The following is a 112,132-nucleotide window of genomic DNA, read 5'->3' as shown; positions in this document are numbered from 1 at the left end:
CCCTGGTCCCTCCCGTCGTGCCCGGGATCGGCGGCGTGGGACGGGTCGTCCACGTGGGCTCGGACGCCACCCGGCTGCGCCCCGGCGACCTGGTGTGGTGCGACTCGACGGTGCGCTCGCGGGACGACGCCCTGACGCCCGACATCACGCTTCAGGGCTGGAGCTCCCGTGGCGAGGGCGGCGCGCGCCTCGCCCGGTACCTGCACGACGGGTCGTTCGCCGAGCTCATGCGGGTCCCGACGGAGAACGTCTTTCCGCTTCCCGCAGCGGCGGGGGACGACCCTGCCCGCTGGGCCGCGCTCGCCGTGCACGTCATCCCTTACGGCGGGCTGCTGGCCGGCGGGCTCGCAGCCGGTGAGACGCTGCTCGTCAGCGGGGCCACCGGCAACCTCGGCAGCAGTGCGGTCGCGGTCGCGCTCGCCATGGGGGCGGGCCGCGTGGTCGCCCCGGGCCGCAACCGGGCCACGCTCGACCTCCTCGCCGACCGGTTCGGTCCGCGTCTGCGTCCGGTCCCGCTCACCGGGGACGAGGCCGGTGACCGTGCGGCGATGTCCGCGGCGGCCGACGGCCCGATCGACATGGTGATCGACCTGCTACCGCCGAGCGCACCCAGCTCGGCAGCGCGCACGGCAGCCATGACCGTGCGCGAATACGGCCGCGTCGTTCTCATGGGCGGCGTCGGCATGCTCGGTGGCGACGACCTCGCCCTCCCGTACCCATGGATCATGCGCAACTCGATCACCGTGCGCGGCCAGTGGATGTACCCGCGTACAGCGAACGTCGGCATCATCCGGCTCCTCGCCTCGGGCACCCTGGACCTCGCCGCCGAACGGGTCCGGTCGTTCGGCCTCGACGCCGTCAACGACGCCGTCGCGTACGCCGCCTCCCATGGTGGCCCGTTCGACCGCACTGCCCTCACACCGCCGCTCGCTGACGAGACCGACTGATCCCCACATGTCAGCGCCACGCCCCCCGCCCTCACCAGGGCAGGCCGCCACACTGCTGCTGCTCGCCGGGGGCCGCAGGCGACGTCCGCCGCGCCTTCGAGTGGATCTCGAGTGACGGCGCACCCCGCCGCATCAGTCCTCCTCGTCGTCCCCGAAGGAGAAGTAGACCCTCAGCCCGTAAGGCTCGTCCTCACCGTGAAAGACCTTCCACGAGGTGTCGATCACGTTGATCTCCACACTGTCGTAGCCCGCAAGCCATCGGGCGGCCTTTGCGAAGGGCTCCGTCGGATTGTCGCTGGTGAACAGCATCGAAGCCATCGGCTGGACCGGGTCGACATCCGGATCCAGGTCGCTGGGAACGAGCAGACAAGTATCCGGGTCGTGCTTCATGCGTACCCCTTTTTGCGTGCTGTGCCGACGTCGCTACCCAGGACGCAGGCAGGCGGACGGGGGTTGCTCAGGGACAGGAGACTCCGGTATGTGAGGGTTCGGCTGTTCAGCCCGTGATTCGGACTTCATCATGTGATGTCGGGTTGCGCCAGGAAATCGTGGTCTCGTCTCGCCGGTGAGGCGACGTGCCATCAGGTCGGTCATGGCGAGGTGGACCATGGCTTCGGAGTGGGTGGTGGGCGGATGGTCAAGCCGGTGTGGGCGAGGAATGACCACGGCAGTCGGGGGTTGTCCTTGATGCGGTGGATGCCTTGCTCGGTGGCGTCGGCGACATCGCCGAGGTGGCTGCCGTTCATATCGAGGCTGCCTCCGCCAAAGATGTGTGGCCCCGCTCTGGCGACACACGCCTCATGACCTGCGCTGTACCGAAGTGCCAACTGTTTTCGCTGATTCTGCGGCTCCGGCTGCTGAAGTTACTTGGCATCGGTGCAGGTGGTGAACGTGGCCTGGTGCCAACCAGCGAGCCCGGTCACAGGGGTGTGCCTAGGTCCACATGCGCGCCGCAGGGGATTGGTGTACTTCTCGAAGGGAGAGAGAAACACACCACGCTCGGCCCGCCGGCGACGTCCGGACGGCTCGCCCCGGACTCGTGCACCGTCCTGTCCAGCTTCGTACGAGACGGAGGCCGCCGCCATGCAACCCCTCGTCACCGTGGGCCTCGACGGCTCACCGGAGAGCCTCACCGCCGCCCGCTGGGCCGCCGACGAGGCCGAGAAGCGCAAGCTCGCCCTGCGGCTGCTGCACGCGTGGCCGATGCTGGTGCCGGAACCGGCCCGCGGCCCCTCCGAAACAGACCAGAACTACTGGGCGAAGCGTCTGGTCCACACCGCGCAGTCGGAGCTGCAGACACGTCATCCGGGCCTGACGGTCCTGGGCAGCCTCGTCGCCGATGACGCCCGGGAGGCCCTGCTGCGGGCGGCCTCGGATTCCGAACTGCTCGTGCTCGGCTCCCGGAGGCTGGAGACCTTCTCGAGCTACTTCCTGGGCGACGTCAGCCTCCCGGTCGTGGCACGCGCCGACCGGCCCGTCGTCGTGGTCCGCACGGCCCCGGGAAAGGAGCACCCGCCTCCGGCCACCGCGAGCCGCGTGGTCGTGGCGGTGGAACCGCGCGGGTCCAGCGACGAGTTGCTCGACTTCGCCTTCCACACCGCCGCCGCGCGAGGCGTTCCCCTGCTGGCCGTCCTCGGCCGCAGCGTGCCGCTCCACGCACGCACCCCCTGGGGTGTGGACCACGACGCCACCGAGGAGATCACGAGGAACGGCCACCAGGAACTGGGCAAGGCGCTGCGCCCCTGGCAGGAGAAGTACCCGGGGGTGGACGTGTCCGACAGTGTCCGTCTCACGAGCCCCGCCAAGGCCGTCGTGCAGGCCACCGCGGACGCCGGGCTGCTGGTCGTCGGCCGGCGCGTGCACCGGCACGCGCACTCGGGGCCGCTGCTGAGCCACGTCGCCCACGCCGTCCTCCACCACGGACGCTGCCCCGTGGCTGTCGTCCCCCATACCTGAGTCCGACTCACCACCCCTCACAACCCGCCGCACCGTCCCGCCACGTGGCACGGTGCCGACTACCCGTCCTGGATCACAGACCGGTGTGCGAGCAGGGCCCGCCCGCTCCGTTCCGCCGTGCGCCGCAAGCCCGCCCGGTCCGGCGCCGAGCCACTGCCGTGAGTCTGAGGAGGCGCTCTTGCGATGCGTCCCGGAAACCGGTCGGGGGTCTTGAGGTTCCTCCACGAGTGCGAGCCCGTGCCGGAACCCGTGGCGCGGGCCCCGCTGCTCGGTGCCGGTACCCACCAGCACCGAAGCGGGAAGATCGTCCGCGAGACCGCCGCGGGTGTGCGGCTGCGGCACCCCTCGGTCGAGGTGGCGCCGGAGCACGTGTCCGGGCGGCCACCGTCCGTCGAGGTGGCCGAGGTGTCTCGTCCGGGCAACCCGGCGGACCGGCTGATCAGCGCCCCGCGCGAGGCGTCGCTGATCGTGGTGGGGCGGCGTGTCCGCCGCCATCCGTTGCCGACCGGGGAGGGACCCCGGCGATGAACCAGCCGATCACCGTCGGTGTGGACGGTTCCGGGGCGAGCCTTCGGGCCGTGGACTGGGCGGCCGACGAGGCCGCGCTGCGGGGAGTGCCGTTGCACGTGGTGTACGCGTCGCTGTGGGAGCGCTACGAGCACGCCGTCTTCCCCGGGGGCCGGGAGCCGCCGTCGGAGCGGATGCTCACCGACGTCCTCGCGGTGGCCGCCGCCAAACGCGCCCGGGCGCGGATCCCCGGCCTGGAGGTCACCACCGAGGTCGTGCCCGAGGGGCCGGTACCCACGTTGCGCCGTGCGGCGCGCAAGGCCGCGGCGCTGGTCCTGGGCTCGCGCGGCCGGGGGAGCGCCGCCGAACTGCTGCTCGGTTCGGTCAGCCTCGCGGTCGCCGGGCAGGCGGACGGCCCGGTGATCGTGGTGCGCGGTGACCGCGACGAGGAGCCCGGGCCCCGGGGACGGCCCGTCGCTCTCGGGGTCCCCGACCGGCCGGCGGACTCGGCTGCGGTGCGCTTCGCCTTCCGGGAGGCGGCCCGGCGCGGCGTACCCGTCGAGGCGGTACGGGCCTGGCACCGGCCCGCGCGTGAGACGGCCGAGCGCTCCCTGTTCACCGGAGAACCAGGTCAGGTGCACCGGCAGCGGGCCATGGAGGCCGTGCGGACCGGGCTGCGCGCGCCGGTGGAGGAACACCCGGACGTGGAGGTGCGCCGGAGGGCCGTCGAGGGAGAGGCCAGGGCCGTCCTGCTCGACGCCTCGGCCGGTGCCGACCTGCTCGTGGTCGGCGCGCGGCAGCCCCACGGACGCTTCGGCCCCCGCATCGGTCACGTCACGCACGCCGTGCTGCACCACGCCGCCTGTCCCGTCGCGGTCGTCCCCGAGGCGGCGGCAGAACCGTGAAACACCACGAGGAGGTCGTCGACGAACTGGGCCGGTGGCCGGACGACACGGGCCGCGGGCCGGACGAACAGCTGCCGCACGGCGTGGCCGACGAGCGGCCGCGCACCCCGTGAGAGGAGGCGGACCGTCATGCCGACGAGCGTGCTCGTCGCCTACGGGACGACGAACGGATCGACCGCGGAGATCGCCGAGACGATTGCCAGGGTCCTGCGCAAGGAAGGACTGACGGCCGAGGCCCTCCCGGCCGGCGCCCTGCGGAGCGTGACGGAGTACGACGCGGTCGTGGTCGGTGGCGGCCTCTACGCCGGCCACTGGCACAAGGACGCCCGCCGCTTCGTCCGCCGTCACGGCAAGGCCCTGGCCGAGCGCCCGCTGTGGTTCTTCAGCAGCGGCCCGCTCGACCCCTCGGCCTCGGAGCGGGAGATTCCGCCCGTGCCCGGGGTGAATCGGGCCATGGCCCGGCTCGATGTCAGGGAACACGTCACCTTCGGCGGCTGTCTGCGCGAGGGTGCCAGGGGCTGGGTCGCCCGGATGATCGTGCGCAACGGAAGAGGCGGGGACTTCCGCGACTTCGAGCGGATCGAGGCATGGGCGGCGAAGATCGGCCGCGAGCTCGCCCCTGTGTGACGCGAGCCTGCCCTCGTGTGCCGCGAGCTCGCCCTCGTGAAGCCGGCCCAAGCGCGTCGCGCCGATCCGCGCCAAGCTGGAACTGCGGAGCAAACCGGACACAGCACCCGCACCAGTCAGGGGGTACCGCCATGAAGGGCTACGTCTTCCACGGCCCCGGACAGTCCGCCTGGGAGGACGTCCCGGACCCGGGCGTCCAGGAGGCGACCGACGCCATCGTGCGCGTCGACGCCGTCACCATCTGCGGAACGGACCTGCACATCCTCAAGGGCGACGTCCCCGAGGTCCGTCCGGGAACCGTCCTCGGGCACGAGGCGGTCGGTGAGATCGTCGACGTCGGCACCGACGTCCGCACGGTGCGGCCGGGCGACCGGGTGCTGGTCTCCTGCATCACCGCATGCGGCCGCTGCCGGCCCTGCCGTGAGGGCACGTACGGCCAGTGCCGTGGCGGCGGTGGCTGGATCCTGGGCCGCCTGATCGACGGCACCCAGGCCGAGTACGTCCGCGTGCCGTACGCGGACCTCTCCGTGCACCCGCTGTCCAGCACCCTGGACGGCAGGGACGCCGTGCTGCTGGCCGACATCTTCCCCACCTCCTACGAGGTCGGCGTGCTCAACGGGCACGTACGTCCCGGGGACACCGTCGCCGTCGTCGGTGCCGGCCCGATCGGGCTCGCGGCCGTCGCGACGGCCCGGTTGTTCGCTCCGGAGCGCATCGTCGCGGTGGACCTCGCCGCAGCGCGGCTGGAAGCGGCGAAGCACCTCGGCGCGGACGCCGTGGCGGACGCCCGGGAGGCACCCGAACAGCTTGTCGCAGACCTCACCGACGGACTGGGCGCGGATGTGGTGGTCGAGGCGGTCGGCGCCCCGGAGGCCTTCGAACTCTGCACGCGCATGGTGCGGCCCGGCGGTCACGTCGCCAATGCCGGCGTGCACGGCAAACCCGTGACCCTCCACCTGGAGGATCTGTGGATCAAGAACGTCACCATCACCACGGGGCTGGTGGACACCTACTCCACCCCCACCCTGCTCCGGATGGCCTCGGCCGGCCGCCTGCCCACCGGGCAACTGGTCACGCACACCTTCCCGCTGACCCACATGGAGGAGGCGTACGACGTCTTCGCCGGGGCCGCCGACACCGGCGCCCTCAAGGTCGTGCTGGGCGAGGAGCCGCACGAGGAGGTCGTCCCCTACCGGGCGGCCTGACGAAGGAGAGAGGTGACGCGTCATGACCGAACGCGCCTCGTCGCATGCCGTCGAAGGACACCCGATGGGCGACCTCGGGCGGCGGATCGCCCAGCGGCGTACGGAACTCGGCCTGAGCCGGCAGGAGACGGCCGCACGGGCCGGCATGTCGCCGGCCTACCTGCAGTACCTGGAGGAGCGACCGCCCGCCGACCCGGGTGCGGGCACCCTCCTCCGGCTGGCGGGGGCGCTCAAGACCACGGTGTGGCATCTGACCGGTGGCGACACCGAGCTGCCTCCCGGCCTCGGCCGGGCCGCCCGCACACCCCGCTTCACGGAGCTGACCGAAGCGGAGTGCCGCTCCCTGCTCTCCACCCACGGGGTGGGCCGCCTCGCCGTGCCCGCGGACTCCGGGCCTGTCGTCGTGCCGGTCAACTACAGCGTCGTCGACGGCGGCATCGTCTTCCGTACCGCGCCCGGAACGACCCCGGCACAGGCGGACGGCCACCGGGTCGCCTTCGAGATTGACCGCATCGACGAGGCGTTCAGCGAGGGGTGGAGCGTGCTGGTGCGGGGGCCCGCGACGACCGTGACGGATCCGGACGACGTCGCCCGTCTCGAAGAGCAGGCGTACAGCGCCCCCTGGGCGGGAGGTCCGCGCGGCCTGTGGCTGCGCATCGAGCCCGTCACCGTCACCGGACGCCGCATCACCGTGGTCTGAGGGCGCACACGCCGAGTGGGTCCGACCATGCCGTGCACGAGGCGGTGGGAACGATGACGACGGAAGTTCCCCTGGTCGCAGGGGCCGACGGTTCTGAGGGCAGCCTGCCTGCGGTCGACCGGGCGGTGGACGAGGCGGCCCGCGCCCACTGCCCGGTCATCGTGGTCCGCGGCTCCCGGGCCGGCGTGGCGGGCGCCCACCGGCGGATCCTGCTTGCCGCCGGAGGTCCGGCCACCGGCGAGGAGACGGTGCGCTTCGCCTTCCGCGAGGCCGAGGCCCGCGGAGGTGTCCTGGACGTGGTCCGGGCCCGGCGCCACGCCTCGCCGGCGGCAGCCGATACATCCGACGGGGACGACGAGGAGAGGGCCCGCACGGAACTCGACGACCTGCTCGGCCCCGCCATGGCGGATCACCCCGGGGCCCGGGTGCACCGCGCCACGGTCGAGGGCCCGGCCCGCAAGGAGCTCTTGCACCGCTCGGCCGCGGCCGACCTGGTCGTCGTCGGAGCACGACGCCGCCGGGGGCGCTTCGGGCTCCAGCTCGGCATGGCCGCCCACACGTTGCTGCAGCACGCCGCGTGCCCGGTGGCGGTGGTGCCGCTGCAGCAACGGCGGGAACCGCGCCCGTGACGGATCGGACCTGGACCTACGAGGGGTACCGTCCCACGGAGGAACGCCTGCGGGAGTCGCTGTGCACGCTGGGCAACGGCCATTTCGCCACCCGCGGGGCGCTGCCCGAGTGCACGGCGGACGACGTGCACTACCCGGGCACCTACGCGGCGGGCTGCTGCAACCGCCTCACCTCCGAGGTCGCGGGACGCCGCGTCGAGAACGAGGACCTGGTCAACCTCCCCGACTGGCTGCCTCTGCGGGTCCGTCCGGCGGGCGGGCAGTGGCTCACCCCCGACTCGGCGACCGTCCTCGGCCACCGCCAGACCCTCCTCCTGGGTTCCGGACTGCTGGAGCGCAGCACCCGGTACGCCCTCGGAGGCGGGCGGGTGCTCTCCCTGCGGCAGCGACGGCTGGTGCACATGGGCGATCCGCACCTCGCGGCGCTGCGCACCGATCTCACCGCCGAGAACTTCACCGGCGAGCTGGAGATCGAGGCCGCGCTCGACGGGACGGTCGTCAACGACGGGGTTCCGCGCTACCGCGACCTGGACGGCCGTCACCTGACCCACGTGCACACCGGCACCGCCGTACCCGGCACGGTCTGGCTGCGCTGCCGCACCCGCACCTCGGACATCCGGATCGGCATGGCCTCCCGGCTGACGGCCGGGGAACCGGTCACGGACGGGCACGAACCCGCACGCGCCGTCCAGCGCGCCACGCTGCCCCTCACCCCCGGCCGTACCGTCACCCTCGACAAGACCATCGCCCTGCACACCTCGCGCGATCCGGCGATCAGCGACCCGTTGCAGGCAGCAGTGGACGGGGTGGGCGCGGCCCCGGACTTCGACGCTCTGCTGGCATCACACCGCACGGCCTGGGACCACCTGTGGCGCCGGGCCGAGATCGACGTCCCGGGGGAAGCCGGGGACATCCTGCGCCTGCACCTCTTCCACGTCCTCCAGACCCTCTCACCGCACACCGCCGACCTGGACGTGGGCGTACCGGCCCGCGGGCTCCACGGCGAGGCCTACCGCGGCCATGTCTTCTGGGACGAGCTGTTCGTCCTGCCGTATCTGAACCTGCACTTCCCGGAGGTGTCCCGCGCCCTGCTCCGCTACCGCCACCGGCGTCTGGACCGGGCCCGCGCCGCGGCACGGGCCCTCGGCCGCCGGGGTGCCCTGTACCCCTGGCAGAGCGGCAGCGACGGACGGGAGGAGTCCCAGCGGCTGCACCTCAACCCCCGCTCGGGCCGCTGGCTGCCCGACCACAGCCACCTCCAGCACCACGTCGGTTCGGCGATCGCGTACAACGTGTGGCAGTACTGCGAGGCCGGCGGCGACGTGGAGTTCCTGCACACCACGGGCGCCGAGATGCTGGTGCAGATCGCGCGCTTCTGGGCCGACTCGGCCACCTGGGACGAGAACCTTGGGCGGCACCGCATCCGGGGTGTCGTCGGACCCGACGAGTACCACGACGCCTACCCGGGCGCCGAGCGGCCGGGCCTGGACGACAACGCGTACACCAACGTCACGGCGTCCTGGGTCCTCGCCCGCGCCCTGGAGGTGCTGCGTACCCTCCCCGAACCGCGCTGCCGCGAGCTCGTGGAACGCATCGCCCTGGACGACGGTGAACCCGACCGCTGGCAGGAGGTCTCGCGCACGCTCCACGTGCCGTTCCACGACGGGGTCATCAGCCAGTTCGAGGGGTACGGCGAACTCGCCGAACTCGACTGGGACGACTACCGCGAACGCTACGGCGACATCCGGCGCCTGGACCGGATCCTGGAGGCCGAGGGCGACAGCGTCAACCGCTACCAGGCGTCCAAGCAGGCCGACGTGCTGATGCTCGGCTACCTTTTCTCTCCGTCCGAACTCCGGCGTCTCTTCGGACGGCTGGGCCACCGGCTGGACGAGGAGACCTGGCGGCGCACCGTCGACCACTACCTGGCCCGCACCAGCCACGGCTCCACCCTGAGCGGGCTGGTCCACGGCTGGGTCCTGGCGCGATGCCGACGGGCCGACGCGTGGCGGTACTGCCAGGAGGCCCTGCGCGGCGACATCGCCGACCTGCAGGGCGGCACCACCGGCGAGGGCATCCACCTGGGTGCCATGGCAGGCACCCTCGACCTGGTCCAGCGGGGACTGCCCGGTCTGGAGACCCGAGCGGGGTCGCTGTGGCTGGACCCCGTGCCGCTGCCGGAGCTGTCCTCGTACGGCTTCTCCATCCGCTACCAGGGCCACTGGGGCATACGGCTGCGGTTGACGAGCGGACGGCTGGAGATCACCGTGCCGCCGTCGGGCCTCCCGCCGATCGAGGTCGAACTGCCCGACCGGGCGGTCGGGGTGGAACCCGGGGAGACGTGCCGGCTGGCTCTCACGGACCGGTGAGACTGGAGGCCGAACACGACGAACGAACGCACGGCCGATCCCGCACCGGCCGACAGGCCCTTCAGCTGCCCGGTACAGCGCCCGCGCCCGCGTCCAGGACCAGCACCGCGACGTGCAGGGACGTGCGCTGCAGGCCCGATTCCAGGTCGCAGCCCAGGAGCCGTTCGATGGTGTGCAGGCGCTGGTAGTAGGCCTGCCGCGACATGCCGGCCAGCTTCGCCGCGACCGACTTGTTCCCGGCGGCCGTCAGATAGGCCCGCAGCGCGGGCAGCAGGTCGCCGCCGTTGCGGTCGTCGTGCTCGATGAGACGGGCCAGCTGCCGTTCCGCGTACCGCTGGAGACGGGTGTCCGCGCGCAGGACGCCGAGGAGTTCCGGGAGCTCCACATCGGCGGGCACGTAGAACCACCGTTCCGGGGACACCGGTGTGATGGCCTCGGCAGTCTGCTCGGCTTCCTGCCACGACCGGGCGATCCCGGAGAGGTCGGTCACCCCCGGGCCGACGGCGACGACGGCCCCCTCGCCGAGTTCCTCGCGGGCGAGACGGCCGATCCGCTCGGCGACCGGCTGCCAGGCGCTGGCCTGGGCCAGCGCGAGCAGGACGCCGATGCGGCCCGGCGCGGTCTCCCCGACCAGTGCGCGGACGCCCGTCTGGACCAGGGCCTTCGCGATCCGTTCGTCGAGCTGTTCCCCCTCGCCGCCGCGCCGGGTGTGGCGGATGACCACGGCGAAGAGGCGGTGCCCGAACGCGGGCAGTCCCAGCGCCTCCGCGCGGGCGCGGGCGTCGGCGGGGGAGCGGAACCGCCGTTCGTACAGGTCCCGCAGCACGGAGCGGTGGGCCCGGCGCTCCCACCAGGCCGGCCCGGCCAGACGCGCCATGGTCAGCGCCACCGCGGCGCGCTCCAGGACCAGGACATGCTCCGGGTCGGGCTCCGTGTTCAGCCGGCTGTCCAGCAGGACCAGCCGCCCCCAGGGCCCGTGGTGATCCTGGACCGGGGCGATCAGCCACCCCTCCGGGCCGCTCGGCGCGAGCTTCTCCGGGGTCGGCGCGGCCCGGGAACGCCGGGCCCAGGCCGACACGACCGGCTCGTACGGCCGGCCGAGCAACTCGCACATCAGGGCACGGTGGGTGAGATCCTCCAGCACCACCGGCGCCCCGGTGAGCTCCGCGGTGGTGTGCACCAGCTCCTCGGGACTCGCGCCCCGCAACGTCAGGGCCGTGAAAATGTCCTGGATGTCCCTCCCGCGGCGCAGCAGCGCGCCCTGGGCGTCCAGGATGAGCGCGTGCACCGTCTGCGTGACGTCGATGAAACGGACGCCGCGGGCCAGCTCGATCAGCGGCACCTCACGGGCACGGCAGGCCCCCACCAGCTCCTCCGGCACCTTCCGGTAGCGGTAACCGAGCTCCACGATCAGGCCGGCCGCGCCGACGTCGGCGAGTTGATCGACGTAGTCCCGGAGTTTGGAGGGGTCCTCCGGATGCGGCATGCCGGTCGTCAGCACCAGCTCCCCGCCCTCGAGGAAGTCGGCCGGATTGAGCAGCTCGGTGACGTGCACCCAGCGCACCGCACGGTTCAGCTGTGACTCGCCGGCCAGGACGCGCGGCATCCCTTCGGTGAGCACGGGCAGACGAAGAACCTCCGCGATGGTGGGGAAGTGCCCGCTTACAGGGTGTCTGGGCGGCATAGACGGTGCTTTCTTCCAGGGGATCGGGGGTCACCCTCGCACCGGCCACCCACCGTGACAAGAGGAGGGCGAGCACTTTCCGAGGCTTGGACGTCCGCCGTGACAGACCGTCTCGAGAAGGTCGCGAGGTGGAACACAGTGTGGGTTGACCTGTGTGTTCGCCCGGGTCGAAAGTGAACGCCATCCCCAGCGGGACACGGACCGCGTCGGTCCGCACGGTGTCCGTTCGGTGCTGGGGCAACCACTGCCACCCGTTGCCACCCCGGCGAAAGGAGCGACCTCATGCGCCGCACATCCAAGCGCGTCGCCGTCATCGGCGCCGGCAGCATGGGCAGCCAGGCCATGTGGCGACTGGCCGCCCGCGGAGCCGAGGTCATCGGCTACGACCGGTACGCGCCGGGGCACGACCGCGGCGCTGCCGGCGGCGAGAGCCGCATCTTCCGCGCCGTGCACCTCGGTGACCCGGCTTATGTCCCGCTGCTGCGGCTCGCCGACCGGATGTGGGACCGGCTCCAGCGCGAAACGGGCTTCTCGCTGCGCCGTCGCAGCGGTTGCCTGGTGATGGGAGAGACCGCCTCCCCGTCCATGCGCCTCCTCGTCTCCGCCAGCACCACTCACCAGCTGGACCACGAGGTGCTGGACCGTGAGGAACTCGCCCGCCGCTACCCCCAGCACCGCCTCCCGGACGGGCACACCGCCGTGCTCGACCGGATGGGCTGCATCATCAGGCCCGAGGCGTCGATCCAGGCCGCCGCCGCCCGCGCCGAGCAACTGGGCGCCCGACTGCACCGCTACACGCCGGTACGGGAGATCGCCCCGGCGGCAGGCGGCGGGGTGCACATCGTCACCGACCACGGCACGGACCACGTGGACACTGCGGTGGTGACCGTCGGCCCGTGGGTCAACACCCTGCTCCCGGGCCTGCCGCGGGCCGTCGACATCCGCCGGCTGATCAGCTCCTGGCACATCCCCACCCGCCACGACTGGTTCGCGGGCGGCGCCCCGGCCTTCGTCCGCAGCACACCGCACGACTGCTACGGACTTCCCTCGCCCGACGGCATCTCCGTCAAGCTGGGCCTGTCCTTCGCCCGCTATCTGCCCGTACCCGACCCCGAACGGCTCGACCGCACGGTCCGCCCGGAGGAACTCGCCACCTTCCGCGAGCTCATCAGCGAGCTGATGCCCGACCTGAACCCCGACCCCATCCGGCTGTCGGTCTACATGGAGGGCTACACCGACTCGGGAAACCCGCTCGTCGGCCACCTCCCCGGCGAGGACGACATCATCGTCATGGCCGGCTTCTCCGGCAGCGGCTTCAAACTCTCGCCCGCCATGGGTGAGATCGCCGCCGATCTGGCCCTCGACGGTGTCACCGACCATCCCGTCGGCTTCCTCGCGCCGACCGGGGCCCACGCCGTCTGATCTTCCGTCACCTCGCCCCGCCATGGGGACGTCCCTCTTCCGACTGCCGGATAATTACCGAAAAAAGCCGATCACGCCCGGCTGCTCGCCCTCCAGAAATCGGAGCCCTTCCATGAGCGAACGCTCGTTCCGCCCGAAGTACGTCTCGTTCGACTGCTACGGCACCCTGATCGAATACCCGATCACCCCCATCACGCGTGAGCTGGTCGGCGACCGGATCCCCGCCGACAAGTGGGACCAGTTCGTGCGGGAGTTCCGCGGTTACCGCTACGACCAGGTCCGCGGTGAGTACTACGCCTACGAAGAGGTGCTGCAGGACTCCTTCGAGCGGGTCTGCCGCAAGTGGGGCCTGAAGGCGGACCCGGACGCGGGCAGGCGGTTCGCCGACGGCGTCCGCAGCTGGGGCCCGCACGCCGACATCCCCGAGCCGCTGAAGAGGATGGGCGAGCACTACAAGCTGGTCATCCTCTCCAACGCGGACGACTCCTTCCTCGCGGAGAGCGTGCCCCGGCTGGGAGCGGACTTCCACGCGGTGTACACCGCGGAGCAGGCGGGCTTCTACAAGCCCCGCTACGCCGCCTTCGAGTACATGCTCGACCGTCTCGGTGCTTCCCCCGAGGACTTCGTGCACGTCTCCTCGCACACCCGCTACGACCTGATGCCGATGCACGACATGGGCTTCCGCAACCTGATCCTCCTGGACCGCGGCTACGACCCGGTGACCCACGGCTACGACTACGTGCCCGTCAAGTCCCTGGACGAGCTCAACCAGATGCTGGGCATCTGACGCGCGACGCATACCCGCTCACTCAGCACCCTTTTCCTACAGGCGCCCGGTCTCGCGTGGCCGCCCATGAGCCCCGCGCGTTTCCGGCCGCCGGCTGACGACGCCCCCCCCGTCCGATCCCCACGTCGTCCCCGCATCACGGATTCCCCGTATCCCCAGCGTTCCCCAGGAGGCACCGCCATGGAAAGCAACAGGACAGGCCGCAGAACCGTACTCCGCACCGCAGGCTCTGTGGCCGCTGCGATGCAGGTCAACAGGCACCTGAGCATCCCGATCGTCACCACCGCCCTGGCCCTCGCGCTCGCCGCGTGCGGGGCGAGCGGCACCGGGCAGAACGTGGGGGCGAAGGGCACGACGCAGGGCGGGGGTGCCGGTGCGTCGGCCGAGCCCACCGACGACATCTCGGTCGGTGTGAAGCCGGATGCGAAGGCGGTGAAGCTGCTGCCCGCGGCGGTGAAGTCCAGGGGCACGCTCTCGGTGGCCATGGACCTGGCCTATCCGCCCACCACGTTCATGGCGTCGGACAACAAGACCCCGATCGGGTTCAACCCGGACATGTCCCGGCTGATCGCCGCCAAGCTCGGCCTGAAGCTGCAGATCAACAACGTCAAGTTCGACACCATCATCACCGGCCTGCAGGCCGATCGGTACGACTTCACCGCCTCCACCATGGGTGCCACCAGCGACCGGCTGAAGGTGCTCGACATGATCGACTACGCCAACTCCGGGACCGGAGTGTCCGTCCCTTACGGAAATCCGCAGAAGCTGGGCACCCACACGCTGTGCGGGCACCGTGTCGCCGTCACCTCCGGCAGCACCGCGGAGCTGCAGTGGCTGCCCCAGCTGTCCAAGCAGGACTGTACGAGCAAGGGCAAGCCGGCCATCGACGCGGTGACCCTGCCCAGCGTGAACGACGCTCTGACCCAGCTGGTCTCCAAGCGGATCGACGCGGTGATGTACGACTTCGTCTCGCTCGAGTGGGCGGCCCGGCAGCAGCCCAGGACGTTCGATGTCCTCAAGCCCCTGGTGGCCACCAAGCCCGTGGCCGTCGCGCTGAAGAAGGACTCTGCGCTGACCCCCGCTGTGCAGGCTGCCATCCAGTCGATCATCGACGACCCCAAGTACACCCAGGCGCTGGGCCGCTGGGGTCTGAAGGACCTCGGGATCAAGACCGCGGCCATGGCCGTCCCGCAGGACTGACATGTCCACGGATCTGATCGGTACGAAGACCAGGAGCCGACCGGTGTCACAACTGCTGGCCGAAGAAAAGAAGCGGATCACGCCGAAACGACCGCGCGACTATGTCACCTGGGCCGTCGCGATCGCGATCGTCGCCGGTCTGGTGTGGACGGCGGTGACGAACGAGAACTATCGCTGGCCGGTGGTGTTCAGCTACTTCACCACGCAATCGATTCTCAACGGTCTGCTGATCACGCTGGTTCTCACCGCGGTCAGCATGGCGCTGAGCACCCTGCTCGGGCTGGTCCTGGCGGTGATGCGCATGTCGCATCAGCGGCCCGTTTCCGGGCTGGCCCAGCTCTACATCGCCTTCTTCCGCGGCACCCCGGTGCTCGTGCAGCTGATCTTCTGGTTCAACATCGCGGCGCTGTACCCGAACATCTCGATCGGTATCCCGTTCACCGACATCTCCACGCCGGTGAACGTGAACGCGATCATGACCCCGTTGACCGCGGCCGTGGTGGGGCTGACGCTGAACCAGGCCGCCTACATGTCGGAGATCATCCGCGGCGGGTTCGCCTCGGTTCCTCGCGGACAGCACGAGGCGGCGGAGTCCCTGGGCATGTCAGGGTTCACCAAGCTCCGGCGCGTGATCATCCCGCAGACCATGCCGTCGGTCGTTCCGGCCACCGGCAACCAGGTGATCGGCATGCTCAAGGAGACCTCGCTGGTGAGCGTGCTCGGCGTCGCCGACCTGCTGAACAGCGCACAGTCGATCTACGCCCGCAACTACCAGACCATTCCGCTGCTGATCGTGGCCAGCCTCTGGTACCTGATCATGACGCTGGTGCTGAGCGTCCCGCAGTCCATGATCGAACGCCGTTTCTCCCGCTCGACCAGTAGGACGCGGCAGATCCCGGCTGCCGATGCCGAACTCGGGGCCGGCCAGCCCGTACCCGCCACGAGGGAGTCCCTGCTGTGAACGCCGACGGAACGATCGTCGCACGCAAACTGTGCAAGAGCTACGGACGTCACCAGGTCCTGCGTGACATCGACCTGACCGTCGCGGCCGGGGAGATCTCCTGCATCATCGGCCCGAGCGGATCCGGCAAGTCGACACTGCTGCGATGTATCAACGGCCTGGAGACCGTCGACCGCGGAGTCCTCAAGGTCAACGGAGAGGACTTCGGCTACGTCGAGAAGGACGACGCCTACCACGCCGTGCGCCCCAAACGGCTGGCCCAGCAGCGCACCCGCATCGGCATGGTGTTCCAGCAGTTCAACCTGTTCCCCAACATGACCGCAGAAGACAACGTCATGTCCGGACCGGTGCTGGTGCAGAAGAAGAACCGCGAGGCCAGCCGCGAGCAGGCGCGAGAACTGCTGGCCAAGGTGGGCCTGGAGGGGTGCGGCCACAAGTACCCCGCCCAGCTCTCCGGCGGTCAGCAGCAGCGCGTGGCCATCGCCCGCGCGCTGGCGATGAAACCCACCATCATGCTGTTCGACGAACCCACCAGCGCACTGGACCCCGAACGCGTGGGCGAAGTACTCGCCGTCATGCGCGACCTCGCCGGCAACGGCATGACCATGCTCCTCGTCACCCACGAGATGGGCTTCGCCCGCGAAGTCGCCGACGAAATCCTCTTCATGGACGAAGGCATCGCAGTCGAACGCGGCGACGCCCGCGAAGTCCTGGGCAACCCGCGCGAGAAGCGAACCCAGGCGTTCCTCGAAAGGGTCCTGTAGAAGCGGCTGGGACTGACGCAACTTCCGCACCCTGTCGGTCCCGGTCCTCAACGCCCTCCGGTTCGACGTCGATCCGACCGTCACAGCGCTGACAGCGCCATCGGCCGGGCTCCTGGTGGTGCCCGGCCGCGCCCCGCCCCTTTTCGAAACTCCCCGCTTCCCCGCTAAGGACCCGAGATGAAGACGATTCCCTACTGGATAGAAACCGCAGGGGCGTTTCCCGACCGATCCGGCAAGCCCGTCACCGAGGACACCGACCTGGTGGTCATCGGCGCCGGTCTCACCGGCCTCTCCACCGCCCTCCACTCCGCGCGCAAGGGCGCCCGCGTCACCCTCGTCGAGAAGGGCCAGGTCGGCTCCGGCGCCTCCGCCCGCAACGGCGGCATGGCGAACCTGGGCTTCACCATCGGCGTGCGCCAGGCCATCCGCCGATACGGACTCGAACGGGCCCGCGAGATCTACAACTCCTACGGCGAGGCCGTGGACACCGTCGAGCGGCTCGTGAACGAGGAGTCCATCGACTGCCAATTCCGTCGGGCCGGACGCCTGGGCGTCGCCTCCCGCCCCGCTCACTTCGAAGCCAAGAAGGCCCAGCAGCGCGACCTGGCCCAGTACTTCGGACACGAGACCGAATTGGTCGGCAAGTCCGAACTGCGTTCCGAGATCGGATCCGACGCCTACCACGGCGGTCTGCTCGACCCGTTCAGTGCCGCACTCCACGTCGGCCGTTTCGTGCGCGGCATGGCCGAGGCGTGCGAGCGCACCGGTGTGGAGATCCACGAGCGCAACGCGGCCATCGGCGTACGGCGCACCGCCGCCGGACGTTTCGAGGTCAGCACCGAACGCGGTGTCATCCGCACCGGGCAGGTCATGATGGCCACCGACGCCTACACCGACAAGAACTTCCCGTGGCTGCGCCGCCAGCAGGTGTGCCTGGGTAGTTTCATCATCGTCACCGAGCCGCTCGGCGAGGAACTCGCCCGGGACATCATCCCCAAGGCCCGCCTCATCGTCGACTCCAACCAGGTCTGCCACTACTTCCGGCTCACCCCGGACAACCGGCTGCTGTTCGGCGGCCGCGCCCGCTTCGCACCGTCCGACCCCACTTCGGACAAGAAGAGCGGACAGGTCCTGTTTCGGGAGATGTGCGAGATCTTCCCCCAGCTCTCCCGCACCAAGATCGAGTACGTGTGGGGCGGCTCCGTCGGCTTCGCCATGGACCGCATCGTGCACGCCGGGCAGACCGCCGACGGCGTCCACTACTCCATGGGATACGCGGGCCACGGCGTGCAGATGGCTACGCACATGGGGCAGGTCATGGCCGAGGTCATGGACGGCCACCCCGAGGTGAATCCGTCCCGCGACATCGCCCCGCCCCGCATCCCCCTCTACAACGGCACCGCCTGGTTCCTGCCCTTCGCCGGCGCCTACTACAAGACGCTGGACCGCATCCGCTGACCGGTCGGCAGCACCTCTATCGCTACAAGGAGATACCGAAAATGACTGTCGTCCGTGATGTTCCCAAGCAGTTGTTCATCGGCGGTGGCTGGCAGGACGCGGAGTCCGGCCGGACCTTGCCCGTCGACAACCCCGCCACCGGCGAGGAGCTGTGCCGGGTCGCCGACGCCTCCCCCGCGGACGGGCAGCGCGCCGTCGAGGCGGCGGTGGCCGCGCAGGCGGCCTGGGCCGCCACCGCCCCCCGGGCGCGCAGTGAGATCCTGCGCCGCGCCTACGACCTGATCATCGCGCGCACCGAGGACCTCGCGCTGCTGATGACGCTGGAGATGGGCAAGCCCCTGGCGGAGGCGCGTGCCGAGGTCGCCTACGGTGCGGAGTTCTTCCGCTGGTTCTCCGAGGAGGCCGTCCGCATCGACGGCGGCCTGATGACCGCCCCGGACGGAAAGAACCGCCTCCTGGTCTCCCGCCAGCCCGTCGGGCCGTGCCTGCTGATCACCCCGTGGAACTTCCCCCTGGCGATGGGCACCCGCAAGATCGGCCCCGCCATCGCCGCCGGCTGCACCATCGTCCTCAAACCCGCCCCCCAGACGCCTCTGACGAGCCTCGCCCTGGCCGCGATCCTGACCGAAGCCGGTCTGCCCGACGGCGTCCTCAACATCGTCACCACCACCGACGCCGCCGGCGTCGTCGAACCCCTCCTGCGCGGCGGGCAGATCCGCAAGCTCTCCTTCACCGGCTCCACCGGTGTCGGCCGCATCCTGCTGGCCCAGTGCGCCGGCACCGTCATCCGCACGTCCATGGAACTGGGCGGCAACGCCCCCCTGATCGTCTTCGACGACGCCGACCTCGACACCGCCGTCGAGGGCACCATGGTCGCCAAGATGCGCAACATGGGCGAGTCCTGCTGCGCCGCCAACCGCATCTTCGTCCACACCTCCGTCGCCGACGAGTTCGCCCAGCGCCTCACGGCCCGCATGGCCGCCCTGACCGTCGGCGACGGCACCGCACCCGGCACCGACGTAGGCCCCCTCATCGACACCGTCGGCCGCAGCAAGGCCCACGACCTCGTCCAGGACGCCGTCAAACGCGGCGCCACCGTCCTCACCGGTGGCGAACTGCCCGAAGGCCCCGGCTGCTTCTACCCGCCCACCGTCCTGACCGGCATCGCCCCCGACGCCGCGATCATCGACACCGAGATCTTCGGGCCCGTCGCCGCCATCCGCACCTTCGACACCGAGGACGAGGCCGTCACCGCCGCAAACGACACCGAGTTCGGCCTCGCCTCCTACCTGTTCACCCAGAACCTCGACCGCGCCCTGCGCGTCGCCGAACGCCTCGAAAGCGGCATGATCGGCCTCAACACCGGCCTCGTCTCCAACCCCGCCGCCCCCTTCGGCGGCATCAAGCAGTCCGGCCTCGGCCGCGAAGGCGGCACCGTCGGCATCGACGAGTTCCTCGAATACAAGTACATCGCCGTCCCCGTCGGAGCCTGACATGCCCGACCGACTCGTCGTCCTCCACCGCGGCAACCGGCCACCCGCCACCGGGCTCATCGAGCGGCTCGCGGACACCGTCTACGCCACCGAGGAGGAACTGCCCTACCTCCTTCCCGGCGCGGACATCCTCATGGCGTGGGTGAGCATCACCCCGGCCGTCCGCGAAGCCTGGCCCGACAACCCGGAGAAGGCGCCCCGCTGGGTCCATGCGTCCTCCGCGGGGGTGGACTCGTTCCTCTTCCCGGCGCTCGTGGACGACCCCGGCGTCACACTCACCAACGCCCGCGGCGTCTACGACCAGCCCGCCGCCGAGTACGTGCTCGGGCTGATCCTGGCCCTCGCCAAGGACTTCCCCGGCACGTGGGAGCACCAGCGGCGCCGCGAGTGGCGGCCACGCCCCAGTGACGGCATCACCGGACGCACCGTGCTGGTCTGGGGGACGGGGCCGATCGGCCGGGCCATCGCCCGGCTGCTGCGCGGGGTAGGGATGCGCGTGTGCGGCGCGGGCCGCAGGGCCCGCACGGCGGATCCCGACTTCGGCACGGTCCACGGTGCGCCGACCCTGCACTCCGCCCTGGCGGAGGCGGACTACGTCGTCCTGGCCGCGCCCCTCACCCAGGAGACCCGGGGCATGGTCGACGCCCCCGTGCTCGCCGCCATGAAGCCGGGGGCGCGGCTGATCAACGTGGGCCGGGGTGGACTCGTCGACGAGGAGGCGCTGGTCGGCCACCTCGCCGCCGGACGGCTCGCCGGGGCGGCCCTGGACGTGTTCGCCCAGGAACCGCTGCCTGCCGAGTCACCCCTGTGGGACATGCCCGGCGTGATGATCTCCCCGCACACGGCGGGCGAGACCACCAGCGAGCGGGATGCGCTCGTGGAGGTGTTCCTCGACAACCTCACCCGGCACATCGAGGGCCGGCCCCTGCGCAACATCGTGGACAAGCGGCGCGGATACGTGAACGACGAGACGAACCCCGTCTGAGGGGCGAGCGGCACGCGCCCCGGCCGGTCACTCCGCACCCGGCCGGGGCGCGTCCTATCGGCCCTTGCCCCGTCCCAGCACGCTGCCCGTCACCGCCAGTACGGACAGCACCACCAGCGCGGCGGCCGGGCCGAGGACGGTCCAGGGGGCCAGTTCGGCGTACGGCTGGTTCTCCGAGAGGAGGCGGCCCCACTCGGGGGTGGGCGGCTGTTCGCCCAGGCCCAGGAAGCCGAGGGAGGCCAGGACCAGCACGGTCGTGGGAAGCCGGAGCAGGGCGTTGCGCAGGAGGGCCGGGATCACCGAGGGCAGCAGGTGCCGGCGCAGGAGATGCAGCCGTCCGGCGCCGAGCGCGACGGACGCGGCGATGTGCCCGCTCGCGCGTTCCTGTTCCAGCAGGGCCGCGGTCTGGGCGGCGTACGGGCTCCATCCGACCAGGCAGACCGCGCAGGCGGCGCCCCACACGGACGGTCCGGTCACGCCCGCGATCAGCAGACCCGCGAGAACGGCCGGCAGGGTGGACACGACCTCGGTGGGGCCCGCGCTCGCCCTCGGTGCCATGCCCAGCAGCAGCCCGGTGAGGGCGCTGACCGCCGTCACGACGAGGGCGACCCAGGCCGTGCGCAGCGCGCCGTGGCCGAGGCGGGCCAGGAGGTCACGGCCCAGCGCGTCCGTGCCCAGGGGGTGTTCGCCGGACGGCGACAGCAGCCGTGCCGCCGTGTCGACCTGGAGCGGGTCGCGCAGGAGGCCCGCCGTCACCAGGGTGAGCAGGAGCAGCGCGCAGGCGGCGGTGACCCAGCGCAGGGTGCGCGGCACGGTGAGCGCAGGCCGGTGCAGGGCCGGCAGGGCGCCGTCGCGCAGGGGCCGCCCGAGCAGTGCGTGACGCAGGGCCCTGATCAGGATGCCCGCGGCGACACCGAGCAGGACCAGGGCCAGGGTCGCCGTCTGCAGCACCGGGAGGTCCTGCGCGACCGCCGAGTCCAGGGCGAGCCGGCCGAGCCCCGGGATGTTGAAGATCTTCTCCACGGCGACAGCACCACCGACCAGGGCCACGACGGTCGGCAGCAACTGTGGCAACAGGCCGGGCAGGGTGCGCCGCAACGCACCCCGGCCGATATGACCGGACGGCAGCCCGACGGCGTAGGCCGTACGCGCCCAGGGCTCATGGAAGGCGGCGGGCAGCGCCTGGTCGAGCATGCCGCCGAGCATCGCGCCCGACGGGATGCCGAGGGCGAGCGAGGGCAGCACCATCGACTGCGGGCCCTCCCAGCCGCTGGACGGGAACCACCCCCACCACACCCCGCACACGGTGGCCAGCACCGAGGCGAGCAGGAACTTCGGCAGCGACGCGAGAACGGCGGCCGTGGTGCCCGCCCGGTCCTGCCGCAGCCGGCGCCGGGAACCGAGGAACACCGTGCGGGCAACCACCAGTGCGGCGACCAGCACCGTGACGGCGAACGCGCCCAGCATCAGCGTCAGGGAGACCGACAAAGCCGTCCCCACCTGCGGCACTACCGGTTCTCCGGAGACCCACGAGACACCGGCCTCGCCGTGCGGCAGGCCGCCCAGCCAGTGCGCGAGATGCACCCAGGGGCCCTCGTCCAGGCCCAACTGGTCGCGCACGGCGGCGAGTTCCGCCGGTGTGGGGTTCTGGTCGGCGGAGCGTGCGCGCAGCACCGTACGGGCCGGGTCGGCGCCGGACAGCCAGGGGAGCAGGGCCACGGCGCCGAGCAGGGCCGTTCCGGCGAGCACACGGCCGGCCGCCGCCGTCCAGCGGGACGAGCGAACGGCGGCGGGGGTGTGCGTGTGGCTCATGCGGATTGCTTCAGACGGGTGTCGACGTCGATCAGGGACCGTTCGCGCGGGTCGAGGATCACACCTTCGACGTCGTCCGCGATGCCCTGCACGGCCTGCTCGTGGACCAGCGGCACCACCGCGTCGGTGCGCAGGATCTCGGCCTCCGCCCGCATGATCTTGTCCTGGCGGCTCTCGGTGTCCCGCTCCGCGGCGGCGGTCCGGATGGCCTTGTCCACCGCGGCGTTCCTCAGACCGGCGATGTTGTAGACGCCCTCGCTGGTGAAGTCGCTGGCGAGGTAGTCGACCGCGTCACCGGTGTCGAGGAGTGTCACCCGCGAGAAGACCAGGGCGTCGTACTTCCCGGCGAGGAGGTCGCCCTCCATCTGCGTGTACTCGCGTACGTCCTGCTTCACGGTGAACCCGGCCTTCTCCAGCTGCTGCTGGAGCACGGTCGCCGCTTCGGGCAGCTCGGCCCGGTTGGTGTAGGTGGCCAGCCGCAGCGTCCTGCCCTTGGTGCCGGACTTCACCTCGGCGGCGGTCGCGGCCTCGGTACGGCCCGTCACCTCGACGCGCTTGCCGGCCGCCCAGGGGACGGCCGGCCCGAACAGGCCCTGGGCGGGGTCGGCGTAGCCGCCGAAGACGGAGTCGACCAGCGCCGAGCCGTCGACGGCCTTGCGGGCGGCCGCGCGCAGACCGCTGTCGGCGAACAGGCCGCTGCGGGTGTTGAGGATCAGGCTGTCGGTGCGCACCGACGGGACCTCGTGCCGGGTCTGCTTGTCGAGCAGTTTCGCCTGGGCGGTGGGGATCCACTCGGCGATGTCGGTCTCGCCGCCGCGCAGGGCGTTGGCACGGGCCGTCCCGTCCGCGATCCAGCTGACGTCGATGCCGGGCGCCTCGGCCTTGCCGCCCCAGTAGCCGTCGAAACGGTCGAGCGTGGCCTTGGTCTTGCCGGTCAGCCGGGTGATCTCGAACGGACCGGTGCCGGTGCCGACGGGGCTGACGGCGCCGTCCTTCGCGTACGCCTTCGCCGCCAGGATCGCCAGCGCGGGACTGGCCAGCCGCAGCGGCAGCACCGGGTCGGGCGACTCGGTGGTGAGGGTGACGGTGTCGGCGTCCTCGGCCTCGGCGGTCAGTGACACGTCGCTCAGCACGCGGGGCTTGGGCTTGGCCGCCCCGGCGTGGTCGAGTGCCTCGACCACGGACTGTGCGGTGAGCTCGGTGCCGTCCTGGAAGCGGGCCTTGCGCAGCTCGAAGGTCCAGGTGGTGGCGTCGTCCTGCTTCCAGGACTTCGCCAGCGCGGGCTCGGCCGTGCCGTTCCTGTCGAGTGCCGTGAGGCCCTCCGCGACGGACAGCTTGCTCAGTACGGTGGCGTCGTTGCTGTAGGGGGACAGCGCCTGCACCGGCGGTACGGCCAGCGCGACCCGCAGCCGCCCGCCCGGTCCCGCGCCGGTGTCGCTCTCGCCGGGCGCGAAGCAGCCGGCCAGCAGGGGAGTGAGAGCGAGCGCCGCTATGAAGCCGCGGGAGGTGGTGCGCATGTCGGATCCTGTCGTGCGGGAGATCGGCGGCGTCAGCTTATAAGGGGAGGCTTACCAAACTCGTGCCGGGTAGGTGAAGACTCAACGACCGGACTGCCGCGGTGTGAGGCAAAGCCTCTCGACCCGCTGTTCGACCTGTGCCATCGTGTCCGCCGGGGCGGAGGTGAGGCGCATGACCGGCGCGGACCCGGGACTGTTCGGTCCGGACTCGGTGACCTGGCAGCTCCACAGCGACCCCGTGATGTGGATCGCGGGCGTCCGGGCGCTGTACCTCCAGGCTCTGCATCCCCGCGCGGTCCGCGGGGTCGTGCAGAACTCCGACTTCAGGCGGGATGCCTGGGGCCGTCTGATGCGCACCGCGGGCTTCGTCGGCACGACGACGTACGGCACCACCGAGGCGGCCGAGCACGCCGGCGCCCGGGTCCGGAAGATCCACCGCCTGCTGTCCGCCACCGATCCGGACACCGGTGAGCGCTACGGCGTCGACGAACCCGCCCTGCTGCTGTGGGTGCACTGCGCCGAGATCGACTCGTATCTGCACGTCGCACGCCGTTCCGGATTCCGGCTCACCGACGCCGAGGCCGACCGTTACATCGCCGAACACCGGCAGAGCGCACGCCTGGTGGGCCTCGACCCCGACGACGTACCGGGGGACCGGGCCGAGATGGCCGCCTACTTCGAGAAGGTGCGCCCGGATCTCGCCGCGGGACCCGAGGCACATGAGGTGGACGACTTCCTGCTCCGCCCGCCCGCCCACCCGCTCCTCGTACCGGCGCGCGAGGTGCTGTGGCGGCGCGTGGCACACCTGGCGTACGCCTCCCTGCCGCCGTACGCCCACGAGTTGTACGGCAGGCCCGCCCCCGCCCCGGCCGCCGTCACCCGCCAACTGCGCCTCGCCGGCCTCCTGCTGCGCCGCGTTCCCGCACGTGTGCGGTGGCAACTCCCGCCCAAACACATTCTTCGGGCCATGGCGAGGCTCGGCCCCGGCGCGCGTCCGGCACCGTACAAACTCGGACGATAGCCCGCCATACTGGGTGGGCCGAGGGGCGGGCGGACAGCTACCGGGGGGAGCGTCGCGCGAGATGGGGGACAACAGGCTCATCCAGGGCCGGTACCGGCTGCTCGATCTGATCGGGCGTGGCGGCATGGGCGAGGTGTGGCGGGCCCGGGACGAGTCCCTCGGCCGGCACGTCGCCGTCAAGTGCCTCAAACCGCTGGGCCCGAACCACGACCACGCGTTCACCCGCGTGCTGCGGGAGCGGTTCCGCCGCGAGGCCCGGGTGGCCGCCGCGCTGCAGCACCGGGGCATCACCGTCGTGCACGACTTCGGTGAGTCCGACGGCGTCCTGCATCTGGTCATGGAACTGCTGGACGGCCGCAACCTCAGCCAGCTCCTGGAGGACAACAAGCAGCACCCGCTGCCCGTCGCGGACGTCGAGGAGATCGCCGAGCAGGTCGCCGCCGCCCTCGCCTACTGCCACGAACAGGGCATCGTCCACCGGGACCTGAAGCCCGCCAACATCGTGCGGCTCGGCGACGGCACCGTGAAGATCTGCGACTTCGGCATAGCCCGCCTCGGGCACGACATCGGGTTCACCTCCCGGCTGACCGGCACCGGCATCGCCATGGGCACCCCGCACTACATGTCCCCGGAGCAGATCGGCGGCACCGAGGTCGACCAGCGCAGCGACCTGTACTCGTTCGGGTGCGTGCTGTACGAGCTCGCCACCGGCGTACCGCCGTTCGACCTCGGCGACGCCTGGGCGATCCTCGTCGGCCACCGCGACACCCCGCCCCGCCCGCCGCGCGAGCACCGGCCCGACCTGCCCGAGTACCTGGAACGGATCATCCTCGACCTGCTGGCCAAGGAACCCGCCCAGCGACCGGACGACGCCCGTCAGCTGGCCCGCCGGATCAGCGCCCACCGGGCCGCGCCGGCGTACGTGCCCGCCGGCGCGGCGGCCCGCCCGGCTCCCGGCGGGCCCGCGGGAGCGGCCCGGCTGCCGTCCTGGACGCACGGCATGACCACCGGCCACAAGGCGACCGGTACGGGAGTGCGCACCACCCCACCGGACCCGGCGGCGGGACTGTCCGGTGAGTGGATCGCACGGCCCGCCACCGGACCCGTCGTCGCCGAACCCGTCCCCGCGCAGCCGCCCGCCCCGCCCACGGAGGTCCTGACCGCCCTGGCCGGCCGGCACAACGCGGGACTGAGCCTCGGCCGGCTCGGCCGCTGGACGGAAGCGGGCGAGGTGCACCGGGCCGTCGCCGCCGAACGCGAGCACCTCCTCGGCCCCGACCACCCCGACACCCTCTCCAGCCGGTACGAGGTCGCCTTCACCCTCAGCCGCACCGGCCGCGCCGCGGACGCCCTGCGCGAGTACAAGCACGTCGCCGGGTCCAGGATCCGCACCCTCGGCGCCGATCACCCCGACACCCTGGCCGCCCGCCAGGAGATGGCCTACGTCCTCGGCCAGCTCGGCCGCCCCTTCGACGCCCACCGCGTCTACACCTCGGTGCTCACCGCCCGCGAGCAGCTCATGGGCCCCGACCACCCCGACACCCTGCGCTGCCGCCACAACCTCGCCTTCAACCTCAGCCGTCTCGGCCGCCTCGAGGACTCGTACCGCATGGCCCGGGAGGTGGCCGCCGCCCGCGCCCGCGTGCTCGGCCCGGACCACCCCGACACGCTCGTCACCCGCTACGAAGTCGCCTACACCCTGGGCCAGCTGGGCCGCTGGGCCGAGGCCCTGGAAACCTACCGTGACGTCGCCGAGGCCCGTGGCCGGGCCCTCGGCCCCGACCATCCCGACACGCTCGCCGCCCGGCACGAAATCGGGATCAGCCTGGGCCGCCTCGGCCGCGGCGCGGAAGCCCTGGACCTCTACCGCGACCTGGTCGCGGACCGCACCCGCAGCCAGGGCTCCACCCACCCCGAGACACTGCGCGCCCGCCACGGCCGCTGCGTCAACCTCGGCCGGCTCGGCCGCTGGGAGGAGGCCCTCACCGAATCCCGCGACGTGGCCGCCCTCCGCGAGCAGGTCCTCGGCCCCGACCACCCGGACACCCTGGTCAGCCGCCGCGAGGTCGCCGTCGGCCTCGGCTGGCTGGGCCGCTGGCCCGACGCGCTCACCGAGTACCGGCGTGTGGCAGGCGCCCGGGAGCGCGTCCTCGGCGCCGACCACCCCGACACCCTCGCCAGCCGAAACGACGAGGCCCACTGCCTCGAACAGCTCGGCCGCGGTGCCGAGGCCATGGCCCTGTACCGAAGAGTGGCGGCCCTGCGCGAGCAGCGGGCCGCGGCCGGACGCTGACCCCGGCAGGGCGGGCAGGCGCCGTCTGGCCGACCCGGATCACCCCGTGTTACCAAGAACCATGACCGCACCCGAGGGACCCCGCCCGCACCGGACCTACGACGCCGTCATCGTCGGCGGCGGCCACAACGGCCTGGTCGCCGCCGCCTATCTGGCCCGGGCCGGGCGCTCCGTGCTGGTCCTGGAGCGGCTGGACCACACCGGCGGCGCCGCGGTGTCCACCCGGCCCTTCGCCGGGGTCGACGCCCGGCTGTCCCGCTACTCCTACCTGGTCAGCCTGCTGCCCAAGAAGATCGTCCGGGACCTGGGGCTGGACTTCAGGGTCCGCACCCGTACGGTCTCCTCCTACACACCCGCCGAACGCGACGGCCGGCCCACCGGACTCCTCGTCGGCGGCGGTGACCGGCGCACCCGGGAGGCGTTCGCCCGGCTCACCGGCTCCGACCGCGAGTTCCGGGCCTGGCAGGAGTTCTACGGCAGGACCGGCCGCGCCGCCGGGCGCATCTTCCCGACCCTCACGGAGCCGCTGCCCGCACGCGACGAGCTGCGCCGCCGCCTCGACGACGAGGAGACCTGGCGGATGTTGTTCGAGGAGCCGATCGGCGTGGCCGTGGAGGAGCGCTTCCAGGACGACCTGGTGCGCGGTGTGGTCCTCACCGACGCCCTCATCGGCACCTTCGCCGACGCCCACGACCCCTCCCTGAAGCAGAACCGCTGCTTCCTCTACCACGTGATCGGCGGCGGCACGGGAGACTGGGACGTACCGGTCGGCGGTATGGGGGCGCTCACCGACGCCCTCGCCGACGCTTCGCGTGCGGCCGGAGCGGTCCTCGCCACCGGCCACGAGGCACTGCGCATCGCCACGGACGGCGCAACCGCCGAGGTCACGTATCGCACGGCCGACGGCGAAGGCACCGTCGCCGCCCGGCACGTCCTGGTGAACGCCTCACCGCGGGCCTTGGCGGAACTGACCGGTGACACGCCCCCGGCCCCCGCCGAAGGCGCGCAGTTGAAGGTGAACATGCTGCTGAAGCGGCTGCCGCGGCTGCGCGACAGCGCCGTCGACCCACGCGAGGCCTTCGCAGGCACCTTCCACATCGCCGAGGGCTACGGACAACTGGCCACCGCCCACGCCCAGGCCGCCGCCGGACACCTGCCCGCCGCTCCGCCCTCCGAGATCTACTGCCACTCGCTCACCGACCCGACCATCCTCGGCCCCGGCCTGGCCGAGCAGGGCTACCAGACGCTCACCCTCTTCGGTCTGCACACCCCGGCCCGCCTGTTCGAGCGGGACAACGACGGCGTACGCGAGGACCTGCTGAAGTCCACCCTCGCCCAGCTCGACGCCCACCTGGCCGAACCCCTCGCGGACTGCCTGGCCACCGACGCGGACGGACGCCCCTGCATCGAGGCCAGGACCCCGCTCGACCTGGAGCGGGACCTCGGCCTGCCCGGCGGCAACATCTTCCACCGCGAGCTGAGCTGGCCCTACGCGCAGGAGGGCACCGGCCGCTGGGGCGTGGAGACCGGCCACGCGAACGTGCTGCTGTGCGGGGCGGGCGCGGTGCGCGGGGGCGGGGTCAGCGGAGTCCCGGGACACAACGCGGCCATGGCGGTGCTGGAGAACACCCCCGAGTGACCCCTCAGTCGGTCTCGCGCGTCCACCCCACCGCCGTCAGGCGCGCCGCGTCCGCCGGGCGCGCCTCGTCGAACAGGACGCCCCCGGGCGCTTCCACACGCAGCCCGTCCACGTAGCACCCGCGCCCGACGTACAGCCGGTCCGTCGCGTAGCGCCAGCGCAGGGCGAGCTGCCGTGCGGCCGGGAGGGCGGCGGTGAGCCGGTGCCGGACGCGGCCGGACCAGCCGGTGACCGAGCCCGACGGGTGCTGCTCGGGCTCCTGGCCTCGGCGGGACGTCGTGAAGGGCACGGGCTGCCAGCTCGTGCCGCCGTCGGTCGTGGCCTCCAGGGCCAGGAGGTCGGCCGTCGGCTCGGTGTCCCACCACAGGGCACAGCGCAGCCGCGCCCGGCCGGTGGACGTGTCGAGCGCGGGCAGCGTGAGCGTCGCCGTCGTGGAGAGGGCCATCCCGGAGAACCAGGCCGTGCGGCCCCGGGCCGGCCGGACCGGTACGGCGCGCGCCATGTGGTTCGCCGCCGCGACCCTGGGCGCCGACCCTGAACGCCAACTCCGCACCGGGTGGACCGAGTTGCCGAGGACGATCAGAAACGAGTCGGTCGTCGGGTCGAGGACCAGCGAGGTGCCCGTGAAACCGGTGTGCCCGGCGGTGCGCGGCGTGGCCATCGCGCCCATGTACCAGTGCTGGTAGAGCTCGAAGCCGAGGCCGTGCTCGTCCCCGGGGAAGGCGGTGTTGAAGTCGGTGAACATCAGCTCCACCGACTCCGGCGTCAGGATCCTGGACCGCCCGTAGACACCGCCGTTGAGCAGCGTCCGGCCGAGGACCGCCAGGTCCCACGCGTCGGAGAACACGCCCGCGTGGCCCGCGACGCCACCCAGACCGAAGGCGTTCTCGTCGTGCACCTCGCCCCACACCAGGCCCCGGTCCAGGCCGGACCACGGGGCGCGGGCGTCTTCCGTGGCCGCGATCTTCGGCCGCCAGGACGCGGGCGGGTTGTAGCGGGTGCGGCGCAGGCCGAGCGGCGCGGTGATCTCGTCCCGGAGCAGGACGTCCAGGGCGCGGCCCGTGATCCGTTCCAGCACGAGTTGCAGCGAGATGAGGTTCAGGTCCGAGTACAGGTACGCCGTGCCGGGCGCGCTGACCGGCTTCTCGTTCCAGATGAGCTGGAGCTTGTCCTCGTGGGTCGGCGCGCTGTACAGCGGGATCCAGGCACGGAACCCCGAGGTGTGCGTGAGGAGCTGACGGATCGTGATGTCCTGCTTGCCCGCGCGCGCGAAGTCCGGCAGGTACGAGGAGACCTTCGCCTCCAGCTCCAGTGCGCCCCGCTCGATCTGCTGCACGGCGAGGATCGAGGTGAACAGCTTCGACACCGACGCCAGGTCGAACACGGTGTCCTCGGCCATCGGGATCTGCTCGCCGGGCGGGAACTCGACGCCCGTGTCGGTCTTCTCGTCGTAGGCCCGGTAGCGCACCGCCATGCCGATCGGCCGGTGCAGGGCGACCGTGCCGCCGCGTCCGGCGAGCAGGACGGCGCCCGCGTACCAGGGGTGCTTGGGGGAGGGGGCGAGGAACGCCTCCGCGTCGGTGACGAGCCGGCGCAGGTGGGAGGCGAGCAGTCCGGCGCGTGCGGCGGAACCGTGCCGCAGGGTGGGGCGGTGGCCGGTGCCCGCCGGGGCCGCCTCGGCGGGTCCCACGGGCAGCGGGGCCAGGGCGAGCGCACCGCCCAGGGCCAGAGCCGCTCTGCCCAGTTGACGCCGGGTCGGTTCGCCGTTCGCCGCTCTGCCGGTCACCGCGTACCCCTTCGCCTCTGCCGACTCGCATGTCCCATGCAGTATGTCCGCCGTCCGCCTCCGCCCATAGACCGCACGCGGGAATCGACCGGGGTCTCGATCTGACGGAGCATCAGAAAACCCCTTCCGTCCTCCGGAGGACTCCGGCATCCTGCGCCCATGCAGACGGAGCTGAGCCAGACACTGGGAATCGAGCACGCCGTCTTCGGCTTCACGCCGTTCCCCGCCGTCGCCGCGGCCATCAGCCGGGCCGGCGGCTTCGGCGTGCTCGGCGCGGTCCGCTACACCGCCCCCGACGAACTCCAACGCGACCTGGACTGGATCGAGGCACACGTCGACGGCAGCCCGTACGGGCTGGACGTCGTGATGCCGGCGAAGAAGGTCGAGGGCGTGACGGAAGCCGACGTCGAGGCGATGATCCCCGAGGGCCACCGGCAGTTCGTCCGGGACACCCTCGCCAAGCACGGCGTGCCCGAACTCGCCGAGGGCGAGGCGTCCGGCTGGCGCATCACCGGCTGGATGGAGCAGGTCGCCCGCAGCCAGCTGGACGTCGCCTTCGACTACCCGATCCGGCTCCTCGCCAACGCCCTCGGCTCCCCGCCCGCCGACGTCATCGCCCGTGCCCACGACCAGGATGTGCTCGTCGCCGCCCTCGCGGGCAGCGCCCGGCACGCCGAGAAGCACCGGGACGCCGGAATCGACATCGTCGTGGCGCAGGGCTACGAGGCGGGCGGCCACACCGGCGAGATCGCCTCCATGGTGCTCACCCCGGAGGTCGTCGACGCCGTCGCCCCGCTGCCCGTCCTGGCAGCCGGCGGCATCGGCAGCGGACAGCAGGCGGCTGCCGCCCTCACCCTCGGGGCCCAGGGGGTGTGGCTGGGATCCCTGTGGCTGACCACCACCGAAGCGGACCTGCACTCGCCCGCCCTGACCCGCAAGCTCCTCGCGGCCGGCTCCGGGGACACCGTCCGCTCCCGCGCGCTGACCGGCAAGCCCGCCCGCCAGCTGCGCACCGAGTGGACCGACGCCTGGGACGACCCGGCCGGGCCCGGCACCCTGCCCATGCCCCTGCAAGGCCTGCTGGTCGCCGAGGCCGTCTCACGCATCCAGAAGTACGAGGTCGATCCGCTGCTCGGCACCCCGGTCGGCCAGATCGTCGGCCGGATGAACAGCGAACGCAGCGTTCAGGCGGTCTTCGACGACCTCACCCGCGGCTTCGAGCAGGCCGTGGACCGCGTCAACCGCATCGCCGGAAGGAGCGGACAGTCGTGAGCACACCCCCCGTGGGCTTCTGGGCCCAGGCCGCACAGCACCCCGAACGGAAGGTGCTCGTCGCACCCGACGGCGAGGAGTGGACCGCCGGACGCCTGCACGCCGCCGCCAACCGGCTCGTGCACGGCCTGCGCGCGGCCGGACTGGAACGCGGCGACACCTTCGCGGTGGTCCTGCCCAACGGCGTCGAGTTCCTCACCGCCTATCTGGCGGCCAGCCAGGCCGGGTTCTATCTCGTCCCGGTCAACCACCACCTGGTCGGACCGGAGATCGCGTGGATCGTCTCCGACTCCGGCGCCAAGGTGCTCCTCGCCCACGAGCGCTTCGCCGACGCGGCCCGCGCCGCCGCCGGCGAGGCGGGCCTGCCGGTCACCCACCGGTACGCCGTGGGCACGGTCGAGGGGTTCCGCCCCTACGCCGAACTCCTCGACGGGCAGCCCGAGTCGGCGCCCGCGGACCGCACCCTCGGCTGGGTCATGAACTACACCTCGGGCACCACCGGCCGCCCACGCGGCATCCGCCGCCCGCTGCCCGGCAAACCCCCGGAGGAGGCCTACCTCGGCGGCTTCCTCGGCATCTTCGGCATCCGGCCGTTCGACGACAACGTGCACCTGGTGTGCTCACCGCTCTACCACACGGCCGTCCTGCAGTTCGCCGGCGCGTCCCTGCACATCGGCCACCGGCTGGTCGTCATGGACAAGTGGACACCCCAGGAGATGCTCCGGCTCATCGACGCCCACCGCTGCACCCACACCCACATGGTCCCCACCCAGTTCCACCGGCTGCTGGCCCTCCCCGGCGAGGTGAAGGAGCGTTACGACGTCTCCTCCATGCGGCACGCCATCCACGGGGCCGCGCCCTGCCCCGACCACGTGAAGCGGGCCATGCTGGACTGGTGGGGCCCCTGCGTCGAGGAGTACTACGCGGCCAGCGAGGGCGGCGGCGCCTTCGCCACCGCCGAGGACTGGCTGAAGAAGCCCGGCACCGTCGGCAAGGCCTGGCCCATCAGCGAGCTCGCGATCTTCGACGACGACGGCAACCGGCTGCCGCCCGGTGAACTCGGCACCGTCTACATGAAGATGACCACCGGCGGCTTCTCGTACCACAAGGACGAGGCCAAGACCCGGGGGAACCGCATCGGCGACTTCTTCACCGTCGGCGACCTGGGCCACCTGGACGAGGACGGCTACCTCTTCCTGCGCGACCGCAAGATCGACCTGATCATCTCCGGCGGGGTCAACATCTACCCCGCCGAAATCGAGTCGGCCCTGCTCGCCCACCCCGCCGTCGCCGACGCTGCCGTCTTCGGCATTCCCCACGACGACTGGGGCGAGGAGGTCAAGGCGGTCGTGGAACCGGCCCCCGGACACCGGCCCGGGCCCGCCCTCGCGGCCGGCCTCCTCGACCACTGCGCCCACCGGCTCGCCGGGTACAAGCGGCCCAGGAGCGTCGACTTCATCACCGAGATGCCCCGTGACCCCAACGGCAAGCTGTACAAGCGGCGGCTGCGGGAGCCCTACTGGGAGGGCCGGACGCGCCCGGTGTGATGCCCCCTCCGCCGAGTTTGCCGTGCGCCGGGTGCCGTCCCGTGGGAACGGCACCGCGTGGGTGCTGCCCCACGGGAACGGGACCGCGCGGGGTGCCGCCCCACAGGGACCGCACCCCGCGCACCGGTCAGCGGCGCTCGTGCACCCGTACGACCTTCAGCTTCGGCGAGGACAGGATGTCCTTCTCGCAGAAGCGTGACGCGACCCACTTCTCACCGGAGAACAGCCGGGTCTGGTCGGCGAAGTGCGGCGACTTCGGGTTCGACGACTGGGAGTACGTCAGCAGCGTGCGGGCCACCGGACAGCGGCTGCCGTCCCAGCCCACCGCCTGCAGATGACTGGATCCGAACGGCACCTGCGTGTAGCCGCCGCCGGCCGCGTCCCACGTCGGTTCGATGACGTTCCAGACGCCGAGCCGCCCCGCGCCGCCCGGCACGGGCAGGCGCTCGCCGCCGCGGTCGACGAACTGGTGCGCGCCGAGCGGCGCGTCGAGCGCGATGCCCGCGCTCCGCAGCTCGGTCACCGCGTCGGCCAGCGCGGCCTGGAAGCCGGCCGACTCCGTGTTCAGGGTGTTCGGCGTACGGACCGGGTCCGTCGCCGAGAACGGCACCTTCCACAACCGGTCCGCCGGAACCGTCTGTTCGAGCCTGCGCCAGAACCGGTCGAAGAGCAGCGCTCCCCGGCTGCCGGTGTCCATGGTGCGGTCCCAGGCCTTCAGCACCCCACAGGACGCCGACACGTCGACCGCCTTGCCGTCGTTGCCCGTCGCCGTACCCCCGGGCAGTGCGGCGCACGCCCGTGCCACGTCCCCGGCGGCGAGGTCGCCCGCGGGCACCCGGTTGGCGAACTGCTGCTTCTGCAGGTCGCGTACGGTCAGTCCGCCGCGGTCCGCCATCGCCGCGACGTCCTCGACCGCGCCACGGGTGCGCAGGCCGAGCTGAGTGCCCACCGTGCCGAAGATCCGCTCGTACCCGGTGAGCGGCCGGTCGGCGTTGGTCATCCACGCGGTGCCGTTGGAGTTCTCCGCGTAGGGGGCGTCCTTCAGCGTCGGCATCCTCGACGGTCCGAAGATCCCCGGCACGACGGCACCCGGATCGCTGCCGAGCGCGCAGTCACCGCGCGAACCGTCGAGGATCGCGATCCCGGACGCCGGATACGTGGTCCTGCCCAGGTCCGTGGAGCAGCGCTGCGCCAACACGTCGGTGATGCGGGGGAGCACCTGGGACTGGGTGTAGAGGGAGTGCCCCGCGCGGTCGGCGGCGATCGTGTTCACCCAGGGGATGCCCTGGTGCCGGTCGAGGGAGGCGAGGACGTCGCCCGTGCTGCGCGCCTTGCTGAAGCCGAGGGAGGTGTCGGCGAAGCGCAGGTTCGCGGCGTTCGGGTCGTTGAGGGCGTATGCCGTCTTCTCCGTCCACGGCAGCGGGACCTGGGAACCGAGGGAGGTGACGACGGGGCCGTAGCGGGTCCACCACTGGGTGCGGGTGACCGGTGCGCCGTCCTTCACTGCGACCGTCACGGTCCGCTTCTTCATGCGTTCCGGCCTGCCGTCCACGAGGTACGTCGTGGGATCGGCCGGATCGAGCGTCAGCTGGTGGAAGTTGGCCGGAATGCCGGTGGAGACGGTGTGGCTCCACGCCACATGTGCGTTGAACCCGATGGAGATCGCCGGGGTGCCGAGCAGTGAGCCGCCGGAGACGTTCAGCTCGCCCGGGATCGTCTGCTGCGACTGCCAGAAGCGGCGTCCGCCGTCCCACGGGTAGTGCGGGTTGCCCAGCAGCAGGCCACGGCCGCCCGCCGTCGTGTCACCGCTGAAGGCGACCGCGTTGGAGCCCATGCCGGGGTCGCCCCAGAGCTCGTCCGCCGCCTTCGCCACCGCCTTCGCGCCCGGTGTGCGGGCGGACGGAGCACCGGAGGCGGCCGCACCGCCCGCCGGCGGCTGCGCGGCGGTGATCGTGTCCACGAACCGCCCCTCGCCGGATATCGAGGCGATGGCCAGACCCCGGGCCGCCACGTCCAGCTCGGTGACCGGCCGGACCCAGGACGCGCCCGCACAGGCCGGATCCGTGACCTGCTTCTGCTTCAGCCACGCGTTGTAACCGGCGGCCCAGCCCCGCATCATGCTCCGGACCTCACGGCTCGGCCCCACGGGAGCCCGCTCGGCGAGCAGCTTCTCCACGGTGCCGCTCTCGCGGACCCCGCGGAAGTACAGGTCGCTGGTGAGGTTGGTCCTGGCCGCCGAGAGGTCGCCACCGGCGGGCGCGTCGGCGCCGAAGTACCGGGACCGCTCGCCGCGCAGGGTCACGAAGCCGTCGGCGAGCGTGCACACCTCGTCGGCCGCCTGCGCCCAGCCCGTACCGAAGCCCAGGTCCGCGTAGTTTTTCGCGAGGATGTGCGGAATGCCGTACTCGGTGTAGCGGATGACGGCGGACATGCCGTCACGGGAAGGGTGCTGCTCTGCTCGCTGCCCGGTCGTGGCGGCCGCCGCGGGTAACGCGGACGCGGCGGTGAACAGGGCCGTGGCCCCGAGGACAAGCCGTCTCAGACGACTGCGCATCGTGCCCTCCAACATCGTCGGGGGAAAGGAGTTTCGAGTGTAGGAACCTGATTCGAACGTCCGTCGGTTTCATGACAGCGGACGCCGTCGACGGCGGCAGGGTTGCTCGGGGCCCCTTCGCCCGCCCCCGACTCCCGCTCCGCCCGAAGTCCTTGACCTCATCGGGCGGTGAACCGAGGATCATGTGTCATGACGACGCCCGGACACGGCAGCACGGTCGACGGAGTCCTGCGGCGCAGCGCCCGGCGCACACCGGCGCGCGTCGCGGTGGAGTACGCCGAGCGGAGCTGGACGTACGACGAACTCGACACCGCGGTCTCCCGCGCGGCGAGCGTCCTCCTCGCCCAGGGCCTGGCCCCCGGGGACCGGGTCGGCGCCTACGGGCACAACTCCGACGCCTATCTGATCGCCTTCCTGGCCTGCGCCCGGGCGGGTCTGGTGCACGTACCCGTCAACCAGAACCTGACCGGCGACGACCTCGCCTACCTCGTCGGCCAGTCCGGCAGCACCCTGGTCCTCACCGACCCGGACCTCGCGTCCCGACTGCCGAGCGGCGTACGGGCGTTGCCGCTGCGCGACGCCGACGACTCGCTGCTCGCACGGCTGCCCGGGGCACCCGCCCACGACGGTCCGGAGCCGCGCGCCGAGGACCTCGTGCAACTGCTCTACACCTCGGGGACGACCGCCCTGCCCAAGGGCGCGATGATGACGCACCGGGCCCTGGTGCACGAGTACCTGAGCGCGATCACCGCCCTCGACCTCAGCGCGGGGGACCGTCCCGCGCACTCCCTGCCGCTGTACCACTCGGCGCAGATGCACGTCTTCCTGCTGCCCTACCTCGCCGTCGGAGCGACGAACATCATCCTCGACGCACCCGACGGCGACCGGCTCCTCGACCTGATCGAGGCGGGCCGCGTGGACAGCCTGTTCGCACCGCCCACCGTCTGGATCGCCCTGTCCGGCCGCCCCGACTTCGCCACCCGCGACCTGAGCGGCCTGCGCAAGGCCTACTACGGGGCGTCGATCATGCCCGTCCCGGTACTGGAGCGGTTGCGGGAGCGCCTGCCGGACCTGGCCTTCTACAACTGCTTCGGCCAGAGCGAGATCGGCCCGCTGGCGACGGTCCTCGCGCCCGGCGAGCACAAGGGCCGCATGGACTCCTGCGGCAGGACCGTCCTGTTCGTCGACGCCCGTGTGGTCGACGAGAACGGCGAGGACGTACCGGACGGCACCCCCGGCGAGATCGTCTACCGCTCCCCGCAACTGTGCGAGGGCTACTGGGACAAGCCCGAGGAGACCGCCGAGGCCTTCCGCGACGGCTGGTTCCGCTCCGGCGACCTCGCGGTGCGCGACGCGCACGGATACTTCACGATCGTCGACCGGGTGAAGGACGTCATCAACTCCGGCGGGGTCGTCATCGCCTCACGGCAGGTCGAGGACGCGCTGTACACCCACCCGGGCGTCGCCGAGGCGGCGGTCGTGGGCCTCCCCGACGAGCGCTGGATCGAGGCGGTGACGGCCGTCGTCGTGCCGCGCGGCGAGGTCTCGGAAGCGGAACTGATCGACCACGTCCGAGAGCAACTGGCCCCCTTCAAGGCCCCGAAGCGCGTGGTGTTCGTGGCCGAACTCCCGCGCAACGCCAGCGGGAAGATCCTCAAACGCGAGCTGAGAAACGACCTCGGGAACGGATAGCGCGCCCCCGGGCGCTCCGACCGCGACCACCGCGTCTCTGCTGTCGGCAGAGCGGACCCGGCCCCCGGGCACTCATCGCCTACCGTGCCCGGCATGGACACAGCACCGCGCACCGTGCAGGCGAACGGCATCACGCAGGCCTACCGTGTCTGGGGACCGCCGGACGCGGAGCCTCTCGTCCTGCTGCACGCCCGCGGGGCCGACGGCGCCGACTGGGCGTCGATCGCCCCGGCCCTGGCCACCGGGACCGCCGGGCCTCGCCGCGTGTACGCCCCGGATCTGCGCGGACACGGCCGGAGCGACTGGCCCGGCGGATATGCGTACGAAACCATGCGCGACGACATCCACGCCCTCCTCGGGGCGCTCGGCGTCGACCGCGCCGACGTCCTGGGCCACTCGCTCGGCGGCGCCGTCGCCTACCTGCTCGCCCAGCGCAGTCCGGAGCTCGTGCGGCGGCTCGTCCTGGAGGACGTGCCCGCGCCCTTCCCGCTGGACCCGCCGCGCCCACCCGCCGAACGGCCCCACGGGAACCTGCCGTACGACTGGGCAATGATCCTCGCCACCGACGAACAGCGCAACGCGCCGAATGCCGTGTGGTGGGACCACATGGGCCGGATCACCATGCCCACGTTGCTGATCGGTGGCGGGCCGAGCAGCCCGATCCCGCAGGAGCAGATCGCCGCGCTGGCCGAACTGCTCCCCGACTCCCGGCACATCACCCTCGACGCGGGGCATCTCGTGCACGAGTCCCGTCCGCAGGAGTTCCTCGCGGCCGTGGCGGAGTTCCTCAGCCCTGCGGACCGTACGCCGTCATGAAGCGGTCGCGGAAGGTGTCCATGCCCCACCGGGGCGCGTCCGCGGCCGGCTTGAGGCCGTCCGTCCAGCCCCAGTCGGCGACCCGGTCCAGGACCTTCTTGTCGTGGGCGACGATCGTCACCGGCACGTCCTTGCCGGTGTCCCCGGCGAGGACCGTCGGCACCGGCTGGTGGTCGCCTAGGAAGACCAGCACCGTGTCGTCGTCGCCGTAGCGCTCGACCCACTCGGTCAGGCTGCGGATCGAGTACTCGATGGCCTTGCGGTACTCGGCGCGCACCTTCTCCGGGTCCTTCCAGACCTCCGTGGGGTTCGTGCCCTCCTTCTTGATCCGGTGGAACACCGAGCCGTCGCCGAGGTCCTTCCAGTCGATCATGTGGGCGATGGGGGACCAGGGGTTGTGGCTGGAGGCCAGGATGATCTCCGCCATGATCGGTTCGCGGTCCTTCTTGCCGTGCTCCAGCCGCTGGAAGGCCTCCATGCTGAACTGGTCGGGCACGGGCGTCCAGCTGAAGTACGGGCCGTGGTAGCCGAGGTGCTCGGAGTCGTAGATGTGGTCCAGGCCGAAGTACTTGCCCTCCGGCCAGGCCCGCCGCACACCCGGCACGATGCCGACGGTCCGCCACGCACCCGTCTTCCCGAAGTACTTCGTCAGTGTCATGCGGTCGCTCGTGGTCAGACTGCGGTACCGCTGCTGGTTCTTGATCCACAGCCCGGACAGGAAGGTCGAGTGGGCGAGCCAGCTGCCCGCGCCCGTGACCGGCGACTGCAGCCAGCCGCTGCGCGACTCGAACCCGGCCGCCTTCAGCTTTCCGGTGCCCTCCTTGAGCACGGCGTCGGTCTGCTGCGCCATCGCCGGGTCGTCGATCGCGACCCTGCCGTAGCTCTCGATGAACGTGAACAGGACGTCCTTGCCGCGCAACCCCGTGAGCAACTGGTCGGGTGGCGTCTTCGCGAAGGCGTCCACCGCGGCCTGCTTCTCGAAGACCCGGGCGTCCGCGAGCCCCGCACGCACCTGATCCACCCGGTTGCCGAGGAACTCGGCGTTGCCCTTGGTGGCGATCGGCACGGTGCCGAGCTGCACGCCCAGGGTCATGCAGGTGATCCACGCCGTGCCGAGGATCAGGACCGTGCGGCCGGCCGCCGGGCGGTGCCGGACCATCAGGTTCGTCAGCCGCACCACCGCGAGGGTGGTGAACACGAGCAGCGCGACGAGCAGGACGATCACCCCTGCCACGGCCAGCACCTGACCGGTGCGCCCGAACGTCTCCCTGAGGAAATCCGTGCCGTTCTGGATCAGGATCCAGTCCAGCACCAGGTCGAACGGACGGGCCAGGATCTGGTAGAAGCCCATGTCGACGAACTTCAGGACCGTGAGCAGGCCCAGGAACACACCCGTGACGACCGCCGTGATCCGCCGGGGCTTCGGCGGCAGTGCGAGCAGCAGGCCGGCGAGCAGGACGCCCTCGGCCGGGATGCGGACGAACGAGGCGAACTCGATGCGCTCGATCCGGTTCGGCACCAGCAGGGCGAACAGCACCAGGGCGCCGGCCAGCACCGTCGTGCCGATGGATACGCCTCGTGCCGCCCGGGGGTAGCGGTGCCGCCAGCCGAACCAGCCGGGTTTCGTCGCCGGGTGCCGCCCGGACGGGGGCTCCTGTGCCGGGGCGGCGTTCTCGGGGACGTCGTCGGTGGCGGTGCCGTCCGACTTGTCCGCCGTGCCGGTGTCCTCGTCGGTTTTCGCCCTGCCGTCGGCCACCGGATCCGCGGTGCCGGTGTCTTCATCCGGTTTCTCCCCGCCCCCGGCCGTGTCGTCCGAAAGCTGACGGGAGCGAGTGAAGAGCGACACCCGGGGGTCCTTCCGTGCGGTCTTGCGATGGCATGCCGAACAGAGCCCGAGCGGGCCTGTCTGCCACCACCAGTACGTCCGCACGTCACCTTAGGTTCAATGTCCCGGCCGGAGAATCACCCGTCGGCCCTCACCGCCACCTCCCGCGCCCACCGGTAGTCCGCCTTGCCGCTCGGCGACCGCTGGATCGACTCGGTGATCACCAGCTGTCGAGGGATCTTGTAACCGGCGAGCCGGTCGCGGCAATGGGCCCGGATGTCCTCCAGCGACGGCCGCGCCGCGCCCGCGCGCAGTTGCACCACCGCCGCCACATGGTGGCCCCACTGAGGGTCCGGCACCCCGGCCACCAGCACGTCGTAGACGTCCGGATGCGACTTGAGGGCCTGCTCGACCTCCTCCGGGTACACCTTCTCGCCGCCGGTGTTGATGCACTGCGAGCCACGGCCGAGGACGGTGACCACGCCCTCCTCGTCGACGGTGGCCATGTCACCGAGCAGCACCCAGCGCTCGCCGTCCTTCTCGAAGAAGGTCGCGGCGGTCTTCGCCGGGTCGTTGTAGTAGCCGAGCGGCACGTGTCCGCACTGCGCGACGCGGCCCACCTCGCCGGCCGCCACCGGCTCACGGGTGGCCGGGTCGACCACCTGGGTACGGGCGTTGACCCGCACCCGGAAGCCCCGCTCGGGGCCGGAGTCCTCGGTCGCCGTTCCGTTGAAGCCCGACTCCGACGAACCGAAGTTGTTGAGCAGCATGGCGTTCGGCACCAGCTCCCGGAACTGCCGGCGCACCGTGTCCGACATGATCGCGCCGGACGACGACACGCTGAACAGCGACGAGCGGTCGATGTGCCGCAGCGGCCCGTTCAGCGCGTCGATCAGCGGCCTCAGCATGGCGTCCCCCACCAGCGAGATGCTGCTGACCCTCTCCTTCTCCACGGTCCGCAGCACCTCCTCGGGCACGAACTTGCGGTGGATCACCACCCGTTGCCCGAAGTTGAAGCCGATGAACGCCGTGAGGGTGGAGGTGCCGTGCATCAGTGGCGGCGTCGGGAAGAAGGTGATCCCCGCACCGCCGGCCGCGACCCGCTCGGCGAGCTCCTCGGGCTTCTTCACCGGCTCCCCGGTCGGGGCGCCCCCGCCGAGACCCGCGAAGAACAGGTCCTCCTGCCGCCACATCACACCCTTGGGCATCCCCGTCGTGCCGCCGGTGTAGATGATGAACTGGTCGTCCGGCGAACGGGCCGGGAAGCCACGCTCGGGTGACCCCTCGGCCTCCACCTGCGCGAACCCCATGCAGGGCACCTCCGCGGCCCCAGGCGCCGGAGCGCCCACCCGGACCAGATGCCGCAGCTTCTCCGCCCGCGGCAGTGCCGCCGCCACCCGGTCCGTGAACTCGGCGTCGAAGACCAGCGCCGCCAGGTCCGCGTCCCGGTAGAGGTAGACCAACTCCTCCTCGACGTAGCGGTAGTTGACGTTGACCGGCACGATCCGTGCCTTGAGGCACCCCAGGACCGTCTGCAGGTACTCCACGCCGTTGTAGAGGTGGAGCCCGAGGTGTTCACCGGGGCGAATCCCGCTGTCGAGCAGATGGTGGCCGACGCGGTTGGCCGCGGCGTCCAGCTCGGCGTACGTCAGGCGGCGCTCGGCGCCCGTGCCGGGATGGTCGGCGTACACCAGCGCCTCACGGCCGGGGACGACGTCGACGACCGACTCGAACAGGTCGGCAAGGTTGTACTCCACCGCTCCTCCTGACCCCGGGCGTACCTGGCATCGGACGGTTCGCGGTCATCAGAGCAAAGGGCGGTCCAAGTGTGAAGGGTCCGCGCGAAAGAATCTGACTGCCTGTCAGAAAACCCTTGAAGTGCTTCGCTCCCTACTGCAACCTGTTCTCGTTCCAGGAGAGGGGAGTTCGCCATGGGTGGGACGGAACACCTCACCGTGCAGCGCGAAGGCGCCACACTGGTGCTCACGCTCAACAGGCCGCAGGCCAGGAACGCGCTCTCACTGCCGATGCTCGTCGGCCTCCACGACGGGTGGCTGGAGGCCGACGCGGACGACTCGGTCCGCTCGGTCGTCCTGACCGGCGCGGGCGGCTCGTTCTGCTCCGGCATGGACCTCAAGGCCCTCGCCGGAAACGGCATGGCCGGAGAGGAGTACCGGGACCGGCTCAAGGCCGACCCGGACCTGCACTGGAAGGCGATGCTGCGCCATCACCGTCCGCGCAAGCCGGTGATCGCCGCCGTCGAGGGGTACTGCGTCGCGGGCGGCACCGAGATGCTCCAGGGCACCGACATCCGCGTCGCCGCCGAGTCCGCGACCTTCGGCCTGTTCGAGGTGAAGCGGGGCCTGTTCCCCATCGGCGGCTCCACGGTCCGGCTGCAACGCCAGATCCCGCGCACCCACGCCCTGGAGATGCTCCTCACGGGCCGCCCCTACAGTGCCCGCGAGGCCGCCTCCGTCGGCCTGGTCGGCCACGTCGTCCCCGACGGCACGGCACTGAGCAGGGCGCTGGAGATCGCCGAACAGATCAACTCCTGCGGTCCGCTGGCCGTCGAGGCCGTCAAGGCGTCCGTCTACGAGACCGCCGAGATGACCGAGACCGACGGCCTCGCCGCCGAACTCACCCGCGGCTGGCCCGTCTTCGACACCGCCGACGCCAAGGAGGGCGCCCGCGCCTTCGCGGAGAAGCGACCACCCGTCTACAAGCGCGCGTAGCACCGCACCGGCTTCGGCCGGTCCAGAGCCGCGGGCCGTCGGTGGCTGAGCGCGCAGTTCCCCGCGCCCCCCACGGGGCGCGCCCCGTGCACGCCGATCGAGAAGGAGGCAGGCCCTCGATGTCCGCAGTTCTCAAGGCGCCGCTCGTCGTCGAATTTCCCTTCACCCGCTCCCTCGGGCCCGTCCAGAGCGCCTTCCTGACCGGCCTGCGGGAACGGGTGATCCTCGGGGTGAAGACCCGCGACGGCCGCACCCTGGTCCCGCCCGTCGAGTACGACCCCGTCACGGCCGAGGAGATCAACGAACTCGTCCACGTCGGTGTCACGGGCACCGTCACGACCTGGGCCTGGAACCACGAACCCCGCCGCGGCCAGCCCCTGGAGACGCCCTTCGCCTGGGTCCTGGTGCGACTCGACGGCGCCGACACCGCCCTCCTGCACGCCCTCGACGCCCCCGGCCCGGACGCCGTCCGCACCGGCATGCGCGTCCGCGTCCGCTGGGCCGGCGAACGCACCGGTGCCATCACGGACATCGCCTGCTTCGAGCCGTACGACACAGAGGCCTCCACCGTCACCGCCCACGCCGGCGAGTTCGAGGACCCCGTCACCGGCATCGTCGCCGAGGCCCGCCTCGACTACACCTACTCGCCCGGCCGCGCCCAGACCGCCTACATCAACGCCCTCTCCGGCCGGCGGACCGTCGGCGAACGCTGCCCGTCGTGCCGCAAGGTGTACGTCCCGCCGAGGGGGGCCTGCCCCACCTGCGGGGTCGCCACGTCCGAGCAGGTCGAAGTGGGCCCGCGCGGCACCGTGACCACCTTCTGCATCGTCAACATCAAAGCGAGGAACCTCGACATCGAGGTGCCGTACGTCTACGCCCACATCGCCCTCGACGGCGCCGGCCTCGCGCTGCACGGCCGGATCGGCGGCATCCCCTACGACGAGGTCCGCATGGGCCTGCGCGTCGAGCCCGTGTGGACCGAGGGCGCCCGCTACCCCGACCACTACCGGCCCACCGGCGAACCCGACGCGGACTACGACACCTACAGGGAGCTGCTGTGACGAGCGCACCGCGGGACCGCGAGATCGCAGTCGTCGCCTTCGCCCAGACCGACCACCGGCGCACCAGCGACGAGCTCTCCGAGGTGGAGATGCTGATGCCGGTGCTCCACGAGGTGCTCGACTCCACCGGCCTGAAGACCGCCGACATCGACTTCACCTGCTCCGGCTCCAGCGACTACCTCGCCGGCCGCGCCTTCTCCTTCACCCTCGCCCTCGACGGCGTCGGCGCCTGGCCGCCGATCTCCGAGTCGCACGTCGAGATGGACGGCGCCTGGGCCCTGTACGAGGCCTGGACGAAACTCCTCACCGGCGACGCCGACACCGCCCTGGTCTACTCGTACGGCAAGTCCTCGCCCGGCTCGGTCCGCGACGTCCTGACCCGCCAGCTCGACCCGTACTACACGGCCCCCCTGTGGCCCGACTCCGTGGCCCTCGCCGCCCTCCAGGCGCAGGCCCTCATCGACGCCGGTGACGCCGACGAACCCGCCCTCGCCGCCGTCGCCTCCCGCAACCGTGAGGCGGCGCGAGCCAACCCGCACGCACAGCTGCGCGGCCCCGTGCCGCAGGGCGACTACCTCGTCCAGCCCCTGCGCACCGGCGACTGCCCGCCCGTCGGCGACGGCGCCGCCGCAGTGATCCTCGCGGCGGGGGACCGGGCCCGTGAGCTGTGCGCACGCCCCGCCTGGATCCGCGGCATCGACCACCGCATCGAGGCCCACGCCCTGGGCGTGCGCGACCTGACCGACTCGCCGTCGACCCGCCTGGCCGCCGAGCGGGCCGGCGCCTTCGAGCGGCCCGTCGACACCGCAGAACTGCACGCACCCTTCACCGCGCAGGAGATCGTCCTGCGCAAGGCCCTCCGGCTGGGCGACGACGTGGACGTGAACCCCTCAGGCGGAGCCCTCGCCGCCCACCCGATCATGGCCGCCGGCCTCATCCGCATCGGCGAGGCCGCCGCCCGCATCCACAGCGGAGCGTCCGACCGCGCCCTCGCCCACGCCACCTCCGGCCCCTGTCTCCAGCAGAACCTGGTCGCCGTACTCGAAGGGGGTCCCCGATGAGCAAGGAGCCCGTGGCCGTCGTCGGCATCGGCCAGACCAGGCACGTCGCGGCCCGCCGGGACGTGTCCCTCGCGGGACTGGTCCGGGAGGCTGCGCAACGCGCCCTGAAGGACGCCGAGTTGACCTGGGCCGACATCGACGCCGTCGTCATCGGCAAGGCGCCCGACTTCTTCGAGGGCGTCATGATGCCGGAGCTCTACCTCGCCGACGCCCTCGGCGCCGTCGGCAAACCCATGCTCCGGGTGCACACCGCCGGCTCCGTCGGCGGCTCCACCGCGCTCGTCGCCGCGAACCTCGTCGCGGCCCGCGTCCACGGCACCGTCCTCACCCTCGCCTTCGAAAAGCAGTCCGAGTCGAACGCCATGTGGGGCCTCTCCCTGCCCATCCCCTTCCAGCAGCCCCTGCTGGCCGGTGCGGGCGGGTTCTTCGCACCGCACATCCGCGCCTACATGCGCCGCAGCGGCGCACCCGAGACGATCGGCGCCCTCGTGGCCTACAAGGACCGCCGCAACGCGCTGAAGAACCCCTACGCCCACCTGCACGAACACGACATCACCCTCGACAGGGTGATGGCCTCGCCCATGCTGTGGGACCCGATCCGCTACTCGGAGACCTGCCCCTCCTCCGACGGCGCCTGCGCCATGATCCTCACCGACCGCGCCGGCGCCGCCAGGGCCCCGCGGCCGCCCGCCTGGATGCTGGGCGGCGCGATGCGCAGCGAACCGACCCTCTTCGCCGGCAAGGACTTCGTCTCCCCGCAGGCCGGGCAGGACTGTGCCGCGGACGTCTACCGGCAGGCCGGGATCACCGACCCCCGCCGCGAGATCGACGGCGCCGAGATCTACGTGCCGTTCTCCTGGTACGAACCCATGTGGCTGGAGAACCTGGGCTTCGCCGACGAGGGCGAGGGCTGGAAGCTCACCGAGGCGGGCGTGACCGAACTGGACGGGGATCTGCCCGTCAACATGTCGGGCGGTGTGCTGTCCACCAACCCCATCGGCGCCTCCGGCATGATCCGCTTCGCGGAAGCGGCGCTCCAGGTGCGGGGACAGGCCGGAGAACACCAGGTGGACGGGGCGCGCAGGGTCCTCGGACACGCCTACGGCGGCGGCTCGCAGTTCTTCTCGATGTGGCTGGTGGGCGACCGTCCCCCGGACTCCTGAAAGGTCGCCTTCACGTGCCCTGTCGGCCGTGGGACACGATCGCTAGGCTGGCCGCGGACGACGAACCGGGAGGAGCACGGACGTGGCCGAGACCACCACCCAGCAGCGCCCGCTCACAGGCTGGGACAAGCCGGAGCTTGACCTCACAGACGCACAGTGGCAGTCCAGCAGCCGAGGGCGGGGGGATGTGCAGATCGCCTTCGTGGAGGGCTTCATCGCCATGCGCAACAGTGCCCGCCCGGAGAGCCCCTCGCTGATCTTCACGCCCGCCGAGTGGGGCGCCTTCGTCTCGGGAGCGCGGGAGGGGGAGTTCGACCTCACCTGAGGACGGGGCGCAGCGTTCCGGACGGCCGGGATCAGACGGCCGATCCGGGGGTGTTCCCTCCGCGTTTGCGGACACGCCACGGGAGGCGTCCTCCCGGAGTCACCGCCTGAGTCAGGCTGGCCCCGGGAGGGGACGGCCGGATCCCGGAGGTGAGGAACCCATGAGCACCCTGCCCGTCGTCGCGGCGGTCGACGGTTCGGACGACAGCCTGCGTGCCCTGGAGTGGGCCGTGGACGCCGCCCGCCGGTGCGCGGCACCCCTGCGCGTGGCGCACGTCCGCCAGTACGCCCATTGGGCACAGCAGTCACAGGTGCTCGCCGCCCTGCGGGCGGACCCGCAGGACGACCCCGTTCTGGACCAGGCCCGCGCCCACCTGGAGGGGCTGCGAGATCAGCCGGACACGGAGTACGCCGGCCTGGAGGGTGCGGTCGGCGCGGTCCTGTCCGGACTGGGAGCCACGGCCCAGCTGCTGGTACTCGGCTCCCGGGGCCGCGGCGGCTTCGCGAGTCTGCTGCTCGGCTCCACCGGCATGGCCGCCGCCCGTGATGCCGAGTGCCCCGTCGTCGTGGTGCCCCGGCCCGGACGCGAGGCCGACGGCGAGGCGCCGGGCGGCCCCGGCTCGCGCGTGGTCGTCGGCGTGAAGGTGGACGGCCCCGACGAGGCCACACTCGAGTTCGCCTTCGCCGAGGCCGTCCGGCGTGAGGCCCGGCTCCAGGCGGTCGCCGCCTACCCCTGGCCCGCGCAGCCCTGGATGATGCCCGGGGACATGCCCCCGCCGATCGTCGACCAGGACGTCATCGAGGACGAGACCCGGGTCCTCGCCGACGGTTTTCTCGCCCCGTACCGCGAGCGGCACCCCGAGGTCACGGTCGAACTGCTCCCGTCGGCGGGCGATGCGGCGGGCCACCTCGTCGCGGCGTCCCGGGGTGCCGGCCTCGTCGTCGTCGGCCGCCACCGGCGGCGCCTGCTCTCACCCGTCCGCATGATGGGCTCGGTCACCCACGCCGTCCTGCTGCACTCCGTGAGCCCGGTCGCCGTCGTGCCGCCGTCGCCCTCGCAGGACTGACCCGGCCGTGATGGATACGGCCGGGCCTATCATCGGCCGCATGCGGGAACCGATCAGCAGGGACGCCCGGCTCGCCCTGGACCTGGCCCTCACCATCCGCCACGACGGCAACGGCGGCGTCGCCGACGACCTGACCGACCCGGCAGGCCTGACCGTGTGGGTCCGGGCCCACCCCGAAGCCCTGCCGGCCGGAGCCCGCACCCGGGCCGACGGCCGGGGCGCGGTGCCCCAGCCTTTCGACGGCGACCGTCACGCGGCCGGCGCAGATGCCCGAGGGACGGAGCCCCAGCGCTCCGACGGTGACCGTCAAACTGGCGGCGCGGATGCTCAGGGGGCGGCGTCGCAGCCCGGCGACGGTGACCGTCACACCGGCGGCGCGGATACCCGGGGGCCGGTGTCGCAGCCCGGCGGCGCGGATGCCCGGGGGCCGGTGTCGCAGCCCGGCGGTGGTGACCGTCATGCCGCCGGATTCACCGCCGACGCCGCGCAGCTCACCGCCGTCCGCGCGTTGCGGGCCGCCGTCCGTGCGCTCTTCGCCCGGGCCGTGCGCCCCGGCGAGCCGAGCCCCGCGGACGCGACCCGCCTCATGCCCCTGCCGGAGGCGGTGCGGCACCTGAACGAGGCGGCCGCCCGAGTCCCCACCGTGCCGGTCCTCGACTGGCCCGAGGACGCCGGCCCGGTCGTCCACCGCAGGCCGGCCGGTGCCGGTGACGATCTGATCGCGTCCCTGGCCCACGCCGTGATCGCGTTCCTCGCGAGCTCCGATCGCGACCGGCTGCGGGCCTGCCACGCGCCGCGCTGTGTGCGGTACTTCCTCAAGGAGCACCCACGCCAGGAGTGGTGCAAACCCTCCTGCGGCAACCGTGCCCGCGTGGCCCGCCACCACCAGCGGCACAGGGCGACGGCCTAGACCGGCCGGCCGGGCCCGCCCGAGTGGTCCGGCGCCACGACCGCAACAGGGGGACGGCCTGGACCGGCCGGGGCCCGCCCACGTCGTCCGGAGCTCGCCCCGGTACCGGGCGAGAACCCTCCACCCGGTCCGTCGCCCGCCCCGCACTTCGCAGGCCGCGGCACGTACCATGGGCGACATGTCGTTCCTCCGCCGCCGCAGCGCCACCCCCGCCGGGCCCGACTTCGACGTACTGGCCATGGACCCGGGCGACTGGCCCGGCAACCTCGGTGCGGGACTGCTGCCCGCCCCCGACGGCACCTGCCAGGGCGTCTTCCTGCGCTACGACCTCTTCGGCGGCCGCGGCCCCGCGATGATCATCGGCAATCTGCCGGAGGGATCCCCGGCCCGTGAGGTCCCCGAGGGAGAGGTCCCCTTCGAGGTGGCCCAGCTGCTGCTGGCCCTGGAGAACGACGAGGAGGTCACCGTCGTCAGCACCGAGGACGTACCGGTCATGCAGGGCGACAACCTTCTGATCGTGCGCCGCGTCAAGCTCTCCGAGAGCCGGATCTCCTGCGTGCAGTTCGACCGCAGCGACAACGTCCTCGTGACCATCGCCGCCTGGGACCGCCCCATCACGGACGATCTCTACGCCCTCCTCAAACCGCTGCCCGCGGAACTCTTCCAGCAGGGCTGAGCCGAACCGCCGCACACGAAGAGGCCGCCGTACACCGGGCCAGGTGTACGGCGGCCCCTTCGTCCCCGTCAGCGAGTGCCGACCGCCGCGCGCACGGCGCGCCGGGCCAACTGGCAGTCGTCGTGCAGCCGCCGCAGCAGCAGGCGCTGCTCCTCGCCGGTCGGCGCAGCACCCGGGTGGGCCGTGCCCGGTGCCGCCGGGGCCGGATCGTGCATCGAACGTTGCACGGCCGTCTCGTAGGTCCGGATCTCACGGGTCAGCACCAGCATCAGGTTCACCAGGAAGGCGTCCCTGGAGGCGGGCCCCGCCGACTGCGCGATCTGGCTGATCTGACGACGGGCGACCGGTGCGTCCCCGAGCACCGACCACAGGGTCGCCAGGTCGTATCCCGGCAGGTACCAGCCCGCGTGCTCCCAATCCACCAGCACTGGACCGGCCGGTGACAGGAGAATGTTCGACAGCAGCGCGTCGCCGTGGCAGAACTGGCCCATGCCCTGCCGCCCGGAGGCCTGCGCGATGCCGTGCAGCAGTTTCTGCAGGTCGCCCAGGTCCCGGTCGGTGAGCAGGCCCAGCTCGTGGTACCGGGAGATCCGGGTCGCGTAGTCGAGCGGGGCGTCGAACGTGCCCGCGGGCGGCCGCCAGGCGTTCAGCCGGCAGATCGCACCGAGTGCCGCTCTGATGTCCGCCCGGGGCGGTGCCTCCGCCGGGTGTCGCTGGAGCGCCGCCACCCGGCCCGGCATCCGCTCGATCACCAGCGTGCAGTTGTCCGGGTCCGCCGCGATCAGTCTCGGCGCCCGCACGGGTGGGCGGTGCCGGACGAACGAGCGGTATGCCGCTATCTCGTGGCGGATCCGCTCGGACCAGGCGGGCGAGTGGTCCAGTAAACACTTGGCGACAGCCGTGCTGCGACCGGTCGTGCCGACCAGGAGCACGGACCGTCCGTTGCGGCGCAGCACCTGCACCGGGGCGAACTCCGGGCAGATGCGGTGCACGGACGCGATCGCCGTGCGCAGCTGCGCGCCCTGGGGGCCGGACAAGTCGAGTCTCCCGCTGAGCGGTTGGGTGCCGAGGACCGCGCCGCGCCGAGCCCTGCCCGCACCGAGCACGGGGGCCGCCGACCGCGCGGGGGCGAGGTAGGGGCCGCTGTCCGTGGGACGCGGGTGCAGCGACCGGGGCGGTGCGGACACGGAGGACGATGCTGCGTACATGGGCGAAACAGATCCCTTCGTGTGCCTGCGACGACAGCGCACCACCCGGCCCGGATGCCCGGGAGAACCCTGGGGAGTGTCCCTGGCGACCGGGTCGAGGTGGCGCGTTCCTACCTGACACCGGATGGCCGGTGGCACACCATCTGGCGAACCCTGGCGAACCCTGGCGAATAGTCGCCCGGCAAGTCTCCCCGGGCTACTGTCAACTCAGCCGAGAACCTGGGGGCTTGACGTGAGCGGACAACCCAACACCCGGCTCGCGGACCTGTTCGGCCTGGCCGGCTGGTCCAAGGGCGAACTCGCGAGGCTGGTCAACCGGCAGGCGGCGGCCATGGGCCATCCCCAGCTGTCGACCGACACCTCCCGGGTGCGGCGGTGGATCGACACGGGAGAGATCCCGCGCGATCCGGTGCCGCGGGTGCTGGCGGCTCTGTTCACCGAGCGTCTCGGCCGTGTCGTGACCATCGAGGACCTCGGTCTGGTCCGGCACGGGCGTGCGGGGAAACGGCAGGACGGCGGGAGCGCGGATGCTCCCGACGGCGTGCCGTGGGCGCCCGAGCGGACGGCTGCGGTCCTCACCGAATTCACGGGAATGGACCTCATGCTCAACCGACGCGGCTTGGTGGGCGCGGGCGCCGCGCTCGCCGCGGGATCCGCACTCAGCAGCGCCATGTACGACTGGCTGCACACCGACCCTTCCCTGGCTGCCGACGCCCCCGGCCCCGACCATCCCCTGCACGCCGACCCCGCTGGGTACGACCGCTACGAGGCCGCCCCCATCGGGTCGCAGGAGATCGAGGAACTGGAGCGCTCGGTCGAGGTGTTCCGCGCCTGGGACGCCGCCCGCGGCGGCGGGCTCCAGCGCAAGGCCGTGGTGGGCCAGCTCAACGAGGTGGGCGGCATCCTCGCCTACCGTCATCCACCCCACCTCCAGCGGCGCCTGTGGGGCGTCGCCGCCAACCTCGCCGTCCTCGCGGGCTGGATGTCGCACGACGTCGGCCTGGAACCCACGGCCCAGAAGTACTTCGTCATCGCCGCGCACGCGGCCAGAGAGGGCGGGGACCGTCCCCGCGCGGGCGAGGCCCTCTCCCGCGCGGCCCGTCAGATGGTGCACCTGGGCAAGCCGGACGACGCCCTGGACCTGATGAAGCTCGCCACGTCCGGTTCGGGCGACGAGGTGCAGCCCCGCACCCGGGCGATGCTCTACACCATCGAGGCCTGGGCACAGGCCTCCATGGGCAAGGGCCAGGCGATGCGCCGCACCCTGGGGCGGGCGGAGGATCTGTTCGTCTCCGACAAGGGCGACGTCCCGCCGCCGGACTGGATGCAGACCTTCAAGGAGGAGGACCTGTACGGCATGCAGGCCCTGGCCTACCGCACGCTCGCCGAGTTCGAGCCGGGCGCCGCGGCGCATGCCCAGCACTACGGGGAGAAGGCCCTCGCCCTGCGGATCGACGGCCGGCAGCGGTCGAAGATCTTCGACTATCTGTCGATGGCGTCGGCCTGCTTCATCGCGGACGACCCCGAACAGGCCGACCGGTACGCGCGTCTGGCCCTGGTGTCGATGGGGTCCAACTCCTCCCATCGCACGTGGGACCGGCTGCGTCAGATGTACCAGCTCACGGCCGAGTACTCCGGCTACCCGAGGATCCAGGAGCTGCGGGAGGAGATCAAGCTGGCCCTGCCGAGGACGAAGGGCAGGGGTGCCGACCTCGCGCAGGCCTGAGTCGGGCGAGTTTCCTTACGACATCACCTTGGCCATGAGCACACAGGCGTTGTCCTCGCGTGCGCCCTCGCCGAACTCCTGGACCACGGCCCGCAGGCAGTCCTGCGCTGTGCGGTGCGTGGCCAGGCGGGGTGCCAGACCGAGGAGCAGCTGTGCGGCCGCCGATCCCGTGTGCCCGGGCACCAGCCCGTCGGTGTGCAGGAGCAGCAGGTCGCCCACCTCGAGCGTCTCTTCGGCCTGTCCGTAGACGGCGCCCGAGGTGGCGCCCAGCAGGACACCGTCGGGTGCGTTCAGCACCCGCCCCGTCCCGTCGCGGAACAGCAGCGGGGCGGGGTGTCCGGCCTGCGCCCACACCAGGGCCCGGGTCGCGGGCCGGTAACGGCAGCAGACGGTGCTGCCCAGGGCGGGTTGCACCGTGGCGTCGAGCAACTGGTTGAGCCAGGCCATCAACTGTCCCGGCTGCGCACCGGCCATGGCCATGCCGCGTACGGCACCGAGCAGCATGGTCATGTTCGACGTGACGCCGACACCCTGGCCGGTGAGATCGCCGACGCTGAGGAGCGTTTCGCCGTCGGTCAGTTCGAGTGCGTCGTACCAGTCGCCGCCGAGGAGTGTGTGCGTCGAGGCCGGGAGGTGGTGGGAGGCGAGGTCGAGGGTCGCGGGGCCGCGGTGCGGGAGCCGCAGGGAGCCGCGCCACTGCGGCAGCACGGCCTCCTGCAGCTCGACCGCGAGCCGCTGCTCGCTCCGCGCGGCCTCCTGCCGGTGGCGGAGCGAGTCACGGGTCTCGCTCACCGCCCGCTGGCTGCGGCGCAGTTCGCTCACGTCCCGCAGCACGGCCCACATCGAGGCGGTGCTGCCGTCCGTGTCGAGCACCGGTTCGCCCATCATGTGGACGGTCCGTACGTCGTCGCCCCGGCGGGTGATGCGGAACTCGCCGTCGATGGGCCGTGCGTCGACGAGGCAGTCGGTGACCATCGCCGTCAGCTTCGGACGGTCCTCGTCCACAACGAGGGACGGCAGTTCGTCGAGGGTGAGGGGAGGGGCGGCCGGGTCGCGGCCCAGGATCTGGTAGAGCTCTGCGGACCAGCTGGCCTCGTCCGTCAGGAGGTTCCACTCCGCGCTGCCGACCCGGCTGAGCAGTGAGCCCGGTGCGGAGGCGGCGGGTTCCGGATCGGCGGCTGTGGGCAGGGGACCGTCCCGTAACTGGGCCAGGTGCTCGTCGAGGTCGTTGAGCTGGTGCAGGGCCAGGTCGTACAGGGCGCGTTGCCAGCGCTCGCGCGGGTGGTCCGCTCCCTCCCCCTCGGTGTCGCGGCGCACCGCGTCCACGTCGCCCTTGAGCCGCCGCGTCTGCGATATGAGCGCGTCGACCGAGCCGCGGCGGGGCGGCTGGGCGGCTGAGCGGTCCGCGGAGAGGTGGGACGGCATGACGCACTCCGATGCGGGGACGGGACGACCAGGGCGGACGGAGGGACCGTTACGACTGTTGCACAGCCCGCGACGCCCTGTAAGGGATTCGACGACACACGATACGGTGGTGCTTCTGGCATATGCCACAGTCTCGCGGAGTTACTGCGAGGTAGGCACGGGGTGCCCTACCCGGAGATCCAAGTCGTAGATTACACACGGCAGTTGACGCCCGATCGGGACGCCGGCGGGAGGCTGCTCCGGGTGTTCGACGGCCCCGTGTTCGAGCGCCACGAGCGGGCGCCTGGAACCCCTGACGGAACGATCCCCCGGGGCGTCGGATCACTGGCCGGTGTGCCGGTAGCGTCCGTTTCATGATCGACCTCGATGCGCTCGTCCGGCTCTGTCCACCGCCCGCCGTGTCACCACCTCCGGTGGATTGGGCGGAAGCCGAGAGCGATCTCGGTACGGCTCTGCCCTCCGATTACAAACAGCTCGTCGAGACCTACGGGGACGGCATCTTCGACGAGACGATCTGGCTGCTCGCCCCCTGCTCCGCCCACGTCGACTGCGACCTGCACGCACAGACGGCGGAACGGGAGGAGATCCTGGCCGACCTGTGGGAGTTCGAGGACAGGCCGGCCGGCCTGGAGGAGTCGGGGGCGAGGGTCCTGCCGTGGGCCTTCGAGGAGGGTACGGTGCGTTCCTGTACTGGCTGGCGCGGCCCGGGCAGTCCCCCGACGACTGGACCGTGCTGTACAACGAGGGGCGCGGCCCCCTGTGGGAGCACCACGACACGGGGTGTCTCGCCTTTCTCCTCGCGGTGCTCACCGGAACCGCCGAGACGGAGTACTTCGGCAATCTCCACGACGTGCTGAAGCCTGCGGAGCACCGTTTCGCGACGGCCGATCAGGCCCTCGGATGACCGGACGGGTGATTCCCGCCGCGGCGGCGAGGCCTCGCCGATGAGTTTTCGGTGGTCGTGCGGTCCACCCCTCGAATGAAGGGAGCGCACCATGCGCAAGATCATTGTTTGCACGTTCCTGTCGCTGGACGGCGTCATGCAGGCGCCGGGCGGTCCGGACGAGGACGCCGAGAGCGGCTTCGAGCACGGTGGCTGGCAGAAGCCCGTCTCCGACGACGAGGTCGGCGCGGCCGTCGCCGGTTGGTACGAGCCCTCCGACGCGATGCTGCTCGGCCGCAAGACGTACGAGATCTTCGCGTCGTACTGGCCGGCCGCCGATCCCGGCAACCCGTTCACCGGGCGGATGAACAGCATGCGCAAGTACGTGGCGTCCCGGACCCTGACGTCCCTGGAGTGGGAGAACTCCACTCTGCTGGAGGGCGACGTCGCGGACGCCGTGCGCGAACTGAAGGCGTCCGACGGCGGCGACATCAACGTCGTCGGCAGCGGCGACCTCGCCCAGACGCTCATGCGGAACGACCTCGTCGACGAGTACCGGCTGACCATCCATCCGGTGATCATCGGCACCGGCAAGCGGCTGTTCGCCGACGGAGCGGTCCCGACCTCTCTGGAGCCGGTCAGCGTCTCGACGACGAAGAGCGGCACGGTCGTCGGCGTCTACCGGCCGACCGGCAAGCCGAGTTACGACAGCTATTAGGTTTCCGGCGGCACCGTCCTGCCGGCAGCCACCGGCAGGACGGCACCGCATCGACTCAGTACCGCAGCACCCCGGCCATGCCGTCCGCCTCGCCGAGTGTGCCGTCCGGGACGAAGCGGACGTCGGCCCCGGTCTCCAGGCACTGTTCGACGATCTCGTCCACGATGTCCTCGCGGGAGTCGAGGTCGCCGGTCTCGGCGAGGATCAGATGGTCCCCGGCGTCGCGGACCGTCACCCGGTAGTTCTCCTCGACCGCAAGCAGCCGGATGCGGCCGTCCCGTGCGCTCTGCCACAGTTCGTCGACACCGGCGGCGAACTCCCGCCGTCCGCGGGCCGTTTCGAGGGCACGGGTCACGGCCTCCGTGTTCCTGCGGGCCTCCGCCTCGACCACCGGCCGCACGGCCTGCCACACGGCCTCGGGGGTCCCGTGGGCGAGCCCGCCGTGCGGGATGTGCACCGCGCTCCGGGCTGTGGTGCCGACCTCGTCCAGCAGGGAGAGAGCGGCCGGCTCTCCGGTGACGTACAGCTGTCTCGGATGGTCGCGCAGCACGGCGCTCATCGCGGTGTCGGCCTCCCGGAGGAACTGGCGCGTGCGTTCCTCCCGGAAGGCGCTCGGGGTGTCGCCGATCCGCTGCTGCCGCTCCGGGTCGAAGTTCTCCACGCGCCGGGTCAGCGGGAAGCCGCCGAGGCGGGCCGCGGCCACCCGGTCGACTCCGCCGTTCCACAGTGTGGCGCGGTCCGCGGCGAGCGACAGGACCCAGAAGGGCCGCCCGGCCGTCTGTGCGGAGACGAGGTTGCGGGTGAGGAAGGTGTCCGAGAGCACGACACGTTCGGGCACGGACCTGGCCAGCGACCACACCTGGTGCTCGCCCGGTGCCGCGAAGATCGCCAGGCCGTCCTCGGCATGTGTCAGATCGACCTCGGTCAGAGCCCGGTCGAGGTGCCCGGCGACCTCGGCGCGTCGCTCACGGGTGACAGCCGGATCGGCCTCCAGCTGCCGCTTGGCCTCGGCGACCATGGTGCGCAGCCGGACCTGGTCCTGGGTGTTGTAGGGATCGCGGCGGTGGGTCGGCGTCAGTACGGAGACCGCGGGATAGGGGCGCGGGCGCCGCAGCTCGGCAAGGGTCGCGGGACTCAGAACGCTCTCCATGACAGAACGATAGAGCGAATTCACGATGAGGGCATTTGGGGCAATCGATTCATTCGTCGTCGCGGTCGGAGCCGCAGGAGCTCCCGTCCGGCGGCAGCGTTCCGTACAGCAGGAAGGCGTCGACCTTGCTGTGCACGCACTTCGACGAGCCGTAGCCGGTGTGGCCCTCGCCCCGGTTGTCGAGGACCACGGCCGACGATCCGAGTCGCCTCGCCGTCTCCACCGTCCAGCGGTACGGCGTGGCCGGGTCGCCCCGGGTGCCGACGAGCAGCATCCTCGGCGTGCCGACATCCTTGACGTCGTCGCGGATGTAGTCGGTGCCCTTGGGGCGGCCGTAGCACATCAGTACCTGGGTGAGCCGGTACCGTCCGAACACCGGGGACGCCTGCTCGTAGCGGGCGCGCAGCCGGCCGAGGTCCTCGGTGACCTGCGCGGCGGCGGGGCGGTCGGGATCGTCCGCGCAGTTGACCGCCATCAGCGCCGCCGGAAGGTTGTCGAGGGGGATGTCCGCGGGGTCGGTGAGTCCGGCGTGCGGGGTGCGCCGCAGCGGCAGGGTGAAGCCCCCGGTCAGGAAGGCCTCCAGGCCGCGGGTGTCGCCGTCCTCGAGGAGCTGGCCGACGGCCCGCTGCAGCGAGGGCCACAGCTCCCTGCTGTAGAGACCCTGCGCGAGGGCGCCCGCGAAATCCTGACCGGTGAACGCCTCACCGAAGTCGGTCGGCACCGGGTCCTTGTCGAGCGACTCGACCACCTGTACGACCTGCTCCCGGGCCTCTCGGGGATCGCGTCCGAACGGACAGGCGATGTCCTCGGTGCACCAGGTCAGGAAATTCTCCAGTGCGGTCTGCTGCCCCTGGGCGCTCGCCACACCCTGGTCGGCCAGCGGTTCGGTCAGTGTGTCGACGCCGTCCAGCACCATCCTGCCGACCTTCTCGGGGTACTGGGCCGCGTACACCGCGCCGAGCCGGCTCCCGTAGGAGAATCCCAGGTAGTTGAGCTTGCCGTCGCCCAGCGCGTCGCGCATCACGTCCAGGTCGCGAGCGGCGTTGACCGTGCCGATGTGGGGCAGGACCGGGCCCGAGTGCTCGGTGCACTCGGCCGCCGCCGCGCGCAGCTCCTCGAGCACGGCCCCGGGATCGGCCACGTCGCCGTTGCCGTCCGTCGCGTCCAGGGCGTTGTCCGAGGCGTTTCCGCAGCTCACCGGCGAGGAGCGGCCGACGCCGCGAGGGTCGAATGAGACGACGTCGTAGCCGTTCGTCAGGCCCATGAAGTCCTTGCCGCCCATGGCGAGTTGGGCCACGCCCTGACCGCCGGGGCCGCCGAAGTTCAGCAGCACCGAACCCCGGGATGTGCCCGTCGCCCGGTAGCGGGCGACGGCGAGGTCGAGGGTGCGCTTGCCGGGTCTGGCGTAGTCGAGCGGGACGGTGACCTTGCCGCACTGGAGGTCCTTCGGCATGTCCATGCCCTCGCACCTCGACCAGGTGACCTTCTGGTCGTAGAAGCGCGACAGGCCGGGCGGGGGGCCGTCGGCGGCCGGCAGTGCCGTGCCCAGCAGGGCGAGCCCGGCCGTGCCGGTGACCGCGCAGCGCCGTATCGAGGGGCGCGTGGACAGCTTGGCCAGCATCGATGCCTCCAAGGACGCGGGCGACCGAAGGGACCGGGGCGCCCTCGCTCACCATATGCGCGCCCCGAAGGCCTCGCCTCCGGGCGGCGGGGCCGCGCGGCGAACCGTGCCCCGCCAGGTCCGCCCTCGTGCGAGCCCGCATGCGCAGCCGGTATACGAAGGGTTTTACCGCTAGTTCGACAACCGGCCCGCTCGATGGAGTGAAAGGCCGATAAGCCATAACTCGGACCGGGCGGGCGGCGTTCTCTCCGGTGCGGGTGAGTGCCCGCGACGATGTCTGGAAGGCAGGGGTCCATGCGAAGGATGACCCGAAACGGAGTGATCGCCGTCGCCGCCGCCTCGGGCGCGATGGCCGTGACCGTCCCCGCGTACGCAGGTTCCGGCGCGGACGGCTCGGCGGCCGGTTCGCCGGGGGTGGTCTCCGGCAACACCGTCCAGCTGCCGGTGCACGTCCCGGTGAACGTGTGCGGGAACACGGTGAACGTGGTGGGGCTGCTGAACCCCGCCGCCGGCAACAGCTGCGCGAACCGGGACGAGGGGCGGGGCGGCCGGCCGGGCGGGTCCGGCGGTGCGGTCGCCGAGGGCAGTGCGACGGGCTCACCGGGAGTGGTCTCCGGCAAAGGCGTGCAGTTGCCGGTCGACCTCCCCGTCAACCTCACGGGCAACTCGGTCGACGTGGTCGGCATCGGCAACGCCTCGACCGGCAACGAGTCCTCGAACACCCCCGGCGAGCACCGCCCGGTCCGTCCCCAGCATCCGCCGAAGCCGGCCCCGAAGCCGGTGCCGAAGCCGACCCCGCCTCCCCGGTCGAACCCGGCCCCCGAACCGGCTCCGCGCACCGTCCCGCACGCCCGGGGCGCCTTGGCCCACACGGGCGCGAACCACGCCCTCCAGGGCGTGGCGGCGAGCGCGGCACTGGTCGCCGGGGGAGTGGTGCTGCGCCGGAGGTTCCGTCCGGGGGCCGACAGCTGACCCGCACGGGGGCTACACCGCCTCCGCCACCCCCGTGAGCAGCACCATCCCCGAGTCGCCGTGGTCGGGCAGGGTCGGGTTCATGTCGAGGTGGGTCACGTCCAGTTCCCTGGTCAGGGGCGCGAAGACCTCCGTGACGGTGGCCGGGCTCACCGGGCAGCCCGGCCAGCGGGAGGCCGGCCCGATGCGGTACGTCGGCATGTTCTCCATGAAGGCGGCGACCAGGCGACCGCCCGGCCGGACCGTGCGGACGAAGGTGCGGCAGAAGTCGGCGAACTCGGCGAAGTCCTCCGTCGCGCCCTCCGCGACGAAGTGCATGGAGGCGAGTTCGTACGTACCCCTCGGCAGGGACCGGACGTCGGCGTGGACGACGTCGACCGGCGCCAGCGCCCCGGCCAGGGTCGCCGGCACCTGGGGGTTGAGTTCCCGGCACAGTGCGTGGAACGGCAGCCAGCTCGCGTCGGGACGGTGACAGATCTGGTCCGTGAGATAGGCGACGTTGCTCGCTCCCGCCTCGACGGCGTCGATCCCGCGGCTCGCGGCGGACGCGAGCATCAGCGGGTAGAGGTTGGGGCCCGCCCCGAACTCCACCGAGCGGTCGATGCCGCCGGGCGGAAGACGCCGGTAGTAGGCGCTGTGGTGCGCGATGACCGCCGCGTCCCAGGGATGCACCTCGCGGTAGTTCTCCGCGAGGTAGTCGGCAACCGGCCAGCTGTCCCAGTCCACGTCGTCGTTGTGCGTCGTCATGGCCGGTGGTCCTTCAGCGGCACGGAAAAGCTGTCGCGCGCGGTCATGTGCACGACGATGACGCTCGCGACCGGTGCGATGTGGACGGCCGTGAGCCGACGGGCCGACAGCGAGGACATGGTGCCTCCCCCCGTCGGGGAGAGCGGGGCGGACGCCTGGTCTTGCGTCTGGTTCTGGTTGAAATCGATCATAGGTTCGCCCGCGAGGCTCTGCATCTCGGGCGGCCGCCCCACCGCCCGGGCCCGTGGCCCCCGGGTGGGCGCGTCCAGGCCCTCAGTCGCGTCCGAGGTGGAACCTCACGTGCAAGTCCCTCACTCGGCCGACCAGTTCGGGTACGGGGCCGTCCACGGCTACATGGGGTGCCACCTCGTGCACGGAGAGTGTCCGCACCGGCGGCTCGGGGACACCCAACTCCGCCAGCCAGGAGCCGAGTTGCCGGGACGATGCGACGTAGACGATCCGGCCGAGGCCGACCCAGGCGTGGGCGGCCGCACACATCGGGCAGTGCTCACCGGAGGTGTAGACCGTGGCGGCCGCCCGTCCCTCGGGTGTGAGGTGCGCCGCCGACCAGCGGGCCAGCTCGAACTCGGGGTGCCGGGTGCGGTCGCCCGAGGCCACCCGGTTGTGATCCTCGCCGAGGACGGTGCCGTCACCGTCCACCAGGACCGAACCGAACGGCTCGTCCCCGGCCTCCAGGGCTTCGGCCGCGAGTTCCACGCAGCGGCGCAGATACGGCAGTTCCGTGTCCTTCACGACCATGGGGCCGACCCCTCGCGAGACGATGTGATCACGAGGACCTTATGGCCCGGGCGCATCAGAGGAAAGGGACCACGCTTGCGTGAGGGGAGGGGCGGCTGACGCGCCGCAAATCCTTTGCCTTCCGGTCCGGTGACTGCTGAAGTCTGCCCATGGATCATGCTGAGTTGCTTGCCTTGTTCGACCGTGACCTGCGTGTCGGTGCCCGGCCGGACGGTCCCGGTGCCCGGGTCGAGCGCACCGCCGGTGTCGTCCGTCAGGTCGCCGCCGCGGAGGGCTGGAACGGCATCGTGTGGTCCGCCCTCGACGAGGCCGGGGCGGACGCGGTGATCGCCGGGCAGATCGGCCACTACACCGGACTCGGCCTCGACTTCGAGTGGAAGATGTACGGGCACGACCGGCCGGCCGACCTCGGGCGGCGGCTGCGCGCGGCCGGGTTCAGGCCCGGGGACGAGGAGACGCTGATGATCGGCGAGATCGGCGCTCTCGCCCTCGACGCCGAACTGCCCGACGGTGTGCGCGTCGTGCCGGTCACCGACCCGGCGGGCGTCGATCACGTGGCCGACGTCCACGAGAAGGCGTTCGGCGCTGACAGCTCCTGGCTCCGGCACCAGCTCCTCGCCCGGCTGTCGGCCGACCCGGACACCGTCGTCGCCGTCGTGGCCCTGGCCGGCGACCAGCCGGTGAGCGCCGCCCGCATGGAACTCGTGCCCGGCACTCCCTTCGCCGGCCTGTGGGGCGGCGGCACCGTCCCGGGCTGGCGCGGCCAGGGCATCTACCGCTCCCTGGTCGCCCATCGCGCCCGGGCCGCCGCGGCCCGCGGCTACCGCTACCTGCAGGTCGACGCCTCCGCCGAGAGCAGGCCCATCCTGCAACGGCTCGGCTTCGCGGCGCTGACGACCACGACGCCGTACGAGTACACGCTCGCCGGGCGATGAGGGGCTCGCCGCGATGTGGTCGGCCGGTCACCGCCGAGGCTCCCCGGGCCCGGTCTCGGGCGGCGGCGGGCAGGGCGTGAATCGGCCGGTCCGGGACGCGGACCGGCCTCCGATTCCCTTACGGCGGGTGCTACGGCCTGGGCGAGGCCTTCGCCGCCGTTCCGGCGCACACCAGTCCCAGGATCACGGCCAGTGCACCGATGATGATGTTGTTCCACACGACACCGGCGTCCGGGCTCTCGCCGACGATCCAGGGCGAGATGATCATCCACATCCCGAGGGCGCACATGGCCCAGCTCAGGCCGTACATGCGCTCCGGAGCGCGAGTGAACCCGAGCGCCAGCAGGCCGATCGCGATCCCCATGATCAGGTTGTGGGTCACGAGGGCCGGCTGGCTGGTCGTGTAGTGGACTATCCACGGGGAGGCGGCGCAGTACAGACCGAGCAGGAACACCGGTCCGTCCACGAGCGCCACATCACGGCCGCCGAGCATGCGGGCGTAACGGTCCCGCATCTCGGAGGCGTCGGGGTGGCTGGTGATGTCACCTCTGGTGTGCGAGACGTTGGCCATGACTCGTCTCCTTCATGGTGCAGGGCGACCGCGTCTGGAGGGATGTGCGGTAAACGCCGCGTAAGCGTCATTCTGCTCTTATTTCCCCCTTATGTGTAGAGCTCGGGGAGGGGGCGGAATCTACCCGGCGGTACATGTCCGGGCGGATCGGGGGCATCCGGATGTGTACGACAGCGACCGGCGACGTCGCCCGGCGGGCGACGTGGGACAGGGAGGGCAGCGGACGTGACCACGGCCATCGGCGCGAAGGTGTTGGAGCGGTTCCCGGCGGGGTCTCCGCGCGGATCGTGGCCCGCGGAGGAGTACGCGGCACGCCGCCGCGCCGAGGGAGAGCCGGCCACCGTCGTGATGGACCTGGAGTCGGACGCCTTCCTCGTGGTCGTTCCGGCCGACGGCGACTGAGGCCCACGCCGACCGCGCGGCGACCGTGCGCGCCCCCCGGCTCGTGCGAACCGGGAGGGCGCGCACGGCTTTTCGGGGTGCCCCTCGCGAACCGGCCGGTCCGGGATACGAGATGAGCCGCGATTTCCTTGACGGCCCTCGACCTCCGCTGCCACGATCCATGGCATGACCATGCGACTGGACCTCACGCGGCGACGCCATGTCGACCTCGCTCGTGTCTCCAGCGCTTCCTGTCGCGCCGCAGCCTGAGTCTCCCGGCTCGCCGCTTCTCCTCACCGCCGTATCCGCCGTCGGCCGCCGTCCCGGTGGCACGCCCTGAGCGGTGATCTTTCCCCCCGTCTGAATTCGGCACTTTCGCACGCCTTCGAACACGGCGTCCCCGAGTTCGGCGGTGCCCCGCGCAGTTGCGCCCTCTCCCCGAAATGAGAGCCCATGGCCACCGTCCTGTCCGTCTCCGGCAGCCCCTCAGCCTCCTCCCGCACCAGCCGACTGCTGCGCCATCTGGACAAGCGGCTGGCGGCCCAGGGGCATGACGTGATCCCGCTCGACGTCCGCACCATCCCCGCCGAGGCCCTGCTCGGAGCCGACTTCCGCCACCCCGCCATCGTCGAGGCCACCGAACTGTTCGCCCGGGCCGACGGCGTCGTCATCGGCACACCCGTCTACAAGGCGTCCTACTCCGGTGTCCTGAAGGCCCTGCTGGACCTGCTCCCGCAGTACGCCCTCACCGGCAAGACCGTTCTGCCGCTCGCCACCGGCGGCAGCGTCGCCCATGTCCTGGCCATCGACTACGCCCTGCGTCCGGTCCTCAACTCCATGGGCGCCGCCCACATCGTGCAGGGCTGGTTCACCCTCGACAAGCACCTCACCGCTCACGACGACGGCTCCCTGACCGTCGCGCCGGACGCCACCGAGGCGCTGGACCAGGTGGTCGACCAGTTCTCCGCGGCGCTGGGCCGCACCCCGCTGCTGGCCGTGGCGGGCTGACGCCGCCCGCCGCCGCACGCACGTCCCCCTCGATCGGAGTTCCCCGTGTCCCTCACGTTCCACTGGTTCCTGCCCACCAACGGCGACAGCCGTCATGTCGTCGGCGGCGGTCATGGCACCCCGGCCACCGCGTCCGGGCGGGACCGGCCGCCGACGGTCGCCTACCTGAGCCAGATCGCCCGGGCCGCCGAGGAAGTGGGTTTCGCGGGAGCCCTCACGCCCACCGGTGCCTGGTGCGAGGACGCCTGGCTCACCACCGCGATGGTCGCCCAGCACACCGAACGCCTGAAGTTCCTCGTCGCCTTCCGGCCCGGCCTGATCTCGCCCACCCTCGCCGCGCAGATGGCGGCCACCTTCCAGCGGCAGACCGGCGGGCGGCTGCTGCTCAACATCGTCACCGGCGGCGAGAACAAGGAACAGCGCGCCTTCGGCGATTTCCTCGACAAGGACGGCCGGTACCGCCGCACCGGTGAGTTCCTGCACGTCGTACGGGAATTGTGGCAGGGCGGCACCGTCGATCTGCAGGGCGAGCACGTCCGGGTGGCGGAGGCGGCGCTGGCCCGGGTGCCCGACCCCGTGCCCGAGGTGTACTTCGGCGGCTCCTCGCCCATCGCGGGGGAGATCGCCGCCCGGCACGCCGACGTCTACCTCACCTGGGGCGAACCCCCGGCCCAGGTGGCCGAGAAGATCGCCCGGCTCAGGGCGCTGGCCGCCGCCCAGGGCCGCACCCTGCGCTTCGGCATCCGGCTGCACGTCATCACCCGGGACACCGCCGAGCAGGCCTGGGCCGAGGCGGACCGGCTGCTCGACGGCTTCGATCCGGAGACGGTCGCCTCGGTGCAGGCCGGCCTCTCCCGCAGCGAGTCCGAGGGGCAGCAGCGCATGCTCGCCCTGCACGGCGGCCGCCTCGACCGCCTGGAGATCCACCCCAACCTGTGGGCCGGAATCGGCCTGGTACGCGGCGGCGCGGGCACCGCCCTGGTCGGCAGCCACGACGAGGTCGCCGAGCGGATCAAGGAGTACCACGCCCTGGGCATCGACGAGTTCATCCTCTCCGGCTATCCGCACCTGGAGGAGGCGTACTGGTTCGGCGAGGGGGTCCTGCCACGCCTCGCCGCGCAGGGACTGTGGCGGCACCCCGCGGGCGGTCGGGACACGCCCGTCGCAGCGGCCCCCTTCGTGCCGGTCGCGAGCTGACCCCCGGTCCGTTCCGTCACCGGGAGGCCGGAGATCAACCCTGAGGCCCCGCCCGGGCGTCCTGGTCACCGAGTGGGCATGACCGCCCCTCGGTGACCAGGAGGCACATCCGCATGAAGCAGCGCGCCGCACGCACCGTCTCGATCGCCCTGGCCGTGGCGCTGTCCGCCGCAACGGCGGCACTGGCCCCGGCCGCTCACGCGGCGGATCGGCAGCACGGCCACGAGGCCACCCGGACCGCGTTACGCGCGCTGGTCGAGAAGGGCGGACTCCCCGGAGTGGCGGCCGAGGTCCGTGACGGCAAAGGGACTTGGTCCGGCGAGTCGGGCTACGCGGACACCGGCACCGGCCGCACGCGTTCGGCCGGCGAGCACTTCCGCGGAGCCAGCATCACCAAGACGTTCGTCGCGACGGTCCTGCTCCAGCTGGAGGCCGAAGGCCGACTGGACCTGGACGACACGGTCGAGCGATGGCTGCCCGGACTGCTGCGCGGCAACGGCTACGACGGCAGCAAGGTCACCCTGCGCCGGCTCCTCAACCACACCAGCGGAATAGCCAACTACACCGACGACCCCGCCTTCCTCCACGACAGCGCAGGACCCGGCTTCCCGGAGCACCGGTACGACACCCACACGCCCGAGGAGCTCGTGGCGCTCGCGCTGCGGCGCCCACCGCGGTCGGGCCCGGAGAGCGAGCCGTCGTACTCGAACACCAACTTCGTCGTCGCGGGCATGGTCATCGAGAAGGCCACGGGCCACGGTTACGCCCAGGAGATCACCCGCCGCATCCTGCGGCCGCTGAAACTGCGCGGGACGTCCTTCCCCGGCACTTCTCCCCATATGCCGAAGCCCCACCCCGTCGGTTACTCCCGCCTCCACCAGGACGCCCCCGACGCCGAGATCCACGACGCCACCGAACAGAACATGACCTGGCTGGGCGCGGCGGGCGACGTCATCTCCACCAGCGGCGACCTCAACCGGTTCCAACGGGCCCTGGTGAAAGGCCACTTGCTGCCGCAGCGGCAGATGAAGGAGATGTTCGAAGAGGTTCCGGCCGGGCATGGTACCGGGTACGGACTCGGGGTCGAGTTCGCTCAGTTGTCCTGCGGGGTGAAGGTGGTGGGCAAGAGCGGCCGTACGAACGGCTCCCTGTCCGCGACGGCCGGCACCCTGGACGGCGAGCACCAGCTCACCTTCAACATCAACGGCGACTGGCTCCCGAACTCCTCCCTCTACACGGACGTCATCGAAGCGGAGTTCTGCGGGAAGATACCGTCCCGGACGAACCGGGCACCGGCCGCGCCCCGCCTCGGCTAGCGGGACGCCAGGGAACCGAGATGCCTCGGCCGCCTCGGCTAGCCGGACGCCAGCGAGCCGAGGTGCGTCCTGCGTGCCTCGGCCGTCTGGCCCTGCACCAGCAGGAACATCCCCTCGCGCGCCAGCCGTTGCGCCCGGCTGCCCAGGTCCATGGACCGGCCGCCCCCGGCCACGACCGCCGCGGTCGTGGCCGCGCGCAGGAGGTCGAACGCGCGGGTCTTGACGGCCAGGCGTTCCGGAACGTGGTCGTGCGGGGCGGGGCGGTCGGCCAGTGCGTAGGCCTCCGTGCGGACCTCGTCGAGCCGGGCGCGCAGCGACCGGGCCGTGTCCCGGCCGTCCGGGGTGTGCTCCACGAGGTCCAGCGCCGCGTACGCCACCCCGAACACGGCCGGACTGGTGTTGGCGGCCCGGGGCAGGTCGACCCGGGCGAACTCCTCCCGCGAGGTGCGCAGCACGACGGACTCCTCCGGCAGCCACAGGCCGTCCAGCTCCAGGGACACCGTACGGGCGGCGGTCAGGGCCGCGAGCCGCATGGGCGCCGACGGCGTCAGCCCGGGCTGCTCGCGGGCCTCGGCGAATCCGAACACCACCTCGGCCGTGTCCGTCACCCCGGCCAGCAGCATCACGTCGTTCAGACCCCACCCCGTGAACCAGGGCACCGTCCCCTCGAACCGCCAGCCGCCCTCCTGGCGAACGGCCCGCACCGGCACCCGGGGGAAGGCGCGGACATGGGCGAAGGCGATGCCGGCCATCAGTTCGCCCGTCGCCAGCGGACGCAGCAGCTTCTCCCGGACGGGCGAGTCGTGGGTGGCGAGCATCTTCACCGGTGTGTGGTGCTGTGTCTGCACGAACCAGGTGGAGCAGCACGCTCCGGCCAGGATCTCCGCGGTCTCCCGCGCCACGGCCACGGGCGCGTCCGCGCCGCCGTACTCCCGCGGCGCGACCACCCCGAGCAGCCCGGCCCGTTTCACCTCCTCGACATGACTCGCGGGCACCCCCTCCTGGTCGACGCGTTCGGCCTGCGGGGCGAGGAGATCACGCGCCAGTCGCAGGGCGCGGGTGACGAGCGGATGGGGTGTGGTGGTCATGAGGGGATTCTCGCGGTCGACGGCACGGGCCGGGGGAGTGGGGCGTCGATCCCGGGGCGTGTCGGCCTCCGGCCGTCTCACGGACGTGTGTCCAGCTCCGTGAGCACGTCGAAGTCCAGCCCGTCGGCCCGCGCCAGGTAGATCCGCTGGCGCACATGGGCGTCCCGCAGGTGCATCAGCCCGCGCGGGCCCTCGTACGACACCGCCCCGGCCCCCGCGGTGGCGCCGATCGCCGAGACGTCCAGCGTGCCGGCCCTCTTCAGCAGCGCGGCCAGCAGCAGCACACCCTCGTAGCAGGACTCGCCGAGGCTGCCGAGGGCGGGCGCCTGGACGCCGTAGCGGGCGGCGTACTGCCCGTGGAAGTCGAGGGTGTCGCGATTGGCCAGCGAGGCGAAGAACCCGGCCGTGCTGTAGAGGTCCTCGGTGGCCTCAGGGCCGCTCGCCACCAGCATGTTCTCGTCCATCAGAGTGCTCAGCCGCAGACAGCGCGAGGGCAGGCCGTATGCCGCGAACGCCCGGTTGAAGCGCACCGCGTCACTGCCGACGAGCAGCATCAGCACCGCGTCCGCGTCGGAGTGCTCCACGCGGCGCAGCACCGGCTCGAAGTCGTGGGTGCCGAGCGGGAGATAGGCCTCACCGGTGACGCGCCCGCCGCCGTCCCGGGCGTACCGGCGGGCCGAGCGGGCCGTGTGCCGCGGCCACACGTAGTCGTTGCCCACCACGAACCAACGCCGGACCCGGCGCTCGCGCGCCAGCAGATCCATCGCGGGCCGGAGCTGGTCGCCCGGAGTCTCGCTGGTCAGGAAGACCCCTGCCGTGCCCTCCCCGCCCTCGTACAGCGCGGTGTAGACGTACGGGACGCGGTGCGCGATCCTCGGCGCCAGCGCCTGCCGGACGGAGGAGATGTGCCAGCCGGTGACGCCCTGCACGGCACCCAGGTCCACCAGCGCCTCGACCTCGTCCGCGATCCGGTCGGGCGGGCCCGAGCCGTCGACCGGCACCAGCCGCAGCTCCCTGCCGAGCACGCCGCCGTCCCGGTTGATCTCCTCGGCGGCCAGTCGCGCGCACAGCTCGCAGGTGGGTCCGAAGATCCCGGCCGGGCCCCGCAGGGGGAAGACGAGGGCCACACCGAGCACGGAGTCGTCGGCCGTGAACCACTCGGGCCCTGGGAGGTCGTGCCGGAACATGGCGTCATGATTCCGGCTCCGCCGGACGAACTCCAGTCCGTCTCCTACGATGGACACCCCTCGTGACCTAGGAGCAGGGATGCACAGCCCGACCCCGCGTCGCCCCGACGACCTCGTGCAGTTGCTGACGCGGGCCGAACGGCTGGCGGCGCGGCGATTGCAGGCCGTGCTGGAGGCGGAGGGCTGCTCGCTCGACGCGTGGCGGGTGCTGGCCACGCTGTCCGACGGTGAGGGGCACCACATGACGGGGCTCGCCGAGGCCGCTTTCCTGCCGCCTCCGACGCTGACCAAGCTGGTCGACCAGCTCGTCGACCAGAACCTGGTGCACCGCAGGGTCGATCCGTTCGACCGGCGTCGCGTCCTCGCCCATCTCACCCCCCGCGGCCAGGAGTACTGGCAGCGCGTCGACCGGGCGGTCCGCGCCGCCCGGCCCTCGCTCGGCGAAGGCGACGACGACCTGCTGCGGTCCCTGCTGGGCCGTCTGGCGGCGACGCTGGAGAACCCGGCGCACGTGTGAGTGCTCCAGGACGCCGGAGGGCACGGACGGGTCACTGATCATGCCGGTCCGATCCGGGAATGACGGGCCGTCAACCAGCCCGAACGCCATCAGGTCCATACCTGACTGGTCTACACCCTTGACTGGTACAGACCAAAGCGGTTGAGTGTGCGTCCCAGCCCCCCACCACGGCCGCCCCCACGCCGTGACCGGACCACCGGCGCGTGCGGTCAAGGGTCTGCTTCACCCTGCCCTCGTCAGGGTGCGGCCGTGCTCCGCGAAGGAGTCGAACCCGTGTCGAGACGCCGTATCTCCGCAGTCCTGGCCACCCTCGCCCTCGCCGGCACCGCACCGGTGCTCCTGCCCGCCACGACCGCCTCGGCCGCCGCCTGCTCCAGCTACCCGAACTGGACGGCCGGGAAGTCGTACAACGCGGGCGACATCGTCCGCTACACCGACGGCAAGGCGTACATCGCCGAGCACGCCAACCCGGGCTACGACCCGGTCATCAGCACCTGGTACTGGGAGCCGTACGCCTGCGACAACGGGCCGGGCACGCCCGACGCGCGCTTCGTCGTGAGCGAGGCGCAGTTCAACCAGATGTTCCCGAACCGGAATTCGTTCTACAGCCACAGCGGTCTCACCGCGGCCCTGAGCGCCTACCCCGGCTTCGCCAACACCGGCAGCGACACGGTGAAGAAGCAGGAGGCCGCCGCCTTCCTCGCCAACGTCAGCCACGAGACCGGCGGTCTGGTGCACGTGGTGGAGCAGAACACCGCCAACTACCCGCACTACTGCGACTGGGGCCGGCCCTACGGCTGTCCGGCCGGACAGGCCGCCTATTACGGGCGCGGCCCGATCCAGCTGAGCTGGAACTTCAACTACAAGGCCGCGGGCGACGCGCTCGGCATCGACCTGCTGAACAACCCCTGGCTGGTGCAGAACGACTCGGCCGTCGCCTGGAAGACGGCCCTGTGGTACTGGAACACCCAGACCGGCCCCGGCAGCATGACCCCGCACAATGCCATGGTGAACGGCGCCGGGTTCGGCCAGACGATCCGCAGCATCAACGGCTCCCTGGAGTGCGACGGCAAGAACCCGGCGCAGGTACAGAGCCGTGTGAACAACTACCAGCGGTTCACACAGATCCTCGGGACGTCGCCCGGAGGCAACCTGTACTGCTGACGCCGGACCGGCCGGCGTGGTGTCATGCGGGATGTCATGAACCTGACCGGTTGATCGAAGGGCATCCCCCATGCGCCTACGCACTCCCCACGCCCTGCTCGCCACGGCCGCGGCACTGGCCGCCGCGGTCGTGGCCCCCCAGCCCGCTGCCGCCGCAGTTCCGGCTCCGGGCCCGTACTACGTGCAGAGCGTCACGACCGGGCTCAACGCGGCCGACAACGGCGGCGCGGTCGAGCAGCACAGACCCCGCGGCGACGAGGACCGCCAGCAGTGGCAGTTGAAGCCGAGCGGGTCCTCCTACCTCCTGGAGAACACCGTCGCGCCCGGCAGTTGCCTCGGCCGCAGCGGCGACCAGGCCGCGACCGTCGCCTGCGCGAGTGCCGACGCCGGGTGGGAGATCGACCCGATCGGCGCCGACCGCTACACGCTCAAGGTTCCGGGAACCACCCGCCACCTCACGGTCGCGCCCAAGCCCTCCGGCGCCACCTACCCCGCCCGGCTCGCCCTCGGCGGATCCGGCGACCTCGCCGCCTGGTACCTCACCCCGGTCACGCCCGTCACACAGCCCATGCCGCCGCAGGACCGGCGCACCCTGGACCAGGTCACCTTCCTCACCACACACAACGCCTACGCCAACGGCGTCGACGGCGGCTTCGCCCCGCCCTTCGTCAACCTCGTGCCCAACCAGACCCGCGGCGTCCAGCAGCAACTCGTCGACGGGGTGCGCGGATTCATGCTGGACGTCCACCAGACCCCCGACGGTGCGATCCTCTGCCACAACAGCTGCACCCTCGTCAGCAGGCCCGTCGCCCTGTGGGTCGACCTCCAGCGCATGGTCGACTTCCTCAAAGCCCACCCCGACCAGTTCGTCACCGTCTTCCTGGAGGACTACGTCGATCCGGCCGTCCTGCGCGCCGAACTCGCCCGTGTCAACGGCCTGTCGGACGTTCTCTACCGGCCCGATCTCACCGGCGTCCGGCAGAACGGCTGGCCGACGATGACGGAGCTGGCCGCCGCCGGCGACCGGCTGCTGATCTTCACCGATCACAGCCGCTCCGCCGACCAGGCCGCCGGCCTGACCCGGGACAGCTTCGGGGTCATGTACCAGTCCGAGTGGACCGTCGAGAACTACTGGTCGATGGGCTCCGGCCTCGGCACCTCCGACTGGTCCTGCTACAGCCGCTGGTACGGCGCCGACACCAACATCCCGCTGACCCGCACCGAACCGGGATTCCGCCCGCTGTTCGTCATGAACCACTTCCGTGACGTCCCGCTCACCGGCACGGCCGGCACGGACAACACCAAACTCGCCGACCGCGCCCAGCGCTTCTGCCGGCCGGCCGCCCGCAAGAAGCCCAACTTCCTCGCCGTGGACCACTACGACCGCGGCAACCCGGCCTCCGCCGTCGCCACCCTCAACACGTACACATATCCGTGAACCGGCTTCGCCGGCCCGCATACCGTGTGTGAGACTCCGCCGATGGGCTCACAAACGATCACCGCGGAGACCGCGGGCACCTGGAAACTCGGCGACCTGCCCGTCCACCGCATCGGGTTCGGCGCGATGAGGCTGACGGGCAGCGCCGCCTTCCACCACGGCACACCGAGCGACCGCGACCGCTCGATCGCCGTCCTGCGCAGGGCGATCGAGCTGGGCGTGAACCACATCGACACGGCCGCCTTCTACTTCTCGTCGCTGCGATCCGCCAACGAACTCATCAACAGCGCCCTCGCGCCCTACCCCGACGACCTGGTCATCGTCACCAAGGTGGGCCCGTACCGCGCCTACGACGGGGAGTGGGGCACCTCGGCCCGCCCCGAGGACCTGCGCGGCCACGTCGAGGAGAACCTGCGCCAGCTCGGCCGCGACCACCTGGACGTGGTCAACCTGCGCCGGATGCCGAAGTACGACTCCATCGCCGAACACTTCGGCGCCCTCGCGGAGCTGCGCGAGGCGGGCCTGATCCGCCACCTCGGCATCTCCAACGTCACGTCCCGCCATCTCGCCGAGGCCCGGGCCATCGCGCCCGTGGTCTGCGTCCAGAACCGGTACGCCCTCGACCGCCCCGACCCCGACAGCGACGAACTGCTCCGCGTCTGCGCCGAGGAAGGCATCGCCTTCGTGCCGTTCTACGCCGTCGCGGGCGAGGCCGGTGAGCAGGGCGCCACCACCGACCACGACGAGGAGGTCCGCGCCGTGGCCCGGGCCCATGATGCGACCCCCGCCCAGATCCGCATCGCCTGGACCCTCCACCAGGGACCCCACGTCCTCGCCATACCCGGCACCGGCAACCCCGACCACCTCACGGAGAACGTGGCGGCGGGCGCGATCCGCCTCACGGACGAGGATCTGAACCGGCTCGGCAGGGCGCACCACCAGGCCTGCTGACGGGCGGCTGCACGGCCCGGACACCCTCCCGCATGAGTGGCCGCCGCGCGGTGTGGCAGTGGCGGTCAGGCGTCAGGGGCGACTTCGGGGTGCGTGAACCGCGTGGGCTTGCCCAGCGACCGGGCGTAGGCGAGTTCGGATCGGGTGCTGTCTCCGTCATCCCTTACGAGACAGCCCTCAGTAGAGGATCGACGGCAGGTACGCCCCGTCGGGCCGGTTGTACAGGCCGATGGTCATCAGGCTCATCAGCTGCACGACCTTGAGGTCGTTGGACAGGCACCACCTGAGGAGTGCGCTGTCGCCCGCCGGGACGAGGATGCCGGGACCGCCGAAGTGCGGGGCCGACGCGATCAGGGCCTGGAGGTCCGGGGCGGTCTCGCCCACGGCGTGCGCGAAGAAGGCCAGGTCAGTGGCGTATCCCGTGACCCGTCCGGCACGCTCCACGACCCGGGCCGTGCCCTGTTTGAGCGCGTCGGCGACCTCGCCGCCACGGTCGACACCGTGGACCTGCCGGCACACGTCGTTGCAGGCGCCGAGGTCCCCGTCCGTCGCCTCCCGCACCTCGTACCCGGGCAGCGCACGCCCGACCGGCGGGCCCTGCACGCAGGCCACAGTGGCCCGGTGGACGAAGCCGAGGCTCATGTACAGGGAGAACGACCTGTTGTGGTAGCCGCTCTGCAACAGCCGGATTCCCGGCGCACTCCGCTCGTCGGCCCGCTCCATCACGTCCAGCATGAGGCGGCGGCCCACGCCCGCGTTCTGCCCGGTGGGGTCGACGGTGACGGGCCCCACCCCGACGATGACGGAGCGTTCGTCGAGGAAGTTGCTGCCCACGATCCGCCCGTCGAGCTCGGCGACGACACTGTAGAAACCCGGGTGGGTCAGGGCTCCCTCGATCAGCGCGACACCCACCTCGGGGCTGGGGACGTCGGGTGGGAACGCGTGCTCCTTCGCGACGCCGGCGAAGGCCTCGTAGCAGATCCTTCCGCACTCCGCCGCATCGTCCGCAGTGCCCGGGCGCAGTACGAGATCCACGATCGCCATCCCCTTCTCAGCACACCCCGCGCGGCGAGTCACCCCTCGCTTCCATCCTGTGCGCCTCCAGGCCGGGGCGCATCCGGCACGGCGAGGTCCCCGGACCGCGTCCCTGGAGTCCCGCTCGTCCCGGGCGATTCGTTCCCCGCCCTGGTGAACTGGCCGGAGCTCAGCACGGCGGCCGGCCAGTGCCTGAGCGCGGCGCTCGGGCCGGACTCCGTTCCCTGGGCCCGGGCCTCGTGGCCCTTCGACTGCGAGGATTTCGCACTGTTCCCCGACGAGGCGCCGGGCGCGCAGTTCTACCCGGGCGTCGCGGACGCGGAGCCGTCCAGATACTGCGCCACGCCCTCGCCCAGCGACCAGTCGGCCGACTCGTTCTCGGTCAGCACGACGAACACGTTCCGCGGCTCGGTGCCCGCATACGCGTGGGCGAGCTCTGCGGTCCTGCGGTACAGCGCCTGCTTCTGCGCGGGCGTACGACCGGAGCGCAGGGTGATCGCGACGTAGACGATGCCCTCGTCGCGGTGTACGCCCAGGTAGTCGTCGTAGCGCAGGGTGCTGCTCGTGCCGTCGTGGTCCACGAGGACCTGGAACCGGTCGTCGGGCGGGATGCCGATCGTCTCGGCCAGGGCGTCGTGCACGGCACGGCCGAGAGCGGCCAGGCGCTCGGGCCCGGCGCGGAGCGTGTCGATACGGACGAAAGGCATGGGACCTCCGAAGGGGGCTGATCAGGAGCTGTACATACTAGTAGTTACAGAGATGGTGAAGGAAGTCGGCCGATAGTTGGCGTCTGCGGAGTTTTACGTATAACCTCTCCGGTCAACCGCCCGCTCCGAGAGGCCCCGATGCGACATATCGCCCTGGTCACCCTCGTCGTCGACGACTACGACGAGGCGATCCGCTTCTACACCGACGCGCTCGGCTTCCGGCTCGCCGAGGACGCGCCCCGGCCCGACGGATCCCGCTGGGTCGTCGTCGAACCCGGCACCCAGGGGGCCGGCACCTGTCTGCTGCTGGCCCGTGCCGAGGGAGAGGCCCAGGCCGCCCGGGTCGGCGACCAGACCGGCGGGCGGGTCGGCTTCTTCCTGTACACCGACGACTTCGCCCGCGACCACGCCCGCATGACCGCCGCGGGTGTGACCTTCCTGGAGGACCCGCGGCACGAGCCGTACGGCACCGTCGCCGTCTTCCAGGACCTGTACGGCAATCGCTGGGACCTGCTCCAGCCCGTCGGCTGACCCTCCCCACCGCTCGAACGACCCGCCCGAGGAAAGACCCGCCATGACTGCTACGCGTGTAGACGCCGACCTGATCCGCCGCCTCCCCAAGGCCGTGCTGCACGACCACCTCGACGGCGGCCTGCGCCCCGCCACCGTGGTGGAACTGGCGGAGACGGTCGGCCACACCCTGCCCACCACCGACCCGGACGAGCTCGCCGCCTGGTACTACGAGGCCGCCAACTCCGGCGACCTGGTGCGCTACATAGCCACCTTCGAGCACACCCTCGCCGTGATGCAGACCCGCGAGGGCCTGCTGCGCACGGCCGAGGAGTACGTGCTCGACCTGGCCGCCGACGGTGTCGTGTACGGCGAGGTGCGCTACGCCCCCGAGCTGAACACCAACGGCGAGCTGACCATGGCCGAGGTCGTGGAGACGGTCCAGGAGGGTCTCGCCGCGGGCATGGCGAAGGCCGCTGCCGCGGGCACGCCCGTGCGGGTCGGCACCCTGCTGTGCGGGATGCGGATGTTCGACCGGGTGCGCGAGGCGGCCGACCTGGCCGTGGCGTTCCGCGACGCCGGCGTCGTGGGCTTCGACATCGCCGGCGCCGAGGACGGCTTCCCGCCCGCCGACCACCTCGCGGCCTTCGAGCACCTGCGTCGCGAGAACGTGCCGTTCACCATCCACGCCGGTGAGGCGCACGGTCTGCCCAGCATCCACCAGGCCCTGCAGGTGTGCGGCGCCCAGCGCATCGGGCACGGCGTGCGGATCACCGACGACATCCCGGACCTCGCGGGCGGCAAGCTCGGCCGGCTCGCGGGCTGGGTGCGCGACCGGCGCATCGCGCTGGAGATGTGCCCGACGTCCAACCTCCAGACGGGCGCCGCCACCTCCATCGCCGAGCACCCGATCACCGCGCTCAAGGACCTCGGCTTCCGCGTCACCCTCAACACCGACAACCGGCTGGTCTCGGGCACCACGATGACCCGCGAGATGTCCCTGCTGGCCGAGCAGGCGGGCTGGACCGTGGAGGATCTGCGCACGGTGACCGTCAACGCCCTGAAGAGTGCGTTCATCCCGTTCGACGAGCGCAACGCCCTCATCCGTGACGTGGTGCTGCCGGGTTACGACGCCGCGCTCTGAAGCAGCCCCCGCAGGTAGGCGGCCTGTCCGATGTGCTGGAGATCGTCGGACAGGACGCTGACCAGCCGGACGCCCAGGGTGACCGGCGGGTCCCAGCGCTCGTCGACGACCCGTTCCAGGTCCTTGGCGGCCAGGCCCCGCAGGGCGTCCAGGCTCTGCTCGTGCACCGCGTCGTAGTAGCCGGTCAGCAGCTCGCCCGAGTCGACCCGGACCCGGGCGACCTTGGCGGGGCTGTGGCCGTAGCCCGTGTCGCGTCGGGGCAGGTCCAGCCCGAAGCGCTTCTCCCAGTCCTGGGACAGCCACACCTGTTCGAGGCCGAAGGCGTCGGCCATGTGGTCGTCCTGGACGCGCGTGAGGTGCCAGACCAGCCAGGCGATGGAGTTGGTGTCGGGGGAGGGACGGGCGCTCAGCTCGTCCGGCCCGAGGCCCTCCACGGTGGCACGGACTTCTTCGCGGATGCGGCTGAAGCCGTCGATGAGGATGTCCTTCGCATGCATGGCTCCACCATCGCGCATCGCCGGGGATCATGCGCCAGTGCGCCGACCATGTGCGGGCCGATCAGGCGCAGGCCGATGACGCGCAGCCCGATCACCCGCGGGCTGATCAAGCGCAGGGCGATCACGCGTCGGGGATCCAGCTTCCGTGGAGGCCCAGCGGCACCCGGCCCGGGAGGTGGATCCGGGCCACCGGCTCCCCGGTGAAGTCCTGGGCCGCCAGGATCACCAGGTCCGACGCCCCGCGCTCGGGGTTGTGCACGTACGCGATCGCGTACCCGTCGTCCTCCGCCGCCCTCCCGTCACCCGGGTCGGACGGCACGAACACGGCCTCACTCGCCGCCGCGTCCGCGGGCAGCCGGTGCACTTCGCAGGTGCCGCGCAGCAGGTCGTGCTTGAGGAGGGCGTTGGTGAACGCCCTGTCGGGCGGGATGCCGTCGACGGCCTGGTAGGCGAGCGACATCTGCGCGGCCGCGGCCGAGTAGCCGTACCGGTGCCTGCGGGACACCAGCGCCTCGTTGACCCGCGGGAACTCCTGGGGGCGGTCGTCGAGGGTCATGGTCCGCACCCGTCCGTGCCGCAGGTCGATCATCCAGCGGTCGAGCCGGGGGGTGCCCGTCGTGTGGGGGCCGCCCGAGCCGTTGCCGGCCACGAGGAACGGCGCGTCGAAGTTCGTCATGTCGACGACGATGTGCGGCCCCTCCTCGTACGCGTTGAGCGTGTGCGAGTAGTAGACCGGGTCGACCTCGAACCAGCGGACCCGACCGCCCGCACGGGGCATCACACCGACCCGCGCCGGATGCCGGTCGTTCCAGACGTACGGCACGAGGTCGCCGCGCTCGGCGCCCGCCGGGTCGAAGGTGACCGGCATGTCGAGGATCACCACGTGGTGCTCGGTGAGCGCGAAGTCGTGGATCATCGGCGCGTCCGCCACCGGGATCCTCGTGCTCCGCACCACCTTGCCCGCCGGCCCGACGACCAGGTGCCGGACGTGGTCCCAGGTCGGGTAGTAGGCGATCGCGTGCAGCTCGTCGGCATGGACGTCGAACTTGGTGTGCGCGGTGAGCGGGCCCTGGAGCGTGCCCCGGAAGTCGTACGTGCCGACGGTGTTCAGCTCGTCGTCGAGTTCGTACGGCAGCGGGCCGCTCTCCTGGAGCGCGAGGATCCGCCCCCGGTGGGGGATCACATGGGTGTTGCACGGGAAGTCGTCCGGTGGCACGGGACCCGGGTAGGGCTCGCCGAGTTTCCTCGCCACCTGCGAGGAGCGCACCCAGCGGTTGCGGTACCACTCGGCCCGGCCCTCGCGCAGCCGCACACCGTGCACCATGCCGTCGCCGAGCATCCAGTGGTGGGCGCGCGGGTCCTCCAGGCCCAGGACGTTGGGGCCGTTGCGCAGGTAGCGGCCGTTCAGCTCACGCGGGACGCGGCCGGTGACCGGCAGGTCGAAGGCCGTCAGCTCCTCGGTGACCGGCTCGAACGCGCCCTCGAGGAAGGGGAAGCGGCGCGGCGCCGCGGGCGCCGCCATGGCCGGGGCGGCCCCGGCACCGGTGCCGGCGAGCGTACCGGCCGCCGTGATCGCCGCCGCGCCGCGCAGCACGTTCCGTCGTGTGGGATCCGTCATCTGCCCTGCTCCTGACCGTCGTCGCCTTCGGGAACGGTCACGAGTCTGCTGCCCGGGGCGGATCGGGTCAGGAGGGGTGGACACCCTCCTGGGGTGGTGCCAGACCCCCTGTTTCCAGCAGGCCCATCAGCGCCCGGGCCGCGGGACTGGTCGCCTGCTCGGGCGGGAGCAGGGCCACCGTCTCGTACACGGCGTCGTCGGCGCCCTTGACCGGCAGGGCGGTCAGCGAGGCGCGCTTGTGCCGGAAGTGACGTGGCACGACGGCGATGCCGAGGTTCTCGTCGACGAGGTCGAGGAGGCTGTGCACGTCGTTGACCTCCAGGGCCACGCTCCGGCGGACGCCCGCCGCGGCGAACGCGGCGTCGGTGGTGCGCCGCGGCCCCCAGTCCGGATGGAAGTCGACGAAGACCTCACCGCCGAGATCCTCCGGCGTCACCGCGGCCCCGGCCGCCGCGAGCCGGTGGCTCGGATGGCACAGCACGGTCATCGGCTCGCAGGTCAGCGGCACGGTCCGCAGCTGCTCGGTGTCCTCCTGGGCGGTACGCACGGCGAACGCGAGATCCAGGCGCCCGGCCGCGACCTCCTCGGCGAGGGCCCCCGAGCCCGCCTGCCGCAGACAGATCTCCACGTCCGGGTGGCGTCTTCGGAAGGCCGCCAGCAGCCCCGCCACATGCACCCCGGCGATGCACTGCTCGGAGCCGAGCGCGAGCATCCCGCGCAGCACACCCTGAACCGCGGCCACCGCCTCGTGCGCCGAGCGGACCTGCGCGAGGATCCGCTCCGCCTCGCCGAGCAGCGCCCGTCCGGCGGGGGTGAGCGTCACCCGGCGTGTGGTGCGGACGAACAGCGGCGTCTGCAGTTCCCGCTCCAGGGCCCGGATGGACGCGGACAGGCCGGACTGGGACACCAGGAGGCGTTCCGCCGCGCGGGTGAAGTGCTGGTCCTCGGCGACCGCGACGAAGTGCTGCAGGTGACGCAGTTCCATGACTGAGAAGCGTAGCCGCTGAGTTTCATCGGATTCTTCTGTTGGACGCATGGGCGCAGGTCACGCAAGAGTGGACACCGGTTCCCTCCCGACCGTGCCAACCCCTCTGGAGTCGCGTTGTACACCGCACACCCCGACCGCTACGCGGACATGCCCTACCGGCGCACCGGACGCAGCGGTCTGAAGCTCCCCGCGCTGTCGCTCGGCCTGTGGCACAACTTCGGCCCGGACCGGTCCGTCGAGACGCAGCGCGCCATCCTGCGCCGCGCCTTCGACCTCGGCGTCACCCACTTCGACCTCGCGAACAACTACGGACCGCCGCCCGGCGCCGCCGAGTCCGCGCTGGGCGAGTTCCTGAAGGCCGACTTCGCGCCGTACCGCGACGAGCTGGTGATCTCCACCAAGGCCGGCTACCTGATGTGGCCGGGCCCGTACGGCGAGTGGGGCTCGCGCAAGTACGTGCTGTCCTCGCTGGACCAGAGCCTGAAGCGGATGGGCCTGGACCACGTCGACATCTTCTACTCGCACCGCCCCGACCCCGACACCCCGCTCGAGGAGACGATGGGCGCCCTGCACTCGGCGGTGCAGCAGGGCAAGGCGCTGTACGTCGGCGTCTCGAACTACTCGGCGGAGCAGACCCGTGAGGCCGCCCGCATCCTGGGCGAGCTGGGCACCCCGCTCCTCATCCACCAGCCGCGCTACTCGATGCTGGACCGCCGTCCCGAGGACGAGGGCCTGCTCGACGCCCTCGACGAGCTCCAGGTGGGCTCCATCGTCTTCTCCCCGCTGGAGCAGGGCGTGCTCTCCGCCCGCTACCTCGACGGCATCCCCGAGGGGTCCCGGGCCGCGAGCGACAGCCCCTTTCTGAACTCCGACGCCCTCACCGAGGACCTGGTGGGCCGGCTGCGCGACCTGAACGACATCGCGAAGTCCCGCGGCCAGACCCTGGCCCAGATGGCCCTGGCCTGGGTCCTGCGCGGCGGCCGGGTCACCTCCGCGCTGGTCGGCGCGAGCAGCGCGCGGCAGATCGAGGACAGCGTCGGCGCGATCGCCAACCTGGACTTCGACGCGGAGGAGCTGGCCCGGATCGACGCCATCGTCAAGCAGTAGCGGGTCCGCCGGCCCGGGGGCGGCCACCCCCGGGCACCCGGGCCACGAGCGGATCTGCCTACGAGCTGATCTGCCTGCGAGCTGATCGGCCCACGAGCTGATCTGCCTTCGAGCGGATCTGCCTTCGAGCTGATCGGCCCGCGAGCTGATCGGTCCACGAGCTGATCCGCTCCTCGATGTGCATCGCGGGCGCCGGGCTCACGCCCCGGCGGGCACCCGGTCCAGGAAGCCGAGCACGGCCCTGATGCGGCCCTGCCCGTCCAGGATGATCACATCCGACCCGGCGACCGGCGCCGAGCCGTCGGCCGCGCTCACCAGCTCCCACGAGAAGCGGGCGATGTCGTGGTGCCCGTCGACGCCACCGGTGAGCCGGAACTCGAAACCCGCGAACTGCTCCCGGGCCGCCGCGATCACCGCGGCGATCCCGTCGTGGCCGCTGACGTCGGCCAGGGGGTCGGTGTACCTGCCGTCCTCGGTCCAGGCGGCGGCGACCGCCGTGGCGCGTGCCGCCGCGTCGTCGGCGTTCCAGGCCTCGAAGTAGCGGGCGACGGCGTCCTCGTGGCGGTGGGCGGTTGCGGACATGGGCGATCATCCTCCGGAAGGTCGTCATTGCTGGTCAGGGACCGGGTTCCGTGCTCGGCCGACCCGGTACGACCACCTTGCCCGCACCCGCCGGGAGCGTCGATTACCTCCGGAGTCATGAGCCGTCGCCACCGCTCGCCGGATTTCGGCCAACTCGGGGTGTGAATATGCCAGGAGAGTGGCCGGAAAGTCGTGGTGACAGTGATTCAGTAGTGAACATACTGACCTGCGAGAGCGCTTTTCACATCGAGCGACGGCGCCCTCACGCACAGCACCGAACCGCAGAAGGGGCGAGGCCGGCCGGCAGACGGGCGGGGCTACGGGGGAGGGTCACGTGCACGACGAGTTTCTGTGCCACGTCACGGCGTACGGAGTCTGCGACGGCCGCCGGATCGGAGTCCCCCTCGGCACCTACCGCGCGCCCACTCTCGCCCTGGCCCTGTGGTGGCTGCGCGACCGCGCCTCCTGGATCGCCCAGCGCCTCGACCCGATGCCGGACGCCGAGCACTTACCGCCGGGCTCGCTCGTGCCGGTCGCCCCCACCGTGCCCGACGTGCCCATGCTGCTGCGCGCCTGGTGCGCCGATCCCGCCCAGCAGGAGCGGGTCGCCGAGGAGTTGGCGGCCGGACGGCTGGTACGCATCGCCACCAGCGACGACACCACCGAGTACGAACTGCTCGCCGAGTCCGTGGACGCCCTGCGGATGCAACGCACCGCCCCCTTCGTCGGCATCACCGTCGGCTGAACCGCGCCCCCCTTCGCCCAGGCGCGTACCAGGCCAAATCGGTAGAATCTTGACCATGGCGCAACCCTCGGTAGCACCAGAGCTCGTCCTGGAGACGGAGACGGGCACCACCGTGATGATCCCGGGCCACGACTACCACGTAGGGCGCGACCCCTTGTGCGACATCGTCATCGACGACGACCGCGTCTCCTGGCACCACGCGGTGCTGAAGCCCGAGGACGGTCACTGGACGATCGAGGACGAGGACAGTACCAACGGCACCTACGCCGACGGCCGCCGCATCCATGAACGGGACGTCGGGCCCGGCAGCGTCATCCGCTTCGGCAATCCGGCCGACGGACCCCGCATGACCCTGACGGGACGCCCCGCCCCCGCCGCCCCCGCCGCCCCCAGGCCGGAACGCCCCTCCGCCGTCTCCATGCCGGCCCACACCGGCACCTACCGGCAGCCCACGACCGTACGGCCGTTGCCCTCCCGTACCGTCCGCATCGGCCGCGCCTCCGACAACGACCTGGTCATCGACGACCTCGTGGTCTCCCGCCGGCACGCCGAACTGCGCGCCCTGGCCGACGGAACCTACGAGATCACCGACCTGGGCAGCCACAACGGCACGTACCTCAACGGCAGCCGCGTCACCAGGGCCCCGGTCGGCCCCGGCGACATCGTCGGCATCGGCCACTCGGCCTTCTGCCTCGTCGGCGACCAACTCCAGGAGTACGTCGACACCGGCGAGGTCTCCCTCGACGTGCAGGACCTAGCCGTCAGCGTCGACCGCGGTCGCAAGACGCTGCTGGACCACGTGTCGTTCCCGGTGGGGGAGAAGTGCCTGCTCGCCGTCGTCGGCCCGAGCGGCGCCGGCAAGTCCACACTACTCAACGCCCTCACCGGCCAGCGGCCCGCGGACCACGGCACCGTCCTGTACGACGGCCGCGACCTCTACCGCGACTACGCCGAGCTGCGCCAGCGCATCGGTCTGGTGCCGCAGGACGACATCCTGCACGCGCAGCTGACCGTCCGCAAAGCGCTCTCCTACGCCGCCGAACTGCGCTTCCCGCAGGACACCGCCAAGGCCGAGCGGCGCGCCCGGGTCGACGAGGTCATCCGTGAACTGGGCCTGGAACAGCGCGCCGACCAGCCCGTGCACAGCCTGTCCGGCGGCCAGCGCAAGCGCGTCAGCGTGGCCCTGGAACTGCTGACGAAGCCGTCGCTGCTGTTCCTCGACGAACCGACCTCCGGCCTCGACCCCGGCATGGACCGCTCGGTGATGCACATGCTGCGCGGCCTGGCCGACGACGGCCGGACCGTCATCGTCGTCACCCACAGCGTCCTCAGCCTGGACGTGTGCGACCGGCTGCTCGTTCTCGCGCCCGGCGGGAAGATCGCCTACTACGGGCCGCCCGAGGACGCCCTGTCCTTCTTCGGCTTCGAGGAGTGGCCGGAGGCCTTCGAGGCCTTCGAACGGGACACCGACCGGGACTGGGCGGGGCAGTACCTCGCCTCGCCCTTCCACGGACGGTACGTGGCCGACGCCTCCGCCCAGCCCGAGCGGCCCCGCTCCGAGCCCGTCGTCATCACCGCCCCGCCCCGGCCGCGCAGCCGCGGTGCCCAACTCGGCACACTGGTACGCCGGTACGCGGCCGCTCTCAGCGCCGACCGCACCTTCCTGATCATCATGATCGCCCTGCCGTTCGTGATGGGCGCGATGGCCCGCGCCCTGGCGGGCGGCAAGCTGACGCAGGACACGGCGATGAACGCGCTGCTCATCCTGTGTGTCGGCGCGGTGCTCACCGGGGCCGCCAACGCCGTGCGCGAACTCGTCAAGGAACGCGTGATCTACCAGCGTGAACGGGCGGTGGGCCTGTCCAGATCGGCGTACCTGATGTCCAAGGTCATCGTCCTGGGCGTCATCACCGTGCTCCAGGCGGTGGTGCTGACCCTCGTCGCCCTGCTGGGCGTGGACCTCAACGCGCCCGGAGGCGAAGGTGTGCTGATGCCGCCCCTGGTGGAGATCACGGTCGCCGTCGCCCTGCTCGCGTTCACGGCGATGATGCTCGGCCTGCTCGTCTCGGCCCTGGTGCGCAAGGAAGAGGTGACGATGCCGCTGCTGGTGCTCATCGCCATCGTCCAGGTCGTCTTCTGCGGAGCCCTGTTGAAGCTGGCCGACACCCCGGGGCTCGAGCAGCTGGGCTGGCTGGTGCCGGCGCGCTGGGCGCTGGCCGCGATGGCCGGGACGGTCGGACTGGCCCGGATCGTCCCCGACGACCTGACGAAGGACCCGCTGTTCGAGCACTCGGTGGGCACGTGGCTGCTGGATGTCGGGATGCTGGTCGTGCTGTCGGTGCTCTTCGGGTTCCTGGTGGCCCGGCTGCTGCGCCGGCACGAACCGGCCGTCATGCGGAAGTAGGGAGCACCGATGACGACCCCCGGCTTCCGGCCCACGCACGTCGTCCCGCAGCACGGGATGCCCGCCTGGGAGGCCCCCGACCCGGCCCGGCCCACCGTGGACCTCGATCCCCTGCTGCCGGTGCAGCTGCTGGAGCGCCAGGGTGACTGGGGGCACGTGCTGTGCTTCAACGGCTGGTCGGCATGGGTCGACGGCCGCCGTCTGGTCGCCGTACCGCAGGATCCGCCCGCCGCGGACGGACCGCTCACCCGCGCCGCCGATCCGCGGCCGCTGCTGGGCCGGGCGCAGGAGGCTCTGGCGCGCTACCGCTCCGCGGTGGAGGACCTCGCGACCGGCCTCGACCGCGAGTCGTTCCGCACCCGCACGCACGGCATGCGGATCGGCGTCGTCGTCGACGGTGAGTCCGTGTGGCTCTACGACTCCGCCCACGGGCACTGGGTGTACGCCGACGGCACCCGGATGACCACGTACGCGACGGACGAGACACCCGAGGCGGGACCGGCGTCCCGCCCGGCCGCGGCGCCCGTGCAGCCCCCGGCGCGAGTGGTTCCGCCCGAGAGTCCCGTCGAGCCGTCCCGCGCACGGAAGGCCGCAGGCCCGGCCGACCCGCCCCCACCGGCGCAGAGCGCACCCGCCGGGCCCACGCGCGTGGTCCCACCCGCGTCACCGTCGCCGTCACCGTCAGGGTCGGCCCGGCCCGAATCGCCCTCGCCCCCGCCCGAGGCCCCCGAACCGACGGCCGGACCGGTGCTGCCCCCCGAGGCTCCGGAGCCCACGCGCGTGGTGGCCCCGGATGCTCCCGAGCCCACACGCGTGGTCGCCCCGGACGATGCACCCGAACCCACGCGGGTCGTGGCTCCCGACGCACCCGAACCCACCCGGGTGGTGCGCTCCGACGCTCCGGAGTCCACGCGGGTGGTGGACCCTGATGCTCCCGAACCCACCCGGGTGGTGGGTCCCGATGCTCCGGAGTCCACGCGGGTGGTGGCGCCGGATGCTGCCGAGCCCACGCGGGTGGTGGACCCTGATGCTCCCGAACCCACCCGGGTGGTGGGCCCCGACGCTCCGGAGACCGCGCGGGTGGTGGCGCCGGACACTCCCGAGTCGACGCGCCTCGTGTCCCCCGAGGAGCGGAAGGGCGAGGGTGAAGGCGAGGAGGAGGCCGATCGGCCGGGGGCGCCGCCCACGCGGGTCGTGGGGCATGAGCCCACCCGGGTCGTCTCGCCCGAGGGTGACGGGCGTTGACCCGCGAGACGAGCCTGTTCGCCGGGCGGCCCTCCGAGCTGGTGGGGCAGCAGATCGCCGGGTACCGGATCGAGCAGGAGATCGGGCGCGGCGGCATGGCCGTCGTGTACCGGGCGCGCGACCTGCGCCTGGAACGCACCGTCGCCCTGAAGCTGCTCGCCCCCGAACTCGCCCGCAACGACACCTTCCGCCGCCGCTTCACCCACGAGTCGCGGGCCGCCGCGGCGATCGACCACCCGCACATCGTGCCGGTGTTCGAGGCCGGCGAGACGGACGGCGTGCTGTACATCGCGATGCGGTACGTCCCCGGCAGCGACCTCCGGCATGTCCTCGACCGCGAGGGCCCCATGCCGCCCGCCACCGCCCTGCGCGTCGCCGCCCAGGTCGCCTCCGCACTCGACGCGGCCCACGATCACGGACTGGTCCACCGGGACGTCAAACCGGGCAACATCCTGGTGGCCCGCGGCACCGACAGCGACCACCCCGAGCACGTCTACCTCACCGACTTCGGCCTCACGAAGAAGTCCCTGTCGCTGACCGGCTTCACCACGGTCGGCCAGTTCGTCGGCACGCTCGACTACGTCGCCCCCGAGCAGATCTCCGGCAAGCCGGTCGACGCCCGATGCGACGTGTACGGGTTCGCCTGCGTCGTCTTCGAGACCCTGGCCGGCCACCCGCCCTTCCTGCGCGACGACGACATGGCCCTGCTCTGGGCCCACCAGTACGACGAACCGCCGCCGTTGACCGAGGACCGGCCCGACCTCGACCCGCGGGTGGATCCCGTCCTCGCCCAGGCCCTCGCCAAGAGCCCCGACGACCGGTACCCGTCCTGCCTCGCGTTCGTGGCCGCTCTGCGCGCCGCGACGACCGGCGGCGAGACCGACGCCCCCAGGACGCCCACACGGGTGGACCGGCAGCTGCCGGGCGTGGGGGAGGAGCGGCCCAAGCAGCCGCCCCGCTGGGCCGAACCGGTCTTCGTGCGGCGGACGTAGTCCGCGGCGTCAGTTCCCGCCGCCGGTGCGGACCTCGCCCCGCCGCCGTACGCGACGCGCCAGCAGCGCCCCGGCGAACCCGGCGACCAGCCCCCATGGGACGGCCAGGCCCACAGCACCCCACAGTTTGGGCCTCAGGAACAGCTCGCCCCCCAGACCGCCCCCCAGGTCACCGATGCCCAGCACGGACAGGCCGAAGTGCGCTGAGATCCGCCCCACGAGGCAGATCGCGAACACCGTGAGCCCGAGCGCGAGGGCCATGTGCACCGCGTGCTGCCAGGCCCGCACGCGGGCCGGTGAGCGGGCCGCCATCACGAACCCGGCGGCCAGCAGCAGCACGATGTCGACGACCAGCAGCCACCACACCCGGCCGTCGTGCTGGGCGAGGGTCCGCAGGTTCAGCTCGGAGACGTCCGGGGTGCGCAGCACCTCGTCGAGCACGTGCGGCATGGGCAGCCCGAACGGCCCCTCCACCCTGCCGTTCCAGGTGGCGCCGAGCCCGATCGTCAGCGCCAGCCACATCAGGTTGGGCATGCCCAGCAGGATCACCGCGAACGTCTCCCGCGGGTGCCCCTTGCCCGCCGCGACGACCAGGGCGACGACCACACCGATGGCGACGCAGGCCAGCAGCAGCGCGACCATCGCGTACGCGGCAGGCCGCACCGACGCCTGAAAGCGCAGCAGTCCCGCGGGCAGCGGCGCCCCGCGGGACACCAGCAGCGTCAGCACCAGCACGCCGGCCAGCCACACCACGCCGACGAACACGGACAGCGGGACGTCGGTGGTGAAACCGACCTTCGGTGACGCGCCGAACAGGTCGCCGAGTTCACCGAGCGTGTCGTCCCCGAGGGAGATGTCGAAGGTGTGGCGGGCCGCGAGAGTCAGGCCGATCAGCGCGATCAGCCACAGGGCCGCCACCCGGCCGGCCCAGCCGGCCAGTTCCGCCGCACCGGCGACCGCGCGATGCCGCAGCGGCCGCAGGAAACCCCAGGCGAGCACCAGCGCCCCGGCGAGCGTGACGGACAGCGGAATCACCGTCAGACCCGCCTGCGTCGAGGCGAGGTCGCCCGCACTTCCGGTGAGTTTCACCGTGCCGCCGACCGCGGTGACCATGGTGGCGGCGACGACGGGACCGAAGGACCCGTCCGGGAGGTCACCGGCCCCGGCCGCCCACAGTCCCAGGGAAGCCACCACCGCCATGGCGAGCAGCCCGGCGAGCACCGTGACGAGGGCATGCACCCAGCCGTGGCGGGCGACGGCCCGCTCGCCGGAGGTACGTGTCTGGCCGGAGGAGGTGCGCGAACTCACGCTGCCACGCTAAGCAGCCCCCGTACGGGGCGCCCGCCGGAGAGGTCCGTCCGCGTCGGCTTGCGGGGCGCACTGGACCGGGGCACACAATGAGCTCGTAGTGAAAAAAGCGGAATACATCGGGGCAAATCGCCTTGAGTGTGTGAAGTTCGCAGAGAACCCACGCGGGAGAAGAGCTCGTGAGCGTCGATCCACCGTCGTCCGGCCGTCCCACAGGACCTCCTTCGGGCCCGCTGTCGGGTCCTTCCCAGCCACCCTCGGGTGGCGGCGGCCCGCCGGCGGAGCCGCCGAGCGGAGGCGGCAGGGAGCCGGGGCCCCGCCGCCCGTGGTGGGGCTCCGTGCCCCGGGTCGCGATCATCGCCACTGCGGTGGTGGCCGCCGTGGTCCTGGCCGTGGTGCTCTCCCGGCCCGACAACGGCGGCAGCGGTGCGTCCGACGGGGGCACCAGCACGTCCGCCGGCGAGGTCTTCCTCCAGCCCGCGGCCGACACGGGCCCGGACGAGTTCACCGACTCGACGGCCGAGGAGAAGAGCTCCGCCTCGCCGGTCACGCCCTCGGGAGCCACCGAGTCGGCGCCGCAGAACGCCGTCCGCGGCGTGGAGGGCGACGCGCCCGGTCTGTACGGCGGCACGCGCAACGTCGCCAGCTGCGACGTGGAGAAGCAGATCACGTTCTTCGCCGACGCCCCGGACAAGCAGCGCGCCTTCGCCTCGGTCGCCGGGATCCAGCCGTCCGACGTCCCCTCCTACCTGCGTTCGCTCACTCCCGTGCAGCTTCGCATCGACACCCGCGTCACCAACCACGGCTACAAGAACGGCGCCCCCACCAGCTATCAGGCCGTCCTCCAGGCCGGCACGGCCGTCCTCGTCGACGACCGTGGTGTACCCCGGGTGCGTTGCGCGTGCGGCAACCCGCTGTCCCCACCGGTCGCGCAGCAGAGCGCGCCGAAGACGGCAGGCGACGCGTGGCCGGGGTACAAGGCGTCGAACGTCGTCGCGGTGACACCCGCGCCGGAGCCGGTCGACGTCTTCGTGATGTGCGAACCCGACGGCGAGTGGTTCGAGCGCCAGGCGGGCGACACGGGCAAGAAGGACCACAAGACGAAGAAGCCCGGCAAGCCGTCTCCGTCGGCGAGCGTCACCACGCCGACGGCACCGACCGGCTCGACGTCGTCGAAGCCGCCCACGAGCCAGCCGCCGACCTCGAACACGGACACGTCCGGGCCGACGACCGAAGAGCCGCCGACGTCCGACACCCAGCCGCCGCCCGACAGCAACACGGGGGGCGACACCGGAAGCGACACCGGCGGTGGCACGACGGAGCAGGCCCCGGCCTCCTGACCCGGCCGGCTCAAGCCGCGCGGACCACCAGTGCGTAGTCACCGAGTCCGAGCAGCCGGTCGCCCGGCAGGTCGCCATGAGCCGTGACGACCGCTTCGACGCGGCCCGTCTCCGGTTCGAACGCGACGTCCTGGACCGTGCCGAGCGTGTCGCCCGTCTCGGTGAGGATCCTGAGGCCGGGCAGCTCGTGGTGCGGCGGCACCTCGGCCGGTTCGGCGGTCGTGCGGACCAGTACCGCGTCCGGGCCGATGGCGTGCAGGGAGCCCCAGGCCAGCACGGTCTCCTTACGGGAGTGCCGGCCCCGTAGCCGGACATGCGTGACCACACCGGACACGGCGTCGACCGTCAGCGACCTCAGCGCGCCGATGTCCTCCGCCTCGGTCAGTGTCAGCACGGGGAGGCCCCGAGCCTCGGAGAACAGCATCATGGCGCCGACCCCTCCTGCCCGGCCCGGAAGGCCCCGCCCCTGGCGACGAAGGCCGGCAGGTCGTCGGCGACGTAGCGGGTGGCGTCCGCGGGGATGACCAGGGCACGACCGGAGACCGCGAGCGTTTCGCCGCGCGGCACGTAGACCCGGTGCCGCCGGCGTCTGGAGGCCTGCACCAGTGCCTTGGCCGCGGCGATCCGGAAGCCGACGACCCGGCCGCTGGTGCCGCCCTCGACGATCACGTCGAGCACCGTGCCCACGTCGGTGCCCTCGTCGGTCAGTACCTTCGCGTGCAGCACCCTGCCCTGCTGCGCCTCGCGTCGGGCCACCACGACGGTGGTGTCCTGCAGCGCCAGGGCGTCGCGGATCATGACCGCGTGCGGGCCCAGCGCGTGGACCGCGGGCCACGGCAGGCTCTGCTTCAGCGGCCCGCTCAGCAGGCCGCGTCCGCTCAGCGTGAAACCGGTGATCCGACCGGCGGCGGCGTCGAACACGGTGTCCTTGACCTGTGCGACGGCGTCGCCGCCCAGGGTGACCACCGGAAGGGTGGTCAGGCTGCGTGCAGCCAGCAGCTCGTTCATCGCAGGCCCTTCCCGCCGGGCCGACGCCGGACCGCGATGACGGTCCCCGACCGTCGCCCCGCCTGCACGGCGAGCGTCACCGCCGCGACGGCGGCGAGCGCCGCGATCACCACGACCAGCCATGTCCACCAGGCCACAGCGCACCTCCGGCGATCCGGCCCGGCCGCCCTCGGCCGGTCCTGATTCCTTCCGGGTGCCCTGCGAAGGGGGGACAATGCCCGCGTCATGGAATGGGGGAGAATCTGTCAGGACTGTGAAGCCGGGCTCGGGGTACGAGCAAGGTGCAGAGCGTCCGGCCAGTCCGGCTTCCCGGAGAGAAAAGAATGATCGACCACCTGGACGGGGCAGTGATACCGACTGGTTTCGACGTGCCCGTGGAACCGCTGAGGCGGGCGGCACACTACACCGGCGAGCAGGGATGCATCGCCGAGGCGCGGTCCTTCGCCGCGCTCTTTCTCGACCAGCTCAGGACCGAGTGGTGCGCGCGGATCGACGAGCGGATCGACGGCGCCGTACTGCTGGTGGTGAGCGAGCTGATCACCAATGCCGACCGGCACAGCAACGGGCCGTACATCCTCGAACTCGTCGGCACCGACGCCGCGGTGACCGTGTCGGTCTACGACAGCAGCTCCGCACTGCCCCGCATCTTCCCCCGCAACCCCGAGCGCATCGGCCGGCACGGCCTGGAGATCGTCCACGCTCTCGCGGAGCAGGTCAGTGTGGAAAGGGTGCCGGTGGGCAAGCGGGTGCGCGCCGTCCTGCCGCTCTCCGGAGTAACCGGCGGGTGAGCCGTCCGGGTGAGATGCGTCACCCGGACGGAACGAATCGTTTCCACGTCGGGAAACCCACGCGAGCCGGACAGCACTCGCGGGTGCCGCCCACTCCCGCATGGAGGGGCGGCACCCGCCGGTCGGAGGCCCTGTCAGGCGCAGCCCAGCTCGCCCAGCATGCCCTCGCGCAGTCGTGTGATGATCCGCTTGATCAGGCGGGAGACGTGCATCTGCGAGCAGCCGAGCTGCTCACCGATCTCCGCCTGGGTGGCCTCCTCCACGAACCGCATGTGGATGATCTGCCGGTCGCGCTCGCTCAGCTCCGCCATGAGCGGGGCCAGCGAGTGGAAGTCCTCGACGAGCCGCAGCCCGTCCTCCTCCACACCGATGAAGTCGGCCAGGACGGCCTCGCCGCCCTCCGGGCCGTCCCCGGTCAGCGCGGCGTCCAGCGACGACGAGTTGTACCCGTTCGCCGCGATCTGCCCCTCCACGACCTCACGCTCGGAGATGTTCATCAGCGTGGCCAGCTCGGCGACCGTCGGCTCGCGGTCCAGCCGGCTGGCGAGCTCCTCACGGGCCTTGGCGAGTTCGACGCGCAGCTCCTGCAGCCGCCGGGGCACGTGCACCGCCCACGTCGTGTCCCGGAAGAACCGCTTGATCTCGCCGACGATGTACGGCAGCGCGAAGGAGGTGAACTCGACCTCGCGCGAGAGCTCGAACCGGTCGATGGCCTTGATCAGGCCGATCATGCCGGTCTGGACGATGTCCTCCATGTCGTCCCCGCGGCCGCGGAACCGGCCGGCGGCGAAGCGCACGAGCGACATGTTCATCTCGATGAGGGTGTTGCGCGCGTACTGGTACTCGTGTGTTCCCTCTTCGAGTTCCGTCAGGCGCTGGAAGAACTGGCGGGACAGCTGCCTCGCGTCCCGCGGAGCCACGGACCGGGGGTCCACGACTCCTGGCAGTGCTCCGTCACCCGCGCTGGCCTCGGCGTTCTCTTCGACAACCTGTGCCTTCGACCGGATCACGGCGGTCTCCATTACCTCTCCCACGAACGTCACGGCGGACATCTGCATAGGTACTCCCGAGTTGCGGGTACCCGGGTCGGCGCGCACCATGCCCCCCTATTTTGCCATGGGCGAAATAGGGCGGAATGTGACCCTCCGTCGTCCGTCTCCGCCGTGGGCGCGGTGATTCCACCCAGGGCGGAACGCCAGGCCCTTCCCCCGGCGGCCGGGATTCCTAGGCTGGAGCGGTGAGCAACCACCTGCCGAACGAAGCCCGAGTCATTCCGCTGCGCCCGCACGGGGCGCGTCCCGCCGGCGCACCGCAGCGCCAGGCGCCGCCGGCCCCGGCCCCGGCCGGTAAGGAACCGCTGTGGCGGGACCTGGTGGGTGACGTCCTGCGCCGCGAACGCCTCACGCAGGAGCGCACGCTGAAGGACGTCGCCGACGAGGCGCGGATCTCCATGCCCTACCTCTCGGAGGTGGAGCGGGGCCGCAAGGAGGCCTCCTCGGAGGTCCTCGCGGCCGCCGCCCACGCCCTCGGGCTGAACCTCGGCGACCTGCTGGCCAGGGCGCAGGGCGAACTCACACGTCTCGGCTCGCGCCACGCGGGCGGCGGTCGCCGTGGCGCGGCCGGCTCGTCGCACGACGGAATGTGCCTGGCCGCCTGAGCCGTACCGGCCGGCGCCTCAGACCCTCGCGAGGCGCCGGCAGAGCACCTCGTCGGCCAGCCCGTAGCCCACCGCCTCCTGAGCGGTGAACACCTTGTCGCGGTCCATGTCGGCCCGCAGGGTCGCCGCGTCGTGATGGGTGTGCCGCGCCAGCACCTCCTCGACCTGGGAGCGGATCCGCACCATCTCCTTGGCCTGGAGCGCCAGGTCGGACACCATGCCGCGCTGCCCGCCCGCGGCCGGCTGTCCGAGCAGCACCCGCGAGTGCTCCAGCACGAACCGCCGCCCCGGGTCCCCGCCGGCCAGCAGCACGGCCGCCGTGGAGGCCGCCTGCCCGACGCAGAACGTGGAGATCGGCGCCTGCACGAACGTCATGGTGTCGTAGATCGCCATGAGCGAAGTGAACGAGCCGCCCGGCGAGTTGATGTAGATCGCGATCTCGCTCTCCGGGGAGGACGACTCCAGGTGGAGGAGCTGGGCGATGACGACGTTGGCGACGCCGTCGTCGATCTCGGTGCCGAGGAAGATGATCCGCTCGGACAGCAGGCGGCTGAACACGTCGTAGGACCGCTCGCCCTGCGGAGTGCGCTCCACGACGTTCGGGATCGTGTACGTACCCATCACTGCAGCCCCATCCTGCGCCGGGTGGCAGCAGGGCGGACGTCCGCGAGGGACTCCACGACCCGGTCCACCATGCCGTACTCCCTGGCCTCCTCCGCCGTGAACCAGCGGTCCCGGTCGCCGTCCCGGGAGATGGCCTCCGGGCTCTGGCCGGTGTGCTCGGCGGTGATCCGCTCGATGGTCCGCTTGGTGAACTCCAGGTTCTCCGCCTGGATCTCGATGTCGGCGGTGGTGCCGCCGATGCCCGCCGACGGCTGGTGCATCATGATCCGCGCGTTCGGCAGGGCGTAACGCTTGCCCGGCGCGCCGACGCTCAGCAGGAACTGGCCCATGCTGGCCGCGAAGCCCATGGCCAGCGTGGAGACGTCGTTCGGGATGAGCCGCATCGTGTCGTAGATGGCGAGGCCGGCGTGCACCGCGCCGCCCGGGCTGTTGATGTACAGACTGATGTCGGTGTGGGCGTCCTCCGCGGACAGGATGAGCAACTGGGAGCAGACCCGGTTGGCGGAGACCTCGTCGACCTGGGTGCCCAGCAGCACGATGCGCTGCGCCAGCAGCTGGGCGGCCAGATGGTCGTCGAACCGGGTCGGAGGGGTGTCGCCCTCCTCGGCCCGCGGGGCGAGTGTCGTGAGTGGAGTCATCGGTTCTCCTCGTGTGCGGCGACAGGTGCCGCTGACGTGTCGGGGATGTGCCGTCGACTCCACTCTTGACCTCGGACGATGCCCGCGAACGGTTTCTCTGCCCTCGGCAGATCCGCTGCCGGCAGAGCCCGCCCGCTCGGCCCTTCTCGCGCAACTGGCGGAAGAACGCCCGCACATCACCCACCAGCAGGCGATGCCGATGGCGAACGGTGTAACGGCCACCTGAATGTGCCGCCCGCCCGGCCGATGAGTTCCGGGGGGAGCGCCGGTCGACAGTGGTGACAGCGTTCCAGGCACCCGGGAGGACTCATGACCACCGACGGATTCACCACCTGCCTCTGGTTCGACGGCCAGGCCGAGGAGGCCGCCCACTTCTACGTCTCGGTCTTCAAGAACTCCAGCATCGGCAAGATCGCCCGCTACCCCGAGGGAGCGCCGCAGCCCGCCGGAAGCGTGATGACCGTCGAGTTCACGGCCAACGGGCACCGCTTCCTCGGGCTCAACGGCGGCCCCGAGTTCACGTTCACCGAGGCCACCTCCTTCATGCTCTTCTGCGAGAACCAGGAGGAGATCGACTACTACTGGACGAAGCTCACCGAGGACGGCGGCGAGCCCGGCCCCTGCGGTTGGCTCAAGGACCGTTTCGGCGTGTCCTGGCAGGTCGTCCCGGACCGGCTCGACGAGATGATCACCGACCCGGATCCGGCCAAGGCTGCCCGCGTCACCCAGGCGTTCATGGCGATGAGCAAGTTCGACATCGCCGCCCTGGACAAGGCGTACGCGGGCGGGTGACGTGCCCCCGCAAGGGCGGAGCCGTCCGCACCCCGCCGGCTCCGCCCCTACGCCGTCTCGGCCGCGATCTCCCCGATCACGTACCGGGAGTTCGCCGCGACCGGCGGGTTCGTGTCCCAGTAGTACGGCAGGGCGATGACCGCGATCGACAGGGCCCAGCCCCGGGCCCGCGCCCATTCGGCCTCGCCTGCGCCCACGGCCTCGCGGAACACCCCGCGGGCCGCCGCCGGCAGCAGGCACCACGCGCCGATCAGATCGACGGCGGGATCACCGACCCCCACCGTCCCGTAGTCGATCACGGCGCTCAGCCGCCCGCCGGTGACCAGAAGGTTCCCGGCCATCAGGTCGCCGTGGGCCCAGACCGGCGGCCCGGTGTGCTCCGGCGCGCTCAGGGCCTCCTCCCACACCTTCGTCACCACGGCCGTGTCCATCCGGCCCGCGAGCTGCGCGAGGGCGTCACGCACGAAGGCGTCCCGGGAAGCCAGCGGCACCCCCCGGTACCCCAGCGGGCCCTCCGACGCGTCGACACGGCGCAGGGCCCTGACATACGCCGCCAGGTCCGCGGCGAGCAGCGCGGGTTCCTCGAGCGCGCCGGGTACCGGGTTGCGGCCGTCCAGCCACCCGTACACCGACCACGGCCAGGGGAATGCGTCCCCGGGCTCGCCCCGGCCGAGGGCTCGGGGCGAGCCGACGGGCAGGGCGGGGCCCAGCCGGGGCAGCCAGCGCAGCTCGTGCGCGATGGCATCCACGGCCCGGGGGTGCCGGGGCAGCCGTACGACCTTGTCCGCGCCGAGGCGGAACATGGCGTTCTCCGTCCCCGAGGACTCCAGCCGCCGCAACGGCAGCCCGGCCCACCGCGGGAACTGTCCGGTGATCAGCCGGCCGACGAGCGAGACGTCGATGTCCAGCTCGTCCTCGTGCATGCGCACCACACCCATGCCGCCCATTCGAGCGGTCAACGCGCCGCCTGTCGAACGGTTTTGGTGATCTGGCGCGCGATGCGCAGGATCCCGGGGGAGCGGACCGGGCAGGGCTTCGGCCTGGACGTCGTGGGGGCCAGGCAGAAGTGCAGATAGTCGTCGTCGCGGTGCAGGGCGGTGCGGTCGCGGCCGGGCTGTGTGCACAGGCCGCGGTGGGCACGCTCGTACACCGTGCACGGCAGGGACTGCGTCCAGGTGTAGCGGCCGCCGGCCGGGCTCACCGCCTTCCCGGCGTCCGCCACGAGGTCGCCCGAGGCGGCGGCACGCTTCTCGTACAGCGCGTTGACGCGCCGGACCCGCTCGGGGGTGATCGGGTCCGGGCCCTGCGACACCCAGACGATCCGCGGGCGGCCGTCGCCCCCGGCCGCGCGGATCTGCTCCGTGAGCCGGCGTGCGTCGGCGTCGTAGCGGGTGAAGTACCGGGCCGGGGACTTGTCGTAGGTGATGCCGTCCATGCACGGCGTGTAGCCCCAGGAGTTCCCCCAGAACTGCAGGACCACGACGTCGGGCCGCAGCCTGCGCACCAGCGCCGCGGCCTTGTCGGCGGCCGGTACCAGGGAGCGTTCGGCCGTGCCCTCCAGGTAGTCGCACAGGGTGGTGCCGGAGTACGGGGCACCGGTGTACTTCGCCTTGAGATCCCGGCGTAACTCCTTGCCCAGGACCTCCTGGCCCTCCATCGCCAGCGAGTCGCCGAGGTACAGCACCGTCGGCGCCTTCCTCGGCCGCGGGCCGGGGGAGGCGGGGGCGCGCTGGTGGGTGGTCGTCGACGCGCGCGGCGCTGCCGGTGCCGGCTCCTCGGGTGCGGACGCGGGATCCCCGCAGCCGCCGAGGAGCATCCCGGCCAGCAGTACTCCCACGACCCACGGCTTGCGCATACGGCAACTCCCGCCCCGGCCACCGAAAGGGCACTCAGGCAAGCACAGCCGGACGCCGGAGGGAAGACGCCCGCCGCGTGACGGCCCGCTCGACGCGCGAGCAGGCCCCCGGGTGACTAGCGTGAGGAAGCGGACGATTCCACTCAGACCTCACTCAGATCCACTCATTCGGAGAGGGCCGCAGCCATGGCCGTGCAACCTGAAGGAATCCCGTGCTGGGCCGACGCGATGTTCGGTGACCTCGAAGGGGCCAAGAGCTTCTACGGCGAGGTCCTCGGCTGGACCTTCGCCGAGGCGTCCGCGGAGTTCGGCAACTACACGGAGGCCTCCGTGAACGGCAAGGCGGTCGCGGCCGTCGTTCCGCCCATGCCCGGCCAGGAAGGCATGTCGCAGTGGTGCCTTTACTTCGCCTCCGAGGACGCCGCCGCCACCGCGGCCACGATCCGGGAGCACGGCGGCGAGGTGCTGATGGACCCGATGCGGGTCGCCGACTTCGGCACCATGTGCCTGGCCCGCGACCCCGGCGGCGTCGTCTTCGGCGTCTGGCAGGCGGGCACCCACGAGGGCTTCCAGGCGACGGGAGAACCCGGCGCCTACACCTGGGCGGAGGTCTTCACCCGTGAGCCGGAGAAGTCCGACGCGTTCTTCCCCGCCGTCTTCTCCTACCGGCAGCGGGACATGCACGACGGCGAGATGGACTTCCGGGTCTACGACCTGGGCGAGCGCACGGTGCTGGGCCGGATGAAGATGGGCGAGGAGTTCCCGCCCGAGGTGCAGCCGTACGTCAACGTCTACTTCGGGGTCGAGGACTGCGACGAGGCCGTGGCGAGGGCCACCAACCTCGGCGGCGTGCTGCGCTTCGGTCCGATGACCACCCCCTTCGGGCGGTTCGCGGCGATCAGCGACCCCCAGGGCGCGAGCTTCTCGGTGATCGACACCACGACGACCGAGGGAGAGATGCCGAAGCTGACCGACGTGGCCTAGGGGCCCGGACCTCTCGGCCGGGGGGCCCGCGCGAGCATGGCATGATCGAGCGCATGCGTGAACGTGTAGTGGCCGCGTGTGACGGGGCTTCGAAGGGAAATCCCGGGCCCGCCGGCTGGGCCTGGGTCGTCGCCGACGCTTCCGAGACGCCGGAGCGGTGGGAGGCGGGGCCGCTCGGCAAGGCCACCAACAACGTCGCCGAACTCACCGCGCTGGAGCGCCTGCTGGCGGCGACCGACCCGGACGTGCCGCTGGAGGTCCGGATGGACTCCCAGTACGCGATGAAGGCCGTCACCACCTGGCTGCCCGGCTGGAAGCGCAACGGCTGGAAGACCTCCGCCGGTAAGCCGGTCGCCAACCAGGACCTCGTCGTGCGCATCGACGAACTCCTCGACGGCCGCTCGGTCGAGTTCCGCTACGTCCCCGCCCACCAGGTGGACGGGGACCGGCTCAACGACTTCGCCGACCGGGCCGCCAGTCAGGCCGCCGTGGTCCAGGAGCCCGCGGGCAGCGGCCTCGGATCTCCCGAGCCGCCGCCCTCCCCGGACACCCCGGCGAAGACCCCCCGCTCCCGCCCGCGCGGCGGCGCGGCCCGCACCGCGGGCGGCAAGGGCTCCTCGCGGACCATCAAGGCGAAGTTCCCGGGCCGTTGCCAGTGCGGCCGCTCCTACGCGGCCGGCGAGCCCATCGCCAAGAACGACAGCGGCTGGGGCCACCCGGAGTGCCGCACGGGTGCGAGCGTCTGATCAGACGTCGAACGTGTAGAACCGGGTGTGGTCCAGCAGGTCCGCCGGACTCATGTCGTGCCAGGGCCGCATCGTCTCGTTCAGGTCGATGACGTTCGGCGTCCCCGCGGTGGGCAGATACCCCGAGCCGGGGTGGCGGCGCTGCCACTCCGCCCACAGCTTGTCTATGTACGCGTGGTGCAGCCAGAACACCGGGTCGTTGGGGGAGACCCCGGTGGCCATCTGCCCGCCGACCCAGACGTGGACGCGGTTGTGCAGGTTGACGCCCCGCCACCCTTCGAGATGGTTGCGGAAGCCGTCCGAGCCGCTGTTCCAGGGCGCCATGTCGTACGTGGGCATCGCCAGCACCGACTCGACCTCGGCCCGCGTCGGCAGCTCGCGCGTCCCGGAACCCAGGGAGCGCCGCAGGAACGTACGGCCGTCGACCCGCACGTCGACCGGCCAGTTCCCGCCGGACGCGGAGAAGGGACCGTCCGTCACCCGGCCGTCCCGCTCCCGTCCGGTGCCCCCGAGGAAGTCGGGTGCCCACAGTGAGGCGCGCGGCGTACGGTCGACCGTCCAGTCCCAGTAGGGAAGCGTCACCGACGCGTCCACCGACTGCAGCGCCCGCTCGAACTCCAGGAGGAATCTTCGGTGCCAGGGCAGGAAGGACGGTGAGCGGTGCCCGGTCCGCTCGCCGTTGTCGGTGTCGGAGACGATGAACGAGTTGTGCGTCGTGACGAACTCGTCGTAGCGGCCGCTGCGCTTCAGCTCCAGCAGCGCGGCGACGAAACGCCGCTTCTCGTCGGCGGTCAGGGTGGACTGGTTCTTGCGGACTGCCATGTGCGAGTGCTCCAGATGCCGTGCGTGGGGGGTCAGTTGGCGGGGAAGGGCAGCAGGGGCGCGCCCTGCAGCTCGTCCACAGCGGCGCGGGCGGCGGCGCGCGGAGTGGCGACCGGGTCGTAGTGGCTGACGACGCTGATCCAGCTGCCGTCGGCGTTGCGCATCACGTGCAGCTCCACCCCGTCGACGAACACCGCGTATCCCCCGCCGTGATGGCCGTGGTGACCGGACCCGGTGGCCGGCCGGCCCTGTATCCGGCGACCCTTGTAGACCTCGTCGAAGGTCCCGGGGGAGTCGTGGTGCCCGGCGGCCGAGGCCGGGGTGGTGACTGACAACGCCCCTGCGCTCGTGGCGAGGACGGCCGCGGCGGTGAGTGCGCTGCGACGGCTGAGTTCCGGCATGCGGACCTCCTGGGTGGGTTCGGCTGATGACTCCGCATGCCTACCGGCCCGCCCGCTACCGGGAGAAATCCACGCGAGCCGGTTGGCTGCGATCCGGGCAATTCCCCTCATGTGGTGCAAGGTTGAACGAAGGTGATCTTGCTTCACAGGGATCGGGCGTGAGTGCGGAAGGGGAAATTCCGCTCGCGAACGGCGCTGTGGCGGATGTTTCTGCCGGTGCGGCTCGCGGTTCGTGGTGCGCGTCACGCCGCGAAACTGGCGCGATTCGGCTGGCGGGGCGCAGCGCCGCCCGCACCGATGCGCTGCGTGCGCAAGGTGCGACTCCCGGTGGTCAAGGGTGGGTGAATTGCTATTCACCAGCTATGGTGAATAGCAATTCACCCGCGCCCTCGCCCGGCGCGCCGCCCGCAGGAGCTCCCATGGACCAGACACCCGCGATACGCAAGCCGCCCGGTGCGAACACCCTTCGGGAACGGCTCACCGTGCCGGTGCTCGCGTTCGGCGGCATCCTCATGGCGGTCATGCAGACCGTGGTCGTGCCCCTCCTGCCCGACCTTCCCCGGCTCACCGGCGCCTCGGCGGGCACGGTCTCCTGGATGGTGACGGCCACGCTGCTCTCCGGCGCGGTCCTCACGCCGGTCCTGGGCCGGGCCGGCGACATGTACGGCAAGCGCCGGGTGCTCATGGCGGCCCTCGGGCTGATGACAGCGGGTTCGGTCCTGTGCGCCCTGACCTCCGACATCGTCGTGCTCATCGCGGCCCGCAGCCTGTCCGGTGCCGCTGCCGCGGTCGTTCCGCTGTCCATCAGCATCCTGCGGGACGAGCTGCCGCCGGAGCGCCGGGGATCGGCCGTGGCGCTGATGAGTTCCACCGTCGGCATCGGTGCCGCGCTCGGCCTGCCGCTGGCGGCGGTGATCGTGCAGTACGCGAACTGGCACACCATGTTCTGGGTGACCAGCGCCCTCGGCGCCACGGGGGTGACCTCGGTGTGGTGGGCGGTGCGCGAGTCGCCGGTGCGCGAACCCGGCCGCTTCGACGTACCGGGCACGATCGGGCTGGCCACCGGGCTGGTCTGCCTGCTGCTCGGAGTGTCGCAGGGCGGGCAGTGGGGCTGGGGCAGTGGCCGTGTCGTAGGTCTGTTCGCCGCCGCCCTCGTCGTGCTCGCGCTCTGGTCGTGGCAGCAGCTCAGGGCCGAGCGGCCGCTGGTGGACCTGCGGTTGGCGGGACGGCCCCGGGTCGGCCTCGCCCACGTGGCCGCGCTGCTCGCCGGGTTCGCGTTCTACGCCAACACCCTCGTCACCGCCCAGCTCGTGCAGGCGCCCGAAGCCACCGGGTACGGGCTCGGGCTGACCATCGTCGCCACCGGGCTGTGCCTGCTGCCCAGCGGCATCGTCATGCTGCTGCTGTCGCCCGTCTCCGCCCGCATCTCCGCCGCCCGCGGGCCGCGCATCACCCTGGCCCTCGGGGCGGTGGTCATCGCCGCCGGGTACGCCGTGCGCATCGCCGACAGCCGGGAGCTGTGGATGATCATCGCGGGGGCCACGGTCGTCGCGGTCGGCACCACCCTCGCCTACTCGGCGCTGCCCACCCTCATCCTGCGGGCCGTACCGCCGGGGCAGACCGCCTCCGCCAACGGCGTCAACGTCCTGATGCGCACGATCGGGCAGGCCGGCTCCAGTGCCGCCGTGGCCGCCGTCCTGGTGCACCACACCAGCCCGGTCGGCGGTGTCCCGGTGCCCACCCTGCACGGCTACCTGCTGGCGTTCGCGATGGCCGGCGCGGTCGCCCTGCTGGCCGCGGCGGCGGCCCTGTGCATCCCCGGCGACTCCGCCGAGCACGCCACGGGCGGCCCGGACCGGGCCCGGGATCGCACCCGGGGCGCGCGCGACGAGGCGATGGAGGGAGCATGAGTGCCGTGAGCATTCCACCCGTCACGCCCACACCCGCCCGCAGGGACGCCGAGTCGACCCGGGCGGCGATCCTGAAAGCGGCCCGGTACCTGCTGGCCCGGCACGCACACGGCGACATCACCCTCAAGGCCGTCGCCGACCGCGCCGGCGTGAGCCCGCCGCTGATCCTGAAGTACTTCGGCAACAAGGACACGCTGTTCGCCCGGGTCATGTCCTTCGAGACCGACGCCGAAGCGCTGCTCGCCGCGCCGCTCGACGACCTCGGCCCGCACATGGTCCGGCATGTCCTGGTCAGCCAGTCCGTGCAGGGCGCCGACCCGCTGCTGCGGATCGTGTTCGCCCCCCTGCACGGCGAGCAGGGCGACATCCTGCGCGCCAACTTCCGCACCCAGGTGACCGACCGGCTCACCGCCCGGCTCACCGGCCCCGACGCGGCCCTGCGCGCCGAACTGGCCGTGGCCACCCTGCTCGGTCTCGGCGTCATGTACGGCATCGCCCGCGGCACCGAACTGAGGGCGAGCACCGTCGACGCCCTGACGGAACGGTACGCCCCGACCGTGCAGGCGTACCTCACGCCTTAGCCGAACAGCCGGTCCAGGAACGCGTTGCCGTACACGCGGTGCGGGTCGAGCCGGTCCAGCACGCCGTCCGCCTCCGCCCACGCGGCGGTGCCGACCGCCGCCGGGACGACGCCGCCCAGCACCTCCGCGTCGCTCCACACCCCGTCGTCCGTGTACGCCCACCCCTTGGACCACTCCACTCGGGTGAGCGCGAAACCGCCGTCGAACGTGTGCAGAAGGAACCTCTCGATCTCGCGCAGGAACACCTCCGCGTCCGGTGTGCCCGGCAACGTCAGAATGTCCAGCCACACGGCCGTGTCCCACTCGGGGTGTTCCTCGGGCGGCCGGAGCGCCGACAGCAGCGGCGGGCGGGCCCCGGACACTCCCACGTCGCCCGGGTCGTCCAGGCCGGTCACCCGGATCTCCACCGAGCCGTTGACCGGGAAGCTGCCCCGGGCGGCGTACGCCGTCAGCCGCTCGCGGTAGAACGCGGCGAACTCGGAGACGACCCGCTGCACCCGGTCCCGGGAGGTGAGGACCGCGTAGCCGTCGGCGTGCACCCGCAGCGTGCTGGGCCTCAGATACAGCAGCGTGTTCTTGGACGGCCCCCACAGGTCGGCGGACAGCGTCGTCACCAGCCCCAGCGCCGCGGCCTCGTACTGGGCGGTGCCGAGCGCCGGCGCCAGGTACCAGGCCGCGTCCGACGTCATCCGGCCGGCCAGCTCCGCCACCGGCCCTGGGATGTTGTCCGAGAACGGGTAGTTGTACGGCCGCGTCACCTTCCGCGAGGTCAGCGGCCGGGTGGGGGAGACGCTCCACACCTTCAGCCAGGGGTGCTCGGTGAAGGCGAACCAGATCGCCTCGACCCGGCCCGCCTCGTCCAGGTGGCTCGCGAACGTCCGGCCGCCCGAGCCGGGCGCGGCGAACAGCTCCCCGGCCGGGATGTCCGTACGGCTCACGCACCTCAGGTCGGTGTTCGCGCCCACCCGCAGCACCACCTCGGTCACCAGGGACCGCCCGAGGTGGGTCAGCAGCGCGGCGCAGTCCGCGTGACGCATTGATTCACTCGTGTGAGTGAACTACACGGCTCGGCGGGCCGGACGGATACGTTCCGCGCGGTGCGGTGACAGGTGACAGACTGACGCCCATGGACGAGCGCACATTCGACAGGTCGGACCAGCACGCCTCCGTCATCGGTCTGGGCACCTGGCAGCTGGGAGCCGACTGGGGAGACGTCGACGACAAGGAAGCCCTCACGGTGCTGGAGGCGGCGGCCGAGGCCGGGGTGACCTTCTTCGACACCGCCGACGTGTACGGCGACGGCCGCAGCGAGCAGACCATCGCCACGTTCCTCAGCGGGCGTCCCGACCTGCACGTCATGGTCGCCACGAAGATGGGCCGGCGGGCCGACCAGATCCCCGCGAACTACGTCCTCGACAACTTCCGCGCCTGGAACGACCGCAGCCGGCGCAACCTCGGCGTCGACCGGATCGACCTGGTGCAGCTGCACTGCCCGCCCACCCCCGTCTACTCCACGGACGAGGTGTTCGACGCCCTCGACACCCTCGTCGAGGAGGAGCGGATCGCCGCCTACGGTGTCAGCGTCGAGACCTGTGAGGAGGCGCTGACCGCCATCGCCCGGCCGAACGTGGCGAGCGTGCAGATCATCCTCAACCCGTTCCGCATGAAGCCCCTGCACGAGGTGCTCCCGGCCGCCCGTGCGGCGGGCGTCGGCATCATCGCCCGGGTGCCGCTGGCCTCCGGCCTGCTGTCGGGCAGGTACACCCGGGACACCGTCTTCCCGGACAACGACCACCGCACCTACAACCGGCACGGCGAGGCCTTCGACCAGGGCGAGACCTTCTCCGGCGTCGACTACGCCACCGGCGTGGAGGCGGCCGCCGAGTTCGCGGCGCTCGCCCCTGAGGGGTACACCCCGGCCCAGCTCGCCCTGCGCTGGATCGTCGAGCAGCCCGGCGTCACGACCGTGATCCCCGGCGCGCGCTCGCCCGAGCAGGCCCGGGCCAACGCGGCCGCCGCCCGCCTCCCGGAGCTGCCCGGTGAGACGCAGGCGGCGATCCGCGACCTGTACGACCGGCGTATCAAGGACCAGGTCGAATCCCGCTGGTGAGGCCGGCTCCTACGGCTCCAGGAGCAGCTGCCTCTCCTGCTCCTGGTCGCCGGAGGCGGCACCGTCGTCGCGCGTCGTGAAAGCCCGGGTGAGCGTGTCGCTCGCCCTCCGCACGGCCTCCGGACTGCCCTGCACCGTGACGGTCACGGGCGCGGACAGCCGCCCGGGGGACCCTGCGTCACCGGCGGAACCCGTGCCGCCCTCCCCGTCGAAGGTTGCCGTGTGGACCGTCGCGCCGCGGTCGGCGGGAAGCTCGTCCGGCGCCCCGAACGTGCCTTCCAGGACCCGGACGACGGCTCGTGCGTCATCGGTGCCTCCGCCGCTGAGCGTCACGGTGAGCTGCGTACCGGACATGCGTCCACGACCTCCTCGGGTTCTGCGTCATTCGCGCCGTCCGTGTAACCGTCCCCTGATCGCTCAAACCGCCGCCGCCCCCGGGACGAGGAGTCGTTCCGGGGAACCCGGGCAAGAGGAGGGCTCGGATCTCACACCGGGAGGAACAGTGGCGGACGCGGCCGAGGGCGGGGCCATGCGCAGGGGGCGCAACGAGACGGAGGAGGAGAGAGCGGACCGGATGTGGCAGGAGCTCATCCAGGAGGTCCGCGTGGCGCAGATGGGCGTCCAGATCCTGTTCGGCTTCCTGCTCACCGTGGTCTTCACCGAGAAGTACGCGGAACTCTCCGACACCGACCAGACGATCTACCTCGTGACGGTGGTCCTGGGCGCCTGCGCGACCGGAGCGCTCATAGGACCGGTGTCCCTGCACCGCCTCGTCTCCGGGCGGCGCGTCAAGCCCCAGGCGGTGCAGCTGGCCTCCCGGCTCACCCTGCTCGGTCTCGTGCTGCTGCTCGCCACGACGACCGCCTCACTGCTGCTGATCCTGCGCGTGGCGACGCACGACGGGTTCGTGCCCTACCTGGTCGCCGGCGTGGTCGGCTGGTACCTGCTGTGCTGGTTCGTCCTGCCGCTGTGGACCCGCCGCCGCTACACCTCGCGGTGACGGCACCGCACGGCGGGCCCCTCTTCGGGGGAGCCCGCCGTCGGGCGGGCGGGCCCCCGGTACGAGTACGCCTCCTCGTACCGGCCGCGATTCAGCCCCCGGCGAGGACTCCCTCCAGGAAGTCGTCCACACGAACCTCCTCGCGGCCCGGGGGGACCACCTCGTGGGTCTCCCGCAGGAACGCCGCGAACCCGGGCGCCCACCCGAACACCACGGCGTGGTGCCGGCCGCCGTCGGGGCGGACATCGCCGAGGAACTCCATACGCAGCTCCTGCCACATCCCCCGCGACTGCGGGCGCATCCGCACGTCGCCCACCCCGACCGGGCCGCGCAGCGCGTCACCGAGCATCTCGCGGTCCAGCTGCCACCGGGCGAGGACACGTCCGTCATGGCTGAAGACCACGGTGACGGCGAACGGGTCCGCGGCGTCGTAGCTCAGGTGGGCGAGCACGGAGAAACGTTCCGTGTCGCCCGCCTGGAGCTGCACCACCAGGGTCTTGTGGACGAACGAGTTCACGAGAGGGCCTCCGGGAAGAACCGACGTAGAGCCCTCTAGTACCCCCGATTTCGCCGGAATGCTCAGCCGGCCGGGTGATTCCCGCGAGCACCGCGCAGCGACTCGATGCACACCGCGACGGCCCGCTGCAGATCCTCCAGGCGCTGCACCATGTCGTCCTCGTAGAACTCCCCGGCGTCGTCGAAGGTCAGTTCCTCGAACACCTTCGTCGCCTTCTGCAGGCTGCTGTAGAACTTCGTGCGCCGCTCCTGCACCCGCAGACCCGGGTCCGCTTCCACGGTCTCGACCACGAGGGACTTCATGCTGTCGTAGGCCTCGGCGGCCCACTCGCCGGCGTCCTCGCCCTCGTCCAGCTCGTCGATGAGCGACAGGTGGCGCTCGGCCTCCTGACGCACGTCGGCGGGCGCGTCGACGGTCTGCCCGGCGGGCGTCTTGATCTGCCCCGACTCGGCGATCTGGCGCACGTATCCGATCCGGTCGGCCGCCCTGCTCTCACCGGCGACGGCCTTCTTCAGCTCGTCGGTGCGCACGACGTCGCGGGCCAGCTCCGACTGCAGGTCCGGGTCCTCGCGGACCCGGTCCAGCAGGGCCTGGCGGGCTGCGCGGGCCGTTGACGGGTCGGCGAGGATCGCGGCCCGCAGGGCGGTGGGGTTCTCCGCGACCTCCAGTGCCTTCGTGGGCCGGATGCCCTCCGCCTCGGCGGCCTCGGAGATGGCGGTGCCGCGCTCGGACGTGGCGCTGTTGCGGGACACGTAGTAGCTCAGCCACACGTCGGCGTCCGGCAGATCCACCTCCTGACCCGGCGTCAGCGCCTCGAACTGCGGGACCATCCCGTCGTCCGCCGCCCGGTCCCAGGCCTTGTAGTAGCGCATGACCCGCTCCGGGGAGCAGCCGGCGAGCTCCGCGAACTCCTTCGCGGACACCTTCGGCGTCTCGTCCGCGCCCTGCCCGCCGGGCCGCACGCTGCGCGCCACCTTCAGCCCGAAGGCCCACCCTCCGGTCCGGGCGTACGCCCCGAACTCCCGCGCGTCCCGTACGACCAGGTCGGACACGGGCTCCGGGGCGGCGGGGGACGTCTCGGGCGGGGTCATGGCTACGGTCACGGACGACTCTCCTGAGCAAGGCGGAACGAACGGCGCACGGTGCGGACGGAAGCCTAGCGGCACCCTCCGACCTCGCCGTTCACCGCCCGCACGGCCCCTCCGGGAACCGTTGCCCCCCCCCGGGCGCGGATGCGCGAGGACGCCGGGCACGGCGTGAGCAGGGGGCCTGCCCACGACCGAGGAGGCCCGGCGGATCGGCGCGTTCGTGAAGAAGAGCCCCCCGGGCCGGAGGGCTCAACTGGTGGAGCCCGGCGGAGGGCTTCAGCCGAACGCGTCCCGCAGGGCGGGAAGCAGCGTCTTCTCCGACCAGTCCAGGTACGCCGGCTGCGACTCGCCGCCGATCTGGACCAGGGCGACCTCGGTGAATCCGGCCTCGGCGTACGGGCGGACGGCCTCGACGAACGCGTCCGGGTCGTCACCGCACGGGATCGCGTCGGCGACGTCGTCCCGCGTGACGAACTGGGTGGCCGCGTCGAAGGAATCGGGATGCGGCAGCTCCGAGTTGACCTTCCAGCCGCTGCCGAACCAGCGGAACTGGGAGTGGGCCCGCTCGACGGCCGTATCCCGGTCGGGGTCGTAGCAGACCGGCAGCTGGCCGATGCGGGGCTTGCCCTGGCCGCCGTGCCGGTCGAAGGCCTCCAGCAGCCCGGCCTTGGGCTCCGTGGCGATCACCAGGTCGCCCAGCCGGCCCGCCAGTTCGCACGAGCGCTCCCCGGAGACGGCGATGCCGATGGGCGGCGCCTCGTCCGGCAGATCCCACAGCTTGGCCGACTCCACGTCGAAGTGCGTGCCGCGGTGGTCGACGTGGCCGCCCTGGAAGAGCGCGCGGATGATCTCCACGGCCTCCTCGAACATCTCGTGCCGCACGCCGACGGACGGCCAGCCGCCGCCCACCACGTGCTCGTTGAGGTTCTCGCCCGACCCCAGTCCCAGCCGGAACCGGCCCTCGGACAGCAACTGCAGCGTGGCGGCCTTCTGCGCCACCACCGCCGGGTGGTAGCGGAACGTCGGACACGTCACGTACGTCATCAGCGGGATACGTGACGTGGCCTGGGCCGCCGCACCGAGCACGGCCCACGCGTAGGGCGAATGGCCCTGCGAGCGCAGCCACGGGAAGTAGTGGTCGGAGGTCACCGAGAAGTCGAAGCCCGCCTCCTCGGCCCGCACCACGTGGTCGACGAGCTCTCGGGGGCCGGCCTGTTCGGTCATCATCGTGTATCCGATTTGCACCATAACCGGCGAGTCCCCTGACAGAGGACTTGAAAACTGCTCGATCAAGGTCGACGACGGGTGCAGGATGCATGCATGAGCGCCTCCGTCCTGCCCTCCTCCGGCCCCGCCGCACAAGGCGTCGACGCCCTCGGCGTGCACGCCTTTCTCGACGCCCTCGAAGCGGCCCCCGAGATCGAGCCGCACAGCCTGATGATCATGCGGCACGGGCACCTGGTCGCCTCCGGCTGGTGGGCGCCGTACACCCCCGAACGCCTCCACCTGCTGTACTCGCTCAGCAAGAGCTTCACCGCGACCGCCGCGGCGCTGGCCGAGACCGAGGGGCTGCTCGACTTCGACGCGCCCGTGACCTCGTACTTCCCGGAGTTCGAGGCAGACATCACCGACCCGCGCAGCCGGGCCATGCTGGTACGGCACGTGGCGTCCATGGCGAGTGGCCACCGGCGGGACACCGTCGACGAGGTCTTCGGGCGGAACGTCTCCGAGCCCGTCCGGCAGTTCCTGCTGCTGCCCCCGGAAGCCGGCCCGGGCACCGTCTTCGCCTACAACCAGCCCGCCACCTACACGCTCGCCGCGATCGTCCAGCGGGTGACGGGGCAGCCGCTCACCGCGTACCTGCGGCCGCGGCTGCTGGATCCGCTGGGTATCGGTGAGGTGGCCTGGTCGTGGGACCGCACCGGCCGCGAGTTCGGCTTCAGCGGCCTGCACGCCACCACCGACGCGGTCGCCCGGCTCGGACAGCTGTATCTGCGCGACGGGCTCTGGGAGGGTGAACGGCTGCTGCCCGAGGGGTGGGCGGCCCGGGCCTCGTACCCGCGCACACCGACCGCCGGCGTGATGGGAGACGCGGACCGGCAGGACTGGGACCAGGGCTACGGCTACCAGTTCTGGACGTCCCGGCACGGCTACCGGGGCGACGGCGCGTACGGCCAGTTCTGCCTGGTGCTGCCGGAGCACGACGTGGTGATCGCCGCGACCTCGGCGACCGAGCGGATGCAGGAGTACCTGAACCTGGTCTGGAAGCATCTGCTGCCCGCCTTCGGCCCCGAGCCGCTGACCGGCCGCGAGGCCGCCGACGCGGAGCTGCGGGAGCGCCTCGGCCGGCTCGCGCTGCCGCCCGCCCCGGGCCGTCCCGTACCCCCTGACCGGGAGCGGGACTGGGCGGCCGCCGCCTTCACGCCCTCCGCGGCTGGGCCGGTCCACTCGGCCGGGCTCACCCGGGACAGCGACGGCTGGACGCTCACCCTCACCGGAGAGAGGGACCGGCCGGACCGTCCGGACCGGCTGGACCTGCGTATCGCGGGGGAGGGCTGGAGGGTCGTCGAGGAACCGTTCCCGACCGCGGTGAGCGGCGGCTGGACCGATGGCGGCACGCTGGCCGTGGACGTGGTGTTCCTCGAGACCCCGCACCGTCTTGCGCTGACCTGCTCCCTCGTGGAGGGGACGCTCACCGCGCAGTGGCGTACCGCACCGCTGCACGGCGGCCCCCTCACCGCCCTGCGTGCCCCGCGCCGCTCAGTCTGAGCCGGGCCGGAAGGTCCTGAAGAAGGTGCGCAACGCCTCCTGGTTGGCGGCTTTGTCCCACTCGGCGTCCGGGGTGGTCCAGCGCAGCGAGAAGCTCCGGCCCCCACCGAGCAGGAAGCCCCGGCCGTAGGTGTGCACCCGGGTGCCGTGGACGTAGGCGGTCCACTCCATGTCGGCGGCCTTGCGGCCCTGGAACGTCGTCGCGCGGATCGCGCCGATCCGGTCGTAGCCGTCCGCCTGTTTGAGGTTGGGTTCGACGTCGTCCCGCCATACGACGACGGGGTCCGGGCCCGCCTGGTCGCTGTAGGTGACGGCCAGGGTGCGGTCGTCGTCCTCGGCGCCGAAGACGATCCGGTACACCTCGCCGTCACGGTCGGTGTCCAGGCGCTCGAACCCCTTCGGGAGCGCGACCGAGAAGCCCTCCGCCGCCCGGTAACGCTGGAACCCGGGCGGCAGGGCCGTGGCCGGGGGCGAGGAGGTGCGCGTGGGGGTGGGCTCGGGCGGCGGAGAGGACGGGGTGGGAGTGGGGGAGGGGGACGTGGGCGGGCTGGGCGCCCCGGACGGTTCGGCACTGTCGCCGCCGGTGCCCTCACCCGGCGTGGCGGCGGAGGCCGGCGGCCGGGCCGGAGACTCGGCCGCGTCGCTGCCGCCGTCCGTGCCCGGCAGCCCCTGGGTCGCGGCGAGCACGGCGACCGCCACGGTGACGACGGCCAGGGCCGTCCCCGCCACCATGGTGCGTCTGCTCCACGCCGGGTTGCCGACCCGCACCGCCGCGTAGGCGCCGCGCAGCCGCGGGGCCGGTGCCGCGGCCAGGGCGGCATCGGGGTCCTCGCTGAGGGCGCGGGTCAGCGCCTCACGCACCACCGGGCGGGTCAGCCGCTCCCGTGAGTCCTTGCGGAGCAGGCCCTGCACGACCTGGGTGAGCGGCCCGGCGCGCACCGGCGTGCGCAGCGGAAGCCGGTCCACGCCCTTCAGGGTGTTCTCCGGGCGCCCCCGGTCCCGGAAGGGCGGGCGCCCCTCGACCGTCGTGTACAGGATCGCGCCCAGCGCCCACAGATCGGCCGTGGGGCCGATGCGCTGGTCACGGGCCTGTTCCGGGGAGGCGAACGCGGGTGCCGTCAGCCGCGGAGCGAGGGTCGCGCCCGCCAGTCCGAAGCCGGTGACGACGATCGACTGATCCTCGCGCACGAACACCTGGCCGGGGCTGAGCTCGCCGTGCGTGATGCCCTCGGCGTGCGTGGCGTCCAGCACGTCGAGCAGCTCCAGACCGATCCGCGCCGACCGTACGTAGTTGAACGTGCCCTGCTCGGAGAGGAGTTCGCCGAGGGGTGTGCCGTCGATCCACTCGTTGACCGTCCACAGGGCGCCGGCCTCCTCGACGGCGTCGACGACCGCGGCGATCCGGCCGGGGCACAGCAGGGCCATGTTCTCGGTCGTGCGCAGCAGGCGGGCGGCAGTCCGGCGCTCGGCCCCTCGCGCATCCTCCGGAAGCCCGATCTGGGTCACGAGACACGGGCGGGAGATCTCGCCGGCCCCGGTGTCCTCCGCGTACCAGCAGATGCGGTTGGTCTCGCGATGAATGATCTCGAGCAGCCGGTACCGGCCGGCGACCAACTGGTGTGTGGAGACGTGCGCCCTGCCCATGGCCATCCCTCGCTGGAAACCTGGCTCTCACCTTTTCCAGAAGTACGGGGAGTGAGGCGGCCTGCGTTCAAACGGATCGCAACTCCGTGTCCGTTCCTGTCTTTTGTTCAAGGAGTGGGAGCAAGTGTGCGAAGAAAGACGGTCATTCGCGGGCCCGGACACGGCTCACCTCGGCAGCCCAGGGCGCGGCGGGCGCGAGGAATTCGACCGCAGCGGCCCGCTGAATCGCGAATTCGGGCCCGGCCTGGTGGTAACCGCCGGTAAATGCGGAGGTGTACAACGTCTGAACTCGCAGCCCTCCGATGAATTGTGCGACGGATTCCCGGGAGGGTCCGGAACGTCAGCGCAACCCGAAGCGACGGGACCACGCGAACACGTCGTCCGTCGTCGTGTTGCCCCCGCACACCACCAGACCGAGCCGCGCCCCGTCGCCGACCCGTTCCAGGACCTGCCGGGCCGCGGGCAGCAGACAGCCGGCCGCCGGTTCGGCCCACACCTTGGCGTGCCCGGCCAGGTCCAGCACGCCCTGCACGGCCTCCCGGTCCGGAACCACGAGGACGTCGGTGACCAGGGCGCGGACATGGTCGTAGGTGAGCTGTGACACGGACGGGGCGCTGAGGGTGGAGACGATCGACGACAGGGCAACCGGCCGGGGGCCGCCCGATGCCAGTGCCTCGGACATGGCCTGGGCGCCCTCGGTCTCCACGCCCCACACCCGCACACCGGGCCGGCGCGCCCGCAGTGCGGCGGCGACACCGGCGATCAGGCCGCCGCCCCCGATGCTCACGAGCACATCCGTGAGTTCGCCGGCATATGCGGCGAACTCCAGTCCGACCGTGCCCTGTCCCGCGATCACCGCGGGGTCGTCGAAGGGATGGACCAGGGTCAGCCCCTCCTGCTGGAGCCGGGTCATGAGCGTGAACGCGCCGTCCATGTCGTCGGTCAGCCGCACCGACGCGCCGGCCTTCTCCGCGATCTCCACGGCACGCGTGGGTGCCGAGCGGGGCATCACCACCGTCGCCTTCACATCGAGGGCCGCGGCCATGACCGCGACGGCGATCCCGTGGTTGCCGCCGCTGACCGCCACGACCCCGGCGGCCCGCTCGCCCTCGCTCAGCGACAGCAGCTTCGCCACCGCCCCGCGTGCCTTGAACGACCCGGTGCGCTGCAGCAGTTCGAGTTTCAAGGTGACCGGGGCACCGAGCAGCGCCGACAGTCCCGGGCTGTCCACGGTCGGGGTGCGTACGACGTGCCCGGCGATTCGCCCGGCCGCGGCTTCGATCTCCGGCATGCCGATCATGGCGGTCGTCCTTCCGGCGCGGGGTCGCGGAACGCGCCGTATCGAACCCTGACGCGTCGAGGGGCCGAGGTCAACGCGGTGCGCGGGCCTGACCTGCGTCCCGGCCCTGTGCCGCGGACGTGCCCGGGCCCGGCGGTTCAGACGTCGCGCCGCACCAGGTACTCCAGCAGCGCCCGCAGGTCCCCGGCGGCCTCCGTTGCCAACGGAGCTCCGGCGAGTGCGGTCTCGACGGCGGTGAGGTGCCGGCGTGGGGGGGGGGCTGGGGAGGGAGAAGGGCCCCACCCCCCACGACGATGCGAGCCCCCGGGTGGGAGGACACACCCAAACGCAACAACGACCCGGCGACA

Annotated in this window: 104 protein-coding genes and 3 pseudogenes (1 of these 107 only partly in view); 65 read left to right on the top strand and 42 right to left on the bottom strand. The window is 71.9% G+C overall.

The features are described from left to right. Positions 1-947 carry the 3' portion of an alcohol dehydrogenase catalytic domain-containing protein gene (locus tag ACFCXS_RS18645; RefSeq protein WP_376644423.1) on the top strand. The gene continues 154 nt to the left of window position 1, outside the view, so the window shows 947 of its 1,101 coding nt (coding positions 155-1,101); the start codon falls outside the window, past its left edge; the stop codon is at positions 945-947. Between the two features lie 132 nt (positions 948-1,079). Here ACFCXS_RS18645 and ACFCXS_RS18640 read toward each other — a convergent pair whose 3' ends face one another. Continuing rightward, positions 1,080-1,337: a hypothetical protein gene (locus tag ACFCXS_RS18640; RefSeq protein WP_376644422.1), complete on the bottom strand. Its 258-nt coding sequence runs from the start codon at positions 1,335-1,337 to the stop codon at positions 1,080-1,082. 693 nt (positions 1,338-2,030) lie between these two features. Between ACFCXS_RS18640 and ACFCXS_RS18635 the strand changes: the two genes are divergently transcribed. The 8 genes from ACFCXS_RS18635 to ACFCXS_RS18600 all read left to right on the top strand — a co-directional run bounded on the left by ACFCXS_RS18635 (position 2,031) and on the right by ACFCXS_RS18600 (position 9,845). Then, complete coding sequence (locus tag ACFCXS_RS18635) at positions 2,031-2,903, top strand: universal stress protein (protein WP_376644421.1); 873 nt, start codon at positions 2,031-2,033, stop codon at positions 2,901-2,903. Between the two features lie 237 nt (positions 2,904-3,140). Beyond that, positions 3,141-3,431 carry a hypothetical protein gene (locus ACFCXS_RS18630; protein ID WP_376644420.1) on the top strand — a complete coding sequence of 97 codons (291 nt, stop codon included), beginning with the start codon at positions 3,141-3,143 and terminating at the stop codon, positions 3,429-3,431. After that, on the top strand, positions 3,428-4,315 hold the full coding sequence (locus ACFCXS_RS18625) for a universal stress protein (RefSeq protein ID WP_376644419.1): 888 nt from the start codon (positions 3,428-3,430) through the stop codon (positions 4,313-4,315). The genes ACFCXS_RS18630 and ACFCXS_RS18625 overlap by 4 nt, the downstream gene beginning before the upstream one ends. 129 nt (positions 4,316-4,444) lie before the next feature. Next, a complete protein-coding gene (locus ACFCXS_RS18620; RefSeq protein WP_376644418.1) occupies positions 4,445-4,942 on the top strand; it encodes a flavodoxin domain-containing protein in 498 nt (165 codons plus the stop codon). A gap of 131 nt (positions 4,943-5,073) precedes the next feature. Beyond that, positions 5,074-6,147: a zinc-dependent alcohol dehydrogenase family protein gene (locus ACFCXS_RS18615; RefSeq protein ID WP_376644417.1), complete on the top strand. Its 1,074-nt coding sequence runs from the start codon at positions 5,074-5,076 to the stop codon at positions 6,145-6,147. Positions 6,148-6,169: 22 nt separating this feature from the next. Then, on the top strand, positions 6,170-6,847 hold the full coding sequence (locus ACFCXS_RS18610) for a helix-turn-helix domain-containing protein (RefSeq protein ID WP_376644416.1): 678 nt from the start codon (positions 6,170-6,172) through the stop codon (positions 6,845-6,847). 53 nt (positions 6,848-6,900) lie between these two features. Beyond that, positions 6,901-7,476 carry a universal stress protein gene (locus ACFCXS_RS18605; RefSeq protein WP_376644415.1) on the top strand — a complete coding sequence of 192 codons (576 nt, stop codon included), beginning with the start codon at positions 6,901-6,903 and terminating at the stop codon, positions 7,474-7,476. Continuing rightward, on the top strand, positions 7,473-9,845 hold the full coding sequence (locus ACFCXS_RS18600) for a glycoside hydrolase family 65 protein (protein ID WP_376644414.1): 2,373 nt from the start codon (positions 7,473-7,475) through the stop codon (positions 9,843-9,845). Before ACFCXS_RS18605 ends, ACFCXS_RS18600 begins: the two co-directional genes overlap by 4 nt. A gap of 61 nt (positions 9,846-9,906) precedes the next feature. On the opposite strand, the gene ACFCXS_RS18595 is transcribed toward ACFCXS_RS18600, so the two are convergent. After that, positions 9,907-11,529: a PucR family transcriptional regulator gene (locus ACFCXS_RS18595; RefSeq protein ID WP_376644413.1), complete on the bottom strand. Its 1,623-nt coding sequence runs from the start codon at positions 11,527-11,529 to the stop codon at positions 9,907-9,909. A gap of 282 nt (positions 11,530-11,811) precedes the next feature. Between ACFCXS_RS18595 and solA the strand changes: the two genes are divergently transcribed. The 8 genes from solA to ACFCXS_RS18555 all read left to right on the top strand — a co-directional run bounded on the left by solA (position 11,812) and on the right by ACFCXS_RS18555 (position 20,599). After that, a complete protein-coding gene (gene solA, locus ACFCXS_RS18590) occupies positions 11,812-12,951 on the top strand; it encodes an N-methyl-L-tryptophan oxidase (RefSeq protein ID WP_376644412.1) in 1,140 nt (379 codons plus the stop codon). A gap of 112 nt (positions 12,952-13,063) precedes the next feature. After that, positions 13,064-13,738, top strand: coding sequence for a haloacid dehalogenase type II (locus ACFCXS_RS18585; RefSeq protein WP_376644411.1), 675 nt, complete (start codon positions 13,064-13,066; stop codon positions 13,736-13,738). Between the two features lie 231 nt (positions 13,739-13,969). Continuing rightward, positions 13,970-14,938, top strand: coding sequence for an ABC transporter substrate-binding protein (locus ACFCXS_RS18580; protein ID WP_376644410.1), 969 nt, complete (start codon positions 13,970-13,972; stop codon positions 14,936-14,938). A gap of 1 nt (position 14,939) precedes the next feature. Beyond that, positions 14,940-15,899 carry an amino acid ABC transporter permease gene (locus ACFCXS_RS18575; protein WP_376644409.1) on the top strand — a complete coding sequence of 320 codons (960 nt, stop codon included), beginning with the start codon at positions 14,940-14,942 and terminating at the stop codon, positions 15,897-15,899. Further along, positions 15,896-16,663 (top strand): amino acid ABC transporter ATP-binding protein, encoded by a 768-nt coding sequence (locus ACFCXS_RS18570; RefSeq protein WP_376644408.1) that lies wholly within the window; start codon positions 15,896-15,898, stop codon positions 16,661-16,663. The genes ACFCXS_RS18575 and ACFCXS_RS18570 overlap by 4 nt, the downstream gene beginning before the upstream one ends. A gap of 177 nt (positions 16,664-16,840) precedes the next feature. After that, positions 16,841-18,121, top strand: coding sequence for an NAD(P)/FAD-dependent oxidoreductase (locus ACFCXS_RS18565; RefSeq protein WP_376644407.1), 1,281 nt, complete (start codon positions 16,841-16,843; stop codon positions 18,119-18,121). A gap of 41 nt (positions 18,122-18,162) precedes the next feature. Next, complete coding sequence (locus ACFCXS_RS18560; RefSeq protein ID WP_376644406.1) at positions 18,163-19,614, top strand: NAD-dependent succinate-semialdehyde dehydrogenase; 1,452 nt, start codon at positions 18,163-18,165, stop codon at positions 19,612-19,614. A gap of 1 nt (position 19,615) precedes the next feature. Continuing rightward, positions 19,616-20,599, top strand: coding sequence for a D-2-hydroxyacid dehydrogenase (locus tag ACFCXS_RS18555; protein WP_376644405.1), 984 nt, complete (start codon positions 19,616-19,618; stop codon positions 20,597-20,599). A gap of 54 nt (positions 20,600-20,653) precedes the next feature. Here the strand turns inward: ACFCXS_RS18555 and ACFCXS_RS18550 are convergent, their stop codons facing one another. Next, complete coding sequence (locus ACFCXS_RS18550) at positions 20,654-22,411, bottom strand: ABC transporter permease subunit (protein ID WP_376644404.1); 1,758 nt, start codon at positions 22,409-22,411, stop codon at positions 20,654-20,656. Beyond that, positions 22,408-23,928, bottom strand: coding sequence for an ABC transporter substrate-binding protein (locus ACFCXS_RS18545; RefSeq protein WP_376644403.1), 1,521 nt, complete (start codon positions 23,926-23,928; stop codon positions 22,408-22,410). Before ACFCXS_RS18545 ends, ACFCXS_RS18550 begins: the two co-directional genes overlap by 4 nt. 172 nt (positions 23,929-24,100) lie before the next feature. Between ACFCXS_RS18545 and ACFCXS_RS18540 the strand changes: the two genes are divergently transcribed. From ACFCXS_RS18540 to ACFCXS_RS18530, 3 genes are all read left to right on the top strand, one after another. Then, positions 24,101-24,949, top strand: a complete 849-nt coding sequence (locus ACFCXS_RS18540) for an oxygenase MpaB family protein (RefSeq protein WP_376644402.1) — start codon at positions 24,101-24,103, stop codon at positions 24,947-24,949. Positions 24,950-25,010: 61 nt separating this feature from the next. Beyond that, complete coding sequence (locus ACFCXS_RS18535; RefSeq protein ID WP_376644401.1) at positions 25,011-27,242, top strand: tetratricopeptide repeat protein; 2,232 nt, start codon at positions 25,011-25,013, stop codon at positions 27,240-27,242. Positions 27,243-27,303: 61 nt separating this feature from the next. Beyond that, a complete protein-coding gene (locus ACFCXS_RS18530; RefSeq protein ID WP_376644400.1) occupies positions 27,304-28,881 on the top strand; it encodes a phytoene desaturase family protein in 1,578 nt (525 codons plus the stop codon). Positions 28,882-28,885: 4 nt separating this feature from the next. Here ACFCXS_RS18530 and ACFCXS_RS18525 read toward each other — a convergent pair whose 3' ends face one another. Continuing rightward, on the bottom strand, positions 28,886-30,667 hold the full coding sequence (locus ACFCXS_RS18525) for a serine hydrolase (protein ID WP_376644399.1): 1,782 nt from the start codon (positions 30,665-30,667) through the stop codon (positions 28,886-28,888). 159 nt (positions 30,668-30,826) lie between these two features. On the opposite strand from ACFCXS_RS18525, the gene ACFCXS_RS18520 reads away from it, so the two are divergent. Both ACFCXS_RS18520 and ACFCXS_RS18515 read left to right on the top strand, forming a co-directional pair. After that, positions 30,827-31,939, top strand: coding sequence for an NAD(P)H-dependent flavin oxidoreductase (locus ACFCXS_RS18520; protein WP_376644398.1), 1,113 nt, complete (start codon positions 30,827-30,829; stop codon positions 31,937-31,939). Next, positions 31,936-33,486 carry an acyl-CoA synthetase gene (locus tag ACFCXS_RS18515; protein WP_376644397.1) on the top strand — a complete coding sequence of 517 codons (1,551 nt, stop codon included), beginning with the start codon at positions 31,936-31,938 and terminating at the stop codon, positions 33,484-33,486. The genes ACFCXS_RS18520 and ACFCXS_RS18515 overlap by 4 nt, the downstream gene beginning before the upstream one ends. 127 nt (positions 33,487-33,613) lie before the next feature. Here the strand turns inward: ACFCXS_RS18515 and ACFCXS_RS18510 are convergent, their stop codons facing one another. Beyond that, on the bottom strand, positions 33,614-36,040 hold the full coding sequence (locus ACFCXS_RS18510) for a penicillin acylase family protein (protein WP_376644396.1): 2,427 nt from the start codon (positions 36,038-36,040) through the stop codon (positions 33,614-33,616). A gap of 189 nt (positions 36,041-36,229) precedes the next feature. On the opposite strand from ACFCXS_RS18510, the gene ACFCXS_RS18505 reads away from it, so the two are divergent. Together ACFCXS_RS18505 and ACFCXS_RS18500 are read left to right on the top strand one after the other, a co-directional pair. Next, entirely contained in the window at positions 36,230-37,732 is a 1,503-nt protein-coding gene (locus ACFCXS_RS18505; RefSeq protein WP_376644395.1) for an acyl-CoA synthetase, read from the top strand. Between the two features lie 93 nt (positions 37,733-37,825). Continuing rightward, a complete protein-coding gene (locus ACFCXS_RS18500) occupies positions 37,826-38,548 on the top strand; it encodes an alpha/beta fold hydrolase (RefSeq protein WP_376644394.1) in 723 nt (240 codons plus the stop codon). Here ACFCXS_RS18500 and ACFCXS_RS18495 read toward each other — a convergent pair. After that, positions 38,520-40,394 carry a sulfatase gene (locus ACFCXS_RS18495; RefSeq protein ID WP_376644393.1) on the bottom strand — a complete coding sequence of 625 codons (1,875 nt, stop codon included), beginning with the start codon at positions 40,392-40,394 and terminating at the stop codon, positions 38,520-38,522. The genes ACFCXS_RS18500 and ACFCXS_RS18495 overlap by 29 nt on opposite strands. Before the next feature lie 116 nt (positions 40,395-40,510). Continuing rightward, positions 40,511-42,130 carry an acyl-CoA synthetase gene (locus ACFCXS_RS18490; RefSeq protein ID WP_376644392.1) on the bottom strand — a complete coding sequence of 540 codons (1,620 nt, stop codon included), beginning with the start codon at positions 42,128-42,130 and terminating at the stop codon, positions 40,511-40,513. A 174-nt stretch (positions 42,131-42,304) separates the two neighbouring features. On the opposite strand from ACFCXS_RS18490, the gene ACFCXS_RS18485 reads away from it, so the two are divergent. From ACFCXS_RS18485 to ACFCXS_RS18445, 9 genes and pseudogenes are all read left to right on the top strand, one after another. After that, positions 42,305-43,105, top strand: a complete 801-nt coding sequence (locus ACFCXS_RS18485; protein ID WP_376644391.1) for a crotonase/enoyl-CoA hydratase family protein — start codon at positions 42,305-42,307, stop codon at positions 43,103-43,105. 119 nt (positions 43,106-43,224) lie between these two features. After that, on the top strand, positions 43,225-44,166 hold the full coding sequence (locus tag ACFCXS_RS18480; protein ID WP_376644390.1) for a Zn-ribbon domain-containing OB-fold protein: 942 nt from the start codon (positions 43,225-43,227) through the stop codon (positions 44,164-44,166). Beyond that, positions 44,163-45,227 carry a thiolase domain-containing protein gene (locus tag ACFCXS_RS18475; protein ID WP_376644389.1) on the top strand — a complete coding sequence of 355 codons (1,065 nt, stop codon included), beginning with the start codon at positions 44,163-44,165 and terminating at the stop codon, positions 45,225-45,227. Before ACFCXS_RS18480 ends, ACFCXS_RS18475 begins: the two co-directional genes overlap by 4 nt. Beyond that, complete coding sequence (locus tag ACFCXS_RS18470; protein ID WP_376644388.1) at positions 45,224-46,390, top strand: thiolase domain-containing protein; 1,167 nt, start codon at positions 45,224-45,226, stop codon at positions 46,388-46,390. The genes ACFCXS_RS18475 and ACFCXS_RS18470 overlap by 4 nt, the downstream gene beginning before the upstream one ends. Before the next feature lie 82 nt (positions 46,391-46,472). Further along, complete coding sequence (locus ACFCXS_RS18465; protein ID WP_104786506.1) at positions 46,473-46,715, top strand: DUF397 domain-containing protein; 243 nt, start codon at positions 46,473-46,475, stop codon at positions 46,713-46,715. 160 nt (positions 46,716-46,875) lie between these two features. Further along, on the top strand, positions 46,876-47,781 hold the full coding sequence (locus ACFCXS_RS18460) for a universal stress protein (protein ID WP_376644387.1): 906 nt from the start codon (positions 46,876-46,878) through the stop codon (positions 47,779-47,781). Between the two features lie 40 nt (positions 47,782-47,821). Continuing rightward, positions 47,822-48,013 (top strand): annotated as a pseudogene (locus tag ACFCXS_RS18455) (ABATE domain-containing protein); the annotation flags it as partial. A gap of 234 nt (positions 48,014-48,247) precedes the next feature. Then, positions 48,248-48,691 (top strand): annotated as a pseudogene (locus ACFCXS_RS18450) (CGNR zinc finger domain-containing protein); the annotation flags it as partial. Positions 48,692-48,869: 178 nt separating this feature from the next. Continuing rightward, positions 48,870-49,367, top strand: a complete 498-nt coding sequence (locus ACFCXS_RS18445; protein ID WP_062931252.1) for a hypothetical protein — start codon at positions 48,870-48,872, stop codon at positions 49,365-49,367. A 68-nt stretch (positions 49,368-49,435) separates the two neighbouring features. Here ACFCXS_RS18445 and ACFCXS_RS18440 read toward each other — a convergent pair whose 3' ends face one another. Further along, on the bottom strand, positions 49,436-50,575 hold the full coding sequence (locus ACFCXS_RS18440; RefSeq protein WP_376644386.1) for an aminoglycoside phosphotransferase family protein: 1,140 nt from the start codon (positions 50,573-50,575) through the stop codon (positions 49,436-49,438). Between the two features lie 232 nt (positions 50,576-50,807). Between ACFCXS_RS18440 and ACFCXS_RS18435 the strand changes: the two genes are divergently transcribed. Next, entirely contained in the window at positions 50,808-52,301 is a 1,494-nt protein-coding gene (locus ACFCXS_RS18435; RefSeq protein ID WP_376644385.1) for a hypothetical protein, read from the top strand. A 15-nt stretch (positions 52,302-52,316) separates the two neighbouring features. Here ACFCXS_RS18435 and ACFCXS_RS18430 read toward each other — a convergent pair whose 3' ends face one another. Further along, positions 52,317-53,726: a PP2C family protein-serine/threonine phosphatase gene (locus tag ACFCXS_RS18430; protein ID WP_376644384.1), complete on the bottom strand. Its 1,410-nt coding sequence runs from the start codon at positions 53,724-53,726 to the stop codon at positions 52,317-52,319. A 655-nt stretch (positions 53,727-54,381) separates the two neighbouring features. On the opposite strand from ACFCXS_RS18430, the gene ACFCXS_RS18425 reads away from it, so the two are divergent. Together ACFCXS_RS18425 and ACFCXS_RS18420 are read left to right on the top strand one after the other, a co-directional pair. Next, positions 54,382-54,630 (top strand): hypothetical protein, encoded by a 249-nt coding sequence (locus ACFCXS_RS18425; protein ID WP_376644383.1) that lies wholly within the window; start codon positions 54,382-54,384, stop codon positions 54,628-54,630. Between the two features lie 91 nt (positions 54,631-54,721). Further along, a complete protein-coding gene (locus tag ACFCXS_RS18420; RefSeq protein ID WP_376644382.1) occupies positions 54,722-55,327 on the top strand; it encodes a dihydrofolate reductase family protein in 606 nt (201 codons plus the stop codon). A 55-nt stretch (positions 55,328-55,382) separates the two neighbouring features. On the opposite strand, the gene ACFCXS_RS18415 is transcribed toward ACFCXS_RS18420, so the two are convergent. Beyond that, positions 55,383-56,477 (bottom strand): chemotaxis protein, encoded by a 1,095-nt coding sequence (locus ACFCXS_RS18415; protein ID WP_376644381.1) that lies wholly within the window; start codon positions 56,475-56,477, stop codon positions 55,383-55,385. A 49-nt stretch (positions 56,478-56,526) separates the two neighbouring features. Further along, positions 56,527-58,098, bottom strand: coding sequence for an alpha/beta hydrolase (locus ACFCXS_RS18410; RefSeq protein WP_376644380.1), 1,572 nt, complete (start codon positions 58,096-58,098; stop codon positions 56,527-56,529). A 294-nt stretch (positions 58,099-58,392) separates the two neighbouring features. Here ACFCXS_RS18410 and ACFCXS_RS18405 point away from each other — a divergent pair, with 294 nt between their 5' ends. Further along, positions 58,393-59,070, top strand: a complete 678-nt coding sequence (locus ACFCXS_RS18405; protein WP_376644379.1) for a chaplin — start codon at positions 58,393-58,395, stop codon at positions 59,068-59,070. A 12-nt stretch (positions 59,071-59,082) separates the two neighbouring features. On the opposite strand, the gene ACFCXS_RS18400 is transcribed toward ACFCXS_RS18405, so the two are convergent. From ACFCXS_RS18400 to ACFCXS_RS18390, 3 genes are all read right to left on the bottom strand, one after another. Further along, complete coding sequence (locus tag ACFCXS_RS18400) at positions 59,083-59,817, bottom strand: class I SAM-dependent methyltransferase (RefSeq protein ID WP_376644378.1); 735 nt, start codon at positions 59,815-59,817, stop codon at positions 59,083-59,085. Beyond that, entirely contained in the window at positions 59,814-59,936 is a 123-nt protein-coding gene (locus ACFCXS_RS18395; protein WP_376644377.1) for a hypothetical protein, read from the bottom strand. The genes ACFCXS_RS18400 and ACFCXS_RS18395 overlap by 4 nt, the downstream gene beginning before the upstream one ends. Positions 59,937-60,090: 154 nt before the next feature. Continuing rightward, entirely contained in the window at positions 60,091-60,576 is a 486-nt protein-coding gene (locus ACFCXS_RS18390) for a nucleoside deaminase (RefSeq protein WP_376644376.1), read from the bottom strand. A 149-nt stretch (positions 60,577-60,725) separates the two neighbouring features. Here ACFCXS_RS18390 and ACFCXS_RS18385 point away from each other — a divergent pair, with 149 nt between their 5' ends. Continuing rightward, complete coding sequence (locus ACFCXS_RS18385; RefSeq protein ID WP_376644375.1) at positions 60,726-61,511, top strand: GNAT family N-acetyltransferase; 786 nt, start codon at positions 60,726-60,728, stop codon at positions 61,509-61,511. A gap of 130 nt (positions 61,512-61,641) precedes the next feature. On the opposite strand, the gene ACFCXS_RS18380 is transcribed toward ACFCXS_RS18385, so the two are convergent. Further along, entirely contained in the window at positions 61,642-62,082 is a 441-nt protein-coding gene (locus tag ACFCXS_RS18380; RefSeq protein WP_376644374.1) for an SPW repeat protein, read from the bottom strand. Between the two features lie 225 nt (positions 62,083-62,307). Between ACFCXS_RS18380 and ACFCXS_RS18375 the strand changes: the two genes are divergently transcribed. The 5 genes from ACFCXS_RS18375 to ACFCXS_RS18355 all read left to right on the top strand — a co-directional run bounded on the left by ACFCXS_RS18375 (position 62,308) and on the right by ACFCXS_RS18355 (position 65,984). Next, entirely contained in the window at positions 62,308-62,484 is a 177-nt protein-coding gene (locus ACFCXS_RS18375; protein WP_352099835.1) for a hypothetical protein, read from the top strand. Between the two features lie 165 nt (positions 62,485-62,649). Then, positions 62,650-62,733, top strand: coding sequence for a putative leader peptide (locus ACFCXS_RS18370; RefSeq protein WP_350710819.1), 84 nt, complete (start codon positions 62,650-62,652; stop codon positions 62,731-62,733). Positions 62,734-62,916: 183 nt separating this feature from the next. Then, on the top strand, positions 62,917-63,471 hold the full coding sequence (ssuE, locus tag ACFCXS_RS18365) for an NADPH-dependent FMN reductase (RefSeq protein WP_104786459.1): 555 nt from the start codon (positions 62,917-62,919) through the stop codon (positions 63,469-63,471). 45 nt (positions 63,472-63,516) lie between these two features. Next, positions 63,517-64,668 (top strand): LLM class flavin-dependent oxidoreductase, encoded by a 1,152-nt coding sequence (locus ACFCXS_RS18360; RefSeq protein WP_376644373.1) that lies wholly within the window; start codon positions 63,517-63,519, stop codon positions 64,666-64,668. Positions 64,669-64,781: 113 nt separating this feature from the next. Continuing rightward, positions 64,782-65,984 carry a serine hydrolase domain-containing protein gene (locus tag ACFCXS_RS18355; RefSeq protein ID WP_376644372.1) on the top strand — a complete coding sequence of 401 codons (1,203 nt, stop codon included), beginning with the start codon at positions 64,782-64,784 and terminating at the stop codon, positions 65,982-65,984. A 38-nt stretch (positions 65,985-66,022) separates the two neighbouring features. On the opposite strand, the gene ACFCXS_RS18350 is transcribed toward ACFCXS_RS18355, so the two are convergent. Beyond that, a complete protein-coding gene (locus ACFCXS_RS18350; protein ID WP_376644371.1) occupies positions 66,023-67,072 on the bottom strand; it encodes an acyl-CoA dehydrogenase family protein in 1,050 nt (349 codons plus the stop codon). A 77-nt stretch (positions 67,073-67,149) separates the two neighbouring features. Beyond that, a complete protein-coding gene (locus tag ACFCXS_RS18345; protein ID WP_376644370.1) occupies positions 67,150-68,259 on the bottom strand; it encodes a substrate-binding domain-containing protein in 1,110 nt (369 codons plus the stop codon). A gap of 79 nt (positions 68,260-68,338) precedes the next feature. On the opposite strand from ACFCXS_RS18345, the gene ACFCXS_RS18340 reads away from it, so the two are divergent. The 4 genes from ACFCXS_RS18340 to ACFCXS_RS18325 all read left to right on the top strand — a co-directional run bounded on the left by ACFCXS_RS18340 (position 68,339) and on the right by ACFCXS_RS18325 (position 72,329). Then, positions 68,339-68,776 carry a MarR family winged helix-turn-helix transcriptional regulator gene (locus tag ACFCXS_RS18340; RefSeq protein WP_376644369.1) on the top strand — a complete coding sequence of 146 codons (438 nt, stop codon included), beginning with the start codon at positions 68,339-68,341 and terminating at the stop codon, positions 68,774-68,776. Between the two features lie 273 nt (positions 68,777-69,049). Further along, a complete protein-coding gene (locus ACFCXS_RS18335) occupies positions 69,050-69,940 on the top strand; it encodes a glycoside hydrolase family 19 protein (protein WP_376644368.1) in 891 nt (296 codons plus the stop codon). Between the two features lie 70 nt (positions 69,941-70,010). Beyond that, on the top strand, positions 70,011-71,378 hold the full coding sequence (locus tag ACFCXS_RS18330) for a phospholipase (RefSeq protein ID WP_376644367.1): 1,368 nt from the start codon (positions 70,011-70,013) through the stop codon (positions 71,376-71,378). Between the two features lie 42 nt (positions 71,379-71,420). Further along, positions 71,421-72,329 (top strand): oxidoreductase, encoded by a 909-nt coding sequence (locus tag ACFCXS_RS18325; RefSeq protein WP_376644366.1) that lies wholly within the window; start codon positions 71,421-71,423, stop codon positions 72,327-72,329. Between the two features lie 177 nt (positions 72,330-72,506). Here ACFCXS_RS18325 and ACFCXS_RS18320 read toward each other — a convergent pair whose 3' ends face one another. Both ACFCXS_RS18320 and ACFCXS_RS18315 read right to left on the bottom strand, forming a co-directional pair. Next, complete coding sequence (locus ACFCXS_RS18320) at positions 72,507-73,373, bottom strand: GNAT family N-acetyltransferase (protein ID WP_376644365.1); 867 nt, start codon at positions 73,371-73,373, stop codon at positions 72,507-72,509. 290 nt (positions 73,374-73,663) lie between these two features. Beyond that, a complete protein-coding gene (locus ACFCXS_RS18315; RefSeq protein WP_376644364.1) occupies positions 73,664-74,071 on the bottom strand; it encodes a tautomerase family protein in 408 nt (135 codons plus the stop codon). A 138-nt stretch (positions 74,072-74,209) separates the two neighbouring features. On the opposite strand from ACFCXS_RS18315, the gene ACFCXS_RS18310 reads away from it, so the two are divergent. Continuing rightward, the gene (locus ACFCXS_RS18310) at positions 74,210-74,602 is read left to right on the top strand and encodes a VOC family protein (protein WP_376644363.1); all 393 of its coding nucleotides are present in this window, start codon (positions 74,210-74,212) and stop codon (positions 74,600-74,602) included. A gap of 43 nt (positions 74,603-74,645) precedes the next feature. Then, positions 74,646-75,725, top strand: coding sequence for an adenosine deaminase (locus tag ACFCXS_RS18305; protein ID WP_376644362.1), 1,080 nt, complete (start codon positions 74,646-74,648; stop codon positions 75,723-75,725). On the opposite strand, the gene ACFCXS_RS18300 is transcribed toward ACFCXS_RS18305, so the two are convergent. The 3 genes from ACFCXS_RS18300 to ACFCXS_RS18290 form a co-directional block, all read right to left on the bottom strand. After that, positions 75,707-76,222 carry a DUF664 domain-containing protein gene (locus tag ACFCXS_RS18300; RefSeq protein ID WP_376644361.1) on the bottom strand — a complete coding sequence of 172 codons (516 nt, stop codon included), beginning with the start codon at positions 76,220-76,222 and terminating at the stop codon, positions 75,707-75,709. The genes ACFCXS_RS18305 and ACFCXS_RS18300 overlap by 19 nt on opposite strands. A 121-nt stretch (positions 76,223-76,343) precedes the next feature. Further along, a complete protein-coding gene (locus tag ACFCXS_RS18295; RefSeq protein WP_376644360.1) occupies positions 76,344-77,840 on the bottom strand; it encodes a carotenoid oxygenase family protein in 1,497 nt (498 codons plus the stop codon). A gap of 67 nt (positions 77,841-77,907) precedes the next feature. Beyond that, the gene (locus ACFCXS_RS18290; RefSeq protein ID WP_376644359.1) at positions 77,908-78,825 is read right to left on the bottom strand and encodes a LysR substrate-binding domain-containing protein; all 918 of its coding nucleotides are present in this window, start codon (positions 78,823-78,825) and stop codon (positions 77,908-77,910) included. Positions 78,826-78,942: 117 nt separating this feature from the next. Here ACFCXS_RS18290 and mgrA point away from each other — a divergent pair, with 117 nt between their 5' ends. Then, the gene (mgrA, locus tag ACFCXS_RS18285) at positions 78,943-79,935 is read left to right on the top strand and encodes an L-glyceraldehyde 3-phosphate reductase (RefSeq protein ID WP_376644358.1); all 993 of its coding nucleotides are present in this window, start codon (positions 78,943-78,945) and stop codon (positions 79,933-79,935) included. Positions 79,936-80,133: 198 nt separating this feature from the next. On the opposite strand, the gene ACFCXS_RS18280 is transcribed toward mgrA, so the two are convergent. Then, complete coding sequence (locus tag ACFCXS_RS18280; RefSeq protein WP_376644357.1) at positions 80,134-80,517, bottom strand: nuclear transport factor 2 family protein; 384 nt, start codon at positions 80,515-80,517, stop codon at positions 80,134-80,136. 334 nt (positions 80,518-80,851) lie between these two features. On the opposite strand from ACFCXS_RS18280, the gene ACFCXS_RS18275 reads away from it, so the two are divergent. Genes ACFCXS_RS18275 through ACFCXS_RS18260 form a run of 4 tightly spaced genes read left to right on the top strand, consistent with a single transcriptional unit; the run spans position 80,852 to position 85,903 of the window. Continuing rightward, positions 80,852-81,262: a hypothetical protein gene (locus ACFCXS_RS18275; RefSeq protein ID WP_376644356.1), complete on the top strand. Its 411-nt coding sequence runs from the start codon at positions 80,852-80,854 to the stop codon at positions 81,260-81,262. Positions 81,263-81,317: 55 nt separating this feature from the next. Then, a complete protein-coding gene (locus ACFCXS_RS18270; RefSeq protein ID WP_376644355.1) occupies positions 81,318-83,666 on the top strand; it encodes an FHA domain-containing protein in 2,349 nt (782 codons plus the stop codon). Between the two features lie 9 nt (positions 83,667-83,675). Then, on the top strand, positions 83,676-84,911 hold the full coding sequence (locus ACFCXS_RS18265; protein ID WP_376644354.1) for a hypothetical protein: 1,236 nt from the start codon (positions 83,676-83,678) through the stop codon (positions 84,909-84,911). After that, positions 84,908-85,903: a serine/threonine-protein kinase gene (locus ACFCXS_RS18260; protein ID WP_376644353.1), complete on the top strand. Its 996-nt coding sequence runs from the start codon at positions 84,908-84,910 to the stop codon at positions 85,901-85,903. The genes ACFCXS_RS18265 and ACFCXS_RS18260 overlap by 4 nt, the downstream gene beginning before the upstream one ends. A gap of 9 nt (positions 85,904-85,912) precedes the next feature. Here the strand turns inward: ACFCXS_RS18260 and ACFCXS_RS18255 are convergent, their stop codons facing one another. Further along, a complete protein-coding gene (locus ACFCXS_RS18255; protein ID WP_376644352.1) occupies positions 85,913-87,211 on the bottom strand; it encodes a streptophobe family protein in 1,299 nt (432 codons plus the stop codon). 179 nt (positions 87,212-87,390) lie between these two features. On the opposite strand from ACFCXS_RS18255, the gene ACFCXS_RS18250 reads away from it, so the two are divergent. Further along, on the top strand, positions 87,391-88,551 hold the full coding sequence (locus ACFCXS_RS18250; protein WP_376644351.1) for a DUF6777 domain-containing protein: 1,161 nt from the start codon (positions 87,391-87,393) through the stop codon (positions 88,549-88,551). Positions 88,552-88,561: 10 nt separating this feature from the next. On the opposite strand, the gene ACFCXS_RS18245 is transcribed toward ACFCXS_RS18250, so the two are convergent. Genes ACFCXS_RS18245 through ACFCXS_RS18235 form a run of 3 tightly spaced genes read right to left on the bottom strand, consistent with a single transcriptional unit; the run spans position 88,562 to position 89,696 of the window. Further along, entirely contained in the window at positions 88,562-88,978 is a 417-nt protein-coding gene (locus ACFCXS_RS18245) for a PRC-barrel domain-containing protein (protein ID WP_376644350.1), read from the bottom strand. Beyond that, positions 88,975-89,559 carry a PRC-barrel domain-containing protein gene (locus ACFCXS_RS18240; RefSeq protein ID WP_376644349.1) on the bottom strand — a complete coding sequence of 195 codons (585 nt, stop codon included), beginning with the start codon at positions 89,557-89,559 and terminating at the stop codon, positions 88,975-88,977. Before ACFCXS_RS18240 ends, ACFCXS_RS18245 begins: the two co-directional genes overlap by 4 nt. Continuing rightward, positions 89,556-89,696: a hypothetical protein gene (locus ACFCXS_RS18235; protein WP_362244019.1), complete on the bottom strand. Its 141-nt coding sequence runs from the start codon at positions 89,694-89,696 to the stop codon at positions 89,556-89,558. Before ACFCXS_RS18235 ends, ACFCXS_RS18240 begins: the two co-directional genes overlap by 4 nt. A gap of 186 nt (positions 89,697-89,882) precedes the next feature. Here ACFCXS_RS18235 and ACFCXS_RS18230 point away from each other — a divergent pair, with 186 nt between their 5' ends. Continuing rightward, positions 89,883-90,347, top strand: coding sequence for an ATP-binding protein (locus ACFCXS_RS18230; protein ID WP_376644348.1), 465 nt, complete (start codon positions 89,883-89,885; stop codon positions 90,345-90,347). A 134-nt stretch (positions 90,348-90,481) separates the two neighbouring features. Here ACFCXS_RS18230 and ACFCXS_RS18225 read toward each other — a convergent pair whose 3' ends face one another. After that, entirely contained in the window at positions 90,482-91,369 is an 888-nt protein-coding gene (locus tag ACFCXS_RS18225) for an RNA polymerase sigma factor SigF (protein ID WP_030844182.1), read from the bottom strand. A 215-nt stretch (positions 91,370-91,584) separates the two neighbouring features. Here ACFCXS_RS18225 and ACFCXS_RS18220 point away from each other — a divergent pair, with 215 nt between their 5' ends. After that, positions 91,585-92,004: a helix-turn-helix domain-containing protein gene (locus tag ACFCXS_RS18220; RefSeq protein WP_376644347.1), complete on the top strand. Its 420-nt coding sequence runs from the start codon at positions 91,585-91,587 to the stop codon at positions 92,002-92,004. Between the two features lie 18 nt (positions 92,005-92,022). Here ACFCXS_RS18220 and ACFCXS_RS18215 read toward each other — a convergent pair whose 3' ends face one another. Together ACFCXS_RS18215 and ACFCXS_RS18210 are read right to left on the bottom strand one after the other, a co-directional pair. Next, a complete protein-coding gene (locus ACFCXS_RS18215; protein ID WP_376644346.1) occupies positions 92,023-92,625 on the bottom strand; it encodes a ClpP family protease in 603 nt (200 codons plus the stop codon). Continuing rightward, a complete protein-coding gene (locus tag ACFCXS_RS18210; protein ID WP_376644345.1) occupies positions 92,625-93,266 on the bottom strand; it encodes an ATP-dependent Clp protease proteolytic subunit in 642 nt (213 codons plus the stop codon). Before ACFCXS_RS18210 ends, ACFCXS_RS18215 begins: the two co-directional genes overlap by 1 nt. A 309-nt stretch (positions 93,267-93,575) precedes the next feature. Between ACFCXS_RS18210 and ACFCXS_RS18205 the strand changes: the two genes are divergently transcribed. Next, a complete protein-coding gene (locus ACFCXS_RS18205; protein WP_376644344.1) occupies positions 93,576-94,058 on the top strand; it encodes a VOC family protein in 483 nt (160 codons plus the stop codon). 47 nt (positions 94,059-94,105) lie between these two features. On the opposite strand, the gene ACFCXS_RS18200 is transcribed toward ACFCXS_RS18205, so the two are convergent. Together ACFCXS_RS18200 and ACFCXS_RS18195 are read right to left on the bottom strand one after the other, a co-directional pair. Continuing rightward, a complete protein-coding gene (locus tag ACFCXS_RS18200; RefSeq protein WP_376644343.1) occupies positions 94,106-94,996 on the bottom strand; it encodes an aminoglycoside phosphotransferase family protein in 891 nt (296 codons plus the stop codon). A 17-nt stretch (positions 94,997-95,013) separates the two neighbouring features. Continuing rightward, entirely contained in the window at positions 95,014-95,913 is a 900-nt protein-coding gene (locus ACFCXS_RS18195) for an SGNH/GDSL hydrolase family protein (RefSeq protein WP_376644342.1), read from the bottom strand. Positions 95,914-96,099: 186 nt separating this feature from the next. On the opposite strand from ACFCXS_RS18195, the gene ACFCXS_RS18190 reads away from it, so the two are divergent. Beyond that, on the top strand, positions 96,100-96,897 hold the full coding sequence (locus ACFCXS_RS18190; RefSeq protein WP_376644341.1) for a VOC family protein: 798 nt from the start codon (positions 96,100-96,102) through the stop codon (positions 96,895-96,897). A 41-nt stretch (positions 96,898-96,938) separates the two neighbouring features. Further along, on the top strand, positions 96,939-97,643 hold the full coding sequence (locus ACFCXS_RS18185) for a ribonuclease H (protein WP_376644340.1): 705 nt from the start codon (positions 96,939-96,941) through the stop codon (positions 97,641-97,643). On the opposite strand, the gene ACFCXS_RS18180 is transcribed toward ACFCXS_RS18185, so the two are convergent. Then, on the bottom strand, positions 97,644-98,465 hold the full coding sequence (locus ACFCXS_RS18180) for a tyrosinase family protein (RefSeq protein ID WP_104786365.1): 822 nt from the start codon (positions 98,463-98,465) through the stop codon (positions 97,644-97,646). It abuts the gene before it with no gap. Between the two features lie 32 nt (positions 98,466-98,497). Then, complete coding sequence (locus ACFCXS_RS18175; RefSeq protein ID WP_376644339.1) at positions 98,498-98,866, bottom strand: tyrosinase cofactor; 369 nt, start codon at positions 98,864-98,866, stop codon at positions 98,498-98,500. A gap of 419 nt (positions 98,867-99,285) precedes the next feature. On the opposite strand from ACFCXS_RS18175, the gene ACFCXS_RS18170 reads away from it, so the two are divergent. Further along, positions 99,286-100,776: an MFS transporter gene (locus ACFCXS_RS18170; RefSeq protein ID WP_376644338.1), complete on the top strand. Its 1,491-nt coding sequence runs from the start codon at positions 99,286-99,288 to the stop codon at positions 100,774-100,776. Continuing rightward, complete coding sequence (locus ACFCXS_RS18165) at positions 100,773-101,357, top strand: TetR family transcriptional regulator (protein ID WP_376644337.1); 585 nt, start codon at positions 100,773-100,775, stop codon at positions 101,355-101,357. Before ACFCXS_RS18170 ends, ACFCXS_RS18165 begins: the two co-directional genes overlap by 4 nt. On the opposite strand, the pseudogene ACFCXS_RS18160 reads toward ACFCXS_RS18165, so the two are convergent. Beyond that, positions 101,354-102,385, bottom strand: a pseudogene (locus ACFCXS_RS18160) (cholesterol oxidase substrate-binding domain-containing protein); the annotation flags it as partial. The gene ACFCXS_RS18165 and the pseudogene ACFCXS_RS18160 sit on opposite strands and share 4 nt — an antisense overlap. Positions 102,386-102,483: 98 nt before the next feature. Here ACFCXS_RS18160 and ACFCXS_RS18155 point away from each other — a divergent pair. Continuing rightward, a complete protein-coding gene (locus ACFCXS_RS18155; protein ID WP_376644336.1) occupies positions 102,484-103,467 on the top strand; it encodes an aldo/keto reductase in 984 nt (327 codons plus the stop codon). Positions 103,468-103,476: 9 nt separating this feature from the next. Here ACFCXS_RS18155 and ACFCXS_RS18150 read toward each other — a convergent pair whose 3' ends face one another. Continuing rightward, on the bottom strand, positions 103,477-103,821 hold the full coding sequence (locus ACFCXS_RS18150) for a hypothetical protein (protein ID WP_376644335.1): 345 nt from the start codon (positions 103,819-103,821) through the stop codon (positions 103,477-103,479). Between the two features lie 148 nt (positions 103,822-103,969). Here ACFCXS_RS18150 and ACFCXS_RS18145 point away from each other — a divergent pair, with 148 nt between their 5' ends. Then, complete coding sequence (locus ACFCXS_RS18145; RefSeq protein ID WP_376644334.1) at positions 103,970-104,467, top strand: DUF6328 family protein; 498 nt, start codon at positions 103,970-103,972, stop codon at positions 104,465-104,467. A gap of 91 nt (positions 104,468-104,558) precedes the next feature. On the opposite strand, the gene ACFCXS_RS18140 is transcribed toward ACFCXS_RS18145, so the two are convergent. The 3 genes from ACFCXS_RS18140 to ACFCXS_RS18130 all read right to left on the bottom strand — a co-directional run bounded on the left by ACFCXS_RS18140 (position 104,559) and on the right by ACFCXS_RS18130 (position 107,320). After that, the gene (locus ACFCXS_RS18140) at positions 104,559-104,984 is read right to left on the bottom strand and encodes an SsgA family sporulation/cell division regulator (protein WP_376644333.1); all 426 of its coding nucleotides are present in this window, start codon (positions 104,982-104,984) and stop codon (positions 104,559-104,561) included. Positions 104,985-105,046: 62 nt separating this feature from the next. Next, the gene (locus tag ACFCXS_RS18135) at positions 105,047-106,087 is read right to left on the bottom strand and encodes a hypothetical protein (RefSeq protein ID WP_376644332.1); all 1,041 of its coding nucleotides are present in this window, start codon (positions 106,085-106,087) and stop codon (positions 105,047-105,049) included. A 261-nt stretch (positions 106,088-106,348) separates the two neighbouring features. Further along, positions 106,349-107,320, bottom strand: coding sequence for an LLM class F420-dependent oxidoreductase (locus ACFCXS_RS18130; RefSeq protein WP_376644331.1), 972 nt, complete (start codon positions 107,318-107,320; stop codon positions 106,349-106,351). 72 nt (positions 107,321-107,392) lie between these two features. On the opposite strand from ACFCXS_RS18130, the gene ACFCXS_RS18125 reads away from it, so the two are divergent. Then, the gene (locus ACFCXS_RS18125; protein ID WP_376644330.1) at positions 107,393-108,841 is read left to right on the top strand and encodes a serine hydrolase domain-containing protein; all 1,449 of its coding nucleotides are present in this window, start codon (positions 107,393-107,395) and stop codon (positions 108,839-108,841) included. On the opposite strand, the gene ACFCXS_RS18120 is transcribed toward ACFCXS_RS18125, so the two are convergent. Next, entirely contained in the window at positions 108,833-110,485 is a 1,653-nt protein-coding gene (locus ACFCXS_RS18120; protein ID WP_376644329.1) for a serine/threonine-protein kinase, read from the bottom strand. The genes ACFCXS_RS18125 and ACFCXS_RS18120 overlap by 9 nt on opposite strands. Positions 110,486-110,825: 340 nt before the next feature. Beyond that, positions 110,826-111,785 carry a threonine/serine dehydratase gene (locus ACFCXS_RS18115; RefSeq protein WP_376644328.1) on the bottom strand — a complete coding sequence of 320 codons (960 nt, stop codon included), beginning with the start codon at positions 111,783-111,785 and terminating at the stop codon, positions 110,826-110,828. Positions 111,786-112,132 lie beyond the last annotated feature (347 nt).

Origin of the sequence: Streptomyces sp. NPDC056373 (assembly GCF_042262425.1) — a bacterium.
In the GTDB taxonomy this organism is placed as follows: Bacteria; Actinomycetota; Actinomycetes; order Streptomycetales; family Streptomycetaceae; genus Streptomyces.
This window is presented reverse-complemented; position numbering and strand designations above follow the sequence as displayed.

Bases quoted from the DNA above. Each gene is read 5' to 3' on its own strand.
- ACFCXS_RS18270 (WP_376644355.1), top strand. From the start codon at position 81,318: ATGGCGCAACCCTCGGTAGCACCAGAGCTCGTCCTGGAGACGGAGACG.
- ACFCXS_RS18345 (WP_376644370.1), bottom strand. From the start codon at position 68,259: ATGTTCCGGCACGACCTCCCAGGGCCCGAGTGGTTCACGGCCGACGAC.
- ACFCXS_RS18585 (WP_376644411.1), top strand. From the start codon at position 13,064: ATGAGCGAACGCTCGTTCCGCCCGAAGTACGTCTCGTTCGACTGCTAC.
- ACFCXS_RS18290 (WP_376644359.1), bottom strand. From the start codon at position 78,825: ATGGAACTGCGTCACCTGCAGCACTTCGTCGCGGTCGCCGAGGACCAG.
- ACFCXS_RS18190 (WP_376644341.1), top strand. From the start codon at position 96,100: ATGGCCGTGCAACCTGAAGGAATCCCGTGCTGGGCCGACGCGATGTTC.
- ACFCXS_RS18550 (WP_376644404.1), bottom strand. From the start codon at position 22,411: ATGAGCCACACGCACACCCCCGCCGCCGTTCGCTCGTCCCGCTGGACG.
- ACFCXS_RS18205 (WP_376644344.1), top strand. From the start codon at position 93,576: ATGACCACCGACGGATTCACCACCTGCCTCTGGTTCGACGGCCAGGCC.
- ACFCXS_RS18130 (WP_376644331.1), bottom strand. From the start codon at position 107,320: ATGGTGCAAATCGGATACACGATGATGACCGAACAGGCCGGCCCCCGA.
- ACFCXS_RS18295 (WP_376644360.1), bottom strand. From the start codon at position 77,840: ATGACGGATCCCACACGACGGAACGTGCTGCGCGGCGCGGCGGCGATC.
- ACFCXS_RS18635 (WP_376644421.1), top strand. From the start codon at position 2,031: ATGCAACCCCTCGTCACCGTGGGCCTCGACGGCTCACCGGAGAGCCTC.
- ACFCXS_RS18560 (WP_376644406.1), top strand. From the start codon at position 18,163: ATGACTGTCGTCCGTGATGTTCCCAAGCAGTTGTTCATCGGCGGTGGC.
- ACFCXS_RS18185 (WP_376644340.1), top strand. From the start codon at position 96,939: ATGATCGAGCGCATGCGTGAACGTGTAGTGGCCGCGTGTGACGGGGCT.
- ACFCXS_RS18320 (WP_376644365.1), bottom strand. From the start codon at position 73,373: ATGGCGATCGTGGATCTCGTACTGCGCCCGGGCACTGCGGACGATGCG.
- ACFCXS_RS18230 (WP_376644348.1), top strand. From the start codon at position 89,883: ATGATCGACCACCTGGACGGGGCAGTGATACCGACTGGTTTCGACGTG.
- ACFCXS_RS18505 (WP_376644395.1), top strand. From the start codon at position 36,230: ATGACGACGCCCGGACACGGCAGCACGGTCGACGGAGTCCTGCGGCGC.
- ACFCXS_RS18165 (WP_376644337.1), top strand. From the start codon at position 100,773: ATGAGTGCCGTGAGCATTCCACCCGTCACGCCCACACCCGCCCGCAGG.
- ACFCXS_RS18355 (WP_376644372.1), top strand. From the start codon at position 64,782: ATGAAGCAGCGCGCCGCACGCACCGTCTCGATCGCCCTGGCCGTGGCG.
- ACFCXS_RS18385 (WP_376644375.1), top strand. From the start codon at position 60,726: ATGGATCATGCTGAGTTGCTTGCCTTGTTCGACCGTGACCTGCGTGTC.
- ACFCXS_RS18195 (WP_376644342.1), bottom strand. From the start codon at position 95,913: ATGCGCAAGCCGTGGGTCGTGGGAGTACTGCTGGCCGGGATGCTCCTC.
- ACFCXS_RS18330 (WP_376644367.1), top strand. From the start codon at position 70,011: ATGCGCCTACGCACTCCCCACGCCCTGCTCGCCACGGCCGCGGCACTG.
- ACFCXS_RS18240 (WP_376644349.1), bottom strand. From the start codon at position 89,559: ATGAACGAGCTGCTGGCTGCACGCAGCCTGACCACCCTTCCGGTGGTC.
- ACFCXS_RS18480 (WP_376644390.1), top strand. From the start codon at position 43,225: ATGTCCGCAGTTCTCAAGGCGCCGCTCGTCGTCGAATTTCCCTTCACC.
- ACFCXS_RS18390 (WP_376644376.1), bottom strand. From the start codon at position 60,576: ATGGTCGTGAAGGACACGGAACTGCCGTATCTGCGCCGCTGCGTGGAA.
- ACFCXS_RS18500 (WP_376644394.1), top strand. From the start codon at position 37,826: ATGGACACAGCACCGCGCACCGTGCAGGCGAACGGCATCACGCAGGCC.
- ACFCXS_RS18265 (WP_376644354.1), top strand. From the start codon at position 83,676: ATGACGACCCCCGGCTTCCGGCCCACGCACGTCGTCCCGCAGCACGGG.
- ACFCXS_RS18625 (WP_376644419.1), top strand. From the start codon at position 3,428: ATGAACCAGCCGATCACCGTCGGTGTGGACGGTTCCGGGGCGAGCCTT.
- ACFCXS_RS18610 (WP_376644416.1), top strand. From the start codon at position 6,170: ATGACCGAACGCGCCTCGTCGCATGCCGTCGAAGGACACCCGATGGGC.
- ACFCXS_RS18315 (WP_376644364.1), bottom strand. From the start codon at position 74,071: ATGCCTTTCGTCCGTATCGACACGCTCCGCGCCGGGCCCGAGCGCCTG.
- ACFCXS_RS18620 (WP_376644418.1), top strand. From the start codon at position 4,445: ATGCCGACGAGCGTGCTCGTCGCCTACGGGACGACGAACGGATCGACC.
- ACFCXS_RS18420 (WP_376644382.1), top strand. From the start codon at position 54,722: ATGCGCAAGATCATTGTTTGCACGTTCCTGTCGCTGGACGGCGTCATG.
- ACFCXS_RS18615 (WP_376644417.1), top strand. From the start codon at position 5,074: ATGAAGGGCTACGTCTTCCACGGCCCCGGACAGTCCGCCTGGGAGGAC.
- ACFCXS_RS18310 (WP_376644363.1), top strand. From the start codon at position 74,210: ATGCGACATATCGCCCTGGTCACCCTCGTCGTCGACGACTACGACGAG.
- ssuE (WP_104786459.1), top strand. From the start codon at position 62,917: ATGGCCACCGTCCTGTCCGTCTCCGGCAGCCCCTCAGCCTCCTCCCGC.
- ACFCXS_RS18210 (WP_376644345.1), bottom strand. From the start codon at position 93,266: ATGACTCCACTCACGACACTCGCCCCGCGGGCCGAGGAGGGCGACACC.
- ACFCXS_RS18575 (WP_376644409.1), top strand. From the start codon at position 14,940: ATGTCCACGGATCTGATCGGTACGAAGACCAGGAGCCGACCGGTGTCA.
- ACFCXS_RS18485 (WP_376644391.1), top strand. From the start codon at position 42,305: ATGGGTGGGACGGAACACCTCACCGTGCAGCGCGAAGGCGCCACACTG.
- ACFCXS_RS18415 (WP_376644381.1), bottom strand. From the start codon at position 56,477: ATGGAGAGCGTTCTGAGTCCCGCGACCCTTGCCGAGCTGCGGCGCCCG.
- ACFCXS_RS18405 (WP_376644379.1), top strand. From the start codon at position 58,393: ATGCGAAGGATGACCCGAAACGGAGTGATCGCCGTCGCCGCCGCCTCG.
- ACFCXS_RS18430 (WP_376644384.1), bottom strand. From the start codon at position 53,726: ATGCCGTCCCACCTCTCCGCGGACCGCTCAGCCGCCCAGCCGCCCCGC.
- ACFCXS_RS18340 (WP_376644369.1), top strand. From the start codon at position 68,339: ATGCACAGCCCGACCCCGCGTCGCCCCGACGACCTCGTGCAGTTGCTG.
- ACFCXS_RS18245 (WP_376644350.1), bottom strand. From the start codon at position 88,978: ATGATGCTGTTCTCCGAGGCTCGGGGCCTCCCCGTGCTGACACTGACC.
- ACFCXS_RS18170 (WP_376644338.1), top strand. From the start codon at position 99,286: ATGGACCAGACACCCGCGATACGCAAGCCGCCCGGTGCGAACACCCTT.
- ACFCXS_RS18180 (WP_104786365.1), bottom strand. From the start codon at position 98,465: ATGGCAGTCCGCAAGAACCAGTCCACCCTGACCGCCGACGAGAAGCGG.
- ACFCXS_RS18120 (WP_376644329.1), bottom strand. From the start codon at position 110,485: ATGGGCAGGGCGCACGTCTCCACACACCAGTTGGTCGCCGGCCGGTAC.
- ACFCXS_RS18640 (WP_376644422.1), bottom strand. From the start codon at position 1,337: ATGAAGCACGACCCGGATACTTGTCTGCTCGTTCCCAGCGACCTGGAT.
- ACFCXS_RS18540 (WP_376644402.1), top strand. From the start codon at position 24,101: ATGACCGGCGCGGACCCGGGACTGTTCGGTCCGGACTCGGTGACCTGG.
- ACFCXS_RS18460 (WP_376644387.1), top strand. From the start codon at position 46,876: ATGAGCACCCTGCCCGTCGTCGCGGCGGTCGACGGTTCGGACGACAGC.
- ACFCXS_RS18445 (WP_062931252.1), top strand. From the start codon at position 48,870: ATGTCGTTCCTCCGCCGCCGCAGCGCCACCCCCGCCGGGCCCGACTTC.
- ACFCXS_RS18215 (WP_376644346.1), bottom strand. From the start codon at position 92,625: ATGGGTACGTACACGATCCCGAACGTCGTGGAGCGCACTCCGCAGGGC.
- ACFCXS_RS18380 (WP_376644374.1), bottom strand. From the start codon at position 62,082: ATGGCCAACGTCTCGCACACCAGAGGTGACATCACCAGCCACCCCGAC.
- ACFCXS_RS18200 (WP_376644343.1), bottom strand. From the start codon at position 94,996: ATGGGTGTGGTGCGCATGCACGAGGACGAGCTGGACATCGACGTCTCG.
- ACFCXS_RS18155 (WP_376644336.1), top strand. From the start codon at position 102,484: ATGGACGAGCGCACATTCGACAGGTCGGACCAGCACGCCTCCGTCATC.
- ACFCXS_RS18410 (WP_376644380.1), bottom strand. From the start codon at position 58,098: ATGCTGGCCAAGCTGTCCACGCGCCCCTCGATACGGCGCTGCGCGGTC.
- ACFCXS_RS18300 (WP_376644361.1), bottom strand. From the start codon at position 76,222: ATGCATGCGAAGGACATCCTCATCGACGGCTTCAGCCGCATCCGCGAA.
- ACFCXS_RS18595 (WP_376644413.1), bottom strand. From the start codon at position 11,529: ATGCCGCCCAGACACCCTGTAAGCGGGCACTTCCCCACCATCGCGGAG.
- ACFCXS_RS18350 (WP_376644371.1), bottom strand. From the start codon at position 67,072: ATGACCACCACACCCCATCCGCTCGTCACCCGCGCCCTGCGACTGGCG.
- ACFCXS_RS18115 (WP_376644328.1), bottom strand. From the start codon at position 111,785: ATGATCGGCATGCCGGAGATCGAAGCCGCGGCCGGGCGAATCGCCGGG.
- ACFCXS_RS18510 (WP_376644396.1), bottom strand. From the start codon at position 36,040: ATGCGCAGTCGTCTGAGACGGCTTGTCCTCGGGGCCACGGCCCTGTTC.
- ACFCXS_RS18440 (WP_376644386.1), bottom strand. From the start codon at position 50,575: ATGTACGCAGCATCGTCCTCCGTGTCCGCACCGCCCCGGTCGCTGCAC.
- ACFCXS_RS18530 (WP_376644400.1), top strand. From the start codon at position 27,304: ATGACCGCACCCGAGGGACCCCGCCCGCACCGGACCTACGACGCCGTC.
- ACFCXS_RS18125 (WP_376644330.1), top strand. From the start codon at position 107,393: ATGAGCGCCTCCGTCCTGCCCTCCTCCGGCCCCGCCGCACAAGGCGTC.
- ACFCXS_RS18370 (WP_350710819.1), top strand. From the start codon at position 62,650: ATGACCATGCGACTGGACCTCACGCGGCGACGCCATGTCGACCTCGCT.
- ACFCXS_RS18555 (WP_376644405.1), top strand. From the start codon at position 19,616: ATGCCCGACCGACTCGTCGTCCTCCACCGCGGCAACCGGCCACCCGCC.
- ACFCXS_RS18400 (WP_376644378.1), bottom strand. From the start codon at position 59,817: ATGACGACGCACAACGACGACGTGGACTGGGACAGCTGGCCGGTTGCC.
- ACFCXS_RS18150 (WP_376644335.1), bottom strand. From the start codon at position 103,821: ATGTCCGGTACGCAGCTCACCGTGACGCTCAGCGGCGGAGGCACCGAT.
- ACFCXS_RS18305 (WP_376644362.1), top strand. From the start codon at position 74,646: ATGACTGCTACGCGTGTAGACGCCGACCTGATCCGCCGCCTCCCCAAG.
- ACFCXS_RS18545 (WP_376644403.1), bottom strand. From the start codon at position 23,928: ATGCGCACCACCTCCCGCGGCTTCATAGCGGCGCTCGCTCTCACTCCC.
- ACFCXS_RS18325 (WP_376644366.1), top strand. From the start codon at position 71,421: ATGGGCTCACAAACGATCACCGCGGAGACCGCGGGCACCTGGAAACTC.
- ACFCXS_RS18470 (WP_376644388.1), top strand. From the start codon at position 45,224: ATGAGCAAGGAGCCCGTGGCCGTCGTCGGCATCGGCCAGACCAGGCAC.
- ACFCXS_RS18605 (WP_376644415.1), top strand. From the start codon at position 6,901: ATGACGACGGAAGTTCCCCTGGTCGCAGGGGCCGACGGTTCTGAGGGC.
- ACFCXS_RS18225 (WP_030844182.1), bottom strand. From the start codon at position 91,369: ATGGAGACCGCCGTGATCCGGTCGAAGGCACAGGTTGTCGAAGAGAAC.
- ACFCXS_RS18175 (WP_376644339.1), bottom strand. From the start codon at position 98,866: ATGCCGGAACTCAGCCGTCGCAGCGCACTCACCGCCGCGGCCGTCCTC.
- ACFCXS_RS18280 (WP_376644357.1), bottom strand. From the start codon at position 80,517: ATGTCCGCAACCGCCCACCGCCACGAGGACGCCGTCGCCCGCTACTTC.
- solA (WP_376644412.1), top strand. From the start codon at position 11,812: ATGCGCCGCACATCCAAGCGCGTCGCCGTCATCGGCGCCGGCAGCATG.
- ACFCXS_RS18565 (WP_376644407.1), top strand. From the start codon at position 16,841: ATGAAGACGATTCCCTACTGGATAGAAACCGCAGGGGCGTTTCCCGAC.
- ACFCXS_RS18535 (WP_376644401.1), top strand. From the start codon at position 25,011: ATGGGGGACAACAGGCTCATCCAGGGCCGGTACCGGCTGCTCGATCTG.
- ACFCXS_RS18395 (WP_376644377.1), bottom strand. From the start codon at position 59,936: ATGTCCTCGCTGTCGGCCCGTCGGCTCACGGCCGTCCACATCGCACCG.
- ACFCXS_RS18520 (WP_376644398.1), top strand. From the start codon at position 30,827: ATGCAGACGGAGCTGAGCCAGACACTGGGAATCGAGCACGCCGTCTTC.